The organism is Morganella morganii H1r (assembly GCF_000633515.1).
In the GTDB taxonomy this organism is placed as follows: Bacteria; Pseudomonadota; Gammaproteobacteria; order Enterobacterales; family Enterobacteriaceae; genus Morganella; species Morganella morganii_B.
Window position 1 is genome coordinate 1 of the sequence record NZ_AYMP01000024.1, and the last position, 115,343, is coordinate 115,343.

Annotated in this window: 97 protein-coding genes, 1 tRNA gene and 3 pseudogenes; 48 read left to right on the plus strand and 53 right to left on the minus strand. The window is 48.4% G+C overall.

Annotated elements, in window-relative coordinates; genetic code table 11:
- Window positions 1–69: 69 nt before the first annotated feature.
- Window positions 70–285 (plus strand): annotated as a pseudogene (locus tag U868_RS25990) (integrase); the annotation flags it as partial.
- 146 nt (window positions 286–431) lie between these two features.
- Here U868_RS25990 and U868_RS25335 read toward each other — a convergent pair.
- From U868_RS25335 to U868_RS0114415, 10 genes and pseudogenes are all read right to left on the minus strand, one after another.
- Window positions 432–606 (minus strand): annotated as a pseudogene (locus U868_RS25335) (IS3 family transposase); the annotation flags it as partial.
- Between the two features lie 34 nt (window positions 607–640).
- Window positions 641–1,117, minus strand: coding sequence for an SMI1/KNR4 family protein (locus U868_RS0114370; protein WP_025153895.1), 477 nt, complete (start codon window positions 1,115–1,117; stop codon window positions 641–643).
- Window positions 1,107–5,447, minus strand: a complete 4,341-nt coding sequence (locus U868_RS23675; protein ID WP_240182724.1) for an RHS repeat-associated core domain-containing protein — start codon at window positions 5,445–5,447, stop codon at window positions 1,107–1,109. The genes U868_RS0114370 and U868_RS23675 overlap by 11 nt, the downstream gene beginning before the upstream one ends.
- Before the next feature lie 319 nt (window positions 5,448–5,766).
- A complete protein-coding gene (locus U868_RS0114380; RefSeq protein ID WP_025153897.1) occupies window positions 5,767–6,123 on the minus strand; it encodes a DUF4150 domain-containing protein in 357 nt (118 codons plus the stop codon).
- On the minus strand, window positions 6,116–7,327 hold the full coding sequence (locus U868_RS0114385) for a DUF2169 family type VI secretion system accessory protein (protein ID WP_025153898.1): 1,212 nt from the start codon (window positions 7,325–7,327) through the stop codon (window positions 6,116–6,118). The genes U868_RS0114380 and U868_RS0114385 overlap by 8 nt, the downstream gene beginning before the upstream one ends.
- Window positions 7,328–7,339: 12 nt before the next feature.
- Window positions 7,340–9,451: a type VI secretion system Vgr family protein gene (locus tag U868_RS0114390; RefSeq protein ID WP_025153899.1), complete on the minus strand. Its 2,112-nt coding sequence runs from the start codon at window positions 9,449–9,451 to the stop codon at window positions 7,340–7,342.
- Window positions 9,452–9,528: 77 nt separating this feature from the next.
- Window positions 9,529–10,047: an Hcp family type VI secretion system effector gene (locus tag U868_RS0114395; protein ID WP_025153900.1), complete on the minus strand. Its 519-nt coding sequence runs from the start codon at window positions 10,045–10,047 to the stop codon at window positions 9,529–9,531.
- A gap of 863 nt (window positions 10,048–10,910) precedes the next feature.
- The gene (locus tag U868_RS0114405; RefSeq protein ID WP_025153902.1) at window positions 10,911–12,731 is read right to left on the minus strand and encodes a hypothetical protein; all 1,821 of its coding nucleotides are present in this window, start codon (window positions 12,729–12,731) and stop codon (window positions 10,911–10,913) included.
- Window positions 12,732–12,793: 62 nt separating this feature from the next.
- Window positions 12,794–13,021, minus strand: coding sequence for a helix-turn-helix transcriptional regulator (locus U868_RS0114410; protein WP_025153903.1), 228 nt, complete (start codon window positions 13,019–13,021; stop codon window positions 12,794–12,796).
- Between the two features lie 99 nt (window positions 13,022–13,120).
- A complete protein-coding gene (locus U868_RS0114415) occupies window positions 13,121–14,140 on the minus strand; it encodes a YagK/YfjJ domain-containing protein (protein WP_025153904.1) in 1,020 nt (339 codons plus the stop codon).
- 726 nt (window positions 14,141–14,866) lie between these two features.
- Between U868_RS0114415 and U868_RS0114425 the strand changes: the two genes are divergently transcribed.
- The 8 genes from U868_RS0114425 (at window position 14,867) to U868_RS0114460 (ending at window position 20,752) form a co-directional block, all read left to right on the plus strand.
- The gene (locus U868_RS0114425; protein ID WP_025153905.1) at window positions 14,867–15,874 is read left to right on the plus strand and encodes a hypothetical protein; all 1,008 of its coding nucleotides are present in this window, start codon (window positions 14,867–14,869) and stop codon (window positions 15,872–15,874) included.
- Between the two features lie 203 nt (window positions 15,875–16,077).
- Window positions 16,078–16,806: a DUF3944 domain-containing protein gene (locus tag U868_RS0114430; RefSeq protein WP_025153906.1), complete on the plus strand. Its 729-nt coding sequence runs from the start codon at window positions 16,078–16,080 to the stop codon at window positions 16,804–16,806.
- A 54-nt stretch (window positions 16,807–16,860) separates the two neighbouring features.
- Window positions 16,861–17,535: a helix-turn-helix transcriptional regulator gene (locus U868_RS0114435; protein ID WP_025153907.1), complete on the plus strand. Its 675-nt coding sequence runs from the start codon at window positions 16,861–16,863 to the stop codon at window positions 17,533–17,535.
- 12 nt (window positions 17,536–17,547) lie between these two features.
- Window positions 17,548–18,639 (plus strand): hypothetical protein, encoded by a 1,092-nt coding sequence (locus U868_RS0114440; protein ID WP_025153908.1) that lies wholly within the window; start codon window positions 17,548–17,550, stop codon window positions 18,637–18,639.
- A gap of 63 nt (window positions 18,640–18,702) precedes the next feature.
- The gene (locus tag U868_RS0114445) at window positions 18,703–18,915 is read left to right on the plus strand and encodes a hypothetical protein (protein WP_025153909.1); all 213 of its coding nucleotides are present in this window, start codon (window positions 18,703–18,705) and stop codon (window positions 18,913–18,915) included.
- A 127-nt stretch (window positions 18,916–19,042) separates the two neighbouring features.
- On the plus strand, window positions 19,043–19,483 hold the full coding sequence (locus U868_RS0114450; protein ID WP_025153910.1) for an antirestriction protein: 441 nt from the start codon (window positions 19,043–19,045) through the stop codon (window positions 19,481–19,483).
- A 14-nt stretch (window positions 19,484–19,497) separates the two neighbouring features.
- The gene (locus U868_RS0114455; protein ID WP_025153911.1) at window positions 19,498–19,812 is read left to right on the plus strand and encodes a TA system toxin CbtA family protein; all 315 of its coding nucleotides are present in this window, start codon (window positions 19,498–19,500) and stop codon (window positions 19,810–19,812) included.
- A 103-nt stretch (window positions 19,813–19,915) separates the two neighbouring features.
- The gene (locus tag U868_RS0114460) at window positions 19,916–20,752 is read left to right on the plus strand and encodes a DUF932 domain-containing protein (protein ID WP_025153912.1); all 837 of its coding nucleotides are present in this window, start codon (window positions 19,916–19,918) and stop codon (window positions 20,750–20,752) included.
- Window positions 20,753–21,247: 495 nt separating this feature from the next.
- Here the strand turns inward: U868_RS0114460 and U868_RS25530 are convergent, their stop codons facing one another.
- From U868_RS25530 to U868_RS0114490, 5 genes are all read right to left on the minus strand, one after another.
- Window positions 21,248–21,400: a hypothetical protein gene (locus tag U868_RS25530; RefSeq protein WP_162817239.1), complete on the minus strand. Its 153-nt coding sequence runs from the start codon at window positions 21,398–21,400 to the stop codon at window positions 21,248–21,250.
- Between the two features lie 70 nt (window positions 21,401–21,470).
- Window positions 21,471–21,989 (minus strand): Hcp family type VI secretion system effector, encoded by a 519-nt coding sequence (locus U868_RS0114475; protein ID WP_025153915.1) that lies wholly within the window; start codon window positions 21,987–21,989, stop codon window positions 21,471–21,473.
- A gap of 465 nt (window positions 21,990–22,454) precedes the next feature.
- Window positions 22,455–23,090, minus strand: a complete 636-nt coding sequence (locus U868_RS0114480; RefSeq protein WP_025153916.1) for a hypothetical protein — start codon at window positions 23,088–23,090, stop codon at window positions 22,455–22,457.
- 154 nt (window positions 23,091–23,244) lie between these two features.
- Window positions 23,245–23,760, minus strand: coding sequence for a hypothetical protein (locus U868_RS0114485; protein WP_025153917.1), 516 nt, complete (start codon window positions 23,758–23,760; stop codon window positions 23,245–23,247).
- 137 nt (window positions 23,761–23,897) lie between these two features.
- Window positions 23,898–24,956: a methyl-accepting chemotaxis protein gene (locus U868_RS0114490; protein WP_025153918.1), complete on the minus strand. Its 1,059-nt coding sequence runs from the start codon at window positions 24,954–24,956 to the stop codon at window positions 23,898–23,900.
- Window positions 24,957–25,681: 725 nt separating this feature from the next.
- On the opposite strand from U868_RS0114490, the gene U868_RS0114500 reads away from it, so the two are divergent.
- Together U868_RS0114500 and U868_RS0114505 are read left to right on the plus strand one after the other, a co-directional pair.
- On the plus strand, window positions 25,682–27,313 hold the full coding sequence (locus tag U868_RS0114500; protein ID WP_025153920.1) for a methyl-accepting chemotaxis protein: 1,632 nt from the start codon (window positions 25,682–25,684) through the stop codon (window positions 27,311–27,313).
- 597 nt (window positions 27,314–27,910) lie between these two features.
- Complete coding sequence (locus U868_RS0114505) at window positions 27,911–28,564, plus strand: response regulator transcription factor (RefSeq protein WP_025153921.1); 654 nt, start codon at window positions 27,911–27,913, stop codon at window positions 28,562–28,564.
- Here U868_RS0114505 and U868_RS0114510 read toward each other — a convergent pair.
- The 6 genes from U868_RS0114510 to U868_RS0114535 form a co-directional block, all read right to left on the minus strand.
- Window positions 28,542–31,751, minus strand: a complete 3,210-nt coding sequence (locus tag U868_RS0114510) for an ATP-binding protein (protein ID WP_025153922.1) — start codon at window positions 31,749–31,751, stop codon at window positions 28,542–28,544. The two genes, U868_RS0114505 and U868_RS0114510, sit on opposite strands and share 23 nt — an antisense overlap.
- A gap of 186 nt (window positions 31,752–31,937) precedes the next feature.
- Window positions 31,938–32,927, minus strand: a complete 990-nt coding sequence (locus tag U868_RS0114515) for a fimbrial protein (RefSeq protein WP_025153923.1) — start codon at window positions 32,925–32,927, stop codon at window positions 31,938–31,940.
- 6 nt (window positions 32,928–32,933) lie between these two features.
- Window positions 32,934–33,653 carry a fimbrial biogenesis chaperone gene (locus tag U868_RS0114520; RefSeq protein WP_025153924.1) on the minus strand — a complete coding sequence of 240 codons (720 nt, stop codon included), beginning with the start codon at window positions 33,651–33,653 and terminating at the stop codon, window positions 32,934–32,936.
- A gap of 9 nt (window positions 33,654–33,662) precedes the next feature.
- Complete coding sequence (locus U868_RS23680; RefSeq protein WP_240182725.1) at window positions 33,663–36,023, minus strand: fimbria/pilus outer membrane usher protein; 2,361 nt, start codon at window positions 36,021–36,023, stop codon at window positions 33,663–33,665.
- A 259-nt stretch (window positions 36,024–36,282) separates the two neighbouring features.
- A complete protein-coding gene (locus U868_RS0114530; RefSeq protein WP_025153925.1) occupies window positions 36,283–36,816 on the minus strand; it encodes a fimbrial protein in 534 nt (177 codons plus the stop codon).
- 220 nt (window positions 36,817–37,036) lie between these two features.
- On the minus strand, window positions 37,037–37,327 hold the full coding sequence (locus U868_RS0114535; RefSeq protein ID WP_025153926.1) for a helix-turn-helix domain-containing protein: 291 nt from the start codon (window positions 37,325–37,327) through the stop codon (window positions 37,037–37,039).
- Window positions 37,328–38,527: 1,200 nt separating this feature from the next.
- Here U868_RS0114535 and U868_RS0114545 point away from each other — a divergent pair.
- Window positions 38,528–41,299, plus strand: a complete 2,772-nt coding sequence (locus tag U868_RS0114545) for an autotransporter outer membrane beta-barrel domain-containing protein (protein ID WP_025153927.1) — start codon at window positions 38,528–38,530, stop codon at window positions 41,297–41,299.
- Between the two features lie 62 nt (window positions 41,300–41,361).
- On the opposite strand, the gene U868_RS0114550 is transcribed toward U868_RS0114545, so the two are convergent.
- Both U868_RS0114550 and U868_RS0114555 read right to left on the minus strand, forming a co-directional pair.
- Window positions 41,362–42,615: a nucleoside permease gene (locus U868_RS0114550; protein WP_004235905.1), complete on the minus strand. Its 1,254-nt coding sequence runs from the start codon at window positions 42,613–42,615 to the stop codon at window positions 41,362–41,364.
- Between the two features lie 129 nt (window positions 42,616–42,744).
- Window positions 42,745–43,563 (minus strand): purine-nucleoside phosphorylase, encoded by an 819-nt coding sequence (locus U868_RS0114555; protein WP_004238831.1) that lies wholly within the window; start codon window positions 43,561–43,563, stop codon window positions 42,745–42,747.
- A 169-nt stretch (window positions 43,564–43,732) separates the two neighbouring features.
- Here U868_RS0114555 and U868_RS0114560 point away from each other — a divergent pair, with 169 nt between their 5' ends.
- The 11 genes from U868_RS0114560 (at window position 43,733) to U868_RS0114610 (ending at window position 55,720) form a co-directional block, all read left to right on the plus strand.
- Window positions 43,733–44,941 (plus strand): ROK family protein, encoded by a 1,209-nt coding sequence (locus tag U868_RS0114560; RefSeq protein ID WP_025153928.1) that lies wholly within the window; start codon window positions 43,733–43,735, stop codon window positions 44,939–44,941.
- Window positions 44,942–45,134: 193 nt separating this feature from the next.
- Window positions 45,135–45,539 (plus strand): DUF4878 domain-containing protein, encoded by a 405-nt coding sequence (locus U868_RS0114565; RefSeq protein WP_025153929.1) that lies wholly within the window; start codon window positions 45,135–45,137, stop codon window positions 45,537–45,539.
- Window positions 45,539–46,102, plus strand: coding sequence for a YiiX/YebB-like N1pC/P60 family cysteine hydrolase (locus U868_RS0114570; RefSeq protein ID WP_025153930.1), 564 nt, complete (start codon window positions 45,539–45,541; stop codon window positions 46,100–46,102). Before U868_RS0114565 ends, U868_RS0114570 begins: the two co-directional genes overlap by 1 nt.
- 42 nt (window positions 46,103–46,144) lie before the next feature.
- Window positions 46,145–47,062 carry a ribonuclease Z gene (gene rnz / locus U868_RS0114575; RefSeq protein WP_025153931.1) on the plus strand — a complete coding sequence of 306 codons (918 nt, stop codon included), beginning with the start codon at window positions 46,145–46,147 and terminating at the stop codon, window positions 47,060–47,062.
- Between the two features lie 91 nt (window positions 47,063–47,153).
- Window positions 47,154–48,077 carry a LysR family transcriptional regulator gene (locus U868_RS0114580; protein ID WP_025153932.1) on the plus strand — a complete coding sequence of 308 codons (924 nt, stop codon included), beginning with the start codon at window positions 47,154–47,156 and terminating at the stop codon, window positions 48,075–48,077.
- Window positions 48,078–48,401: 324 nt separating this feature from the next.
- Entirely contained in the window at window positions 48,402–49,982 is a 1,581-nt protein-coding gene (locus U868_RS0114585) for an L-lactate permease (RefSeq protein ID WP_025153933.1), read from the plus strand.
- Between the two features lie 46 nt (window positions 49,983–50,028).
- The gene (gene lldD, locus U868_RS0114590; RefSeq protein WP_025153934.1) at window positions 50,029–51,171 is read left to right on the plus strand and encodes an FMN-dependent L-lactate dehydrogenase LldD; all 1,143 of its coding nucleotides are present in this window, start codon (window positions 50,029–50,031) and stop codon (window positions 51,169–51,171) included.
- A gap of 356 nt (window positions 51,172–51,527) precedes the next feature.
- Window positions 51,528–53,102 carry a PTS sugar transporter gene (locus U868_RS0114595; RefSeq protein ID WP_025153935.1) on the plus strand — a complete coding sequence of 525 codons (1,575 nt, stop codon included), beginning with the start codon at window positions 51,528–51,530 and terminating at the stop codon, window positions 53,100–53,102.
- A 123-nt stretch (window positions 53,103–53,225) separates the two neighbouring features.
- Window positions 53,226–54,068, plus strand: a complete 843-nt coding sequence (locus U868_RS0114600) for a hypothetical protein (RefSeq protein WP_004235917.1) — start codon at window positions 53,226–53,228, stop codon at window positions 54,066–54,068.
- Window positions 54,069–54,111: 43 nt separating this feature from the next.
- Entirely contained in the window at window positions 54,112–54,921 is an 810-nt protein-coding gene (locus U868_RS0114605) for a Cof-type HAD-IIB family hydrolase (protein ID WP_025153936.1), read from the plus strand.
- Window positions 54,922–54,964: 43 nt separating this feature from the next.
- Window positions 54,965–55,720, plus strand: a complete 756-nt coding sequence (locus U868_RS0114610; RefSeq protein WP_025153937.1) for a DeoR/GlpR family DNA-binding transcription regulator — start codon at window positions 54,965–54,967, stop codon at window positions 55,718–55,720.
- A gap of 2 nt (window positions 55,721–55,722) precedes the next feature.
- On the opposite strand, the gene U868_RS0114615 is transcribed toward U868_RS0114610, so the two are convergent.
- Complete coding sequence (locus U868_RS0114615) at window positions 55,723–56,400, minus strand: DUF421 domain-containing protein (protein WP_025153938.1); 678 nt, start codon at window positions 56,398–56,400, stop codon at window positions 55,723–55,725.
- A 312-nt stretch (window positions 56,401–56,712) separates the two neighbouring features.
- Here U868_RS0114615 and U868_RS0114620 point away from each other — a divergent pair, with 312 nt between their 5' ends.
- Both U868_RS0114620 and U868_RS0114625 read left to right on the plus strand, forming a co-directional pair.
- Window positions 56,713–57,222, plus strand: coding sequence for a hypothetical protein (locus tag U868_RS0114620; protein ID WP_025153939.1), 510 nt, complete (start codon window positions 56,713–56,715; stop codon window positions 57,220–57,222).
- A gap of 428 nt (window positions 57,223–57,650) precedes the next feature.
- A complete protein-coding gene (locus U868_RS0114625; RefSeq protein WP_025153940.1) occupies window positions 57,651–59,651 on the plus strand; it encodes a BCCT family transporter in 2,001 nt (666 codons plus the stop codon).
- Between the two features lie 42 nt (window positions 59,652–59,693).
- On the opposite strand, the gene hpaR is transcribed toward U868_RS0114625, so the two are convergent.
- Window positions 59,694–60,125: a homoprotocatechuate degradation operon regulator HpaR gene (hpaR, locus tag U868_RS0114630; RefSeq protein ID WP_025153941.1), complete on the minus strand. Its 432-nt coding sequence runs from the start codon at window positions 60,123–60,125 to the stop codon at window positions 59,694–59,696.
- A 238-nt stretch (window positions 60,126–60,363) separates the two neighbouring features.
- Here hpaR and U868_RS0114635 point away from each other — a divergent pair, with 238 nt between their 5' ends.
- The 4 genes from U868_RS0114635 (at window position 60,364) to ggt (ending at window position 66,398) form a co-directional block, all read left to right on the plus strand.
- Complete coding sequence (locus U868_RS0114635; RefSeq protein WP_025153942.1) at window positions 60,364–61,836, plus strand: NAD-dependent succinate-semialdehyde dehydrogenase; 1,473 nt, start codon at window positions 60,364–60,366, stop codon at window positions 61,834–61,836.
- Between the two features lie 147 nt (window positions 61,837–61,983).
- On the plus strand, window positions 61,984–62,508 hold the full coding sequence (gene hpaC, locus U868_RS0114640) for a 4-hydroxyphenylacetate 3-monooxygenase, reductase component (protein ID WP_025153943.1): 525 nt from the start codon (window positions 61,984–61,986) through the stop codon (window positions 62,506–62,508).
- Window positions 62,509–62,917: 409 nt separating this feature from the next.
- Window positions 62,918–64,387 (plus strand): dipeptide/tripeptide permease DtpB, encoded by a 1,470-nt coding sequence (gene dtpB / locus U868_RS0114645; protein ID WP_025153944.1) that lies wholly within the window; start codon window positions 62,918–62,920, stop codon window positions 64,385–64,387.
- 247 nt (window positions 64,388–64,634) lie between these two features.
- Window positions 64,635–66,398 carry a gamma-glutamyltransferase gene (gene ggt, locus U868_RS0114650; RefSeq protein WP_029991206.1) on the plus strand — a complete coding sequence of 588 codons (1,764 nt, stop codon included), beginning with the start codon at window positions 64,635–64,637 and terminating at the stop codon, window positions 66,396–66,398.
- Window positions 66,399–66,481: 83 nt separating this feature from the next.
- Here the strand turns inward: ggt and U868_RS0114655 are convergent, their stop codons facing one another.
- Genes U868_RS0114655 through U868_RS0114680 form a run of 6 tightly spaced genes read right to left on the minus strand, consistent with a single transcriptional unit; the run spans window position 66,482 to window position 71,020 of the window.
- A complete protein-coding gene (locus U868_RS0114655; protein ID WP_004235930.1) occupies window positions 66,482–67,057 on the minus strand; it encodes a TerD family protein in 576 nt (191 codons plus the stop codon).
- Window positions 67,058–67,116: 59 nt separating this feature from the next.
- A complete protein-coding gene (locus tag U868_RS0114660) occupies window positions 67,117–67,695 on the minus strand; it encodes a TerD family protein (RefSeq protein ID WP_004238854.1) in 579 nt (192 codons plus the stop codon).
- A gap of 42 nt (window positions 67,696–67,737) precedes the next feature.
- Window positions 67,738–68,772 carry a TerC/Alx family metal homeostasis membrane protein gene (locus U868_RS0114665; protein WP_025153946.1) on the minus strand — a complete coding sequence of 345 codons (1,035 nt, stop codon included), beginning with the start codon at window positions 68,770–68,772 and terminating at the stop codon, window positions 67,738–67,740.
- A gap of 22 nt (window positions 68,773–68,794) precedes the next feature.
- Complete coding sequence (locus U868_RS0114670; RefSeq protein WP_025153947.1) at window positions 68,795–69,250, minus strand: tellurite resistance TerB family protein; 456 nt, start codon at window positions 69,248–69,250, stop codon at window positions 68,795–68,797.
- A 19-nt stretch (window positions 69,251–69,269) separates the two neighbouring features.
- Entirely contained in the window at window positions 69,270–70,433 is a 1,164-nt protein-coding gene (locus U868_RS0114675; protein ID WP_025153948.1) for a TerD family protein, read from the minus strand.
- Window positions 70,433–71,020, minus strand: a complete 588-nt coding sequence (locus U868_RS0114680) for a TerD family protein (protein WP_025153949.1) — start codon at window positions 71,018–71,020, stop codon at window positions 70,433–70,435. Before U868_RS0114680 ends, U868_RS0114675 begins: the two co-directional genes overlap by 1 nt.
- Before the next feature lie 294 nt (window positions 71,021–71,314).
- Here U868_RS0114680 and U868_RS0114690 point away from each other — a divergent pair, with 294 nt between their 5' ends.
- The 6 genes from U868_RS0114690 (at window position 71,315) to U868_RS0114715 (ending at window position 76,960) form a co-directional block, all read left to right on the plus strand.
- The gene (locus U868_RS0114690) at window positions 71,315–72,373 is read left to right on the plus strand and encodes an ATP-grasp domain-containing protein (RefSeq protein ID WP_025153951.1); all 1,059 of its coding nucleotides are present in this window, start codon (window positions 71,315–71,317) and stop codon (window positions 72,371–72,373) included.
- Window positions 72,374–72,380: 7 nt separating this feature from the next.
- Complete coding sequence (locus U868_RS0114695) at window positions 72,381–73,523, plus strand: phosphoribosyltransferase domain-containing protein (protein WP_025153952.1); 1,143 nt, start codon at window positions 72,381–72,383, stop codon at window positions 73,521–73,523.
- Window positions 73,513–74,298 carry a hypothetical protein gene (locus U868_RS0114700; protein ID WP_025153953.1) on the plus strand — a complete coding sequence of 262 codons (786 nt, stop codon included), beginning with the start codon at window positions 73,513–73,515 and terminating at the stop codon, window positions 74,296–74,298. Before U868_RS0114695 ends, U868_RS0114700 begins: the two co-directional genes overlap by 11 nt.
- Entirely contained in the window at window positions 74,291–75,370 is a 1,080-nt protein-coding gene (locus U868_RS0114705; RefSeq protein ID WP_025153954.1) for a cysteine protease StiP family protein, read from the plus strand. The genes U868_RS0114700 and U868_RS0114705 overlap by 8 nt, the downstream gene beginning before the upstream one ends.
- Entirely contained in the window at window positions 75,367–76,314 is a 948-nt protein-coding gene (locus U868_RS0114710) for an HpcH/HpaI aldolase/citrate lyase family protein (protein WP_025153955.1), read from the plus strand. Before U868_RS0114705 ends, U868_RS0114710 begins: the two co-directional genes overlap by 4 nt.
- Window positions 76,315–76,477: 163 nt before the next feature.
- Window positions 76,478–76,960 carry a hypothetical protein gene (locus tag U868_RS0114715; protein WP_025153956.1) on the plus strand — a complete coding sequence of 161 codons (483 nt, stop codon included), beginning with the start codon at window positions 76,478–76,480 and terminating at the stop codon, window positions 76,958–76,960.
- Between the two features lie 54 nt (window positions 76,961–77,014).
- Here U868_RS0114715 and fbaA read toward each other — a convergent pair whose 3' ends face one another.
- The 5 genes from fbaA to U868_RS0114740 all read right to left on the minus strand — a co-directional run bounded on the left by fbaA (window position 77,015) and on the right by U868_RS0114740 (window position 84,372).
- Entirely contained in the window at window positions 77,015–78,091 is a 1,077-nt protein-coding gene (fbaA, locus tag U868_RS0114720) for a class II fructose-bisphosphate aldolase (protein ID WP_025153957.1), read from the minus strand.
- Window positions 78,092–78,170: 79 nt separating this feature from the next.
- Window positions 78,171–79,334 carry a phosphoglycerate kinase gene (pgk, locus tag U868_RS0114725; protein ID WP_025153958.1) on the minus strand — a complete coding sequence of 388 codons (1,164 nt, stop codon included), beginning with the start codon at window positions 79,332–79,334 and terminating at the stop codon, window positions 78,171–78,173.
- 69 nt (window positions 79,335–79,403) lie between these two features.
- Entirely contained in the window at window positions 79,404–80,426 is a 1,023-nt protein-coding gene (gene epd, locus U868_RS0114730) for an erythrose-4-phosphate dehydrogenase (protein WP_025153959.1), read from the minus strand.
- Between the two features lie 265 nt (window positions 80,427–80,691).
- Entirely contained in the window at window positions 80,692–82,686 is a 1,995-nt protein-coding gene (tkt, locus tag U868_RS0114735) for a transketolase (RefSeq protein ID WP_025153960.1), read from the minus strand.
- Window positions 82,687–83,034: 348 nt separating this feature from the next.
- Window positions 83,035–84,372, minus strand: a complete 1,338-nt coding sequence (locus tag U868_RS0114740) for a uracil-xanthine permease family protein (protein WP_025153961.1) — start codon at window positions 84,370–84,372, stop codon at window positions 83,035–83,037.
- Between the two features lie 443 nt (window positions 84,373–84,815).
- Here U868_RS0114740 and U868_RS0114750 point away from each other — a divergent pair, with 443 nt between their 5' ends.
- On the plus strand, window positions 84,816–86,027 hold the full coding sequence (locus U868_RS0114750; protein WP_025153962.1) for a tyrosine-type recombinase/integrase: 1,212 nt from the start codon (window positions 84,816–84,818) through the stop codon (window positions 86,025–86,027).
- Between the two features lie 123 nt (window positions 86,028–86,150).
- Window positions 86,151–86,831, plus strand: coding sequence for a hypothetical protein (locus tag U868_RS0114755; RefSeq protein ID WP_025153963.1), 681 nt, complete (start codon window positions 86,151–86,153; stop codon window positions 86,829–86,831).
- A gap of 41 nt (window positions 86,832–86,872) precedes the next feature.
- Here U868_RS0114755 and U868_RS0114760 read toward each other — a convergent pair whose 3' ends face one another.
- Window positions 86,873–87,082: a helix-turn-helix transcriptional regulator gene (locus U868_RS0114760; protein ID WP_025153964.1), complete on the minus strand. Its 210-nt coding sequence runs from the start codon at window positions 87,080–87,082 to the stop codon at window positions 86,873–86,875.
- 207 nt (window positions 87,083–87,289) lie between these two features.
- Between U868_RS0114760 and U868_RS0114765 the strand changes: the two genes are divergently transcribed.
- Window positions 87,290–87,979 carry a hypothetical protein gene (locus tag U868_RS0114765; protein ID WP_162817241.1) on the plus strand — a complete coding sequence of 230 codons (690 nt, stop codon included), beginning with the start codon at window positions 87,290–87,292 and terminating at the stop codon, window positions 87,977–87,979.
- Between the two features lie 456 nt (window positions 87,980–88,435).
- On the opposite strand, the gene U868_RS0114770 is transcribed toward U868_RS0114765, so the two are convergent.
- From U868_RS0114770 to U868_RS0114825, 11 genes and pseudogenes are all read right to left on the minus strand, one after another.
- Window positions 88,436–88,705 carry a PAAR domain-containing protein gene (locus U868_RS0114770; protein ID WP_025153966.1) on the minus strand — a complete coding sequence of 90 codons (270 nt, stop codon included), beginning with the start codon at window positions 88,703–88,705 and terminating at the stop codon, window positions 88,436–88,438.
- Window positions 88,698–89,624, minus strand: coding sequence for a hypothetical protein (locus U868_RS0114775; protein ID WP_025153967.1), 927 nt, complete (start codon window positions 89,622–89,624; stop codon window positions 88,698–88,700). Before U868_RS0114775 ends, U868_RS0114770 begins: the two co-directional genes overlap by 8 nt.
- Window positions 89,621–92,857 (minus strand): toxin VasX, encoded by a 3,237-nt coding sequence (locus tag U868_RS0114780; RefSeq protein WP_025153968.1) that lies wholly within the window; start codon window positions 92,855–92,857, stop codon window positions 89,621–89,623. Before U868_RS0114780 ends, U868_RS0114775 begins: the two co-directional genes overlap by 4 nt.
- The gene (locus U868_RS0114785; RefSeq protein ID WP_025153969.1) at window positions 92,854–94,080 is read right to left on the minus strand and encodes a DUF4123 domain-containing protein; all 1,227 of its coding nucleotides are present in this window, start codon (window positions 94,078–94,080) and stop codon (window positions 92,854–92,856) included. The genes U868_RS0114780 and U868_RS0114785 overlap by 4 nt, the downstream gene beginning before the upstream one ends.
- Window positions 94,077–96,113 (minus strand): type VI secretion system Vgr family protein, encoded by a 2,037-nt coding sequence (locus U868_RS0114790; RefSeq protein ID WP_025153970.1) that lies wholly within the window; start codon window positions 96,111–96,113, stop codon window positions 94,077–94,079. Before U868_RS0114790 ends, U868_RS0114785 begins: the two co-directional genes overlap by 4 nt.
- 95 nt (window positions 96,114–96,208) lie before the next feature.
- Window positions 96,209–96,727 (minus strand): Hcp family type VI secretion system effector, encoded by a 519-nt coding sequence (locus U868_RS0114795; protein ID WP_025153971.1) that lies wholly within the window; start codon window positions 96,725–96,727, stop codon window positions 96,209–96,211.
- Window positions 96,728–98,407: 1,680 nt separating this feature from the next.
- The gene (locus U868_RS0114805) at window positions 98,408–98,965 is read right to left on the minus strand and encodes a YagU family protein (protein WP_025153973.1); all 558 of its coding nucleotides are present in this window, start codon (window positions 98,963–98,965) and stop codon (window positions 98,408–98,410) included.
- 219 nt (window positions 98,966–99,184) lie between these two features.
- Window positions 99,185–100,264, minus strand: a pseudogene (locus U868_RS23685) (DEAD/DEAH box helicase); the annotation flags it as partial.
- 14 nt (window positions 100,265–100,278) lie between these two features.
- Window positions 100,279–100,560: a hypothetical protein gene (locus U868_RS0114815; protein WP_025153974.1), complete on the minus strand. Its 282-nt coding sequence runs from the start codon at window positions 100,558–100,560 to the stop codon at window positions 100,279–100,281.
- A 486-nt stretch (window positions 100,561–101,046) separates the two neighbouring features.
- Window positions 101,047–101,622 carry an inovirus Gp2 family protein gene (locus U868_RS0114820; protein WP_029991214.1) on the minus strand — a complete coding sequence of 192 codons (576 nt, stop codon included), beginning with the start codon at window positions 101,620–101,622 and terminating at the stop codon, window positions 101,047–101,049.
- A 653-nt stretch (window positions 101,623–102,275) separates the two neighbouring features.
- Window positions 102,276–103,697 (minus strand): YfjI family protein, encoded by a 1,422-nt coding sequence (locus tag U868_RS0114825; protein ID WP_025153976.1) that lies wholly within the window; start codon window positions 103,695–103,697, stop codon window positions 102,276–102,278.
- A 381-nt stretch (window positions 103,698–104,078) separates the two neighbouring features.
- Between U868_RS0114825 and U868_RS0114830 the strand changes: the two genes are divergently transcribed.
- From U868_RS0114830 to U868_RS0114860, 7 genes are all read left to right on the plus strand, one after another.
- Window positions 104,079–104,807: a DUF3944 domain-containing protein gene (locus U868_RS0114830; RefSeq protein ID WP_025153977.1), complete on the plus strand. Its 729-nt coding sequence runs from the start codon at window positions 104,079–104,081 to the stop codon at window positions 104,805–104,807.
- Between the two features lie 54 nt (window positions 104,808–104,861).
- Entirely contained in the window at window positions 104,862–105,536 is a 675-nt protein-coding gene (locus tag U868_RS0114835; RefSeq protein ID WP_025153978.1) for a helix-turn-helix transcriptional regulator, read from the plus strand.
- Window positions 105,537–105,548: 12 nt separating this feature from the next.
- Window positions 105,549–106,625: a hypothetical protein gene (locus U868_RS0114840; RefSeq protein WP_025153979.1), complete on the plus strand. Its 1,077-nt coding sequence runs from the start codon at window positions 105,549–105,551 to the stop codon at window positions 106,623–106,625.
- A 73-nt stretch (window positions 106,626–106,698) separates the two neighbouring features.
- Window positions 106,699–106,911 (plus strand): hypothetical protein, encoded by a 213-nt coding sequence (locus U868_RS0114845; protein ID WP_025153980.1) that lies wholly within the window; start codon window positions 106,699–106,701, stop codon window positions 106,909–106,911.
- 127 nt (window positions 106,912–107,038) lie between these two features.
- Window positions 107,039–107,479 (plus strand): antirestriction protein, encoded by a 441-nt coding sequence (locus tag U868_RS0114850; protein ID WP_025153981.1) that lies wholly within the window; start codon window positions 107,039–107,041, stop codon window positions 107,477–107,479.
- Window positions 107,480–107,493: 14 nt separating this feature from the next.
- Complete coding sequence (locus U868_RS0114855) at window positions 107,494–107,805, plus strand: TA system toxin CbtA family protein (RefSeq protein WP_029991216.1); 312 nt, start codon at window positions 107,494–107,496, stop codon at window positions 107,803–107,805.
- A gap of 103 nt (window positions 107,806–107,908) precedes the next feature.
- Window positions 107,909–108,745: a DUF932 domain-containing protein gene (locus tag U868_RS0114860; RefSeq protein ID WP_025153983.1), complete on the plus strand. Its 837-nt coding sequence runs from the start codon at window positions 107,909–107,911 to the stop codon at window positions 108,743–108,745.
- Between the two features lie 165 nt (window positions 108,746–108,910).
- Here the strand turns inward: U868_RS0114860 and U868_RS0114865 are convergent.
- The 3 genes from U868_RS0114865 to dnaQ all read right to left on the minus strand — a co-directional run bounded on the left by U868_RS0114865 (window position 108,911) and on the right by dnaQ (window position 110,142).
- A tRNA-Asp gene (locus U868_RS0114865) sits at window positions 108,911–108,987 on the minus strand.
- A gap of 166 nt (window positions 108,988–109,153) precedes the next feature.
- Window positions 109,154–109,408 (minus strand): YkgJ family cysteine cluster protein, encoded by a 255-nt coding sequence (locus U868_RS0114870; RefSeq protein WP_029991218.1) that lies wholly within the window; start codon window positions 109,406–109,408, stop codon window positions 109,154–109,156.
- Window positions 109,408–110,142 carry a DNA polymerase III subunit epsilon gene (dnaQ, locus tag U868_RS0114875; protein ID WP_025153985.1) on the minus strand — a complete coding sequence of 245 codons (735 nt, stop codon included), beginning with the start codon at window positions 110,140–110,142 and terminating at the stop codon, window positions 109,408–109,410. Before dnaQ ends, U868_RS0114870 begins: the two co-directional genes overlap by 1 nt.
- Before the next feature lie 61 nt (window positions 110,143–110,203).
- Here dnaQ and rnhA point away from each other — a divergent pair, with 61 nt between their 5' ends.
- Window positions 110,204–110,674 (plus strand): ribonuclease HI, encoded by a 471-nt coding sequence (rnhA, locus tag U868_RS0114880; protein ID WP_004235951.1) that lies wholly within the window; start codon window positions 110,204–110,206, stop codon window positions 110,672–110,674.
- 3 nt (window positions 110,675–110,677) lie between these two features.
- On the opposite strand, the gene U868_RS0114885 is transcribed toward rnhA, so the two are convergent.
- Complete coding sequence (locus tag U868_RS0114885) at window positions 110,678–111,409, minus strand: methyltransferase domain-containing protein (RefSeq protein WP_025153986.1); 732 nt, start codon at window positions 111,407–111,409, stop codon at window positions 110,678–110,680.
- Window positions 111,410–111,449: 40 nt separating this feature from the next.
- On the opposite strand from U868_RS0114885, the gene gloB reads away from it, so the two are divergent.
- Both gloB and mltD read left to right on the plus strand, forming a co-directional pair.
- Window positions 111,450–112,205 (plus strand): hydroxyacylglutathione hydrolase, encoded by a 756-nt coding sequence (gene gloB, locus U868_RS0114890; RefSeq protein WP_025153987.1) that lies wholly within the window; start codon window positions 111,450–111,452, stop codon window positions 112,203–112,205.
- 83 nt (window positions 112,206–112,288) lie between these two features.
- Window positions 112,289–113,686: a murein transglycosylase D gene (gene mltD / locus U868_RS0114895; RefSeq protein WP_025153988.1), complete on the plus strand. Its 1,398-nt coding sequence runs from the start codon at window positions 112,289–112,291 to the stop codon at window positions 113,684–113,686.
- Window positions 113,687–113,911: 225 nt separating this feature from the next.
- Here the strand turns inward: mltD and U868_RS0114900 are convergent, their stop codons facing one another.
- Window positions 113,912–115,297: an SLC13 family permease gene (locus U868_RS0114900; RefSeq protein ID WP_025153989.1), complete on the minus strand. Its 1,386-nt coding sequence runs from the start codon at window positions 115,295–115,297 to the stop codon at window positions 113,912–113,914.
- Window positions 115,298–115,343 lie beyond the last annotated feature (46 nt).

Sequence of the window (115,343 nt, forward strand, 5' to 3'; positions counted from 1 at the left end):
TAAAAATGGGGGGATTACCACCCAATGGATATCAATAAACAGAATTGATTCGTAGTGCTTACAAGGGTTTTTCACCACGCGACGAGCACTGTTTTGTATGGAAAGGGCTATAACTCTGCTGGGATTGAGACACAGCTTGCCAACGTTGATAAAAACTCTATTCGGGGAACGTATGACCATGCTCAGTATTTCGATGGACGCAAAGAAATGATGCAGTGCTATACAGACTACATGGACGAGTTGGAGGGGCGTTTGGATAATGTTGTTAATGTGAATTTTAAGTAATATTTAGTAGCCATCTTTACGTGTAAACGTAAAGATGGCTATTGCTGTGTATTTTATTTTTTGTATTATAAAATATGTAAGGTATCTAACGAGTATGGATGAAGATCTCTGAAAGTGAATTGGGTGCTTTATTGGGATACTTACACCGTCACAGCCGGACGCAGCTGTCTGTGCCCGGCTGTGACATATCGCTGAGACCGCTTTGTCCGCAGGTTCAGCCCTTCCTGGCAATAAATACTGTGGGTTTTCTTATGGGTTAATCAGTCAGCCTTCCCAGCGCAGCAGGATATGTATGAGCTGTACGCCGTAGCGGATGCGAGTTAATCATTTAATTATGGATAACTCATCAATAATATTAAACTTCAATTAAAAACAAGCTAGATAAAAAATCATTAATGCTATCTGCCAAATAGTAAATATTCTCTAAAGTAGGCTCTTCATCCTCATCGACCTCTAATTCATGATCCCAAAAAAATACTTTTGCATCATCACTACTTCCTAACTTAATTAAAATAAGATTACCACCAACATCATATGCTATAGGCAAATACCCTGACGGCATTCTATCTTGATATACATTAAAAAAATAAAATATATCGCTATCTCGGTTTTTTTCTTTCTTCACACCAAGAAAGCGATTTATAGTAGATGCGTCATCAATTTCCTGTATATTAAATGAGTCTGGTTCAGGTACGCCACCGTTATATTTTTTAATAAAATCAATGTATTCAGTTGGTATTAAATAATTAACCATAGCTCTTATTTGACTAATGTCGAGCTCATTTAATGGTAGATCAGAATCAATAATTACTGTATTCACTTTATTTTCCATTTGCGATCCCACCAGTGTGCCTTACTGCGCCGTGTATATCTGTTGGAACTAACTGCATATATCCCGTATCTTTGTCATGATGCCAAGTATAGTTAGCTGGCCTTGGGTTTTGTTTGCTGTATCCCGCAATTTTATCTGCTCTCGCAAAGTCAACAGCTCTAGAATTACCAAGAGTAATTCTGACATTTTTTATCGCATAACGTGAGAAATCAGGAAACCCAGTTAAGGTGAAAGGCACGCTATGCGGATATTTTCCTCTAATTTCAAGTGGTAATAGCTCTACTGGATATACTTGACCAGCATATTTACTATTTATTGGATTCCTTCCGTTGACTTTTTGAACTAAATCAACAGATGAACTCCCCGCCAACCCAAACGGATCTACCCAGCCCACAGGGCAATGCACATACCCATACGGGTTAAAGCCGCCTTCGAGCCCTATCGGATCGGGGCTGATGTACTGTCCCGTGTCCTTATCATAATAGCGGAACCGGTTATAGTACAAGCCCGTTTCTGCATCTTCATATTGTCCCGCGAAGCGGAAGTGGCATTCGGTGTAATTCGGGTCATTGGCACTGGTTTTCAGGCTCCAGAACGCCATTTGTCCCCACGTATCCGGTCTTGCTGCCCAGCTGACCGTCCCGCTTTCCGTGAAGATTTCACGCGGTGTGCCCTGATGGTCGGTGACCAGGTAATGCAGTTTCCCTTTTTCATACCGCGCTGCCGGAGTCAGCGCACCCGGTTCATACAGCCACTGGATCCCGGCGTCATGCGCCACCGTGCCGTCCGCATACACCGGCGCTTCCTCAATCATCTGATTGCCGGACCACAGATACTGCCGGCCACGGACCACCGGGGGCTGGTTCAGGTACTGAAAATGTACCGGTTCCTGTGCATTTACCACCTGATATTTGCTCAGACGGCGGCCGAAGGCATCATACGTGTAACGCCAGCAGTCACCCTGCGGAGTGAAGCAGGATGTGAGCTGATTTAAGGTGTCCCACTGGTAACACCATTCACGCGGGCGGAAGCCGTTCCGGTGCTCGGTTTTCCGTTCCAGCCGTCCGCTGATATCGTAGTGATAATCAAAATGACCGGTTGCCGTGGTACGCCGGACCACCCGCGCCGCCTGCTGTTGCTGCGATAACTGATGCAGGGCCCCCTGCGCCTCCCCCGGTATCAGCGTCTGCTGACGGATATTCAGGTTGATGTCGTAGCTGAACTGCGCTGTCTGAGGGTATAAACCGCCGAAGGACGTGTTCTCAATCTGGTCATTCTGATTATAGCGGTACTGCATACGGCGCCAGCGGTGGTCATCAATCGCCGTGATGTTATAGGCTTTGTCATACTGCCAGCTCCTGTTGACATCACTGGCGGCAGGCGGCTGTACCGGATTGTCCCGCAACGCCTGAAGATAACAGTCCGAGCCGCGCCCGGCGGTCTGATGCGCCAGCATGCCTGTTGCCGTGTAATGGCGTGATGAGGCAAAACCGGACTGACTGTGACGCAGGTATTCCTGCCCGAGCGCATTGCGGCTCAGTTGCAGCGGCTGGTGTTTTCCGGCCTGAAACTGCGTCAGTTCGCCCTGTAATCCGTACTGATACTGTAACGACTGCGACCCGAACCGGGTCTGTGTGAGCCGGTCTGTCTGTGCGTCCCACTCATGCTCAATCTCACGGCCATTGATTTTTTCACAGATTAGCCGCCCGGCGGCGTCATACTCAAACTCCGTGACTGCATCCGTATTTTCGGCGCGGATAAGCTGCATCCGGGCGTTATATTCATAGTGCGTGACGGATTTCAGTTCACTGCGTGTGCCGTCATCAAACCAGATATCCTGCCGGGTAATCAGCCCTTCCGGAGAGTACGACCAGCGGATTTCATGCTGATCCGGGTAACGGGTGGCCGTGCGGCGGCCGAGCCGGTCATAACGGTACTGAATCTCCCGGCCGGTAAAATCGGTCTCGCGGATAATCTGCCCGGCTTTATCCCGCTCATAGCGGTATTCATCCCCGGCCGCATTAATCACTTTTTTCAGCCGCGTCAGGCTGTCATATTCAAAGCGGATTTCTGTACCGTCAGGACGGACCATCGCCAGCAGCAGGTCAAACGGTCCGTAACGGTAACGGGTTATTTTGCCCTCGCCGTCAGTGACCGCCACCACCCGGCGTTCACTGTCATAATCAATATGCTGATGTACGCCGTCAGGCAGGAAAATATCACTGGTACTGCAGTTAACCCCCGCATGAGACGGATCATAGTGATAACGGGTGGTATTATTCAGTGCATCCGTGAGGTGGGTGAGGCGTCCCAGTTCATCAAACTGATACTCCGTGCTGTTCAGATACGGATTGATACTTCTGCTCAGCTGATGCGCAGACGTATATTCATACCGCCACTGCGCCCCGTCAGGTGAAACGGCTTTCAGTAATTCACCATGCACACTGTATTCGTACATCTGAACACGGCCCTGCGGATCAGTCTCAGAGATCAGGTTACCGGCAGTATCATAATTCAGCCGCCACTCATCTCCTGTTGGTGCGATATAGCGAGTGAGCTGTCCGTTATCATTGTATTCGCAGCCAATCCTGCGGTTATCCGGCAGATAAATTTGTGCCGGTAATCCGTCGGCATGATAAACATACCGCGTGATTTCACCAATATCATTGGTTTCACTGATTTTCTGAAAATCACGCCATTCTGTACGGGTTTCCCGGCCTGACGGATCAAGTGTGCGTACCACCAGGTTATCTTCATTGTAATAGTAACGGAAGTGCCCGCCTTCACCGTCGATATAGGTATTGAGCCGTAATGTATCGTCATAAACAAAACGGTCACACCAGTATCCGCTGTCAGAGTGCGTTTGTATCACACGCCCCCGGTCATCATAAGTAACCGCCAGCGAGGTCTGGTCAGAATCCTGCCATCCGGTCATCCATCCTTCTGATGTATAACTGTGCCAAAGGTGGTTTTGCTGAAAAGCATCACACTCACTCAGATAGCCGGAATTATCGTACCGGCATGAAACAAGCCGCTGTGTCCGGTTATCACAGGTATAATCAATATGCGTCAGCTGATGTTGCTGATAATGCAGCCGGATTATGAATCCGTCATCGCGGGAGAGGTGGCTGAGCTGCCGGCCTTCATTGTAATGAAAATGTAAGGCAACACCCTGTAAATTGGTAATTTTGATCAGACGGCCGTGCAATACCGGTGCCGGTTCAAAGTGATATACCCGCTGACGGCGGTTATCCTGTATCTGTAACCCCGTTTTCCGGTTGCCTGACAGCAGGTAGTACGGAGCACGTAAGTTTCGTGACCGGACTTCATCACCGGATATTTCAAAGGTATACCGGTTTCCGCCGGGATCCTGAAAATCAGCAGTGTCATCATGTATCTCAAGATACATTGACCAGTCATCTGCCCATTTTTCACCGAAAAGTCCCCGGGCTGACTGGACGGAGTAATATGTCCGGGTAAGTTCAACCGGCAGCAGACCGGGAATACAGATAACCGGCCATGACTGAATAAAATCCCCGCTGACCAAATCCACCGGGTCACCACCGACATGACGGTTATTATTATCCGTTCCTTTACCGTCACTGCCAGACTGTGTTTTTTTCGTATCTTCACTGACTTTTGCTGCGGGAGTATCCGGTGTTTTATCCGGCGGAATTTCACGGGGTTTCACTACCCCTCCGGCGGACGGTTTTTTGCTGATAATTTCAGCTGCTTCCTCTGCAATTTCTTTTTCCAGCTTCCGGCCTGTTGCTTTTACCAACCCCAGCGGATTTATCATCGCCAGAAATGCCCCGCCTTTTTCGGCTTCAGACAGATTTTCAAATCTGGCAAAATTAAATGCCGAATAACCCAGCTGACTTTTTACACTATCTGCATGCTCTTCCGCTTTTTTTGCCCATTTATCACTGAACAGTCCTGCAATTTTTGCCCCCAGGGTACTGGCAGTGATTTCAATAATCTGAGCCCCTGCATACGCTAAATCGAGCACATCAGGCACAATATTCCAGGTGTCTTTTATAGCTCCGCTGATTCCCTCAAAAGGCGAATCCAGTGCAGCCGAAATTTCATTACCGGTTTGAGTTGCCCAGGCCGTTAATTCCGCTTTTCTCTCTTCCGCCCACTGACGTACTCTTTCCGCATCTTCTGCGGACAATAAAGTTATTGTGGGGTCGATAAGTCTGTATTGCTCAGCGGCCGTCTCAGCGATCACCGCAGGGTTAGCCTGCTGTGGGGAAACGGCAGCAGCTCTGGCCTGTGCAGTGATGACACCGATGGTATTTCCGTTTGCCGGGTTATTGGCATAAAGCATATCCTTTGAACGGGGAAGTGAACTGCTTATCCTGTCCAGAGCTGCATCATATTCTTCCGCTGTAACTATCTGCTCTTTATCTTCTCCGGTATCAATATCATATTTATAAATTTTTATATCGTCGTCATTCTGCCTGGCAAAAATTAAAACTTCAGATCTTCCATTATTTTCATATTCAAGAACCTGTACATAATCACCATATTTTTCCCGGTCATTAACATTAGGTAACTCCAGGTTTCCGTATTCCTCCTGAATTTGAACTGAAGAAGATGTACAGTTATCTGAAAAACATGCAAACACTTTCATTTCCTGCACTTTTCTACCTCCCGTTCATCCAGAATTTATCGCCGTGACGCAGAATCCGTTTTTTCCCTGCACAAACACTGCCTGAATGTTCTTTCGGATAACACTTTCCGCCGACAGTCCCGCTTTTAATGCCATTTGCCACACCGGGGGCATCGCCTAAGGTGGCCGGAATAAAGCTCTGATTAAAGACCACTGCGGGATGACCATTAGCTCTGACTGACGACACCACCGAAGCCGACGTTTCCAGCTTCGCAATCACAGGATAGGGGATCGGCGGTGTGGATGATCCCACCGGGGTTTTACACACATCCGGTATCAGACTAATCACCAGCCATTCACCCTGCCGGCGGGCCAGGTAGTTATCAGCCATGGGTCAATTCCTTCTGAGGTTCGGCAAAACGGACCAGCGGCGCAGCAGGATCCGTTTCAAAACGGGCTTCACATACCCGTACGGGCAGATCCGCTTCAAAAACTAAGCGGTAAGTCAGGGAAAGTTGCAGTTTTTCAGTATCAATCACAATCGTATCCGGATTGAGTTTAAGAGGGATAAGCTGTCCCTCCGCCATTCTCAGTAAAACAAACGGCCGGTGTCCCGGTAAGGTTGTACGGACAATGCCACCGGGCGTTAAATTAGTCAGAGTCAGGGAGAAATCACCCGCCGGATAGGCGATTTGCTGATCTTCCGGCGCGCAGTTCCAGTAACCAAAATCAAAATCATGCGGCAGATAAGGATGACGCTGATTCAGCCATGTTTCATCATAAGTTCCTGCCAGCAACCGGCGGGGCAGCCATGCCCTGCCTATAGCACCAAAACCGGCGATACCGTGCGGCAGTTGCTCATCATTGAGTTGTGACACGACCCACCCAACAGTGACGGGATATTCCGGAGATTCAGACTGAGGTGCGGCAAACGCGGTAACATTCAGGGATTGCTGATACCATGATGTTATAAATCCCTGCCCCAGCGGGTTATGCTCTTCCGTACTGTGAGCTACCGGTGCCGACTCTTTTTCCGGATGGGCAGCACGCCGGATATCAGAAAGTAATGCCTCTTCGGCGACAGGACGACTGAGTGCATCATGTCCGTAAATTTTGCATTCCCCGCCGAACGCATAGCGGTAATCAACCGGTAACTGACGTACCGCAGCCGGAGCCGTTAACTGCCATTCACCTGAGTTTTCATCGAGCACAAACTGACGCTCCCCGAAACAGCGCAGGGATTTTTCGATTAATACTCTGTGATGCCGGTCTGTCATAAGCAATGAGACAACTATTGACTCCGCCGGAACATCATCCGGCGCATAGGCAATTCCGTTAACAAGAACATCACAGCGGGGCTTGAACGGAGCCAGATCACTTTCGATCAAAACAGATGATGTATTGAGATTCCCCGTAAACAGATCCTCAGACACCAGTGCCAAATCCGTCAGCAGGCGAGGGGTATAGTCCCCGTTATTACCGCCGGACACTAATTCATACCCCACTTTCATCGCAATGACATGATGCTCAATATCATCCGTATCCAGCATTTTGTAATTCATCACTGAAAATGGTGTCAGGTTACGAAATTCCATCTGATCCCCTCCTCAGTTCAAATCAATGTCTTTGCCGGTGATCTGCACCGGACCACTGGCTTCGAAGCTGAATTCAGTGCCGTTGATCGTTACCCGCCCGGCGCTGTCCATCCGTAATACGCTGGCACCGCAGCGCAGTTCGATCACATCACCGGCGGTCACTGACAGGGTATTTCCCACTGTCACCGATTTATGTTTTCCGACTGTTTCACTGTTATTTTCACCGATCTCTTCTTTGCGGTGGCCGTTGACCGTCATACTCTGATTTTTTTCAATCAGCTCACTGTGATTCGCTTTCACCAGCGTGCTGCGGTCATTCAGTACCACCGTGTCCATATCCCGCTGGGCATGAATAAAGACCTGCTGCTTCCCGTTTTCATCCTCAAAGCGCAGTTCGTTGAATCCCTCGCCTTTGTGGGTTTTTGTCCGGAAAGCCGTTTGTGTTTTACTGCCCGGGAATGCCGACGGCGGTGAATTACGGCCGTTATAGGTACAGCCGGTAATAATCGGGCGGTCAATATCGCCGTTGAGATAAGAGACGATCACTTCCTGGCCGATACGCGGCACGGCAGAGAAACCATAGCCGCCGCCGTTCCAGCCCATCGCCACCCGTACCCAGCAGGAAGCACTGTGATCCGGCTTACCGTAGCGGTCCCAGTGGAAATACACCTTTACCGCGCCCTGCTCGTTGGTGTAAATCTCTTCCCCTTCCGGGCCGACCACGGTTGCCAGCTCGTCACCGTCCGCCTGCGGGCGGAAACGGAACGGCGGGCGCCATTCGCGGGTGCCGGGGATAAACTGAACGGTGTTACTGAATTTGGTTCCCTCCCCGCCGCCGTTATCCGCCAGCGGCTGGATACCGTGATGGTTGACCGTAATCACCTGCCAGGATTTATTCATGCTGTCAGACGGATGGTTTTTCAGGGTGAAGATTTTTCCCGGCATCAGCGCAAAGCAGTTGGTACCTGCAGTACCGTTCTGGCGCTGGTTCTGTGACTGCTCATAGCGCAGCTGCGTGAACGGTTTACCTGTCTCGTCGTCGCGATAGCGGCCATAGCTTTCATACACCGGGTGCTGTTTATGCACGTCGCCGGTGACTTCATGTTTAAACAGATACGACGGGCGTTCCGGGTTATAATCTTTCTGGATAATAACATCACTGCACAACTGTTCGGCGTAGCGCCAGGAAAAAGCAGTGCTGTCACTGATATCCGTGTCTGCCTGCGGGTTGTAGGTCAGATTGATACCGGCGGTCATGCCGAGATGGTTGTCGCTGTAAAAGAGTTTCGGGCCTTCCTCGAACCAGAAGTTAATACCCTCTTCTGCGGCCAGACGGCACCAGAACTCATAAGCGGATTCACGCTTCTGGGTGATGTAATCCCGCTTCTGATGCAGTTCGTCCTGATAGAATTTCAGGTCATTTTTGACGTGAGCTTCTTTAAGCAATGTGGCCAGCACCTCCGGCACGGATTGCTTCTGGAAAATACGGCTGTCCTGATTAAGTGTCATGATCCACATTTCCGGGCGGATCAGAAAGTGATACCAGGTTTTATTGCCGTCAGTATTGCCCTGTTCGGCAGAGGCCAGCAATCCCTGAACGGTACGGACTTTGACGCCGTCCCGGGTGACCGTCAGTGAGGCAGCAGAGCCGAGATGATCCTCAAATGTGATCGACGGCAGGAGACTGACCGCGCTGATGGTCAGCGAGAACAGCGAGGAAAGGGATTCACTGAGGGAAAACTCCGTGACCTGAAAAGTCTGCTCCGGTAAGCGGCCGATTTTACAGGTGAATACTAATCCCGACGGCGAACGACCGGAGAACAGAGCACCAGCGATATCACCGGCAGTGCCGGAAAGCCCGGATATATTGCCGGAGGTGGTGCTGTTCAGGCCGCCGGTAAATCCGCCACCTGGGATCAGGCTGGCGGTATTCACAGCAGATACAGCAGATGGTATCTGCGACGCTGCCGCCTGTGCCTGACGTGTCGCTGCCACTATTTTCTGAGCAGGTGCGGAGAGTGATTCAGCCGCTTTATCCATCGCGATATCACCGGCCTGTTGAACAAGAGAGTCTTTCAGCGCGGCGTTTTCGGCCTGCTTCTTTTTGGGATCTTCAGCAAACATACCTGCTCCGGAACGGATCAGAAAAAAGACAGGAACACCCCGCATTCCGCTGGGAATGCAGGGTGTGATTCAGCTTATTACGCTTCGATTGGCGCACGCCAGTCGTCAGCACCGGAGGTGCCTGCAACGGTGTGTTCCCAGTCGATTTTGCGGTAAGAGAGTGACACTTCGATCAGTTGGGTGTAATCCGTTTTTTCCGGGTCCTGGCAATGAGGCATTTTACAGTCGATATTCACGATGGTCGCATCTTCCAGAGAGGTGGTGAAGAAATGCTCCTGCTTGCCCTCAACGGAGGTGCGGTACCATTTCAGCTGTACTTTCGGCAGCATTTCACCAGCGGCCAGGGCGTTGTACAGCAGCGGAACCGCTTTGTTCAGCGCCACGGTAAATTTGAACGGACGGTGCGCACGCTGGCCGGATGGCTGACCGGACTGCGGATCCGTCGGGACGGTGACGATATGGTCAAACTGCTGCACCAGCATCTCATCTTCATGCCCCTGCACATAGATGTTGCCGACGGATTCAGCGGTAAACGCACCGGCAGTGATATTACCCTGAGTTTTACCTTGGATGGAGATATAGCACGGAGTTGGCATGGTAAATTCCTTATAATATAAATGATAACCGTGAGTTATCTGACAGTATGTTGTCATCAGCCGGTGCGCATGGTGTGAACGGGTTAAAGCATAAATTTCACTTACGGGCCTGTAAAGGCGGGAGGCGGTGCTGTATCTCACAGGATGTATAACTTAAGTTAAAATCGTTGCAAAAACAGGATATCCGGCTGAGATGAGTCAGAATAACAGGCTGGTACAGTGAAATATGTCAGATCAAAAAAAGCGATAATCATCATAAAATTTAACATATCCGTATAACATACTGTAAACTATGTGAAAAAACACCACTCGCCGTATGATCACAGAAATAAAATATGTAACAAAATGTAACCACACCATAACATCATAAAATACAATAACAAAAACTGAAAATCAGGCCATGAGATAAAAATGACCGGATTTTCAGCACTGAATATGGCGGAAAAGACGGACGAAATCAGGATATTCCACTGACTGATATTCTCTGACAATAGTTCAGAAAAACAACATTGAGATAAACAGTAAATTATCATCAAGGCGATGGCAAAAAAATAGTAAAGCCATCGTGCCAAGAACAGATGGCGCAGAATGTTGTCAGGAGCCGGAATATCAGCATACGTTTTGCATGCCGGTTATTGATAGTCAGCAATAACAGCATTTTCTTCATTCAACTAAATTTCTTAAGAAAAGTGTCCTGATTTAGTTGCACAGAACACTCATTTATTTGGTGACCAAAGAGATTCAAAAATCCATTTATTGCAGGACGCAGCTTTATCAATGCAGCCAGTACTATTACCTGATTAACCGCATTAATTTGGTAAAATATCATATGAATAAGAACCGAGTTATTAATATTGCCAAGTTTATTTCTCAACTGTATGCCTTCGTTTTTTCAGTTGATAAACTGCAAATTTTACCACCTTTTCATCTTTATCTTTGAGTAAATCAGTTAAAATTGTCTCGGGCGTATTTTGGTGCTTTGCCACCCGACGCCTTACCTTAACTGAACTATCTTGCGACATAGTCGTAAGCAGGCTGGCAGCAGCATAAGGTTGCCTGACCAGCATCTCTCTAAACTCTAAAGAAGGATGATGCGCAAATTTATTTAAAAGCTCGGTTCGTTCAAAATGATAAAAATGTAACAATGAATACTGCACGTCAAATTCATCAACCTCAAATAAACCTTCCCTGATAGAATCAGGCGTATTCGAGTTATTGACTAATGCCGATAATACATCTGTGCTATGGTCTTGTGCTAAAGCGGCCAGTACATCTGTGGGCGTTTTATCGTTACCCGCCACAGCAGCCCTTACTCTTTCATCTTTATCATGGCTTAACTTTTCAAGTAAAGAAGGTTGGCAATGCTCACTTTCCGCCATCGCACATCTTTCTTCGGGCACGGCATTAATGATGAGTCCCGAAAACACTTCAGGATGTTGTTGTACATAAACCGTTTGGTGTTCCAGTATTTGTGCGACGACTTCAGGAGATGGATCATTGAGTAATAATTTAATCAACTGGTCTGGTAGTGCTGGGTTTAGTGCAACCTCCATTCTTAACTTCTCAAATGGACATAAGCAGAAGAGGTGCAAGATAGGCTCAGGGGTTAATGGGCTCATTGCAATCGAACAGTTAAACTGAAATAAGCTGTTGGCGTAATCACAGTAGCGAGTTGTGATCCCCATTTTCAGGTCATCAGGAATGTAATTTCTGAATGGTGGCATTGCAATGCGCAAGTCGGGATACGCATCAGCAAAGTGTTCGCACCATTGACTATATGCCTGCCAATTTATCGAGCCATCAGAAGTGAGTGAACTCATCACAGTGAAGCTATCCATTGTAAAAACATAGGGGTGCTGCACTAATTCTTTCCAAACAATAGATAGCGAACGATCCGAAATAAAGTTTCGGTTGTGCGCAAGGCTTCGCAAAATGTTTAGATTCATTGAATGACAGAGATAGTCCAGAATGAAAGCAGAGGATGAATATTCCGCAAGTTCACTGATAATCCAGAGATTTTTATCATGCATTAATAGCTTCATCAAAGGCTCATTATTATGATAACAAGCAATAATGCCATTTCTGACTAAATGTGATGGGTCTTTTGTAAGAGATAACAGCAATGAATGAGGCGGATCTACCAGTCGGTAAACCATACTTTCCCGAACAGCAATATCGGGATGATGAACAGCTATATTAGGCCAACATGAAGGCCAGTTAGGATTCTCTTCCAGCTTGTCAATGATTGGTCCAACGGGATCCATAAAGTAGTCGGTGTATACCCTTTCATCTGCTCTATGTTGGTCAGCAACGGAAGCCATTGGCTTGCTAGAAAGACCGATTATCCATTTTGAATATTTAGAAACTAATTCCTGCCAGGCCAAAACCTCGCTGCTATATTGCCAGGGTTGCCAGCGCATGACCAGTTCAGGCCAAATCATACATGGAACAATAAACGGGTGTTTGCTTTGCTGAGCCACTTTTATTTTCATATCAAGTGATAATGAAGGCAGCATATCGAGCAGAACTTCGGTGGAGGTATCATTCGCGTTGGCGACAGCTTTTAAAAAACGCGCTGGAAACGAAGACCAACCATGCTCAATCAACAAGCTGGAAAATTCAGGGTTGTTAAGTAGTTTATTGACAGTATTACTTCTAGCGTTACTTAAATCAGTAATTTCCATATATAGTTCATCCTAAACAATCATTCTTGTACCCCCTATTCAATCAATAGATGCGTTACATTTCAACTCTCTTCACGGGACTCCACAATACGGGCTTTCAGCCAGGTATCTACTTCACTTTTCAGCCAGCGGGAACTGCGTCCCAGTTTAATAGGTTTCGGAAACTTGCCCTCCTGTATCTGCTTGTAAAACCACTTATCCGTTGATCCGGTAAATTGGGTGATGAATTTCATGTCCACGAGTGGTTCGTCAAGTGGAGAAGGGGCTGTGGTGGTATTGATGGTATTCATGGGGGATCTCCTGTCTTTGTAGGTTTAAAAGGCAGAAGTGCTATCGATGATGCAGCGGATATCACTTCTATATGATTCCCCTTGTCTGTAAAAAAAGATTTACCGGCGTGTTTTACGCCGTTTGTTTCTGATGGTTCCCCGCCAGAATGTCCGGTCGATCCCCGGTACCTGCAGTTTCACCCACTGGTCTGTTTTGCAGATATAATTCACAGCGGTCATCAGGCCTTCCCGCCGGAGGCTCTCACTGCGGTGCAGCATGCCAATACCGCAGATACGGTAATCTGATTTATAGCGGTTGCAGTTAAAGTAGATCCCCTGTCCCTCGGTGATGGTTTCCTGCCAAAACTCACCGATGAGCTGGGCTATTGTGACATCCTGTCTGACGTGCTGACCATTGAAGAAAAACAGGCAGTGGTAGTGAAAGCCTTTCTCACGACCGTATTCCAGTTTCAGGATATAACCGACGCAGTGTTTAAACAGGGGTAACCGCTGTATTGCTTTATACAGGGCAATCCGGTGACGGGTTAAATCCCGGGCTGTAACTTTATGACTGACCCGTTTCCCGTAAGACAGGTCTGTCCGTACCACCAGCAGTTTCGCATGGTGTTCAAACAGGTTTTCAATATAGCGGCAACATAACCGGTAATTCTTGCGGGCACTGTTCTTAAAGGAACTGACAGCAGTTTTATACTCTTTACTGTCCATGGACTGAATAAATTCACAATAGGCTTCATTTAACTGTTTAATATCCTCCTCTGAGTCAGGATGGTATTCCGACAGCACCGGAACAGGACGGATATGATATTTATCAGCAAGAGAAACAATCAGCGGAATAACCGGATGTAATTTACGACGGTTACCGGTGACACGGGAAAGAGAAAGAATGTTTTGTATTAATTCATAAAATAACTGACCGGTTTTAGTGGCCTTGATATGTAATTTATTAGCAAAGCAGCACTCTTTAAAAGGAGCAGGCTGACTCTTTCTTTTAATTAATGCAGTGGTATACAACGCTATCAGTCGGAGTGATTCACGGTCTGTAGTATCATCAGTAATCTCTGTGCCATTATTGTAGGTTTGTGACAGCGCCAGTATTTCACAGGTTATATCGTCTTTCATTATTAATTCCCTCTGATTAATGATGGTGTTTCTGTTCATATGACAGAGAGAAGCTTTTATTTTTTTACTGCCCCCTATATCTACAACAGGCGGGTTTTAAATGTGATTAACCGCATTTATTCTGAGTGATACCTCAGATGTGGACAGTAAGTGAACTCACCACTGAGATTAATTAACAAAAGTTATTGTTTATGAAGATGAATCAGTAATTCATGATAATGTCACTATCATCTGTATCAGTAACAGGAGTGTCATTCAATATGTTTGGTTATTTATTCGATAAAAGGATGGGGTTATCAATAATGAAAGGGTTATCGTAAGAACAGAGGTGAATATTAACCTGATACAGAGAGTACCGGGTAAGATTAATATAATAATAAATAATCCTTTTTTGATTGTTACCTGAGTTTATTAAAACAGTATGCACAGACAGCATTTGCAGCAGGCTTCACGATGAACAAGATATCTGAAAGTTAGTCTCCTCACAGAAATAGTCACGGGAAAAAAGATAAGTAACCGTTAGCATCATTTTTTCCTATAAAAAATACTGCCTGACCCAGCATTTTCAGGATAAATATATAAATTACATGATAAAACACTTCATTTTTAACTCATAAAAAAGACTATAAAACTATTTATACTATACATTACCACGACAATATCACTTTTTTAGAGACCAAAACAAACTACAATAACGACACATTGACTACGCGGTATGAACAGATTATGAACGATAAAAACTATGAGATTGATGAGTTGCTGAAAGTGAAAGACCTGAGAAAAGCGGGTGTTTTTGTATTTTTCATGTCAACAGAGCCCAGATTTGAATGGGTTGAAAATAAATATTTCTCAGGTGACAGAAATGACAAATCACGTTTAAGAGATTTAATAAATGAAGTTATTGGCATGGCGAACAGTAATTACGATCACCTTACCAATGAAGTTTTAAATCATGTGAACAATAATCTTATCAGTATTGAAAAGTTTGAATGGATTAAAGAAGACAGCATTGCTTCTGCATATTGCTGGGCAATGTTAAATAATATAAAGCCATTAACCTCCATAAATGATAAATATACTCAGGCAATTCAACAGGCAACAGCATTAAAACCTGCTGCTAATAGTTGGTTGAGTGATAATGAATTCAGAAATCCATCTGTGTCACAGCAAATAAAATACATCAAAAGAAAATTTGGTATAAAAGATAATCATGTCAGTACTGAAGAGATGTATCGCGATTTCCAGACTATATTTGATCATATCAGCCTGGAATTTGGTGAAAAAGAAAATGTTATAAATATTCTTAAGGATGAATGGATAAAATCCTTCACAGCAGTAAAAAATATAAAATGGCTGAGTAAGGATGATGATGATGCCTGTAACTGGATATGGGATTATATCTGTAACTACTCTGTCGATAATATAAAGATACCTGTCTGGCCTCTCCGGTTCTTTAACCCCGAAAGTTCCGGAGATAAATATATTTGTTTTTATGCCGCCCTGCGGGCATGGAATGATAATCCCGGAGGGAAGAAGTATTTTTTATACTCTCTTAAAAAGGCATGGCAGCAGCGCTCTTTCCGGAAAAAACAAAAAAATAAAAAAATACTGAGCTGCAGTCTGGATGATGAAGTAAAAAAACATCTGGAAGAATTAGCTGAAACCTATGAAATGACGATCACCGATTTGGTGACCCAGTTAATTGAGAACGAGTACAGAACACCGAAAAAATAATTTACCGGAATCAGTAATTTTTCAAATACACATTAACTTACTGACATAACAGGAAAAACACCGGTCAGGATAACTGACCGGCGACACACCCTGTCGTTTCCCCGTTTTTTACCCCCCGAAAACAGCGATTTTCCGCGCCATATCCTGTCAGACCCCTTTGTTATGCTGTTGCTGTCTTAAATCACCTGTAAGGAATTTCTGTTATGGCAATTTACCGTATCGACCCCGACCTCGCATTTATCGGTCAGTGCAGCAATGAGGACCTCGATCTGCTGGTCTCTGTGTTGACTCACGACAGTAAAGACTGCAAAAAACGGCTGGCGGAGTCTCTTACCGCCTCACCGGAATATCAGCTCTTTTACCCTGACCATCAGAAGTACTGGCCCGCCATCTGTGCCGAACTGCAGGCCTTCGGGGCCAACAGCCTGGTCACACTGCTGCGCGGTAACAAAGGCGTGCTTTACCGTGAAATCCTGCACGATGTCTGCGACAAGCTGAAAGTGAACCACAACAAAGAAAGTCCGGTGGAAACCACCGAGCTTAACCTGCTGATGAAAGTACTGGAGAAAAGCCTGCAGGAGATGTCACAGGACGAACTGATCCGTTTTGCGGCCGGGCTGAAACTGAATCTGTCCGCACCGACCCCGCAGCTTATTCTGCTCGCGGTGCAGGCGGCCGTCGCCAGCTCCGGAGTTGCAGCCCTGCAGTTTGCCACTGTTGCTGCTGTCGGGGTGATTGAGGCAATGGGCGGTATTGCCACCTGGGGTACACTCTTTGCCGCCAACCGGGCACTGGGGGTACTGGCCGGTCCGATAGGAATTGCGCTGAGCTCCGCATGGCTGATAGCCGATATCGCCGGTCCCGCTTACCGGGTCACCATTCCGGCCTGCATCATTGTGGCGTACCTGCGCCAGAAGGCCCTGGCGGCCTGATTTCCGTATTCCGTTATTCCTGTTTTCTCTGACTGACTCACGGAGGCTGCGCTCATGCATACGTCAGATTCACGCCATGACCGGCTTGCATTCCGGCTGGCCATGATTATCAGCCGCCTGTTCAGCGGTGAAACGCTGTATCCGGCACAGCTCGCCCGTGAGTTTAATGTCTCGGCCCGCACACTGCAGCGGGATTTCAGTGAGCGCCTGGTCTTTCTGGACACGGAGCCGTATCAGGGCGGATACCGGCTGGCTGCCGGTCAGCGCCCTTACCGGACAGACAGCGATATCCTGTACTTTGCCGATATCACCCATATCACCCCGCTGTTCCCCTCGCTTGACCGCAGGCTGCTGTCCGTGCTGCTCAGTCCGGAAAACGGTGCCCCCTGCCTGGTCTACCATGAACCACCGCAATCCGCCCCGACGCTGTTCGGCGGCTTTTATGTCGTGACGCAGGCGATTGTCCGCAGGCGGCTGCTCAGCTTCCGCTGTGACGGTCAGGACTATGAGGGGATGGCCCCCTACAAGCTGATTTACTTTCAGCGGGACTGGTATCTGTGCGGGGAATGGCAGTCTGCCCTGCGGGTGTTCCGGTTCAGTCAGCTGCAGAACATTGCCGTGTCCGGACGCCGTTTCCGTCAGGATGCGGTTATCGCACGGACAGTCACCCGGCCCGAATTCATCACCGCATTACCCCATTATCAGTTTATCCGTTCATTAATCACATAAAAGGAACATCATATGATGAAACCCCGGTTTACCGCCGTCCTGCTGTCTGCCCTGTTGCTGACAGCCTGTGACAACAGTGACAGCACGCCCGCCCCTGACCCGCGTCAGCAGCAGGAGATTCTGTCAGTAAAGCAGCTGATTTATACGTATGACCGTACCGTCACGCTCAGCGGTATTCTCGATAACCGCTCTGAATGTACCGAAACAGAGTGGGATACCCTGACTGACGATAAAGGGCGGGAACTGGTCAGGTACCGCTGTCACTACAACACATCCGCTGTCAGAAACCACATTAATACCTGGTTGGAAAAGCGTTATAACACGCGGATAAATGAGTACACTCAGCGTTTTAATACACTGGATTCACCGGAATATATCAAATCACTGACTGATTATGAGGAGAGGGATGTTGCCACTGCAGAAGAATCGCTGGCAAAAATTGAAGCGCTCTCGCAGCATGACTGGTCGGCACTGCGCGATGATGTCAGTATTACCGGTCCCGCCGCTGAATATGACAACACAACCGGTAATCTGAAGGACGCCGGGCGTAAAATCACACTCAGTAACGGGGTCATGTCCGGCCGTATTACGGAAAGTTTATCAGAAGAGCAACGCAATCTGATAACTCAGTGGAACAGGATTACTGAGAGCAACAATATGGGCAGTCTTCCTGATTACTGGTTCAGGGACCCATCCGGAATCACAAAAGAATTCAGTCAGGAACTGGCATCGCGAAAAGCAGAGCTGAACCAAAAACGTCAGAAACTTCAGGACGAAAGTAATAAGAATAAAGCCGTTTTGTCACAGGTACTGTCAGCACTGAAAGACGCACAACAGGAATCAAAAGACTGGCAGATTACCCAGGAACTGTACTGGAGTGTGACCGGTCCGGACCCTGTCTTTATGGGGGGTATGTTTCTGGTGGATGACCGTAACGGGCAGTACGAGCTGAAACGCTATTTATCCGGACTCGGCACCATCAGTAATGACAACGATATCCTTACTCATATCTACCGGGATATAACCGGTTCAGCGCCTTACATAAGTACTGTGGCTGACGGTCTTTTCCGTCATCAGACCAGCCACATTTCGCTGCCGAAATAATACTGCCGGTCATGCTGTTGCATCCGCTGTACTGCTGAATCCCTGTAAAAAAAGGAAACACAGATGTCTGTTTTTAAATTAATGGCTACCATACTCGGTGTGGCAACGGTGGCGTTAGCCACGTACTGTGCCTGGCAGGCTGCTGCTGAGGCGGCAGACAAAGAGGATGCCACCGCAGCGGAAAAACTGGCGGCCGGGCTCAGTGCGGCGCTGGCCTGCTCAGCCGTGCCGGGCGGTACCCTTGACCGTCTGCTGGGTCGGCTCTTTCCCCGCTGACCTGTACGGCATACTGGTTTATCACATCACCCCTGACGGCAGACGTTCACAGTCTGCCGTTTTTTTATGCGCCATTCACAAATCAGTAACCCACTATTTTTACCCCTAAATACAAAGGAGTTTCACGATGACGTTATCAGCACTTCTGCCGCAGGAGCCCGCAACCATCAAAAGCAATCTGGTTCATCACCGGGGCAGAGACACATTCTGGCGGTTTTATTTCAGCAGCGTACCGGGCTGGCAGCACCTGGAAGGCGATATTTTTAAGATGATGGATAATCTGTGTGACATTTATCACGGTGCCTTCTGGGAATTCAGCATGCTCACCAACGGCGGCGCATTTATCTGGCCTGACATGATTGAAATGTCACTCCCGATGGTTAACCCGCATAACGGCAATGACGCGGAACTGAGCCCCGAAGCGGCCGGTATCGCGGTATGCCTCATCACTTACAGTCTCTGGTCATTTAAAACTGAAAGTCCGGAGATGGTGGAGTATTTTTATCAGTTGCGGGACTACGCCCTGCAGCATGAGGAGTGTGCCGCTATTTTCCGTCTTATCGATTAACCGGGAGCTACGCCATGAACAATACAGCAGTACCCGCGTCACCGGCGGCAGTCTGGCAGACACTGTTGACTTACCTGCTGCAACAGCACTACGGCCTCACTCTGAACGACACGGAATTCAGTGATGAGCGCGTGATTGAGGCCTGCCTCAGCCGGGGGATGTCGTTGTGTGAGGCACTGAATGCCTTTGCGGAGAAATACGCCCTGGTCCGCACTGACCGGCGCAACAACGGTATCACTGAGTTGTCACACAGTATCACTGCGACCGATATTCTGCGGGCACGGAAAGCAACCGGTCTGATAACACTCCGCAGACACTGCACCGTATAAAAAGCCCGTTCCCGTACCCCATCTTAGCTCTTTTTTTATCCCGTTCAGTCCCGGCTTTTATCTGACGCCCCTTTTACCCGTTTAATTTTACCGGAGAATGACTATGACCCGTTTAGCCTCGCGCTTCGGCAGGGCGAATATTATTCGTCGTGACCGCCCGTTAACCACCGAAGAATTATACTGCACTGTACCCAGTGTCTTTTCAGCGGAAAAACATAAATCCCGCAGTGACCGTTACACCTATATTCCCACCATTACCCTGCTTGAGAGCCTGCAACAAGAAGGCTTTTACCCGTTCTTTGCCTGTCAGACCCGAGTCCGTGATGACAGCCGCCGGGAGCACACCAAACATATGCTGCGCCTTCGCCGTCATAACCAGATCACCGGCGTCCAGGTACCGGAAATTATTCTGTTAAACAGCCACGACGGCACCAGCAGTTATCAGATGCTGCCGGGATTATTTCGTGCGGTTTGTGAGAACGGGCTGGTCTGCGGTGATACCTTTGGTGAGGTCAGAGTGCCCCATAAAGGTAATGTCGTCGATAAAGTGATTGAAGGCGCGTATGAAGTACTGGAAACGTTTGATGCGATGGCTGAAAAACGCGAACAGATGCAGTCTCTGTTGTTACCACCACCGGCACAGCAGGCGCTGGCGCATGCCGCTATCACGTACCGGTTCGGGGATGACCACCAGCCGGTCACAGAAGAACAGGTGCTGCAACCCCGCCGGTGGGAAGATAAGAAGGATGACCTGTGGACAGTGTACCAGCGTTTGCAGGAAAACCTGATTAAAGGCGGACTGTCCGGACGTACAGCCAAAGGGAAACGATCACACACCCGGGCAGTGACCGGTATCGATGGTGATATCCGTCTGAACAAAGCGTTGTGGGTGATGACAGAGAAAATGTATGAACACTTCATTGATCGTCGGCAAATCTGAGTAAATGCTCAGATATGAAAAAATAAGCAACAATACATAATCATTTAAAGGAGGTAAAATCACCCTGTGATACCCTTTTAATACCTCAGGCTGACTGATAGGATTTATACTATTAACCCTGCTGTTATGCTGTTTTTGGTCCTTCATCACTGTATGATCCCGGACCGAGGGTACAAATGAGGGTATAAATATAATCACATCAAAAATTAAATTTAAAAACCAAAAAGATATGCAATGAAATCGATTTCGAGTCCGGCACCACTATTCATAAGGCCTCGCTGAAAAGCGGGGCTTTTTCCTTTTCTGGTTACGGTAGATTTCTGGTCGTTGCTGTTAAAGGCATCTGTACCCTCTCATAAGCCTGTCTCTTATTTACTTTGTATGTAAGCACACCCGCTTCAGTTCCACACACTTTTTGAGATTTCGTTATTTTTGATCTCATCCCTTTCTTCAGTACCGATTGTTTCCGGAAGATACGGCTGTCCTGATTGAGCGTCATGATGCACATTTCCGGCGGATCAGAAAGTGATACCAGGTTTTGTTGCCATCGGTATTGCACTGTGCAGCGGAGGCCAGCCCCCGCTGCACAGTGCGGACGTTGACGCCTTCACGGGTCAATGACCTTTTTTGGGGATCTTCAGCAAACATACCGGCTCCGGAACTGCTCAGGCAGGAACACCACACATCCCCGGAGAAATATGCGGTGTCAGTGAGCACATTACGCTTCGATTGGTGCGCGCCAGTCATCAGCACCGGAGGTGCCTGCGACGGTGTGTTCCCAGCTGATTTTGCGGCAGGACAGCGAGACTTCAATCAGCTGCGTGTAATCCGTTTTTTGCGGATCCTGACAGTGCGGCATTTTGCAGTCGATGTTGACGATAGTGGCATCTTCCAGTGCGGTGGTGAAGAAGTGCTCCTGCTTACCCTCAACAGACGTGCGGTACCATTTCAGTTGTACCTTAGGCAGCATCTCACCGGCTGCCAGGGCGTTGTACAGCAGCGGAACCGCTTTGTTCAGCGCGACCGTGAATTTAAACGGACAGTGTGCACGCTGACCGGATGGCTGACCGGACTGCGGATCAGTCGGAACCGTCACAACATGGTCAAACTGCTGCACCAGCATTTCATCTTCATGGCCCTGCACGTAGATATTGCCGACAGATTCAGCGGTAAAGGCACCGGCAGTGATGTTGCCCTGGCTTTTACCTTCGATGGAGATATAACATGGAGTTGGCATGATCAAATTCCTTATTTATTAACGGGTAACAGGTGATTACCTGACGAGTAACTTCGTCCTCAGCCAGTGCGCATGGTGATAATGCTGAATCATAAATTTTACTTACCACTCTGTAAAGACCGGAGAAAGGTCTGCATCTCTCAGGAGCAGTTACTTAAATTAAAATCGTTGCAAAAACAGGATATTTAACTTTTATAAATGATAAATTAAGATTTACTCAGCGTAATAAACCGGATAAAAAACAAACAAATACCCATATTTATTAAAAAAATCACATAATATGCTGTAAATAATAAGAAAATTGTCATTTTTTCAGGTCATGTAAAAGAACCCTGTATTTTCCATGCTGAAACTCAGACTATAAATAGATAAAATCATCGTCCGTAAAGTGAAAATTCCATTCCGGCAGCGTGCCTGGCCAGTTCAGCGACCACAACCGCCATAATTGATGACGGCCATCTGCTATTACGTTAATTTCCTTCTCATCTTTTTATTATCTGATGCAGTCGTATTAAATCTGCTGAGACCTCCGGTATTATATACAATATTGATACTGCTTTTATTATTATTCAGGTCTAAACGATATTGTATATAGTTTTCCACCAGTGCCAACTTGTCCGGATTTTTTCGCTTAGCGTATCGTTTTCTTTTTAAAAATAATAAAAAACAAATAATGGCAGGAAGAGAAATACTCATAAAAAATGAAAGGATAACCCCGGTAAAACCCGTTTCCAAATATAATAAAATTATCAGGCAAGGCATAAATATAATAAAAAACATAAGTATTACTGATGCTAATATCGATTTCGTCGCTATTTCACTGTAATCAATATGTCTGTTCGACCTGAACAGATAGGCAGATTTATCAGTATGATTATAAAGACCTATTATCTGATTATTGTCAACATTACTGATCACTTCAACTTTATCATTCACCGCAACAAAAAAAGGATGCTCTATTTTCGTTAATACTTCTCCGAACCGATAACTATGATGAGTTTTACAATAAAAGTCACTGTAACCATCACTAATCAAAAAATAATTGTTTGGTATCTTAACTGTTCTTCTGACGTTATTAACCCTCAAACTGGTAACATTCATATTACTCTGTATTTGTATTTCATCAACATCTAACCACCTGACGCTAAGCCCGATGCTTTCAGCTCTCTTATTAATAAGTTCATAGTTATCGACTGAAAACAGTTTTTTTGGTCTTTCGAATGAAAACAGACTGATAAATAAAAATATTTTTTCCTCATATTTTTTTATCAGAAAAAGGTTTACCCATAATATTTCTCTCCCTCTGATAAATCTCAACTGATTCATTTAAAGGAGATATTGCAAGCATAACTAATTCTTTTGCAAAAAAGATATTAATCCAAAGTGAAAACAGAAACAACAGCCCGATAAAGATTGAATCCGCACCACAAATAACCATCAAAAGGCTCACAGCCATAGATAATGAACCGTAAGCCAGGTATTTAAGTAAATTCTGACTTTCATCATATTTTTTTTCGGGCACTAACTCATTATTTTCGTCTTTTATAGCCCAATGCAGCCAATAGCCGCCATTATTTAACAGGTGTCCGGCTGCGATAATGTCATCTCCGGGCACTAACTGATTAAGAAAATCATCGGTATTATCAAATTGTGAATAACAAAAAAAGAAAATTTTTTCTGATGTGATAATACGGACAATCATATCTTTGTAAACAGGCTGCAGATCATAACGAATAAAATAAGCACTTATTCTTTCGGGTTTCATCAGCATTAAATTTGTTCTCTTAAATCATGTTGATACGATAACCTAACACATTTAGCTTAAATTAAACAAAGCTATAACATTATCTTACTGATTAAATCAAAATAATAAAATCCAAATAAAATAACGACAAACATTATAAGGGATTAATGTGGCTGCATCTGTAATAATAACTCATCAAGCCGTTTAATCACTAATGTACTGGCTTGTTCCATATTGTTTAAACTGATATTCATCCGTTCGTCATCGCCTGATCTGAATGCCAGTAACGCCTCCCGGCCGGAACGGTGTACTTTTTCATGAGGTACCTCAAGCTCAGAAAAACAACTGAGGTGTGAGAATTTATGCCCTTCCTCACCATAAAACCATTTCCCTAAACGACAATCGGTATGACTGTTAACTTCAGAGGTTTCATCGCGGTTAAAAATTAATTCATACACTTTAATCTTCCAGATCACATGATCTAATTTGACTGTATTAAGAAATTGCTGGGTAGCAATGAAACGAATAATTTCCTGCATATGAGCAGAAAGTTCAATGGTCTGCTGTAACATTATACAGGCCTGTTCTGTCGCATAGCGAATATCATTAATAGACTGATAATTTTTCTCCGCACTGGTACTGATGCTTTTTGCATGCTGATTAATATCCAGTGTTAATGCCGTAATATTCTTTGCCTGAAATTGAATGCCTGACGACAATTGTTTAATTTCTTTTGCAATCACCGAAAATCCGGCACCTCTTCCGCCGACATGAGCAGATTCAATAGCTGAATTTATTGCCAGCAAATTTGTTTGTCTTGAAAGGCTATTTATTTCATCAATATTGCTATTTATGCCACCAAGTACAGAAATAAGCTCATCAACATAGATAATATTTTCACTGGTGTGTTGCTCAATACGATGCACTAATTCAGAGAGCTGATTCATCTCCTGTCTGACACTTTCATTCTTCTGATTAAGTTCATCAACAGTAACCAATTCCTTCATCAAGCGCTGGCTGGAATTAAGTAATGAATCACGAATAATTTCTACCGCACTGATACCGGAAATTAAATGCTGACACAACAGCTTATCATTGGATTTCTCAGCTATATCAGTGGCTGATATTTCCGTGCTGATAGTATTTGATACTACGTCTGTTATTTCTTGCTGAGACGGTTGTTTGCGCTTATTTTTAAACCACTGCTTTAGTTTTTTACGCATTATATAAGTCCTTTTCTCTGTTGTTCATCATTAATGCTGCCAGCCAGCCTGAACATTATCATATCATCTGACGTGAGTAATGATGTATATGAATCCAGTGTTAATTATGATGGTACGCAGATTTTATTGCTGCCACGGCGTTATTTTTTACACCATATTGCTTTATCTGTTTCTGTTTCAGATTTACATCAACATGCATTTATTCTTATTATGCGTATTTTGATAAAAATTCTCATTCACTTTCAGGGATCCCTTGGTTACATTTTGCATACAGTGTCATATCCGGAATACAATCCTTCCCTGATGACACTCGGGCCTTTTATATTGTAACGTTATATTCTTACCCAAATTAAGAGTACAAGCTGATTTATCCGGATAACAAAAATAACTATTTGAATTTAAAGTCCAACTCGCTTTATCACATCAATAATAACGATCAAATATATACATATTAATAGTCAAAACCTATCGCAAATCCTGATTTCGATCGTTTTAAACGATTGGATTGAGTAGCGAAAAACATTTTTAATTGATTAATATAATCAACCTGATATGTGTATTTTTCTTATTTATGTAATAAAAAGAGGAACCGTAAAAAAGGACGGTATCACTATGCCGCCCCGGCAGAATACGTCTATTCTTTTTCCGGCATAAAAGAGTTAAAGCCTCCCTTTGTGGCTGGTATTGGATTTCATAAAAAATACACTCAATAAAGAGAGAAATAAATGCTTAGCCGTTTAAAAATAACAACTATGCTGACTGCAACCCTGCTTATATTCTGTGTATTGCAACTATTAACAAGTGGTTTGTATTTTAATACTGTAGAAAGAGGAGCAACTTCTTTCCATCAGGTGCTCAGTCTGAATGAACGCAATGTTCTGCTATCCAATGTCTGGTCGAATTTTTCACAAGCCAGGTTAAACCTCAGCCGGGCACTTATTTCCGGTCGGAGCGAAAATGAAATAGATTCACTCTTAAACAGCGCCATTAAAAACCTGAAAGACGTTGAAGGTGACTGGGAAAAATTTAATTCCACACCCAATTTACATGGTCAGATAAGAACAAATCTGGAAGACAGCTATAACACCTACTATACAACCATTATCGAACTTATACAGTTAATACGAAATCGTGATTTAAATACGGCAATATTACAGGACACTCAAACCAGTCAGGATGCTTATCTGAAGCATTACGATACATACAGCCATAAAAATAACGATATTATTGCACAAACAATCAAAGAAGATGATAAAGCCGACCGTCAGTCAATATGGATACTGATTACCGTACTCTGTATAACCCTGCTTATTGTGATTGGTATATGGTCAGGCCTTAAGCGCATACTGATTACACCGCTGAATAACGTGCTTGACAACATCCGGCATATTGCCGGGGGAGACCTGACCAGAACCATTGATATGACCGGTTGTGATGAAGTCAATAAACTGGCGGATACTCTGCGCTATATGCAGGGTGAACTCGCCGGGACAGTCAGTAATGTCCGTGACGGGGTCAATGCAATTTACAACGGCGCCAGTGAAATTGCAGCCGGGAATAACGATCTGTCTTCGCGGACGGAACAACAGGCTGCCTCTCTCGAAGAAACGGCTGCCAGCATGGAAGAACTGACAGCGACCGTGCGCCAGAATGCCGATAACGCCCGTCAGGCAAGCCACCTGGCATTAACCGCTTCTGAAACCGCAGAGCGCGGCGGGAAAGTGGTGGATGATGTCGTGGATACCATGCGCGGTATCGGCGACAGCTCGAAGAAAATTGCCGATATCATCAGTGTGATCGACGGTATCGCGTTCCAGACCAATATTCTGGCACTGAATGCGGCCGTGGAAGCCGCCCGTGCCGGTGAGCAGGGGCGCGGATTTGCCGTCGTCGCCGGCGAGGTGCGTAATCTGGCCCAGCGCAGTGCGCAGGCCGCCCGGGAAATCAAAACCCTGATCGAGGATTCGGTCGGCAGAGTCGATACCGGTGCGGTACTGGTTGAGCGTGCCGGTGAGACGATGAATGAAATTGTCAGCGCTGTCACCCGCGTTACCGATATTATGAGTGAGATTGCTTCTGCTTCGGATGAGCAAAGCCGCGGAATAGACCAGATTGGTGTGGCAGTGACAGAAATGGACAAAGTCACCCAGCAGAATGCGGCGTTAGTCGAGCAATCGGCAGCCGCTGCCGCATCACTTGAAGATCAGGCGGGTAAACTGACTCAGGCAGTGTCTGTATTTCATATACAGGCCGGAAAAGTGACGGCAGGCACGAAAACCAGCACTATCGTGCCGCTGCAATCCCCTGCCCTTAAAAAACCAACAAATAATTCCGATGATGACTGGGAAACCTTTTAATGTCTGCAAACTAAAATAAAAAAACGGAATTCTTGCTTCATTACACCCGGCGCCGTTGAATTAGGTTTACCTCTTTTGCCCATGCTTCATGGGCTTTTTTTTAAATCTGCCCCGTCCTGAATAGCGTTGACACGTTCCTGACTTAAATACGGAGAACGTGATGATGACTGAATTCAAACGCACGCAACGTGATTATATCGTCGGGTATTACAGCGAACTCAGACCGCACGAATATAACGGCGGATTACCACCAAACGAATCGGAAAGGTGATACCTCCCCCACCAAATTACCTTTGCTGCTGTTTTTACCGTCCACCGTCTGTGTGTTCTGCGCAGAGGTCAGTGCGATGTTATTCTCTGCATTCAGAGGGAGTTTACACTCACGCCACGACTCAAAAATGATTATGTAAAGCGGCACAACAGACCTCCACTCACAGCAATTTGCACAAAAGTTTATAATTATCTGTTTTTATTTATAAAAGTTAAACAGATAGCTCTCAATTTTAAAATATTTATCTGAAATGATATTCCCGATTTGACTTTCTATAAACGGTGTTATATTCAATTACAATCACCCCATGATAATGAGTAACGCAGATGAAAAAACTATCATTAGTTTTAGTTGATGACCATCCGATTGTTCTCTCCGGATTAAAGGAGACATTATCGCAATCATCAAATTTATCTGTTATGGGCGCTTTTACCCAAGACGCTGAGCTATTTACATTTTTAAAAAATAATAATGTTGATGTTATTGTGACTGACTATATGATGCCAAATAATACACTATTAAGTGACGGCCAAAATTATATTCAGTTTTTACGTCGCAAGTATCCCGGTACTGCTTTAGTTGTATTAACGATGATTTCTAATTCCATGATTATACAGAAGTTGTATGACAACGGTGTAAGCGCTGTTGTTTCAAAAGAAGCGCCTTTGCAGGATTTGATGAAAGCAATAAAGCTGGCAGGGCAAGGCCGGGAATATCACCAACCTGCTGCTGATTTAACTACAACATTAAAAAGCCGCAATGCCACAACCCTTGATGAACGGGTAAAAACACTATCACCCCGTGAATCAGAGGTGCTGCGACTATTTGTACAGGGGAAGCCTATTGTTGAAATTGCGAAGCTGTTAAACCGAAGCGACAAAACGATTAGTTTACAAAAAAATGCAGCAATGCGTAAATTGGGGGTTGATAATAATCAGGCTTTAATCAGTTATTGCGTTACTCACCATCTGTTTGATTAAGCTTATTGATCCAGGTTATCAGGTCATTGCAAATACTCTGACCAAATTTGATTAAGTCTGAATTTGCAGTTTTCGGATTTAATGATTTTTCAAATTGCAGAAGCTTATCGGCAAGGTCTTGTTGTTCTGTGCTGACTAATGCTCCGCGCAGCCGATGCGAAAGTTGTTTTACTATTTCGATATCCCGGTTGTTTATAGCCTGGTTAAGCTCTTGTATATCAATACCAAATTGCGAAATAATTTTTTCCCGATCTTTACTACTGAGTGGATTAACGCGGGTGATTAATTCATCTTCAGAAAAAGAGGGCTGGCCGACGGGGAAAAAGCGACTTAAAACATGTACTAAAGTTTCTAATTCTATTGGCTTGACAAGCCAGGCGTTCATTCCTGCCTGTAAACAGCGCTCTTCTTCTTCTTTCAGGCCATTTGCAGTTATGCCGATGATTGGGCAGGTTTCCCCTTCAAGGCGAAGTTGTTTTGTAAGTTCATAACCATTGCGATATGGCATGTTGACATCAGTAAGAATAATATCAACAATTTCATTATCCCAAATAACTAAAGCCTCCTCACCATCACTGGCTGTAAAAACCTGACAACCAAGCAGTTCAAGCTGTTCCTGAAGAACAACCTGGTTAATCAGATTATCCTCAGCTATTAATACTTTTAATGAAAACAGATCAGTATGTGTTTGAATCCCGGAAATTGGGGTGATTAATGAGGTTGCCAGATTCCCGTTATTTTTTAATAAAAACAGCTGTTGGTTTAGTTCTGATAGTTTACAATAGCTTTCAGAGGCTAACCATGTTTTCCCCTTCCAGTATTCAGGCAGTGAAATATGTTCTATTAATATACCAACTGCGATAACTGATGATGTATCCTCTGGTAAGCTATCTTGTGTTAAATAAACAGAAGCTCCCCATTTTTTCAACCATTGTGTAATATTTTTGGTGAGTAACGGATTGATGGTTTGGAGCCAAATGTGGGTACCTGTCAGATCTTCCCATATATCATCTTGTTGTCCGGACTTAAGAGGTAGTGTGATAAGAAAAGAGCTCCCCTTGCCGGGCTGGCTTTGCAAGCTTATCTGCCCACCCATTAGCTTAACCAGATTTGAGCAAATAAATAATCCTAAACCAGTGCCGCCATATGTGAGAGATTCCGGATGTGCCTGGTAAAAAGGCTCAAACAATTTTTTCTGTTGCTCTGCATCAATGCCGACCCCGGAGTCAATAACCCGTAACAATATATTGTCATTGGTGCCTGTTTTCAGTTCGACAATAATAGTACCTTTTTGTGTAAATTTAATGGCATTACTCAGCAGGTTTCCAATAATCTGCTGTAATCTTGCCTCATCTCCGACTCTGTTTGAGTGGATATCCGGATCTATAACCGGGAAAAGCACTAAATTCTTTTGTTGTGCCAAGCCTTGATATAGTTGAACAGTTTGTTGTATTAATTCTAAAAGAGAAAGTGGTTGATCCTGAATTTTAACCTGATTAGCTTCAATTTTACTGATATCGAGAATATCTCCAATCAGTAGCATTAATAATTGAGATGTTGTCGACATACGGTTAATTAAATTAACTTGCTGAGGAGATAACAATGTATTAGATAGTAATTCTAATGTACCAATAAGCCCATAAAGCGGTGTTCTTATTTCATGACTCATGGTTGCTAAAAATGAAGATTTAGCCCGGTTTGCTTCTTCAGCTAGCCGTTTGGCATTAGCTAACTGTTTCTCAGTTTCTGCCTGCATCGTTATATCGGTAAATGCACACAAAATTACAGAACGTTGCTGGTAATTCGTCTCTGTACTCGTGATATACAGAACATTATCTCCTGATTTTTGTATTGTTTTGACGTGTTTTTCCCGGGTAATAACATGGCTAAGAAGTTCCCGGTATTCACCGGAGTCCTGAGGCCGGGAAGGCTCTGTGATGTTAAGCCAGTGTTGTGCAAGTTCATTCGCGAAACGCAACTGCCGGGTTTCTCTGTCAATAACACACAGGCCAATCGGCGTTATAGCAATAAGTGTCCGGTTAAAAGATTCATTATCTAAGATAATTTGCTGGGACTGAATAGCTGGCTGAAGAATTTTTCTTTGGTACCAACGGTGGTAACCCCAGCCACAAAAAAAGCTGAAGAACAGGGCTGTGATTAAACTAATGGGTAACCAAAGATTATCTTCAAAAAAAGCAGCGTAACTGATTCTGTAATATCCGCTCCATTTTTTATTTTGAGAATCCAGTTTCAGAACAAGCCCGTCTTTGGTATAAAAAAGTCCTTCACTGACTTCAAATGGTATATCTGTGTCACCTGACAACTGACCAAATTCATTATGAGTTAACCAAAACTGATGCGTTAATGCCGGGTTTAGCATTCTTTCAAAAACACGCATTCTTACTTGGCTCAGTAATGAAGCAGCATAAATATTTTGTGGCGATAATTGTGCATTTTCCCACAAATGTACGTCAAAACCCGCAGGAATAACACCGATAAGATTATTCGTTGAGTTGGATTGTCTTATCCAAATAACGGTATTTTTCTCATGCTTTTTTTGTGCTTCATCAAGCTGTTTTTTTACTGAAGGGAGGTTGATGCGAATACTGTCTGTCACCGCATGGAATAACTCAGGTGATATCGATTCATTGCCCATGACTGAACCAACAGAGGGAACGCCGATGCTGATATGGTCATGCTCATTAATAAAGAATACTGCTGCTGCAGGATAATATGATCCTCCCCAAAAGGTAGAGTAAAAATCAGCTAAATATGCACCAAGTGAAAATAAGATACTTGGCACCCTGGTGCACTCCAGACTCTCATTGCAACCTAATGTGAATGGCATAGCAACAAGCGATTCTTTACCCTCCAGTAATTGGAGCGGCCACTTTTGGGGAAAAGATTGGTAATTTATTGAGTATGTCCGGCTTTCCACTAACTCTGATAAGTCTTGGTTTTGCTGATTTAATGCAATTAAAAACTTTTCTTGTTCAAAGATATAGCCGGTAAGTGTTCTGAAATCTACCTCTAATCGCTTCGTTTCTTGTTGAATAATTCGTTCAGCACTCCAAACCAGAGTTGCAATCAGAATAAACAGGAGAGGAAGCGCAACAGTTAATATGCTATTCGTACGCCCTGAATTACGTGTTATCCGTGAAAATGCAGTTGGGGAGGAATTGGCCATGACGCTATTCTCATCGATTACATTCAGACCCTATGTTCTCCATCATAATATAAAAAATAAATTAAACAATAACTCTTTTTAAGATGTCGCAAAAGAGTGATAACCGATGAGTGCTCCCGGAAACAGCACCGGAATAAAGCAGCGTTTATCACTACCACAGAAGTCGTGACGACCGGGAGGACACATTCAATAAGAGACTACAACCCGGATCGTTTTTGAAAATGGTCCGGAGCTTATAGTGCTGCCCGGCACTTTATTTAAGATCGCAGTATAAGGGACACTTACCGGCGATTGAGGTAAAATTTCGCCAATCGCATAGTTCTGGCTGTAATTTATTTCTGTTGATCCACTTTGTAACATTGTTTGTAATCCATTTCCCATATCAAGGTATTTACCACCCAAAATAGTATTATTATTTGGTTCAAAACGGACAGATACATTTAATCCTGTTTCGCAATCCTGAGGAACAGCCATACCAAGATTAAATGTGCGACTCACGACTTCCCCTCCGTTCATTTGTTTCGGTGAAATCGTTCCAAAGTTAACACTTCCGCCATTTGATGCAGTCACACTGACTGCCGGCGCAGGGCAAAGCAACGTTAAATTACCCACGATACGTATATAAACAGGAGCACCAAGATATTTAGCTTGATAATCTTCATGATATCCCAATAGAAAAACGCCTGTATCAAAGGGTTTCAAGGTATTACTCCCTTTTAGGACGGCAAATCTATACATGGTAACAATAGATACCGAAGTTCCTGATGAGGGCTGCAGCCAGGCACCTAAATCCAGATTAGGAACACTTGAGTTTGTAATGGTGGCAATTGTACCACCACTAATTGCATTTTGTTGAGTAACCGTAACCCCACTATTAATTAAGAGTGATTTAGTTTGCGCAGAGACAACATTTTTAAAATAAACATGATTGGGCGTCTGCACACTGCCTGTAAAATCACATTTTAAGCTTACATATGAAGATAATGCCGACGCTAATGTAGTTCCGGATGTAATAGAGGTACTGCTACTTGTAATATTAAAGGTAATATCCTGCTGTATGTATGCTGCACCGGAAACAGGTTGACAATTCGTTACTGAACCAAAGGCATTAAAGCTCAAAAATGAAAAGTAACATAAAATAACAGGTACGACTTTCTTAAAATAGGTGATCATCATTTCTTCCTATTTATCATTAACTAATGTACAAGTTGTATCTTGGCAAGTGTAATCTAATAGCTTTGGCGAACCATAATCATCAACATATGTTATAACAATTTTAGATGAATTTTTTTGTTTATCTGATAATACATAATTCATGTTACCATTAGGTTTAATGATCATTTCTTCAAAATTAGCAACCTTACTTTTACTATCATTTATATTTATTACGACAATATGATAATCAGTAGGATTTACCAGTTTTAATGTACTACCCATCTTTTCAACCTTTAGTTCTTTTTGCCAGTTATTGCCTGCATATTTAACAATTCCTTTTGGACGATAAAACAACTTAAAACGAGACTGAATCACAATTTCAACTGCATTTTCCGATTGACTTTTAGGTGGAATGCCAAGCACATTAAAATAAAACAATGACTCTTCATTACCGGCAATAACCTGGTTAATTTTTGATGTGCTAATCCTGATTTGTTTCTTTTGGTTAGGCTCAATACGTTGCAATAAAGGTAATGCAACTAACGGATCGGTAATTTTCTTACCTTTTTCGTCTTCCACCCAGGACTGAACCAGAAATGGGTCCTTATTATCCGTATTTTCAACAACCACACTAACACCCTTGCTACCTTCGTCATAAATAACGCGCGTACGGTCGACAGAAATTGATGCATATGTGTAAGTGCTTACCAAAAGTAATGCACTCATTACTAATTTTAAATTTTTCATAATCTTCTGCTATTTATAACAAATTATTTTCTGAACGTTAGTATTATCTAACGCAATCCGGCAGGATTGATTTCCTGTCCATTTAACAATTAATTTCTGATTTGGTTGAATACCTGCCAAATAAACTTCACCTTGTTCGGCAATCATACCCAATACTTTTTCATCATCAGAATCGTATACCAGTGCACCAAATGGTGGTTTTTTTCCATCAGGAAAACTGATTGTTAATAATGCTTTTTTACCCATAATAGTATTTAGTTTAGAATATCCAACCGCACCGTCTGTTAGTGTTGATTCCACAACGCTGTCATCAATACTGACATTTTCCGGTATATTATTCAGATCCACATACTGAGTTGATTTATAATAGGTTGGTACATTACTGATTGCAGCTAAACCAAACCTGTTGGTTATTGACTCATTTTTATTGATGGACACATCTTTTGCTTTATCTGTATCAATAACCATTCTTGCCTGGTTTTCGTAAACTCTGCGATGTAATACAGGACCATGGCTTGTTAATGTTAAAGACCCATCCAGTGACCCGCTCGCTGTATGATAATCATTACTATAAGCACCAGTGAACTGAGCCGTACCATATTGAGTGTCACGATATAAAGATGTATTAATCGTCGCATTCTCAAAAAAATCTTTACTCGACAACCCAATATTGACGTTGTTTTCATTAATTTTAGTATAGTAATTTATATTATTACTATATTTTTTATCCCGATCATTATAAGAAGAAAAATATTGTAATCTGGAGTCTCGTTCTTTACCTAAAGGAAGACTTAAAGAAAGATAAGCCTGTTTAGATTGCTTTCCTTTTGCATAACTACTTTCACCAATTGAAAAAGATAGAACCGCATTATCAAGATAATCATTTCTGATTGTTTTGTTAAATGATAAATTCAAGGTGTCATTGCTTTTAGATTCATTCCAGTAATTTTCTCTTGAATAGCTTAAGCTTATATCAGCATTCCAGTCAGGAATTTGCTGGGTAAAAGATGTTGTAAATACATTCTTTTGGCGATAATGGTTTCCTGATGGGTTTTCTTTAGTATCAATGAAATTATTAACTGACATAAACCCTTCATTAGAAAATTGATACCCTGTTAAATCAAGACGACTTGAATTTGAAAAACGCTTAGCATAATTAATACGATAGCTTTCTCCTGTATGCGAGGAAATATCTTTCAATTTGTTTCTTGATTGAGTAATATCAAATGACATCGCACCAAAACGGTCCATATTTAACCCGATACCTACGTTATAAGCATGGTATTCATTATCCGATGTTGAAAATACCCCGCCAAATGCAGATAAGTTATTTAAAACTCCCCACGAAAATTCAGTTGAAATGAAATCATTTTTAACATTCTTATATCCCATCGGATCCAACTGGCCCGCATTAAATTTATATTGCACCATACCCGGCCGCGTTAAGAATGGAATACTTGTTGAAGATACCTGGTACTCCCTGACAGAGCCATCTTCTTCTGTTATTTTAACATCTAATGTCCCCGATAAAGAGGAACTTAAATTATCAATCAAAAATGGTCCCGGTGCGACTTTAACCTGATTTAATATCCGTCCATTTTGAGATACGGTGACCGTTGCATTACTTGTTGCTATTCCTGAAACATTCGGAGCATACCCTCTTAAAGATGCAGGTAACATTTTTTCATCTGTAAAAATACTAATCCCGTTAAAGCGGACAGAGTCAAATAACTGGTTAGCTGTATAATATTTTCCCGCAAAAAGTTTAGCTGATAAACCTGGTAAATCAGTAAAGATATACGTTTGTACCCACTTGAAATTATCATTCCTTGTGTTGTTAAAATCTTTCAGGAACTGATAATTACTACGCAACCTCCATCGCCCAATATTAGCACCTAAATCGCCGAATGAACTCAGATTATTTGTATTTTCAGTATTTTTATATTTAAAGTAATTTTCGATAATATTATAATCAAAAACTAATGCATTAATACCGATCTCACGCTGCATAGGAGGAACCCAATTATCATCAGAATATAAAAAATAAGCTTGTGGTATTGATAATACCAGTTCTTGTTTTTCATCATCGAATCCTGATGTGATGTTTTTATCCTGTGATGATAAATCATAACACCGGCCATTCTCCCACGTAGGAATTTCATTTATAAATTCTTCTTTCAAGCCAATGACTTCCACTAATTTTTGTGGAATGCAAGGCTGAACTTTTCCGTTGTAATTCAGAAAATCAATTTTATCAAGAAAATTAACTCCTTTACCATTTACAGAAACATTTGAAAAATAAGAACCCTCTGCAACTGTGTTGTTTTCAAAAGCACTTAAGTCAATATCTGAATCACCAGAAATAGACAAAGCATCCTGATTAAATTGAATTGAGTCTGCATTAACATAGTTTGAATAAAGAAATAATCCAGCTATAAAACTAGCTACTATGTTTTTTTAAAATTGTTCATTTTCATTAGCTGGAATATTCTGCAATTGATACATTTATTACACTACCATTTATAAACAGCCGAAAATGCTGCAAAATATTAATTTTGCATAGCATTATCGGCATGTTAACAATCAGATAGAAAATTTATTTATTTTTATTAAAGTGATTAGTATATATTTATTGGTAATCCAGGACGTAGGCTACTGTAGACTTCACTGAGCCTCCTGTCGCCACACCTAATGCTTGCATACGAGCAGATAAATTAATCGTATTAGAGCCCGCATTTAAGTTCTGAGTAATAACATCACCTGTTTTTAAATTAGTGCCATTACCATCCTGGAATAAAATACCGACATTCTGTGCTGTACCACTGTTTGCCCATAAAACACCTGCGGCATCCATCTGGCCTGTAAATTTAACTGTCACTTTAGAGTAATCTGTACCGCTTGCAGCTGGATCTAATACACAGTCAGCGAGTTCAAGGGTAAAATCAACATTAGGACCCTGCGCTCCCGCCGTTTTTAAAGAAACAGCAGGAATGGACCCTAACTGAACTTCTTTATTAATTGATGATGGCACAATACTGCAGGCACCTGAGTTAACTGTACCATTAAATTCAATAGTACCGCTTCCAACATCGGCAGCAAATGAAGTTGATGCAGCTGTAAGTGTTAATGCGATAATTGAAGATGCTAAAAGCGTCTTTTTCATTTTTAAATCCTTGAAAATTTAATAAATAGTTGGTTAATATGATTAACCCGGATACGTCACTGAATTTTATTTCAGATGACATAATTTTAATTTCATACCAGCTCAACGAATAAAAAATACATTTAGGCTGGTATAAATGAGATTTTATACAAAGAAAGTAAACCCGACTATAAGGTGATCCTTAAAAGAGGCAATCCATCATGAACAACCTGGTATGTATTTAATCATCTTTAAGTTCATAAATTATATTTTTATTTTCAGTAAAAAAAATATCTGACGAACAGACCTCTGATAACTCATCAAAAAAATAGTTTATGTCGACCTTAAAGAGTGATGATATATAGATCAGTTTATCAATATCAATCCTGCTTGTTCCTTTCTCATAACGAGAACCTTGTTGTTGGCTGATTTTTAATATTATTGCCAAATCGGATCCTGTTAACCCCCTTTCTTTCCTTAGTTTTTTTATTTTCTCCCCTATGGCTTTAGCTATAGGGTATTTTGCAGTCATAATTAATTTCCTTTTATCACATTATTTTAATATATGGTGTCAATCAAAATTAATGTCATAATTTAATAGAAATATTAATCCGCGTAATACTTACGGATATATAATTTAAAAATTAATAGAAATCAACTTGATTATAGTGATACTAAATCTATACATAACAAACACAAATAACTATAAGGGGATCCTTAAAAAGATTGGATTATAATCTTAATTAGTGTGTTTTTTCGATTATAAACTTATATTTAGGGTAAATACAAAAATACACTCACACAAGATATGGATATATTTGCAAGGAAAAAACATTAGACTATTTTAACTTAAATATAATTAAAAGGTTATTAATTTAGATTTTTTGTGAAAAAAGTTAAAATATTTTAAACAATTCTATAATCAAAAAAAATTTTCAGATAAAAAAAACGTAAAACAATTGAAGTTTTGTACCAAAAAAAAATAAATTTCAAACTAAAGTAGTATAAAAATAAAATGCTCAAAATTTTATGTCACCCAGAGCCCCGGCAGACTACCGGGTTCGGTTTTCCTGTTCAACACCGACTAAAAACCGGATAGCTAATCCGCAAATTCCTGCGGGGAACGGTCACAATGATCGGTAATTGCTGCCTTCCTGTTTTTGAGTAATGTAATCCCGCGGCTGATACGGCTCATCCTGACAGAATTTCAGCCGCTTTGCCCGGCTCGCCCCTGTCATTCCGGATATCAGATTCAGGAATCCGGCAGCAGGGATAATTCAGCCTCGAATGTCACAATGACAACGCCATAAAAAATAAAAATAACACATTGATTTATTATAAGAATAATAAAAATAGAGTACTGTAAATTGCCGGTACATCCCGAACGTTCAATAACAAACCACAGTTGTTAAACTATGCACAGCAGATAAAACCATCCCGTATTTTTTATCTGCCGCTGTTCTTTCCTTGCTATTCTCAAATTGTTACATATTATCGCCTTATTACAACCAATGCGTGTAGAGACTTACCCGTCTGAGTGGTACTTTTCCTGTGAGCGGGTTGTATACCCAAATTATCACCGGCAGACAGCATTTACCGGCTGTTTCATTATTTTATTACCCATTAAAAAATAATATTCCGCTTTATTTCCGGACGGTTTTCTTACAACTCACCACACCACTTTTAATCTGATAAATAATTTTAATTCGCTTTTTATAGCAAGGATTCGGATATGACATTTAATAATTCGGTGCTGATTGCACTGTTTTCCGCTTCTTTCAGCGCTTATGCCACGGAACCACCACCCCCTTATCAGTCAGAGGCCGAAATCCCTGATGTTAATACCATTCTCAGCAGTGCCACGGACGGCTGGCCGATCGCAAAAGATAAGTGGGATAATAAATACCAGTCAATTATCACCGGTAACCAATATATTAATGGCCAGACATTAACCAGAACCTGGTTCCCGGAACAAATGCTTTATATCGAAAATAATTCTTACAGCCTGAATAACATTATTGATTCCTTCCAGGCCACATTCCGCAGCGGCAGTGCCGCTGTCGGCAATATAGTCAAAGGCGGAATCAGTAATCCGTCCGATCCTGCTAAAATCTATCGCGGGTTTATGTCGATGACAGAAGACTCCGTGGCATATAACACCATTGTTGAAGATAACGGCAGCCTCAGTCTGAACAATGACGCCAAAGCGTATAACACCACCGTGAATACCGGCGGAAAAATGGTAGTCGGCACGCGGGGCTATGCGCAGGCGATTCTGATCAACGGTGGTTATCTGGAGCAATCCGTTACCAGCACCTCAAATACCAAAGATGTCATTGTCGTGAATGGCGGACAGCATATTATCTATGGCGGGACGGCAACCAACAGCCATATCGGCGGCGGCAGCTATCAGATGAGCAGCGGCAACACGATAGATACCGTGCTGTATGATGGTGCAGTTCAGCAGATTTATGCCGGAAAAGAGGGTGTGACCGACCGCAATACCCTTGTTAACCACGGCGCATTACAGTTTGTGACCCACGGTAATACAGAAGATACCCGTGTTTACGGTACCCAGATTATTACCGGTGTTGACGGGGAATGGGAAAACGGCGGGTGGACATCCGACGATTCTTTCCGGATTGATGATCAGACAGCCAAAAATGCCACCATTTATGCAGGCGGTGTGCAGCGTATTCAGACCGGCGAGGCCATTGATACTCAGGTTTACGGACAGCAGATTGTCAGCGGCAAAAAAGGCGGCTGGACCAGCGGACAGTGGGTTGAACGGGACGGATGGATTGGCAAAGATCAGGTTGCGACCGGCTCTGTGATCCACCAGGGCGGTGAGCAGATTGTTGAATACTATGCCGATGCGGTTGGTACGCTGGTTAACGGCGGCATACAGCTGGTCAACGAGTTTGGTCATATTCAGGATACTACTGTTGAGAACGGCGGTTCATCCTTTATTGCCTATGGTGCATATTCCACCGGTGACCTGAATGTGAATAATGGTTCAGTAACCATGGAGGGCGGCAGCCTTCACAGCTGGACCGGAGCTCTGGACGGCAAAGGTGCTTATGTTACCCGCCTTAATCTGGCCGGTGACAATGCGGTTCTGTATCTGAAGCATAATGATACCACCAGCGAATCCGAAGCGACCATTGAAACACTGGCTAACAACGGCACCGTGGTATTCGGCAGCCGCGACGGCAGTGATGCCGGTAAATACAGCCGTTTGCAGATTTCAGATCTGACCGGTTCCGGCACCTTTGTGATGAATACCAATATTAACGGCGGTACCGGTGATTTCCTGAATATCAGCAACAGTATCAGCGGTGAGTTTAATGTCAGAGTAATGGATTCCGGTCAGGAGCTGAAAAGCCGCGGCGGTGTGAACCCTCATCATCTGATCTTTGCCAACGGCAGTGACAGCAACAGCTTTGCGCTGGTGAACGGCAGTGTTGATCTGGGCGCTTATAAATATTACCTGGTACAGGGTGATGAGCAGGACAGCGATAACTGGTATTTATCGCCGAAAGCAACCGATCCGGCACCAAACCCGGATCCGGGGCCTGCTCCTGATCCGAAGCCTGAAATCTCTGAAAGTGGTAAAAACGCTATCGCGATGGCCAACGTGACACCAACTATCTGGAACAGCGAATTATCCACACTGAGAACCCGGCTGGGTGATCTGCGTGATAACCAGACGGCACAGGATGGTGTGTGGGGCAAATATATCGGCAGCCGTAACCGCATCTCAACCAGTAATGTCGGCTACACACAGGATATGAACGGGCTGATGCTGGGCGGCGACCACGCGATTGCGCTGGAAAACGGCCGCCTGCTGGTCGGGGGGATGTTCTCCTATACCCATTCAGAACTGGATGCCCGCACCAGTGACGGTAAGGTGGACAGCCTGGGTCTTGGTGTCTACACCACCTGGATGCACAACAGCGGCTACTATGTGGATGGCGTGCTGAAAGCCAACCATTTCAGAACCAAAAACAGCGCACAGTTTAATGACGGAAAAACCACCGCCAAAGATAACACCAACGGCATCGGTTTCTCTGTGGAAGGCGGTAAACACATCACCGCAGGCAGTTACTTTATCGAGCCTTATGTGCTGGGATCTTACTTCCGCGGCGAAAAAACGGCCTACCGTTTCAGCAGCGATATGAAAGTGAAAGCGGACGCTGCAGAATCTGTGAAAGGTGAAATCGGTACCACCTTCGGTAAGACATTTGTCACTGAAAGCGGCGGCCTGATTAAACCTTATGCACGCCTGGCGGTCAGCCACGAGTTCAAAAAGAACAATGATGTGGTGATTAATGACACTGAATCATTCAGCAATGATATGTCCGGAACCGTCGGTAAGTACGGCGTGGGTCTGACAGCGCAGATGAATAATCAGTGGTCCGCCTATGCAGAGTTCAACTATGCCAAAGGCAGCCATGTGGAAACCCCTTACAGCGGCAACCTGGGTATCCGTTACAGTTTCTGATAACTCATACAGTACAGAATGACAAAACCGGCCCTTAAGGCCGGTTTTTTTATGCTGTTTCTTTATACCACCGCTTTTTCTGCGGCTTTTTCAGTCCGGTGGTCATAACGGAAAGTGAACTGGAAAATAATCGCCAGCACTACAGTATAAGAGGCGAATATCAGCCAGATTGACTGCCAGTCTTTTACGCCGTCCACCGTGAACATATCCACAACCTTACCGCTGACAATCGCACCGGCATAGGCTCCCACACCGTTAACCATCATCATAAACAGTCCCTGTGCACTGGCACGGATTTTGGAACTGACGGTTTTTTCAATGAAAATCGAGCCGGAGACATTGAAGAAATCAAATGCACAGCCATAAACAATCATCGACAGCACGAGGAAGAAGAAACCGATTGATACCGGCTCACCAAAGGCAAACAGACCAAAACGCAGTGTCCAGGCAATCATACTGATCAGCATGACAGTTTTGATGCCGTAGCGTTTGAGGAAATACGGGATTGCGAGGATAAACACCACTTCAGCCATCTGTGAGACGGAAAGCAGTACAGACGGATACTGCACCACCAGCGTGTCTTTATATTCCGCGATACGGCCGAAATCATGCAGGAACGGGTTACCGAATGTATTGGTGATTTGCAGCACTGCGCCGAGCAGCATGGCAAACAGGAAAAATACCGCCATGACCGGCTGTTTAAACAGCACAAAGGCATCCAGGCCGTAACGCTGTGCCCAGGTGGTTGTGCCGGTCTGTTTTACCACCGGAATCGCCGGCAGTGTCAGTGAATACAGTGCGAGCAGCAATGATGCGCCGGCGGCAATATAAAGCTGCATATTGCTCAGCTCGAATTTCATCAGACTGACCGCCCACATCGCCGCGATAAAACCGACAGTGCCGAACACCCGGACAGACGGGAAATGCGTGACAGGATCGAGATTATATTTTTGCAGGCTTGCGTAACTGACGGAGTTTGACAGGGCAATGGTCGGCATAAAGGCCATCGCATTCAGCAGCATCACCCAGAACAGTACATTCACATCGGTGACAGTTGCGGCATAAAAGAGTGCTCCGGCGCAGATCAGGTGACACAGGCCGTAAAGCCGGTTCGCCGGAATAAATTTATCGGCAATAATTCCGACCAGGCCCGGCATAATCACCGCCGCCAGCCCTTTGGTGCTGTAGATCCAGCCCACATCGGCACCGGTGAATTTGAGGGTTGCCATCATATACGAGCCGAGGGTGATTAACCACGCGCCCCAGATGAAATACTGGAGGAACAGCATCGCTTTCAGTCTGACTTTTATATCCATGGGTATCTCCGCTGAGATAAAGAAAAAAAGGCCGCCGACGTCCCATGATGTCAGGGCGGCCTCTGAACGACGGTTTTCTTAATGTTATACTGAGAAAAAGAAAATCACGCTTAGCTGATGATTATCTGATTAAAAACGGGAAATAATACCGGTAACCAGCTTCAGGAAAGTGCTTTTCACCCGCTCAGCGGTTTCAATCACTTCGTCGTGGCTAAGCGGCTGGTCGAGAATACCGCACGCCATATTCGTCAGACAGGAAATCCCCAGGGTTTCAATCCCGGCGTGACGCGCCACCAGTGCTTCCGGAACAGTAGACATACCCACCGCATCCGCGCCCAGTGTGCGGATCATGCGGATTTCCGCCGGTGTTTCATAAACTGGGCCGGTCCACCAGGCGTAGACACCTTCGCGCATGGTCACGCCCTGCTCTGCGGCTACCGCTTTGGCGATACCGCGCAGATTTTTGCTGTACACTTCGCTGACATCCAGGAAACGCACACCCAGATCCGGATTATTCGGCCCGATCAGCGGATTATTTGCCGTCAGATTGAGGTGGTCTGTGATCAGCATCAGGTCGCCCGGGGCAAAACCGGTATTTACTGCCCCACAGGCATTGGTGATGATCAGCTTTTCGACACCCAGCGCTTTCATCAGACGCACCGGGAAGGTAACCTGATCCAGCGACACGCCTTCGTAATAGTGGAAACGGCCTTTCATCGCCACCACGGTTTTGCCGCCCAGCGTGCCGATAACCAGCTCATTGGCATGGCCGACAGCGGAAGAGCTGGCGAAATGCGGAATATCGTTGTACGGAATGCGGACAGCATTCTCCAGGGTATCAGCAAACGGTCCCAGACCGGAGCCTAAAATGATACCGATGGTTGGTTTAACAGTGATCTGCGCTTCGACGAACGCTTTGCTTTCTGCGATATCAGCGGTGAGATGCATTATTTATCTCCTGAATTTATCCGGGATGTAACAATTGATGAAATGTATGCCGCGATTGTAGATCAGATGTAAACACGGAAACAGGATCTTCTTCTCAATATGAGAAAAAGGATCCGGATACAATGATGAATAACAGACAGTGCCCCGTGATAAAAGGAGATTCGGGCTTATGACGTTATCCGGCATACTCAGTGAATTCCGGTTATCCAAAAACTCCAAAACCCGGAAACTGAAAACCCTCTGGCAGCTGATTCTGAATGACGGGCCGATCCGCGCGGAAACACTGTCAGAAAAAGCCAACATGAATGGCGCCACCTGTGCGCGGCTGCTGGATGAGCTGAGCAGACTGGGTCTTATCAGCGCGGCAGAACTGGGGCAATCGACCGGCGGGCGCAAACCGATTCTCTACAGTGTCAATCCGGACAGGGGGCGGCTCGCCGGGATTGAAATCAGCAATATCTATTCCACGATTGTGCTGCAAAACCTGAAACTGGATGTGCTGGCGACCTGCAAAATCAAAGCCGCCGGACAGGAAACGCCGCAGGTGCTGCTGGAGCGGCTGCTCACCCGGCTGTTATCGCTGCTGGAGGAGCATCACCTCAGTACGGATGATCTGCTCGGTATCGGCATTGCGGCGGATTACACCCTGCCTCCCAGCAGTGACCGACGCGCCATGAACGATTATCTGATCCCGTTACTGCGGGAGATGGCGGAAAGCCGCACCGGGTGTCAGGTGACTATCGGCAGCGGGGTGAATTTTGCTGCGCTGGCAGAATACCGGCTGCGCCACAAAGAGAGCCGCCGCCTGTTTTTCACAACCTGTGACGCGGAGATCCGCAGCAGTACCATTCTCAGCGAGCCTGTCCGCTTTATGCCGCCGGGCTCGGAAAATGCGTTCGGGCATATGACGCTCGATCTCCACGGCCGCGCCTGTGAATGCGGCTCGTTTGGTTGTCTTAATCAGTACAGTTCACTGGAAGCTATCCGCAAAACCGTGATTCAGCATCTGCGGCGCGGCAAAGCGTCCGTTATCACCTCGCTGGTCAGTGATGAGCAGGAGATTGATTACCACGTGATTTTTAAAGCCCTTGAGCTGGCCGATCCAATCTGTACCGATGCACTCGAAGAGGCTGCCTATTATTACGGTCTGGCAATCGCCAATACCATCCTCTCCTTCCAGCCGGATGTGGTGATCTGCGGCGGGACGCTGACCCCGAAACACACTTTCTTTGCCACTGTGCAGAAAACCGTGGCGCAAAAACTGGCCGGATTCCCGCAGATTAACACCCGGATAGTGCCCGCGTTTGATTCCTATGAGGTGGTTTCTCAGGGAGCCGGTGCAATGGTACTGGAGAGCCTGCTCAGCGATACGCCCTGATAATCCTCTGCCCGAGTTTTCCTGAACAGGTATCCGCATAATAACCTGCGCAGTGTCGCCCTCACTGCGCTATCTTTCCCTGAATCCGCCGTCAGCGTTATATACAGGATTGCCAAGCCGCCGGATGTCCGTATACTGCCGGTATTTTCATCAGAAAATAATAAAAACACCTGTTGTCTTTTAAAGGAAAACTATGTTTAAAAAAATCGCCCTTACCCTGATGCTGCTGGCCGGCAGTATGATGCTGACTGCCTGCGGCAGTGATTCCCCGCAGGATGTCGTTAAACAGTTCTACAGTGCTGTTGAGAAAAAAGATGCGGATAAAGCTTATGATCTGCTCGCCATCCCGGAAAAAGATAAACAGAAAAATGAGATGGAAATCAAAGGGAAAGTACAGATGATTGTCGGCGATATGGCGCGCCGCATTGAAGGTAACGGCGGCGTGGAAAGTACGGAAGTGAAATCCGTCGATATTGATGAAAACAACAAACGCGCAACCGTGATTCTGACCGTGAATTTTAAGGACGGCAAACAGAAAGATGAGCGTTTCCTGCTGACACAGGAAGACGGCGGCGACTGGAAAATCATCCTGCGCTGATGAGACACACACTCTGCGCCGGGCTTCTGCTCCCGGCGCTACTGACAGCGGCACTGCCGCTGCGGGCGGCAGTACCGCCGCCCGGCATTCAGAGTGGTGACCTGGTTTTCCGGGACGGCGGCGAAGCCATCAGTGAGATTGTCAGAAGTATTGACAGCAGCGGTTTCAGCCATGTCGGTGTTGTTGATATCACACCGGAAGGTACTTATGTCATTCACGCCACCCCGCAGGAACACCCGGGCGGTATCAGCGGTGTGAATCGTGACCCGCTTGATTTCTTTATTCAGCATGCCAAAGACGGACAGGTGACCTGGTATGCCGTACAGGCAGACAGTGAAAACCACCGGCGCGCCCGTGATAATGCCCTTGCGCGGCTCGGTACGCCTTTCAGCATCAACCCGCAGGACGGACTGTACTGCACGCAACTGGCGGCAGACGCCTGGCAGTCCGCCGGGGTCACGATTATCACCGGCAAAACCCGTCTGAGTTTACCGCTGGCGGAAGAACCGTTAATCTTACCGGAAAATATGACCCGCTCGCCGCAACTTCGCCGTATTCCGTAATACCGGCCTCTGTCCGGCAGCAACTGCAATACAGGGAACAACATGGAGTTAATTTTTCTGGGCACCGGTGCCGGTGTTCCGTCGAATGATCGCAACGTCAGCAGCCTGGTACTGGATCTCAAATCATTACAGCGCGGTCTGTGGATGTTTGACTGCGGCGAAGGCACTCAGCATCAGATTCTGAAAAGTCCGGTCAAAATCCCGAAACTGGAAAAAATCTTTATCACCCATCTGCACGGCGACCATATTTTCGGCCTGCCCGGCCTGTTATGCAGCCGCTCCATGGGCGGATGTGAGGAACCACTTACTCTCTTTGGCCCGCAGGGGCTGGCGCAGTTTGTTGAAACGGCACTGACACTCAGCGGCTCGTATCTGACCTTTCCGCTGGCGATCATTGAGATAGATAAAGAAGGCGTGATTTACGATGACGGGCAACTGAAAGTCAGCGCTTACTCACTTGAGCACCCGGTGATCAGCTACGGTTACCGGATTGAAGAACATGATAAGCCCGGCGCGCTGGATGCACAGCGCCTGAAAGCCGAAGGCGTGCCGGGCGGCCCGTGGATGCAGATCCTGAAACAGGGTGGCGAAGTAACACTGGACGATGGCCGGGTGATCTGCGGGGCGGATTACCTCGGCGAACCGCAGCGCGGACGCCATCTGGTGATTTTCGGGGATACCGCACCGTGCGAAAATGCGCTGAAACTGGCACAGAATGCCGATGTGATTGTGCTGGAAGCTACGCTTGACGGCACCATGACAGACAAAGCCAACAGCCGCGGACACTCTTCCACTGTGCAAACAGCTGCCCTGGCGCGGAATGCCGGGGTCGGTACGCTGATCGCCACCCATTTCAGCGGACGCTATAATGAAGAAGATTGTGAGCGCTTACTTCGAGAGTGTCAGGCGATTTTCCCGGCCACCGTGTTTGCCTTTGATCACATGATATACCCGCTGTAACCAGTCTGTCTCCGGCGTGATTATCACTGTTACACAGATTTTGATATAGTGAATGCTGTTCATTATTTCATTCACTGCCGGAGGTTTTATCATGCTGCCCGCCCACGAGTACGCCAATGATCTGATTTTATTTGCGCTGATTGTGGATTGCGGCTCCTTCAGTAAAGCGGCGGAAATGGCCGGTATCACCGGCTCCGTACTCAGTAAGCGGGTAGGACGGCTGGAAAAAGCGCTCGGCGCCCGTCTTCTGTACCGCACCACCCGCAGCCTCTCTGTCACGGAAAACGGCCGCGTGCTGTATCAGCATGCCAAATCCCTTACCGGCCAGGTTCACAGCGCCCTGCAGGCGGTCAGTGCCAATAGTGATGAGCTGACCGGGCTTATCCGTATGTCAGTGCCCACTATCTCCGGAGAGCTGGTTCTCAGTGATAGTGTGGCGGAATTTTGTGAAAAATACCCGAATGTGAAAGTGGAAATGCATCTGGAGAACCGGTTTGTTGACCTGGTGAATGAACGAATTGACCTGGCTATCCGCACCGGTATGATGAGTGACTCCAGCCTGATAGCCCGCCCGCTGATTGACTCTCACTGGGTGATCCTTGCCTCCCCCCGCTATCTGGAAAAACACCCCGCGCCGCAGAATCCGGAAGATTTACTGACACACAACTGCCTCACATACACCTATCAGCAGAGCGGGACCTCAAACTGGCTGATGCGCCGCCCGGACACCGGTGAAATCTATGAATTGCAGGTAAGCGGTAATATCGCGTTCAATAATGCCCGCGCCATCCGCAAAGCGCTGCTCAGCGGTCACGGTATCGCCATGGTGCCGCGCTGTATGGTGCATGAGGATCTGGAGGCCGGATTGCTGACCGAAGTCCTGCCGGGTTACAGCGGTAAAAAACTCGGCGTGTATGCCGTATATCCTTACACCCGTCATCTGCCGGTGAAAATCCGCCTGCTGATCGATCATATTCAGCAGTCATATCAGGCAATCCGTCCTTATTTCGGCTGACAGATTCAGGATTGTTATCTGTTCATGCCTGCGGATTAGTCGATTTTTGGAATTTCTCTATTGACCGTTATGGCCTAATTAATGTGACCCCGTCCTTTCATCATACAAATTAACCCATTAACCTACTGATAAATAACATTTTTTCATTTCCTTTCTTCACCTGATTTTCTGCCTTTTTCGTCATTTCCTGCCCGCACTGAATTGTTAAGAAAATGCAGCATAGATAATTCTTTTTGGTTGTGATTAAAATAATTCTGTAATAAAAATTTAACGAATCCTGCATGCAATATTAATTTTAAAACAATAATAATGTCAGAGGGCTTTATGGCTATTTTTTTCAGTCTTGCACCGATCGTGATGTTAATCTGGATGATGACAAAACGCCGCAGTATCCCTTCTTACGCCGCATTACCTTTCACCGCCGCCGTGGTGTTCTGTATCCAGCTGTTCTGGTTTAAAACGGATCTCACACTGCTGAGTGCGAATATTGTCACCGCCTTTATTTCTGTGCTGACACCGATCACCATCATTGCCGGGGCAATTATGCTCAATAAGCTGATGCAGGTGAGCGGCGCGGAAAATGTGGTACGCAGCTGGCTGGAAAATATCAGCCCGAATCCGGTGGCGCAGCTGATGATTATCGGCTGGGCATTCGCCTTTACCATTGAGGGCGCAAGCGGGTTCGGTACCCCCGCCGCTATCGCCGCACCAATCCTGGTCGGTCTCGGCTTCCCGGCCATGCGGGTTGCCCTGCTGACGCTGGTGATGAACTCCGTGCCGGTCTCGTTCGGCGCCGTCGGTACCCCGACCTGGTTTGGTTTTGCCAACCTCGGGCTGAGTGAGGAGAGTGTTTATCAGATAAGCCACTACTCCGCGCTGATCCACTTTGTCGCTGCATTTGTGATCCCGCTGCTGGCGCTGCGTTTTATTGTCAGCTGGCAGGAAATCCGCCGCAATATCGTGTTTATTCTGATCAGCGTGCTCGCCTGTACCGTGCCGTATCTGCTGCTGGCACAGGTCAACTATGAGTTCCCGGCGCTGCTCGGCGGAGCTATCGGCCTCGGGATCTCGGTGGTGACTGCCCGTGCCGGTATCGGCCTGACCCGCACAGAACAAAAAACAGAGAAAAAAGTGATCCCGTTCGGGCAGGTTATCAAAGCGATGACCCCGACCCTGCTGCTGATCGGTATTCTGATTGTTACCCGCATCCACCAGCTCGGCCTGAAAGGGCTGCTCAACAGCACTAACGTGATTTGGGAAGGAACAATCGGTTTCCTGGGCCATATCACGCTGAGTGATGCACTGATTGTCCACCTGAGCAATGTATTCGGTACCCCGGCGGCGGCAGACTATAAAACCCTGTACGTCCCGGCGCTGATCCCGTTCTTCCTCGTGGTATTTATCGGTATTTTCCTGTTCCGCCTGAAACGGACGCAGGTAAAAACCATGTTTGTGCAGACCGCACAGCAGACCAACAAACCGTTTATTGCCCTGTTTGGCGCGCTGATTATGGTAAACCTGATGATGCAGGGTGGCGAAAATGCGCCGGTTTACATTATCGGCCGCTCACTGGCGGGAGCCACCGGCGAGAGCTGGATCTACTTTGCCTCTTATCTCGGCGCACTCGGGTCATTCTTCTCCGGCTCCAATACCGTGTCCAACCTGACCTTCGGCGGTATCCAGCAGTCGATCGCGCAAACCACCGGACTGAATGTCAATTTAACCCTCGCGCTCCAGTCTGTCGGCGGTGCGATGGGGAACATGGTGTGTCTGAATAATATTATCGCTGTCTGCACCATCCTCGGTATTACCAACGCCGAAGGGTCAATTATCAAAAAGACTGTGGTTCCGATGTTTATCTACGGCGTGATTGCCGCCGTGATGGCACTGATACTGACCCTGTAACCGGGCACAGTGCTGAATTTGTTACATACATATACAGGTATTTAAGATGATTATTTCCGCTTCAACAGACTACCGGGCGGCCGCCGAATCCAGACTGCCACCCTTCCTGTTTCACTATATTGACGGCGGGGCGTATGCCGAGCATACCCTGAAGCGCAATACGGCGGATCTGGCGGATATCGCCCTGCGTCAGCGGGTGCTGCGCGATATGTCGTCTCTCAGTCTGGAAACTGAACTGTTCGGGGAAAAACTGGCGATGCCGGTTGCCCTGGCGCCGGTCGGGCTGACCGGCATGTACGCGCGGCGCGGTGAAGTGCAGGCGGCGAAGGCAGCGGCCAATAAAGGCGTGCCGTTTACCCTGTCCACCGTCTCCGTATGCCCGATTGAGGAAGTTGCCCCGGCGATTGAGCGCCCGATGTGGTTCCAGCTCTATGTGCTGCGCGATCGCGGTTTTATGAAAAATGCCCTTGAGCGCGCCAAAGCCGCCGGGGTCAAAACGCTGGTCTTTACCGTTGATATGCCGGTACCGGGAGCGCGTTACCGTGATGCTCATTCCGGGATGAGCGGCCCGAATGCCGCCATTCGCCGCGTGTTACAGGCGATGGTTCACCCGCGCTGGGCGCTGGATGTCGGCGTACTCGGTAAACCGCATGATCTGGGTAATATCTCGGTCTATCGCGGCGCACCGACCAAACTGGAAGATTATATCGGCTGGCTGGGGGCAAACTTCGATCCGTCCATTTCCTGGAAAGATCTGGAATGGATCCGCGAGTTCTGGGAAGGCCCGATGATTATCAAAGGAATTCTGGACCCGGAAGATGCGAAAGATGCAGTGCGTTTCGGCGCTGACGGTATTGTAGTGTCAAACCACGGCGGCCGTCAGCTCGACGGTGTGCTCTCCACCGCCCGCGCCCTGCCTGCTATTGCCGATGCGGTGAAATCGGATATCACTATTCTGAGTGATTCCGGGATCCGCAACGGCCTTGATGTGGTGCGGATGCTGGCGCTGGGGGCGGATTCTGTCCTGCTGGGTCGTGCTTTTGTCTACGCCCTCGCGGCACAGGGACAGGCGGGTGTCGAAAATCTGCTGGATCTGATTGATAAAGAGATGCGCGTGGCAATGACACTGACCGGTGCAAAAACCATCCGTGATATCACCCGCGACTCGCTGGTTAATCTGCCCGGCTGATCCGTTTTTTTACTTTTCAGCAAAAGCCACTCCCGTGAGTGGCTTTTTTGTTTTATGTGGTTTTCTTGTGTTAACTGCCCGATTAATTATGATCAAACTCACACAAAACAACATAAAGCAAAATAATTAGCTAATAATTAAACGGAATTAAATATAACAGAATTACCAAAAAACCAGCTGATAACACTAATAAATGGACACATCATCGCTATTTTCCCCGGATTGAATCAATTCAGTGATTATTTCATAAACAACGCATCCTATTTTGATGTGTTGATTTACGTTGTTATCCCAAGCAATATCAACAAAAAACAACAATAAGTCGTTACTTACCCTGAACCCCCTGAGGTCCGATTATGAAAAAAATTGTCATACTGGGCAGTAGTGGCGGGAACCTGTACAACCTCGGTGGTGCAGATCCTGAAAAACTTCTGAGCGAAATCTACACGCAATGTCAGTCCGCCGGTGTGTCTGTTGCCGCAGTGCAGTTTATTGCAGCACAGGCGTCGATGGATGTTGCCAAACCCTCTACCGCCGCCGCGGTGTATACCCTGACCGATTCTGATGCTGTACCTGCAATCACGTTCTCCGGCACCCTCGCGGAAGTGAATGATGCAGTGCGCGGCAGTGATGAACAGATTGCCCGGCTGATAGAACAGGGCGATATCGACGGCATCATTATTATGAGCGGCGATCCGCACAACGCCAACCGCCTGGCACTTCAGGCTGCGGCGGAAAAGAAAGTGCCGATCGCCGGTACCGGCGGTACCTCAATGGCCCATATCGCCGCCGCCGGTGCCAATGTGATTGCCACCTCCGGCACCACCGGTACCACCAGCAGAACCCGGGCGATTTCATTTATCTCCTCCCTGTGCAAACACTGGGGGATTAAATTCCGTCCGGTACTGGGCAGTGCAGGCAGCACCGGCGGGCCGTCTGATAAGAGCCTGCTTAAACGGATGAATATCCGCGGCATTATGATCCCCGCCCTGCCCGGCTTTATTGCCATGGCGATTGTGCTGGCGCTGAGCCACATCCCCGGGCTGGAAAGCCTGGATGCGATTTTCCAGCTGCTGCTTAAAGGATTGCCGGTGATTGTGGCGGTGATTGCCGCCAAACAGGTTTCCGAACTGGATGAGGTTTCGATTGTTTCCGGGGTTGTCGCCGGGGTGCTCTCGGTAGAGGGGGGGCTGATCGGCGGGATCGCAGGCGGGATTATGGCGGGTATTTTTGTCCGTTACCTGTTTGCCCTGTGCATCAGCTGGAAATTCCCGATGACCACTGTCAACATCGTGGCGGGCGGGATTTCCGGTCTGGCCGCCGGTCTTATCATGTTCTACTTCCTCAGCCCGCTGGCACTGCTGGCCGGTAACTACATCAAACTGGCACTGGAAAGCACCCTCGCGTTCAGTCCGGTACTGGCAGGTCTGCTGGCGGGTCTGGTTATCTGGCCTGCGATCCTCGGCGGTGTTTATCACGCGGTGATCCTGCCGCTGGTGCTGCTTGAGATGGAAAAAACCGGTGTCAGCTTCCTCGGCGCGGTGGATATGGTCGGGCTGGTGATGGTTGCCGCCGGTATTAACCTGGCAAACGTTATTGCCCCGCGTGAACGCAGTGAGGCCGCTGTCGCCGCCCCGGGACTGCTTATCAATCTGGGATTCGGCACCTTTGTGGAATCGGCGTATCCCTTCATGTTTGCCAACAAAATCGTGTTCGGCGGTGCCATTCTCTCCGCCGGGATCGGCGGCATGATGCTCGGCATGTTTAATGTCAAAGGGGTGGCGTATGTACCGGCGTTTGCCTCTCCGTTCTTATCCAGTAACGCACTTTACATGGCGCTGACCATGACCGTGATTCTGGTTTTAACCTGCGCCATTACTGTCATCGCCAACCGTTTCAGTGCCGTGACAACCGTGAAAGCCGCAGGCTGATGCAAAGACACCACAGCAAATAATAAGTGTGAAAAATATCACACGCCAACACCAGGGCTTTATGAAAACGGCATCTTCGGGTGCCGTCATACAAAAACACAAAAAAAGTAATAAGAGGTTGATATGTTTATAGGTGATATGAATAAAAAACGTGAACAGGCCATGGCGAAAGTCAGAAATGCTATTGCGCTGCACAACGGGCAGACTCTGCTCAGCACGGGTATCACCGGTGATGACGCGCGACTGGCGAAAGCAGTGTGTGATGCCGGGGTCAAAATGCTGGAGCCGAACCATCCGGCGCTGGCGCTGGCACGCGGACACCGTGGCGTGAATAACATGCACGCCGCCGAGCAGATCCGCCATGAAATTTCCACCGCGCAGATGGCGGAAGCTGTCAACGGTATCCGCAACGTGATCCCGGATGATGTCTTTATTACAGTCGGGATTGCCGGCGGATTCACCGAAACCATCCCGGTGCCGGTAACAGAAGAAGATATTTTGCAGATCGCCCGCGCCGGAGCGGACGGCCTGCACACCCATAAATCCACCTTTGAAGATCTGGCAGATATTGTCAGTCTCGCACACCGCTTCGGCCTGACCGTGGATGCTTACATCGGGCACCCGGACGATCTGCACACCTTCGGTATCCCGGCGGAAACCCCGGAAGAGGTCGCGGAAGTGGCGAAGAAAATGGAAGCCATCGGCGTGGATATGATCGGCCTGATGACCGGTATGAGCTACGAGGGCGTGGCTGCCGGTGAAATTCCGGAGCAGATTAAAGCCCGGCTGAAAGCGTTAGTCGGCGCGGTCAGCGTCCCGACACTGGCAGAAGGCGGTATTAACGTTGCCAATGCCAAAGCGTTTAAAGAAACCGGGGTGAATATTTTAGTGGTCGGCACCGCGATTGATAACGTGGTGTGTCAGGCGGCCGCACAGGTCACTCAATCCTTTATTCATCACAACTGACTGGATTTCCAATGCGGGGGCACGGCTCCCGCTGAGGCTTTTTATGACCACACTGGCTATCGATCTCGACGGCACACTTTTACATCCGGATAACCGTATTTCAGAGGGCAACCGCCGTGCACTGCTGGCGCTGCCGCCGGAAACGGATATTGTGATCTGCTCTGCCCGCCCGCTGCGGGCAATTTTGTCTCTGACAGACAGCGCCGGGCTGCTTCCGGTACTCCGGGCTATCGGTGCCTGTAACGGCGCGGTTATATATGACTGCCGCACACAAGCCGTTCTCAGCCGGACTGCCCTCTCTCCGGACGTGTTATCCGCACTGCAGCACCTGCTCACCACCGGCTGGCATGCTTTCGGGGAGGATGCGCTGCTCTGTCCGCCGGGGGAAATATCAGAATACACCATTCATGAAGCTGAATTATTCGGCCTGCCAATACAAACGCTCACGGCAGACGATATTTTCAGCCGGACAGATATCATTAAAATCACCCTGTGCGGGGAAACGGTATCCCTGCGGCAACGGGCTGACATTCTTCGCCCGCAGTTACCGGCGGAGATAAGCGCATTCTTTACCGATCAACACTATTTTGAACTGGTACCGGCATCCGTGAGCAAAGGACATACCCTGCGTATACTGGCGGAGTGCGGTATTCTCCGGCCGGGAACCATCATGGCCATCGGGGATCAGGAAAATGATCTTTCTTTATTTGCCGCAGCGGATCTGCGCGTGGCAATGGGCAATGCCGTACCGGCACTGAAGCAGGCCGCCGGATACATTACCGCTGACTGCCGGGAAGATGGCGTTGCTGCCGCACTTCGGCATTACAGGGCGGCATTTCGCAACGGCGCATAATGCGCTAATATTGTTCATGTTTACGAGTGTGATGAGAACGGTCATGAATCCGATAAAAAGAAAGGAATACATTCTCGATTTGCTGAATCAGCAAGGGGAAGTCAGTGTGCAGGATCTTGCTGATACGCTGAATGTCACCTCTGAGACGATCCGCCGTGACCTCTCCATTCTGGAGAAAGAAGGCGAGATCATCAAAATCCACGGCGGGGCGATGAAGAAAAAGAGTATCAGCGAAGGCAGCTTCGAACAGCGGCTGGAACTGAACCGTGAGGAAAAAATGATCCTCGCGCGCTATGCTGCCGGGCTGATTTCTGAGCATGACACACTGTATATCGATTCCTGTTCGACAACCCTGCTGTTTTCCGCGCAGTTACCGGCGATTGCGTTTACCGTTTTCACCAATTCCGCCCTTATCGCGGATAAAATTGCCTCGCAGAACCCGCTGGCGAAAGTGTATGTGCTGGGCGGTGAATACAGCCATGAATTCCGGGCCAATCTCGGCGTGAAAACCCTGCATGAAATTGACCATATTTATGCGGACTTTGCCTTTGTCGGCGCAGGCGGCGTGCGTGATGAAGGTATTCTGGTCAAAAGTGTCGAAGAAGGCATGATCGCACGGAAAATGCTGGAAAAAAGTAAACAGAAAGTCATCCTGGCCGACTCCAGTAAATTCGGCCAGCAGGGGATTTTAAAGATCGCAGAAATTGCCGTTATCGATAAAATTATCTGTGACGATAAATGGCAGAAAGCGCACGAATTCCGTGAAAAATATCCGGAAAAAGTGGTTATCGTGCCGTGATCTTACGGCTGTGCCGGTTCACGGTGATGGCCGGTCATCCGCCCGTCTTTCATCACCACATTGAGGCTGCCGTTATAAAACTCCGCCAGGAATACAGTCTCAGGATCATCAATGCCCTGCTGTTTCAGGCAGCCAGCCAGCCACTCCTCATCATGACCAATCTGTTCCAGCTCATGTTTGCGCGGCACGCCGTCCTTCATCACAATGACAGACGGCATCTGTGACTGGTCACAAATCACCGTCAGCTGACCGTCCGGCTCTATCTGCGCATAATATACATCACGGAATGAGTAGATCCCCTGTGCATGCATGCGGGAGGTGATATTCAGAATATCGATTTTATTGCGCTTCTCATGAATGCTGTCCATGATAAACGCCCCGTTTTTAATAATCGGGATCGGGTTACCGATAGTCACCGCCCGCAGTACACTGATATGTTTGCTGACCCAATTGATTATGCTGATAAAACTCACGCCCATCAGCAGAATAATAATATATTGCGTCAGCGGAATGGTATCACTGTAAATAACACCGCCGATAATGCCGCCCAGTACAAAGTTGCCGATAAAATCAACCGGTGTCATTTGTGATAATTGGGTTTTCCCGGAGATATTCATGTGGGTTAACACAATAACAAAACCGATGAGAAATTTAACGATAACCAGCAGATAATATGTCATGGTATTTCCTTACACTGACAAATGTCGATAACCAACTGAAATAAAACACATTAATGTGTTACGCGTATAAAACCACGTTCTGTATTGATATTACCGGATATTGTTATACTGCGGGATATTATTTTAGGGCGTTACTGATAAATTTCCCCCCGGTGCTATACAACCGGCGCTTCATTATTCTATGCTGAAAAGGATAACCCTGACAGAAAATTATATCTGTCAGCAGGCTGCCTGATTTTATTATATAATCAATAATCACGGACACGATGTTATCCGGTTATTTTACTCAGTATTGCTGAAGAGGAGTTAATCATGAAGAAAGCATTATTAAGTTCACTCATCCTTGCAGGGGTATTCGCACTGGCCACCGGCTGTGACGACAGCAGCAAAACCGACCCTGCGGCGCAAAAAGCACAGGAAGGCGCTGCGCAGATAAAAGAAGCCGCTGAACAGAAAACGGATGAACTGAAGCAGGATGCCAAAGACGCAGCGGATAAAACTGAGCAGAAAGCCGCTGAACTGCAACAGGATGCCACTGACGCCGCCGGTGATGCCAAAGAAAAAGCCGGTGCGGTGATGGCTGACGCAAAAGAGAAAGCTGCCGAAATCCGTGACAGTGCCGATGCCAAAGCGGATGAACTGAAAAAAGAAGCTGATGCCCTGCTGGCTGATGCCAAAGATAAAGGCGAAGACGCCAAAAAAGCCGCAGAAGAAAAAGCCGCAGAACTGAAACAAAAAGCGGATGACGCCAAAGCCGCTGCTGATAAAAAAATTGATGAGCTGAAACAGGATGTCAGCGGAAAATCTGCGGATGCTCAGTAAACCGGAACAGGTAATATCCCGTACCAATCCGTAAAACAGCCGCCAGCCGGAAACAATGATTGTTTCCGGCTTTTTTATTGTGTTATTTCAGGTAGTTTTCCGGTTTCCGCAAATAAAATTCACCGCAAAAAAGATCTCTTTATCCCGCCCAAATCCCCCGCGACTTGCCGCAGAGGGACATTTTTGGCACTATAATCCTCTTTTTTTCACCAACCGGGGTAATAAAATCTGATATCACCGCATTTTTCCCGCAGGTTTAGCCTGTATTCATCTCCGTTTTTTCTGATCTCCCGCTGACACTATTTTGCCGGGGTTTCTATTTGCCGCTGCGCAGCCGCGTACCGTTTCAGAAGGAAAATCTGACGCTTTGATGCAGTTCTCCCCTTTTTACTGCCGGCGTTATCTACAACTGATAAAAGGAATAATTCATGAGTCATCAGGACACTGAACAATCCGCAAAAAAAATGAAGATTAATCCGCCGGTTTTTTATATTTCGGCCCTGGTTATTCTCCTGATTGTCGGCTTTGCCGCCCTGTTTCCCCAGACAGCGGACATACACCTTAAAGCCCTTCAGACCAGCCTGTTTAAAAACGCCAGCTGGTTCTATATTCTCGCCGTCGCCCTGATTTTACTGAGCGTCACCTTTATGGGGCTGTCCCGTTTCGGTGATATTAAACTCGGCCCTGACCACGCCCGTCCGGCGTACAGTTATATTTCCTGGTTTGCCATGCTGTTCTCCGCCGGTATGGGGATCGGGCTGATGTTCTTTGGTGTCGCCGAACCGGTGATGCACTATCTTTCCCCGCCTGTCGGCACACCGGAAACGGTTGAAGCGGCAAAAGAGGCCATGCGCCTGACCTTCTTCCACTGGGGGTTACACGCCTGGGCTATTTACGCGGTTGTGGCGCTGATCCTTGCGTTTTTCAGCTACCGCCACGGCCTGCCGCTGACACTGCGTTCCGCACTCTACCCGATTATCGGTGACCGTATTTACGGCGCAGCCGGTCATGCGGTGGATATTTTCGCCGTGGTCGGTACGGTATTCGGGGTCGCGACCTCCCTCGGCTTCGGCGTGTTACAGGTGAATGCCGGGCTGAATCATCTGTTCGGCCTGCCGCAGACAGAAACCGTTCAGGTGGTGCTGATTGTGGTGATCACCTCACTGGCCACGCTGTCAGTGGTGTCCGGTCTGGATAAAGGCATCCGTTTTCTGTCAGAGCTGAACCTCGGCCTGGCGGTTCTGCTGCTGATTATGGTTGGTGTGTTAGGCCCGACCGTGCTTCTGCTGAAATCCTTTGTTGAGAACACCGGCGGGTATCTTTCCGAAATCGTCAGTAATACCTTTAATCTCTTTGCTTATGAGCCGAAGTCAGATGACTGGCTGGGCGGCTGGACCCTGCTTTACTGGGGCTGGTGGCTGTCGTGGTCACCGTTTGTCGGGATGTTTATCGCGCGGATTTCACGCGGACGCACCATCCGTGAGTTTGTTTTCGGCGTGTTGTTTGTCCCGGCGGGCTTTACCCTGCTGTGGATGACCTTCTTCGGCAATACCGCCATAGATCTGATCAAAAATCAGGGCGCAACCGTTCTCGCCACGGTGGTGAAGGAGGATGTGTCACTGGCACTGTTCCAGTTCCTCGAGTATTTCCCGTTCTCCACAGCGCTTTCTTTCTTTGCCATGCTGATGGTGATTGTCTTCTTCGTCACCTCCGCTGACTCCGGCGCGATGGTCGTGGACACTCTGGCCTCCGGCGGGGATGCACACACACCGGTCTGGCAGCGGATTTTCTGGGCAGGACTGATGGGCGTGGTGGCGATCACCCTGCTGCTGGCCGGCGGATTATCCGCCCTGCAAACCGTGACTATCGCCAGTGCCCTGCCGTTTGCGGTTGTGCTGCTGTTCTCGATTTACGGACTGATAAAAGCCCTGCGGATTGATGTGCATAAACGCGACAGCCAGCAGCTGGCGACCATTGCACCGACGGCAAGCCGCAATCCGATCCCGTGGCAGCGCCGTCTGCGTAATATCGGCTATTTTCCGAAACGTTCGCTGGTCAAACGCTTTATTGATGAAGTGGTATCAGAGGCGATGGAAATGGTGTCGCAGGAGCTGGAAAAACAGAGCACCCCGAGCCATATCGACCGCAGCCGCGACGACCGGATCACCTTTGAGGTCGATCTGGGGGATGATATGAACTTTATCTATGAAACCCGGCTGCGCTATTACAATCAGCCGTCCTTTGCCCTTTCCGGGATGACTGACGAGGAGAAAGATGAGGAGCACCGCTATTACCGCGCGGAAATCCATCTGAAAGAGGGCGGACAGGATTATGACATTATGGGCTGGAACAAGGAGCAGATTATTCATGACATCCTTGACCAGTATGAAAAACATATTCACTTCCTGCATCTGCTCGGCAAGAAATAAGTCTGTCACTGTAAAAACGCCGCTCACCTGAGCGGCATTTTTTTATTCTTCTTCGTTGCCGCGCTGCGGCAGTGCCACCAGGTCATCCAGCAACGCATAGAGCTGGCGCACCTTCTCCGGTGTAAACTGTAATTCCAGCGCCTGATAGCCGGTCTCCACTTCCGCCTGCACACGGTGATACAGTGCCGTGCCTTCGTCAGTCAGGGAGAGATAGAGTTTGCGCTGATCACTGAGCGGCTTGAGACGATGAATAATGCCCGCTTTTTCCATCCGTGTCAGAATGCCGGTCAGGCTGGGGCGCAGAATACAGCTTTTCTGTGCCAGGAGATGAAAATCGAGTGACGGGGTCTTAGCCAGTATGCGGATAATCCGCCACTGCTGCTCTGTCAGCTGGTGTGCTTTCAGGGTCGGGCGAAAGTAGCCGAGGACCACTTCACGGGCCTGCAAAAGGGCGATAAGTAATGATTCATGCATAATGGGTAATTTCTCCGCGATGTACTCACATCATAAACATCGACGTTATCAAAAAAAGGCGCCATTTTATCGGGAAAATGCGCAATCAGATATCCTCTGTTAGAATAAAAAGCATATCAGTCATAAAGACCCAAAGGACTCTCCTTTTATTAACGCTATATTAACAATAAATCAATGGTCTTCTGCTGATATCTCAGTGCCCTCATCACTTTTTTGAGAAAACGCAACGGAGCTCTCTATGTTCACCTCATCGTTAACCGATCCTTCCTTTTCCCTGCTGCGCACCGGCGGCTATATCAATGGCCAGTGGACCGATGCACAGGATAAGGCCACGTTTGATGTGACCAACCCGGCCACCGGCGGGCTGATCACCCGCGTCAGCGACCTCGGCGCACACGAAACCCGGCTTGCCATTGCCGCCGCCGAAAATGCCCTGCCGGGCTGGCGCGCCCTGACCGCCAAAGCCCGTGCGCAGATCCTGCGCCGCTGGTTTGATCTTGTTATGGAGAATCAGGAGGAACTGGCACAACTCCTGAGCCTGGAGCAGGGCAAACCGCTGGCAGAATCACGCGGGGAAATCGCCTACGGCGCAAGCTTTATCGAATGGTTTGCCGAAGAAGGCAAGCGCGTGTACGGCGAAACCATTCCGGCGACACAGAGCGGACAACGGATCGCCACTATCCGCCAGCCGATCGGGGTGGTCGGTGCTATCACGCCGTGGAACTTCCCGAATGCCATGATCACCCGCAAAGCCGCTCCGGCACTGGCGGCAGGCTGTACCATGGTGCTGAAACCGGCAGCAGAAACCCCGCTTTCCGCCCTGGCGCTGGCTGCACTCGGTGAACAGGCCGGTATTCCGGCCGGGGTGTTTAATGTTGTCACCGGGCTTGATGCGGCGGCTATCGGTGGTGAACTGACCACCAGCCCGGTTGTGCGCAAAATATCCTTTACCGGCTCCACCCGTGTCGGCAAGCTGCTGATGGCGCAGAGTGCGGAGACCGTTAAAAAGCTCTCTCTTGAACTGGGCGGCAACGCACCGTTTATTGTATTTGATGATACCGATCTCGATGCGGCGGTTGCCGGTGCCATGGCCGCCAAATTCCGCAACAGCGGGCAAACCTGTGTCTGTGCCAACCGCCTTTATGTGCAGGACGGTGTGTATGATGCCTTTGCCGCGAAACTGGCAGAGGCTGTCAGTGCCCTGCATGTCGCGCCGTACACCGACGAAAAAGCACAACAGGGGCCGCTGATTAATGAGGCCGCTATCCGCAAAGTCAGTGAGCATATCGCCGATGCGGTCAGTAAGGGGGCAACCGTTCTCAGCGGCGGGAAACCGGCGGTACAGGGCGGATTATTTTTTGAACCGACAGTCCTGACCGGTGTGACTTCAGACATGCTGGTGACCCGCGAGGAGACTTTCGGCCCGCTGGCACCGCTGGTACGGTTCCGGGAAGAAGAAGAGGCCATCCGCGCGGCAAACAACAGTGAGTTCGGTCTCGCCGCTTATTTCTACTCCCGCGATATCGGCCGGGTCTACCGCGTGGCGGAAGCCCTGGAAGCCGGGATGGTCGGTATTAATGAAGGGATTATTTCCGCAGAAGTGGCACCGTTCGGCGGTATCAAGCAATCCGGGCTCGGCCGCGAAGGCTCCCGCCACGGTATTGATGACTATCTGGAAATCAAATACCTCTGCTTCGGCGGGATCCGTTAATCCCCGCTGACCTTCTCCTGCGGCTGTCCTTCCGGCAGCCGCATTTTCTGACTCTCCCTTGTATTTTTCCCCGGCTATGATTAGACTGCGTATCATTCGCAAATAAGCAACAATTGCGTCACATTTTTTACCCCACCGGGAGTTGGTATGTCTTTGGATAATTCACAGCGTCTGTTGTTCCGCGACGCAATGGCGACACTCTCCGCTGCCGTCAATATTGTCACCACCGACGGCGATGCCGGGCGCGGCGGGCTGACCGCCACCGCGGTCTGCTCTGTCACGGATACGCCGCCGACCCTGCTGGTGTGCATCAACCGCAGCAGTGCGCTCAGTGAGGTGTTCAGAACCAACGGACGTTTGTGTGTCAACGTGCTCACCCATGAACATCAGGCACTGGCGTGTGATTTTGCCGGGATGACCGGCCTGAGTATGGACGCGCGTTTTGCCGGTGATCACTGGCAGCCCGGCGCGCTGGGACAACCTTGTCTGTATGGCTCGCTGGCCTGTCTGGAAGGTGTGGTGACTCAGGTGCAGGAAATCGGCACACACAATATCTTTATGGCGGAGATCCGCAATATTGATGTCCGCGACGAAGGACATGGTCTGATTTACTTCCGCCGTGATTTCCGCACTGTCGAAACCGGTGATATCCCCGCTGCTGCTGTTGCCTGATCCGTTTTCATTCTTATCATAATAATTCGTTAACATATCATGTGTTAACGAATTATTATTCATCAGAAAAATAACTGTTACATATTTTCACATTTAACTCTGCATCCCTCCGGACAACAGAATAAATAACCGCCAATCCGCTCAAATCACCATCAACAAAACCATTGAAGACTAATTATTGATGTCAATCTAATGAATTTTATTTCAATTATGATATTAATTATTACAGTAAGTGTGATCTGCCTTTGAGATGCTCAGCAGGCAATATATTAGTCTGAGCCCTTTGGCAAATACCCTGACAAATACGCAAACACTCAACCTTACGCAAGAGTTTATCTTTTAGCTTTGCCTCCGCGATGCCGGGAAGGCTTTTGCGTGATGAATAATTATTAATAAGAGGCATTAAACCATGAGTAAACCCGCGCAGGTTGGATTATTTAACCAACCTAAGCCATTCTTCATGATTTTTATCGTGGAGCTGTGGGAACGCTTCGGCTATTACGGTGTACAAGGCATCCTGGCCGTCTACTTCGTTCAGAAACTGGGATTCAGTCAGGAACAGGCATTTATCACCTTCGGGGCATTCGCCGCGCTGGTATACGGTCTGATCTCTATCGGTGGTTACGTCGGTGACCACGTCCTCGGGACCAAACGGACCATCATCTTAGGGGCCATCGTGATGGCTGTCGGTTATTTTATGACCGGCCTGTCTATCATGCACCCGGATCTGATCTTCTACGCACTGGGTACCATTGCTGTCGGTAACGGCTTATTCAAAGCTAACCCGGCCAGCCTGCTGGCAAAATGCTATCCGCCGAAAGACCCGCGTCTGGACGGGGCATTTACCCTGTTCTATATGTCGATCAACATCGGCTCCCTGATTTCCCTGGCGCTGGCACCGGTTATCGCGGACAAATACAGCTATACCGTCACTTATAATATCTGCGGTATCGGCCTGCTGATCGCCCTGGCGGTCTTCCTGTTCTGTCAGAAAATGGTGCGTAATATCGGTTCCGAGCCGGATCACAAACCAATGAAATTCGGCAGCCTGCTGGTGGTGTTAGCCGGTAGTGTGGCAACCGTCTTCCTGTGTGCATGGTTACTGCACAACGTGGTTGTTGCCAACTATGTGTTACTCGGCGTCACCGCTGTGGTTATCTTCTTCTTCTTCCGCGAAGCCTTCAAACTGAAAGGCGTTGAGCGGAACAAGATGTATGTGGCGTTTGTTCTGATGCTGGAAGCGGTTATCTTCTATGTGCTGTATGCCCAGATGCCGACTTCACTGAACTTCTTCGCTATCTATAACGTACATCACACCATTATGGGTATTGATGTGCATCCGGTCAGCTTCCAGGCACTGAACCCGTTCTGGATTATCGTACTGAGCCCGGTTCTGGCTTACTTCTACAGTAAAATGGGTGCACGCGGCAAAGACTTCTCGATGCCGGGTAAATTCACCATCGGTATGTTCTGCTGCTCTGCCGGTTTCCTGACCGCTGCCGCTTCCGGTATGTGGTTTGCCGATGCCTCCGGTCTGACCTCACCGTGGTTTATCGTTCTGGTTTACTTCTTCCAGGCAGTCGGTGAACTGATGATCAGTGCGCTGGGTCTGGCGATGGTGGCTGCGTTCGTTCCGCAGTACCTGATGGGCTTTATTCTCGGGATGTGGTTCCTGACCCAGGCAATGGCAACACTGCTGGGCGGTTACGTGGCGACCTTTACCGCTCCGCCGGAAGGCGTGACCGACCCGCTTCAGACTCTCGGTATCTACACCGATGTGTTTGGCAAAATCGGTATCGCAACGGCGGTTGCCGGCCTTATTATGTGGGCTATCGTACCGAAACTGAACAAAATCATGAAAGAAGAAAAAACAGCCTGATTGTGTTAACCGGTGCTGCTGCGGCACCGGTTTACCGTCTCGTTTGCGTAATGACACGCTGTTCTGCATAGCCCGGGTTATCCGGGTTTTTTATTATCTCCCTGCTCTGCTTTTCTGCCCGGTTTCACATTTTCCCGCACGCCATTTCTCAAATATTAGTATCCCTGCTATACGTTAATTAACTATTAATTAACAAATAGTCAATCACTTCATCATACAAAACCCTGCACGATCAACGGAGATAATAATGCGAACACCATGGCAAACACCTGTTCTTCTGCTCTCTCTGCTGCTTTCCCCGCAATTGTACGCTGCTTCCGAACCCGCCGCTGAAGCCCGCAACGGGATGGTGGTCTCTTCCCAGCATCTGGCATCACAGGCCGGTGCCGATATTCTGAAATCCGGTGGTAACGCGGTGGATGCGGCGGTGGCTGTCGGCTACGCTCAGGCAGTGGTGAATCCCTGCTGCGGTAATATCGGCGGCGGTGGTTTTATGACCCTGCATCTGGCAGACGGAAAAAATATTTTCATCAATTTCCGTGAGACGGCCCCGGCATCCGCCTCTGCGGATATGTATCTCGATAAAGACGGTAATCTGATCAAAGATGCCAGCCTGTACGGCTACCTCGCCGCCGGGGTGCCGGGAACGGTAAAAGGGCTCGATTATGCCCTGGAAAAATACGGCACCATGACGCGGGAGCAGGTGATGGCTCCGGCGATCAAACTGGCCCGTGACGGTTTTATCCTGACCCGCGCGGATACCGATGTGCTGGATACCACCACCGCCCGTTTTAAGCAGGATCCGGAAGCTGCGCGGATTTTCCTTAAACCTGACGGCTCCGCATTTCAGCCGGGCGACCGTCTGATTCAGACCGATCTGGCCAATACCCTGGAGCGCATTGCCAAAGAAGGCCCTTCCGCCTTTTATGAAGGTGATATCCCGCAAATCGTGGAAAAAGCCTCTCAGGCAGGCGGCGGTAAGCTGACAGCCAAAGATTTCGCAGATTACACCATTTCTGAGGTCGCGCCGGTCACCTGTACCTATCGCGGTTATGAGTTTATATCCGCCCCGCCGCCGAGCTCCGGCGGTGTGACTATCTGCCAGACCCTGAATATTCTGGAAGGTTATGATCTGAAAGCAATGGGCTTTAACTCGGCGGATTATATCCACACTCTGACAGAGGCGATGCGCCATTCTTATATGGATCGCAATACTTCCCTCGGTGACCCGGCGTTTGTGAAAAACCCGACCGAAAAACTGACCAGCAAAGCCTATGCGGAAGAGCTGCGCAAAGAAATCATTCCGGGCAAAGCCACCCCTTCTGCTCAGGTGCAGCCGGGTACCGGTCCGCATGAAAAACCGGAAACCACACACTATTCCGTGGTGGATAACAAAGGTAATGCGGTTTCCACCACCTATACCATCAATGGTCGTTTCGGTGCGGTGGTGATCCCGCCGGGCACCGGCTTCTTCCTCAATGATGAAATGGATGATTTCACCACCAAAATCGGTGAGAAGAATATGTACGGCCTGGTTCAGGGTGAGCGCAACGCAATTGCCCCGGGCAAACGTCCGCTTTCTTCCATGAGCCCGACCATTGTCACCAAAGACGGTAAGATTTTCCTGGTGCTTGGTTCGCCGGGCGGCTCACGGATCATCTCTATCACCCTGCAGACCGCGCTGAATATTATCGACCACGGCATGGCACCGCAGGAAGCCGTGAATGCGCCGCGTATCCACCATCAGTGGCTGCCGGATGAGGTGTATTACGAGCAGCGCGGTGTGTCAAAAGACTCACTGAATCTGCTGGATAAAATGGGTTATAAGATGGTTGAGCAGACACCGTGGGGCGCCGCCGAGCTGATTATGGTGGGATTACCGGGTGCCGCCGGGGTCAGCGCGGATTCTTCCGGCAATGATGCCGCCGTGTCCGGTAAGGTGCGGGAAGGTTATCTGTACGGCGCCAATGATGTGCGCCGCCCGGCCGGGGAAGCAGCAGGAGTCGAGTAATCTCCCGGCCGGATTTGTAAACGCAGCATGCCCTGTCCGTGACGGACAGGGCATTTTTTACGGCAACCCACTGATATCAATAATTAAATATTAACACCGTGCTGAGACGCTAATGCAGACAGACCACCGGCAAAGCCCTGGCCGACTGCTTTGAATTTCCACTCAGTACCATGACGGTACAGCTCACCGAAGACCATTGCGGTTTCTGTTGATGCATCTTCAGACAGGTCGAAACGGGCAATTTCACTGCCGTTATCATTATTACAGATACGGATGAAGCTGTTGCTGACCATACCGAAGTTCTGTTTACGGGCTTCCGCATCATAAATCGTGACGGAGAAGACCAGTTTTTTCACATCCGCCGGAAGGGTATTCAGGCTGATTTTTACCTGCTCATCATCACCATCGCCTTCTCCGGTGCGGTTGTCGCCCTGGTGTTCCACCGCGCCGCACGGGCTGGTTTTGTTATTAAAGAAGATGAAATGGCTGTCGGATAATACTTTTCCGTCGTCACCCACCATAAATACCGATGCGTCGAGGTCAAAATCCTGACCATCAGTCACACGCGCATCCCAGCCCAGACCAACCATTGCCACGCTCATTGACGGGGCTTCTTTGGTCAGGGAGACGTTACCGCCTTTTGTAAGAGAAACTGCCATTTCCGGACTCCTGCTGCGGGTTATAAAGAGGGCTGGTTATCAGCCCGCTGAAAAAATAATCAGGATGCGTTGATACCGTACTGCGCACAGACTGATGACAGACCACCGGCATAGCCCTGGCCGACAGCACGGAATTTCCACTCGGCACCGTGACGGTAGAGTTCACCGAACAGCATCGCGGTTTCAGTGGAGGCATCTTCGGTCAGGTCATAACGGGCGATTTCGGTATTGGTGTCATCATTGACCAGGCGGATAAAGGCGCCGGATACCTGGCCGAAGCTCTGACGGCGGGTCTGCGCGTCATGGATAGTGACCACGAAGACAATTTTGTCGATCTCCGCCGGAATCATATCCAGTTTGATGATCAGGGATTCATCATCACCATCGCCCTGGCCGGTGCGGTTGTCGCCGGTATGGGTGACTGAACCGTCAGATGAACGCAGGTTGTTATAGAAAATAAAGTCTGCATCACCACGCACTTTACCGGCGGCGGTCAGCAAAAATGCAGAGGCATCAAGGTCAAAATCCTGACCATCTGTGGAACGAACATCCCAGCCTAAGCCAATCAGGACGTTTTTCATTGAAGGGGCTGTTTTGCTCAGCGACACGTTACCACCTTTAGAAAGAGAAACGCTCATTTCACTTACTCCTTAGTTAAATCAGTGACGGGCGGCGGATAATTACTTATCCGCACTTTCCGTTTTTTCCGGGAAAACAAAGCTGGCGATAATACCCAGTGCCAGAACCCCGAGCACCACGAACAGGCTGCTGGCGGCCGAAATATGTAATCCGTGACCCCAGAGGCTGTCTGTCGCATTCAGACCCAGTTTCACCGCGATAAAGAACAGCAGCGCAATAACTGCTTTTTCCAGGTGAACCAGATACTGCTTCAGTGCTTCCAGGACAAAATACAGGGTACGCAGGCCGAGGATCGCGAACATCATGGCGCTGTATACAATCAGCGGCTCACGGCTCACGGCGATAATCGCCGGTACGGAATCAAACGCAAACATCACATCGGACAGTTCCACCACCGCCACACACAGCATCAGCGGCGTGGCATACAGAGCGGCTTTTTTACCGCGCCCGATAGTGACGTCTTTGTTCTCCGGTTTTGCCAGCTCGGCATCCACTTCTTTCTGAGTCAGCAGGAAGGCGTGTCCGCTCAGTTTCGGCCAGATCGGGAACAGTTTTTTCACCATCCGGTAAGCAATGTGCTGTGAGTAATCTTCAATCTCTTCCTTCTCTTCGCGGTTACGCAGCATCATGACGGCGGTCCAGGCGACGATCAGGGCGAAAATCACTTCCACATACGGCCCCAGGCTCAGCAGACCGGTCCCTATCGCCACGAAAATCCCGCGGAAAACAATAGCCCCGATAATGCCCCAGTACAGCACACGGTGGCGGAAACGATCCGGAACCGAGAACCAGGAGAAAATCGCCATCATCACAAACAGGTTGTCGACCGACAGCACTTTCTCAAGCGCATAACCGGTGACGAACAGGCTCGCAACCTCTGAACCGTGGTGGATATAGAGAAACCCGGCAAAACCCATTGCCACAGCAACCCAGAAAACAGACCAGATTGCCGCATTTTTCAGTGAAACCGGCTTATCGCCCCGGTGCATAAACAAATCAATAAAAATCGCACCGATTGCGAGGACGACGAAAACAGTGACTGTTTCCACCGGAAAACCGATATGTGTTGATTCCATAATTAACCCTTAGGTATAAAAATCAGAGACCGAATTCTGCCGGGTCAAACCCCAGGGCAGCGGCGATCTCTTTTACTGCTTTCTGCTCATCCTGATCGAAGTTACCGTCACTCTTCGCGACTGCAATCCCGACACGCACCGCTAACTGCGCTGCTTCCGGCTGATCCTTCAGCGCCAGGATATATTTCATGGTTTCACCTTTGCCGATTTCCATGTCAAAATCGAAACTGGTGACCAGTTTGTTGAAAAATGTAATAACTTCTTCAGTTTCAAATACTTTCAGTTCTTCGGACGATTTCAGAAAACCGATCATTTTCTGTTTTTCTTCCGCGCTGACCCCGTCACTGGAAACCGCGATACGCGCACAGACAGCGATTGTGCCTTCCATAAACTTACGGTTTCTGAAACGGCTGACCTGTTTTGTCAGCTCTTCACGGCCTGAATTAAACGCATTTTTGACCCGGTTAAGTATACTCATTGCTGTATCCTCACTTAAATTATTTCGACCCGGCTTTCCAGCGGAAACCCCACCCGAATGCTTCATCCATATCGCTTTGATTTTTAAAGAAACGGTTAAGGCGTTCGACTGTTATCGCCCCGTTCTCATTGACCAGCCGGGCAATCGCGCACATGGTGCGGCGGTCGTCCCCTTCTGTCAGCCGGGTTTCCACCGGCGGCTGCTCCGGTACAAAGACCGTCACCATGCCATCGGTTTTGTCCCAGCTCGGTACGCCCTGATAAATAAAGGCGTAGATGAGGATCTGACGGATATGTTTCCACTCGCCGCCGTTGATATGCAACCACTCACCTTCTGAAACCGCGCCGGTGCGATCATCACCCTGCAACTGAATAAACGGTTCGCGCCGGTAATCACCAAATGCATTACCCAGTGCCTGAATTACCGATTTCTGACCATTCTGTAACTCAACGAATGCGCCCAGATCCAGGTCAATCCCTTTGTTACCGCCACCGAACACATTACTGAGAAAGCCCCCGGAACGGCTGTTCTGAGCATCCCGGTGCCAGTTCAGATTAATGCGGATTTCACCGAAGTTATCCCGCTTGCTCAGACTGATTGACGGCTTTTCTTTGCTCAGCGATATCTTACTTAAACTGATTTTGCTTTCTGCCGGTTTTGGTGCAGGCGATGGTGCCGGTGCGGATTCTGCCGCCACATCCACCCCGAAGTGTTCCGCCAGCGGTTTCAGTCCGCCGTTGAAGCCTTGGGCAACAAAACGGAATTTCCACTCATTGTTACGGCGGTACAGTTCACCAAGGATCAGTGCCGCTTCCTGACGACCGGCGGTATCCACAATGCCGCTGAGCCGTTTTTCGCGATCCGCCTCAACCTGAACTTCCAGGCTGCGCAGACCGGCAACAGTCTGTCCGCCGTCACAGGTAACCACAAACGCGACTTTCTGCACATCCTGACGCAGACGGCTGACATCCACCGTAAAGACGGTATTGTTGCCGTTCTGCTGCCAGCTGATGGTGTTGTCATCATTCTGCGGCTGGCCGTAGAAAACCATATCCGGATCGCCCTGCACTTTGCCGTCAGCATACAGACGGAATGCAGAGGCATCCGCCGCCGCACCGGACAGCACCGTCACCCGCAGTGTTTTCAGCGGAACGGGCGCATTCGCCCCGGGCGTCATGTTCATCAGCGCACCACCGTACTGACGATGTCAGAAGACATGTCGTCAATCGTGCGGCCGCGGCATGCGGTACCGTGTGCGGTAAAGTTCCACTTACCACCGCTGCGGCACAGGGAGGCGATCACGATACCGGTGTGTGAGCCCTGCTCATTCAGCTGATAACGCACCAGCTCTTTACCACTCTGATCCAGCACACGGCAGAAAGCATTTTCCACATCATTAAATGTCTGACCACGGAAGCTGTTCACCGTAAAAGCCAGATATTCGGTATTCTGCGGCAGACGGTTAAGATCCACGCGGATCACTTCATCATCACCGTCACCCTCGCCGGTCAGGTTATCCCCTTCGTGGATCACGGATTTACAATCTGATTTCAGTTTGCGGAACCAGATGGTGTCGAGAATACGACCGTTTTTATCCAGCAGGATGCAGCTGGCATCCAGATCAATGGAATCGTTACCGCCGCCGAACAGCGAACCGAGAAAACCTTTCTTTTTCTGAACAGGATCCCAGCCGAGACCGAAATGCAGCTGATTTAATGCGGCAGATGCCTTGCTGAGAGATACCGTCTGATTTTTCGTCAATGAAACCATATTTTCATTCCTTAAACGGGAGATAAAACCCGGCAACAGATGCTGGTGATAATGAATTTTAAAAAATCATATCATGACGGAGTTCTTTGGCAAGATATATTTCGATATAAATTAATAATACAATTTAAACATATAGTTACCTTAAAAATAATGATATTGAAAATTATAGACAATGTCGGATTTTGTCAGCGGATTGTCAATCAAAACATAATCATAATATGATTGACATGTTAATTAACCCTAAATAAACTCGCTCCTAATCTATCGGATAAAACAGAACAGGAATAAACAATAATGGCGCATGCGATCTGGCTGACGGAAGGGCTCTCCTCCCAGCGTGATCTGATCCGGAATATCAGGCTGTTCGCGCAGACATTACAGGCTGATCTCACGATCTTTGCCTCTCACCGGCATCCCCGTCACGAGATCCTGTCAGAGGCGGATTATTCCCTGACTGAACCGGCTGACGATAACGATCGGCTGGCGCTTATCCTGTCTGTTACGGAAAAATACAGTATTCAGGCAATCCATGCCGGGCGGAATACCGCGTGGTTTGAAACGCACAGAAACACTATCACAGCTGCCGGCACCCGGCTGATAACCGGTGTCGCCTCTCTGTCTGATTACGCCGTGGCGGATGATAAAATCCGCTTTGCTGCTGAGATGGCATCACACGACCTGCCGGTTGTGCCTTCTGTACCGGTTACCTCTGCGGCGCAGTTGCGTGATGCACTCACCCGTTCCCCGTTTCCGGGTCTGCCGCTGTGCATTAAACCGGTTCAGGGCATTTACGGTGCCGGTTTCTGGCAGTTTGATGACAATGCACAGCCGATGGCCATGTTCACAAACCCTGAACGGCGGCTCACCACACCGCAGCAGTATCTGTCCGCCCTTGAAAGCGCGAAAAAATGCGCCCCGCAGGTACTGATGCCTTATTTGCCCGGCCCGGAGTATTCCGCAGATATTCTGGCTGATAACGGTGAAGTGCTGGCTGCTGTTGCGCGGCGCAAAGAGGGTTCCCTGCAATACCTTGAACATGACGGCGCCGCATTTGAACTGGCCTGCGCCTGTGCGCGGGTAATGAAGGCCGATGGGCTGGTGAATGTGCAGACCCGCCATGACCATCACGGGCAGCCGCTGCTGCTGGAAATCAATATGCGACCGTCCGGCGGTATCGGTTATACCGCGCTGAGCGGGGTGAATCTGCCGGGCCTGTTTGCCCTGCACAGTATCGGGCTGCTCAGTGCGGATGAGGTCAGAGAATATGACCGCACTGCATTTCGTCCGGCAATTGTCCGCCCGCTGACCGAAGCCGTCAGCTACCCGTCTGCCCTGAACAATGCAATACACTGAGGTCACTATGCCCGGTTTTACCCGTCCCGGTTGCCACCGGTTCACACTGACAACCGGCACGCTGGAAGTCCGCAGCGATGCCACCCCGGAAACGCTGGATGCGCTGTTCGCAATAGCGGAGCGGCGTAACCCGAAACGGGCATTTCTGTTTGTCAGCAAAGTGCTGGGCCGCCATATCCCGGTGGAGCCGGAAATTATGCGTGGTGTTTACCGCCGCCTCAGTGAGCAGTTCCCGCAGGATCTGCCGCAGCCGCTGCTGGTTATCGGTATGGCGGAAACCGCTGTCGGTCTGGGAGCAGGGGTATACAGCGAAATCCGCCGTCAGTATCCGGAATCCCTGTATCTCTCCTCCACCCGCCATCCGGCGGACGGCGAACTGCTGTGTGAATTTAAAGAGAATCACAGCCACGCCACCGATCATCTGCTCTATTTCCCGGCCGATCCGCAACTGAGAACCCGGCTGCAACAGGCAAAAACCCTGGTGCTGGCTGATGACGAAGCCACCACCGGCAATACGTTTACCAATCTGCTGACCGCACTGTATGAAAGCGGGCAGCTGCCTGATTTACAACAGGTTGTGACTGTCACACTGACTGACTGGCGGGAAAGTCCTGCCGCCGTTCAGCACGGTCTGCCGTTGCGGCATGTCTCTCTTGTCAGCGGCAGCTGGCACTGGGAAGCGGATCCGGATGCGCCCCTGCCGGAGATGCCGGATGTGAATGTCAGCGCGGCGGGAGCCGTGCCAATCCGCCGTCCGCAGACACGGGTACGGCTCGGTCTGCATGATCCGCACACCGATTTTGGCTGCACGATGACGGCAGCACCCGGTGAGCGGATCCTGGTGCTCGGTTCCGGGGAATTTGTCCGGGAACCGTTCCTGCTGGCGGAACGGCTGGCAGAGGCCGGGGCTGATGTAAAATTCAGTGCCCTGACCCGCTCCCCGATAGCCCCCGGCGGTGCTATTGAATCTGTTATTTCCTTCACGGATAACTACGGACTGGGGATCCCCAATTATCTCTACAACGTGGCACATCAGTCATTTGACCGCATTCTGCTGTGCACCGAAACGGATCCGGCGGCGTTTGATCCGCAGTTATTACAGGCACTGGCCCGCTGCGCGCCGCTGACGGAGGTAATTTATGACGACTAAACCGGTGATCCTGAGCGATCTGGATGACACCCTGTTCCAGACAAAGCGCAAAATGACGCAGGAGCAGGCACTTACACCGTTCCGCGCCGGTGCCGTTGACCGCACATTGCAGCCGCGCAGTTTTATGACCGAAGAACAGTCTATGCTGACAGACTGGCTGCTGGCACATGCCGATCTCATTCCGGTTACAGCACGCGGGACGGAAGAACTCCGCCGTGTCACTATCCCGTTCCGTTCGTATGCGATCACCACACACGGCGCGGTGATCCTGCAACCGGACGGCTCGCCGGAGCCGGTCTGGCAGTCTCAGATGCTGGCCGCCCTCGCCCCTTACCGTGAACGCCTGCTGTCACTTCAGCAGTTTTGTACTGACATGATGGCCGGGCGCGGTATTGATGCCCGGGCGCGTATTAATGATGAATACGATGATGTACCGGTCTATCTGGTGATGAAGCACACTGACAGCACCCGCACAGCGGAACTGTATGCCGTTGCCGCAGAGATTGAACAACAGTTTCCGGCGGACGGGTTTTACATCCACCGCAACGGCAACAATATCGCCTGGCTGCCGGACCCGGTGGAAAAAGGCCATGCTGTTACGCACCTGCTGGCGTTATTACGGGCAGAGCGCGGCACTTTTCCGGTTATCGGCCTCGGCGACAGTCTGAGTGATTACCGCTTTATGAAACACTGCACCTGGTTCGGGATGCCGTCCCGCTGTCAGTTTGCGGAGGCGGTCGCCGCCCGGATTTTCAGTGAGGTATCCGATGTATAATTTCCCTCCGTTCTCAGGCAGTTATCTGCCGGATGATGTGCAGTTTCTGCTCCGGCCGGTTACCATTGATATGACCCCGGTGGATGTGAAAGAGCAGCTTATCCAGTCCGGACAGAAGCACTATTCTGATATGCTCAGCCAGGAGCCCGCCCCCACGGACTGGCATCTTGATCTGTTTAACCGCGCACTGAAAAAAGGCGCCCCCCGGCTGGCACGGGATGTGAGTTCCCTTGCCCGCACACTGGGTGATTATTTTGCGGATCAGCCGGTTGTGCTGGTCAGCCTGGTCCGCGCCGGTGTACCGTTAGGCGTGATGCTGCATCAGGCGCTGCGTGATGCGGGAAAAACCTCACACCATTACGGCATCAGTATCATCCGCGATCGCGGTATTGATACGGCGGCACTGGAATGGATCGAACACCATCACGGCACCACCGGTATTGTCTTTGTTGATGGCTGGACAGGCAAAGGCGCTATCACCGGTGAACTGATCCGCTCTCTGAAAGACAGACCCGGCTACCCGGCCGATCCGCGTCTGGTGGTTTTGGCCGATCCTGCCGGATGCGCCTGGCTCTCCGCTGCGGATGATGACTGGCTGATCCCCTCCGGGATTATGGGAGCCCCGGTTTCCGGGCTTATCTCCCGCTCAGTCTGGTCAGATACCGGCCCGCACGGCTGTGTGCATTGTGAGCACTTACAACCTTATGAGTGCAGCCGGACACTCACCGATACCGTTGCGGCCTTACGCCCTCAGTATACGGCTGTCCCTGCCGCCGCCTTTCCCGATCCGGACACCAAAACCGCACTGCGCGAAAAAAGCCGCGCGGTGATCACTGCACTGGCTGAACGCTGCGGTGTCACCGATCTGAACAGAATCAAACCCGGCATTGCCGAAGCCACCCGCGCCGTTCTGCGCCGGGTGCCGGATCATGTCTTTGTGCGTGACTGTACAGAGCCGGATGTGGAATTACTGCTTTATCTCACCCGTCAGAAAGGGATCGCTATCACGGAAGCCGGCGACGCCCTCGGGCAGTACCGCGCCGTCACTATTATCAGGAAGGTATCACCATGACCCGACGTCTCTCCCCGTGGAATTTAGGGGCCTCACTCTATATGCCCGCCACCCGCACCGATATCACGGATGTGATTATCAGTAATAAAATCAGCGGGCTGCGTTCACTGATTATCTGTCTGGAAGATGCGGTCAGTGAAGCGGATATCCCGCAGGCACTGAATAATTTACAGAGCATTATGGCCGCGCTGACAGCGGAGAAACAGCGTGCCGGAAACCAGAACTGGCCGCTGGTCTTTATCCGCCCGCGCAACCCGGAAATGGGATTGTGGCTGCGCGGGCACTGCGACCTCAGTGCCGCTGACGGGCTGGTACTGCCGAAATTCACACAGAAAACGCTGCCGGTCTGGTGGCAGGTGGTACAGGATACCCCGCTGTGTATGATGCCGACCCTGGAAACAGAAGAAGTCTGTGATGTGGTACAGATGCGCGAGCTGGCACAGGTACTCAAATCCCATCCCTGTCATGACAAAATCATCGCACTGCGTATCGGCGGAAATGACCTGATGAATGTGATCTCCCTGCGCCGCCCGCGCCATCTCACCCTGTATGACGGCCCGATGGGTTATGTGATAAAAATGCTGGTCTCTGTATTTGCCCCGCACGATTTTGCCATGACCGCTCCGGTCTGCGAGCATATTGATGATCACGATGTCATGACGCGGGAGCTGGCGCTGGATATCGCTCACGGACTTACGGGCAAAACGGCGATCCATCCGAATCAGGTGGCGGTGATTGAGCAGGCACTGCGGGTCTCCGCCGATGAGCACGCGGATGCACTGCGGATCCTCAACTCCACACAGGCGGTATTCAAATCACAGGGAGCCATGTGTGAGCCGGCGACACACCGGCGCTGGGCATCGGCCATTCTGGCCCGTGCCCGGGTGTACGGGATCGCACAGCGAAAAACGGACGAACAGCCGTTTAAAACACAAAACGGCTGAAACTGAGGACAGAAATATCATCAGACTGAATATCCTGCACTATTATATCTGAATACCTTGATATATCCTGACCAGCTGATTAAATAGAACTGTTATGCGGAACCGCTGTTTCCGGCATAACAGCTTCTCTGTCTCTTTGTTTTTATACAGGTGTCCCCAGACTATGCAATTAAGCACACGACAGGTTCGTTTATTCACCCTGGCAACCCTGCTCGGTGCCGGAAAACCGGTTCCGTCAGATGAAATCCTGGCGACACTCCGCTGCTCAGAGGCAACTCTGACCCGTACTTTCAAAGAGTTACGTGATACCTGGTCGGCAGAAATCCGCTACCGCAAAGCCTCACACACCTATGAAATGACTGATCCGGGCACACTGGATCGCAAAACACTGAAAAAGATGAGTGAAGAGCTGGAGAGCCATAACGGGCAGAAATCGGTGTATTACTGCGGGAAGGTGTCACTGGATAAAGAGAAGAAGAAAGCGGTATCGCTGTCACTGACCGGCACAACAATCCGGAAAATAGCGCATTTATCCATGCTGTCCGGTAAAACCCGCAGTGACGCGGTAGAGATGCTGGTCAACCTTCATATCGATGAGTTAATTGAATCGATAATCCGGCGAAATGAAAGTCAGCAGAAAAAATAATCCGTAAAAAAAGCCCGGTAAAATACCGGGCGATTTTATTATTCACGCAACAAATTACAGAACGTTAACGCAGTTCAGCTCTTTGAATGCTTTTTCCAGACGTTCGATCATTGTCTGCTGACCGGCACGTAACCATGCACGCGGGTCATAGTATTTTTTGTTCGGCTTGTCTTCGCCTTCCGGGTTGCCCAGCTGGCCCTGCAGATAACCTTCGTTTTTCTGATAGTAGTGCAGGATACCTTCCCAGGTTGCCCACTGAGTATCGGTGTCGATATTCATTTTCACCACACCGTAACCCACAGCTTCTTTGATTTCTTCTGCAGTGGAGCCGGAACCGCCGTGGAAAACGAAATTCAGGCTGTTGTGCGGCAGGTTATATTTCTCAGAGACGTAGTCCTGAGAGTTACGCAGAATTTTTGGTGTTAACTGCACGTTACCCGGCTTGTAAACGCCGTGTACGTTACCGAATGATGCAGCGATAGTGAAACGCGGGCTGATGGCATTCAGTTTTTCATAAGCGTACGCCACGTCTTCCGGCTGGGTGTACAGAGCGGAGTTATCGAGGTGGGAGTTATCCACGCCGTCTTCCTCACCACCGGTGCAGCCCAGTTCGATTTCCAGGGTCATACCGATTTTCGCCATACGGGTCAGGTATTTGCTGCAAATCTCAATGTTTTCTTCCAGTGACTCTTCTGACAGGTCGATCATGTGAGAAGAGAACAGCGGTTTACCGGTTGCGGCAAAGTGTTTTTCACCGGCATCCAGCAGGCCGTCTAACCACGGCAGTAATTTCTTCGCACAGTGGTCAGTGTGCAGAATGACCGGCACGCCGTAATATTCCGCCATCTGATGCACATGATGCGCACCGGAGATAGCACCCAGAACCGCAGACTGCTGACCTTCGCCTTTAAAACCTTTACCGGCGATAAATGCGGCACCACCGTTTGAGAACTGAACAATAACAGGCGCACGGACTTTGGCCGCCGCTTCCAATACGGCGTTGATCGAGTCTGTCCCGACGCAGTTTACCGCTGGCAGTGCAAAATTATTCTCTTTGGCTACCGCAAAGATTTTCTGAACATCATCGCCAGTGACGACACCGGGTTTTACAAAATCAAAAACTTTAGACATATCAAATTTCCTGTATTGGTCTTTCGGAAGTTGTCACGGGCAGCTCACACTGCCCGTTGTTGTCATCTGATTATGACTGTTACTGTTTTGCACGTTCTTCGAGCATGACAACGGCAGGCAGTTTTTTGCCTTCGACGAATTCCAGGAATGCGCCGCCGCCGGTAGAGATGTAAGAGATTTTGTCCGCAATGCCGAATAAGTCGATAGCCGCCAGGGTATCACCGCCGCCTGCGATAGAGAATGCGTCACTGTCAGCAATGGCGTTAGCCACGATTTCAGTCCCTTTACGGAAGTTCGGGAACTCAAACACGCCTACCGGGCCATTCCACAGAATGGTTTTGGCATTTTTCAGGATATCAGCCAGGTGCTGTGCGGATTCATCACCGATATCCAGTACCTGTTCGTCATCTTTGATGTCATTGGCTGATTTCAGCACCGCTTCTGCGGTTTCTGAGAACTCAGTCGCCACACGGACATCAACCGGTACCGGGATATCACAGCTGCTGAGTAATTTTTTCGCTTCCGGAATCAGGTCATCCTCATACAGTGAACGGCCGACATTGTGCCCTTCCGCTGCAATAAAGGTGTTGGCAATACCACCGCCGACGATGATCTGATCCGCGATTTTGGACAGAGAGTCCAGTACGGTCAGTTTGGTGGACACTTTAGAACCGCCGACAATCGCCACCATCGGACGCGCCGGATTATCCAGTGCTTTGCCGAGTGCATCCAGTTCCGCCCATAACAGCGGACCGGCACAGGCAACAGGTGCAAATTTTGCCACGCCGTGAGTCGATGCCTGGGCGCGGTGAGCCGTCCCGAATGCATCCATCACGAAAATATCACACAGTGATGCATACTGTTTTGACAGGGTTTCGTCGTCTTTTTTCTCGCCTTTGTTAAAGCGGACGTTTTCCAGTACCACCAGCTCACCGGCATTGAGTTCAAGGCCGTTGAGGTAATCTTTTTCCAGGCGCACCGGGCAGCTCAGTTTATCTGCCAGATAATCAACAACCGGTTTCAGTGAAAACTCTTCGTTGTATTCCCCTTCAACCGGACGGCCGAGGTGAGAGGTCACCATGACTTTGGCACCCTGTTTCAGTGCGGCTTCGATTGTCGGGAGCGAGGCACGGATACGTGCATCAGAGGTAACTTTGCCATCTTTGACAGGAACGTTCAGGTCAGCACGGATAAAAATACGTTTACCCGCCAGATCCAGATCGGTCATCTTAATTACGGACATGGTGAATCCTCTTGTTGATTCTCTTATCAGTTAAATTGTGTTCAATTTTCTGCCGGGGCACGCCGTCCCTCAGTGAAAACCAGCCTCAGCCATTGCCAGAGTGGTATCCAGCATACGGTTCGCAAAGCCCCATTCGTTATCGCACCAGACCAGCATTTTTATCAGATGCTGTCCGCTGACGCGGGTCTGGGTACCGTCAACGATAGCACTGTGCGGATCATGGTTAAAATCCGCCGAGACTAACGGTAACTCTGTGTAGTCCACTATACCACGAAATGCCCCTGTCGCTGCGTTTTGCAGAAGGCGGTTTACATCCTGCGTGGTGACATTACTTTTTACGGTGACGCTCAAATCAATCGCCGTCACATTAATTGTAGGCACCCGGACTGAAATCGCCTCAAAATGATCTTCAAATTTCGGGAAAATCCGCCGGATCCCCGCAGCCAGTTTGGTATCCACCGGTATGATGGAGTGCCCGGCCGCCCGCGTGCGCCGCAAATCACTGTGATACGCATCAATCACCGGCTGGTCATTCATCGCCGCGTGAATGGTGGTCACTGTACCGGACTCGATACCGAATCCCTCATCCAGTAATTTTATCACCGGAATGATGCAGTTGGTGGTACAGGAGGCATTCGATACAATGTTATCCTGCGCCGTCAGTGTGTCATGGTTAACACCGTAGACAATGGTGGCATCCAGGTCGTTACCGCCGGGATGGGAAAACAGCACTTTTTTCGCACCGTCAGCGATATGTGCCAGCCCGTCATCACGGGAGCCGTACACGCCGCTGCAGTCCAGCACCACATCCACACCCAGTTCCGCCCAGGGTAACTGATGAATATCCGCTTCATGCAGGATACGGATAGTGTCATCACCGACTTTCAGTGTATTTTTATCTGTCAGCTGTACCGGTTTAAAAAAGCGCCCGTGGCTTGTGTCATATTGAAGTAAGTGTGCAATACCTTCGGAATCCGCCAGCTCATTAATAGCAACAACGGTAATCTGCGTGTTACGCCCGGTTTCATACAACGCCCGCAGCACACTCCGCCCGATTCGCCCAAACCCGTTGATTGCAATTTTTATTGTCATAGTATCCTCAGAAATAGCCAAATTATCAGCGGACTAAGAATAACGAACTCACGGGTTTTTGTACGGGGTATTTATCATAGAAACCGTAATCTTTTTTATCCTTTACGGCACAATCATAATACCCTTACTACTGAAACGGTTCAGCTTAATGAAGACAGGTTATGCTAAATGAAAAAAGATCGCAAGACAGTCAGAGGAGCAAAAACAAAAAAAGCGCATTCGGTCAAAAAAACCGGAATGCGCTTTCAGAATCTGTATCAGCAGATTATTTCAGCAGGGCTTTCGCCTGAGAAACCACATTTTCAACAGTGAAACCAAATTCACTGAACAGCTGACCGGCTGGTGCAGATTCACCGAATGAATGCATGCCGACAATGGCACCCTGCATACCGGTGTATTTGAACCAGTAATCGGCAATACCCGCTTCGACAGCAACACGTGCAGTCACGGCTGACGGCAGAACAGATTCACGGTAAGCGGCATCCTGTTTGTCGAATGCATCGGTGGACGGCATGGAAACCACCCGCGCTTTACGGCCTTCGGCTGTCAGCTGCTCGTATGCTTTCACGGCCAGTTCCACTTCAGAACCGGTTGCAATCAGGATCACGTCCGGCTGACCTGCGCAATCTTTCAGGATATACGCCCCTTTTTCGATATCTGCCAGCTGCTGCGCAGTACGCGGCTGCTGTGCCAGATTCTGGCGGGAGAAGATCAGGGATGTCGGGCCGTTTTTACGCTCAATCGCGTATTTCCAGGCTACCGCAGATTCCACCTGGTCACACGGACGCCATGTGCTCATGTTTGGTGTCACGCGCAGGCTGGCGATTTGCTCAACCGGCTGGTGAGTCGGGCCGTCTTCACCCAGACCGATAGAGTCATGAGTGTAAACGAAGATGCTGCGGATCTTCATCAGAGCCGCCATACGCACCGCATTACGGGCATATTCAACGAACATCAGGAAGGTCGCGCCGTAAGGAATGAAACCGCCGTGCAGGGCGATACCGTTCATGATGGCAGACATGCCGAACTCGCGCACGCCGTAGTGAATGTAGTTACCCGCTTTGTCTTCATTGATTGGCGCAGAGCCGGACCACATGGTCAGGTTACTCGGTGCCAGGTCAGCGGAACCGCCCATAAATTCAGGCAGCACTTTACCGAACGCTTCCAGTGCATTTTGTGATGCTTTACGGCTGGCAATGCTGGCCGGGTTGTCCTGGAGGTTCTGAATGAAGGCGTTTGCGTCAGCTTCCCACTGTGCAGGCAGTTCACCGTTTACACGGCGGCGGTATTCGCGGGCCAGTTCAGGGAAGGCTTTTTCGTAGTGAGCGAATTTCACATCCCACTCAGATTCAGCGGCAGCACCGGCTTTCTTCGCATCCCACTCCGTGTAGATTTCCTGCGGGATTTCGAACGGCGCATACGGCCAGTTCAGTGCTTCGCGGGTAGCGGCGATTTCCGCATCACCTAACGGAGAGCCGTGTGCATCCGCAGTACCGGCTTTCTTCGGTGAACCGAAACCGATAACCGTTTTGCACATCAGCAGGGATGGTTTGTCAGTAACCGCTTTGGCTTCTTCAACGGCTGCTTTGATCTGGTCAGGGTTGTGACCGTCAATGCCGCGTACAACGTGCCAGCCGTAAGCTTCAAAGCGTTTGGCGGTATCGTCAGTGAACCAGCCCTGAACATTACCGTCGATGGAAATGCCGTTGTCATCATAGAAGGCAACCAGTTTACCCAGCTTCAGGGTACCGGCCAGAGAGCAGGCCTCGTGGGAGATCCCTTCCATCATACAGCCGTCGCCCATAAAGACGTAGGTGTGATGATCAACAATATCGTGACCCGGACGGTTGAACTGCGCCGCCAGTGTCTGTTCCGCAACAGCAAAACCGACTGCGTTTGCGATACCCTGGCCTAACGGGCCGGTGGTGGTTTCCACGCCCGGTGTGTAACCGTATTCAGGGTGACCCGGCGTTTTGGAATGCAGCTGACGGAAGGCTTTTAAGTCATCCACCGATACATCATACCCGGTGAGGTGCAGCAGGCTGTAAATCAGCATTGAGCCGTGGCCGTTTGACAGCACAAAGCGGTCACGATCACTCCAGTGCGGGTTTGACGGGTTGTGCTTCAGATAGTCGCGCCACAGTACTTCCGCGATATCAGCCATGCCCATTGGTGCGCCGGGGTGTCCGGAATTTGCCTTTTGCACCGCGTCCATGCTCAGGAAACGAATCGCATTAGCAAGAGTTTTACGAGAGGTCATTGTCTACTCCAGGTTCGGATAAAAAGCAGATACAGGCTATTTTCGCAGTGCCGCGCACGGATGGCAATCCTTATCACCGGTCAGAGGCAAAGGGTCGGGGCTGAAAAGGCAACAATAAGACGTCAGGCGAGGCGTGTCTGAGGACAGAAAAATACTTCGCACAGGCGGCATTTTCGCTGACTAAATCGTTTTAGCACCAGGTATTGCGCAACAGCGGAAGTGACCTATTAAACCCGATTACCACAATGAATAGCAAGCGGAAATACCGCATTCTGTGCGCTTATCCGGCGGATGGCGGGAGTTTCCTGCCGGCAGCGGAAAAATTCCGCTTACCGGCAGACGAAGATATTACGGTTTCTCTTTTTTACCGATGACACTGTCAAAGTTGAATAAAAGATTCAGCACGATAGCCAGAACAAAGGTCACTATCACGCCCTGGGAAAGAATAATCCGCAGCATTTCCGGCAGCTGAGAAAGCGCTTCCCGCTGACCGTTAAACATCAGCCCGACACTGACTGAAATCCCGACCACCATCATATTGCCCATTTTGGTCATATCGACGGATTTTGTCAGTGTGTCTATCCCCGCCACAGTAATAAAGGCAAAAATCACCAGGGTTGCACCGCCGAAAACCGAAGCGGGGATCATGGTCGCAATTGCGGAGAATTTGGGAATAATGCTGAGGATAATCAGGATCACGCCGCTGCACGCGGTCACATAACGGCTGCGCACACCGGAAATAATAATCACCCCCGCGTTGTTAATAAAGGAGGTCAGCGGCGTACAGTTAAACAGCCCGGAAATGGTCACCGCCACCCCTTCCCCGCGCATCGGGGAATTCAGGGCATTACCTTCCATAGAGCGGTTGCACAGACGGCCGACAGTGGAGAAAGTACCGACAGAATCCAGAGTGGCCATAAAGGTACCGAGGAACATCAGAATAATGGCGGTCAGATCAAACTGAATGCCGTAATGGGCGGGACGGACAAACGAAAACCACCCGGCGCTGCTCACCGGACCAAAATTGACCATATCCATCACCACCGCCACCAGAGTGGCCACGATCAGACCGATAAGAATCGACATTTCCCGCAGCGCGCCTTTACCGAAGCGGTTTAACAGCACAATCACCGTGATAGTCAGCACGCCGAGAAAAATACCGGCCGGGTCGCCGTAGGAGGCATCCCCCGGATAACCGACAATGCCGGAAAACGAAACCGGCAACAGGGAAACACCGAGCATAATAAGATAACAACCGATCACTATTGGTTTGAATAAGAAAGCGATTTTTCCGTACAGCGGCGCGAGAAAGAACAACAGCACACCGGAAACCAGTGTCCCGCCGAAAACATAAGGCAGTGATTCAAGTCCCCCGCCGAACCGCGAGGCGATAATAAAAACCGGCGGCATCGCCACAAACGAGGTGCCGAGGATCAGCGGCAGACTGACACCGACATATTTGGTGATACTCAGTGACTGGATAAGTGTCCCCACGCCGGAAACAAAAATCGCGGCGGCAATCAGCAGGGTGGTATCTTCCTGCGACAGTTTCAGAACCTGGGAAATTACTATCGGCACGGCAATGGTGCCGGTAAACATGGCAAAAATATGCTGAACAGCATACGGAAACAGTTTCCGCATCGGCATCATTTCATTGACTTCATCACTCCCGGTGTTTGTTTTCATAAATACAACCTCTGTGATTGGTTTTATTGTTTTTACCGGCACAGCGGCGACGGCCGCGCAACCGGTTACGGAAAACAAACAGCAAGATATGTGCCAGCACCTGAACATTATTTATTCACATAAAGTATGAGTGTGGTCACAACGTATTATCAAAATGATAAGAAAGGTAATAGCGCGGGATGATAATGATACAGGGTGATTATGCAGCGTAAAAACAGAAAAGCCCTGACATTGTTGTCAGGGCTTCTGTAATCTGGCGGAACGGACGTCCGCTTACCACACGTTTAATTACGTCTGATTCAATACAACATATCCATTATTATCAATGTATTATGTATATCTTCATTCCAATTTACTATAATTGAATCCTTTCTGTTCCAACTGCTGATGGCATACCCGATGGCATACCAAAAGGCACACCCGATTTTCAGGAATTCATCATTATGGCCTTATTAACAAACGCTAAAGCGAAACATATACAACCCGGTGACAAGCCATTATCTCACGGAGGAGTTACCGGACTTTCACTTCACCCATCCTCTGCAAAAGGCCGGGGAAAATGGGTTTTACGTTATGTCAGCCCCGTCACCGGAAAACGACGGAATGCCGGACTGGGTACGTACCCGGATATTTCAGTTGCAGAGGCTTCCCGTCTGGCATCTGTTATGCGCCAGCAGATCACTGACGGACTTGACCCGCTTGAGCTGAAAAAATCAGCTGAACTGACACCGACAGTACCTACATTTGAAGAAGCAGCCAGGTTACTGCATGCTGAATTATTGCCCGGCTGGAAAAACAAAAAACACGCGACTCAGTGGATAACCACGCTGGAACAATATATCTTCCCTGTCATCGGCAAATCAGCGATAGATACAGTTACGCCTGCCGATATCGCCTCAGCACTGTCCCCGGTCTGGCTGACCAGGGCTGAAACAGCCTCCAGAATCAAACAGCGTATTCACGCTGTTATGCAGTGGGGATGGGCTCACGGATACTGCACTGCTAATCCTGCCGACGTCGTCACGCATCTGTTACCCCGGCAGGTCAGTGCGCATATCCGTACAGAGCATCAGCCAGCCATGCCCTGGAAAAAACTACCATATTATCTTGCAGAGTACGTCAGAACAGACGAAAGGTACAACGTCACCCGTGCCCTGCTGTTATTTGTTATTCTGACCGCATGCCGTTCCGGGGAGGCCAGAGCCATGCAATGGTGTGAAATTGATTTCCGTCAGCATATCTGGACAATTCCTGCAGAAAGAATGAAGGCGAGCCTGCAGCACAGGGTTCCCTTATCTCAGCAGGCTGTGGATTTGCTGCATAGTCTCAGAGGACTGCATGACACCCTTGTTTTTCCGTCACCGAGAAAACAGGCCATCCTCACTGATATGGTTCTCACTTCGTTTTTGCGCCGGACACATGCTCCCAGTGACAGCCGGGGGCGCACGGCGACAGCTCATGGCTTTCGTTCAACATTCAGGGATTGGTGTTCTGAGCATGGCGTGCCCCGCGACCTGGCTGAGAGAGCGCTTGCGCATACAGTGAAGAATAAAGTGGAAGCGGCTTATCATCGTACAGACCTGCTTGAACAGCGGCGACCGGTGATGCAACAGTGGGCTGATTTTATCCTGCCGCAGGAATATCTGAAACAATAAAATAACACTGATTACATCCCCCGCATTGTTATCTGAAGCAGATCACAGTTATATCAGCCAGAAGCATGATAATTTTTTACAATACTGGGATTGACACTCTCGTATTTTAAGGAATTTGATATAATGAATGAATATGAACCAATATTCCGTAGTACATGTGAGTTTTATCTGAGATCATTACATTCAATTTCAGCTAGCTACTTAGCTGAAAATAAAAGTGATGAAGAAATAAAAATACTTACTGATAATTATATAAACAAATATATTGAATTATCACTGGATCAGGAGGAATTCGATAACTATTATTCTGATGTCAATTTCCATAATGTAATTGAACTAAATAATAAATTATCACTCGATTTATCAGTTATGTCATATATACGGGCAACGCAGTTTTACGCAAAAAATGATTTTAATAATGCAAGTATGCACATTAATGAGGCTTTATTCCAAATCGGATTATTGCATGGTTATTACCTTCAGGCATTATATGAAGAGCGATCATCAGAGCGCATGTCAAAAGCTGCCTCCGAAACCGAGAAAGCAAAAAACAGCAGACGAATTAAAAAGGAAATTTTAGATTATCTGAGTGAGAATGCCAGGAGATATCCCTGGACATCAATTGATGATTGCATACCTGAACTTATCAGTATGCTGACGGAAAAAGCAAAAAACACCCGGGAGTTTACAATAAATCCGGATACAATACGCGCTAATATTAAAAAATGGGCACGTAGCTCATCAAAAAGTGAATCTGACCGGGAATTTCAGGAACAGTTAGCTGAATTATTTTATCCTGCATAAGTGCTCACCCGGTATTTCGGACGAATACCGGGTGAGTTATCTTAACATCGGTCTTTTTTTCTTTGTATCAGCCAGTCATTAACTTCAGACTCATCCCAGCCAATAGATTTTCCGGATAATCTGAAAGGTCTGGGAAATCCGGTATTATACCTTGGAGAATCCCGGTTCAGCCAGTCATATAACGTTGACCTGGCTATCTTCAGTTTCTTTACCATATCCCCAACACGGAGAATAACCGTAGAATCACTCATAAAAACCTCCTGTTTACTGGTACGCAGAAAGGTTACATATCATTTTGTTTCCACACAACATTTTATACTTTTGTAAAAATTTACACATGCATAACCGAACAAAAAACAACCAGTCATTTTGGTGTAACGAAGCTCTGGTGTTATCCGGTAAATGCGGTATCATAAAAAACTGATTGATTTATTTGGTCATTCTGAAGAGGCAATCACATGACAGCACAAACACTACAGATAAGTGAAACACAATTTAAAGTATACCGGCGCTTATTCAGGGATTTATTGTTTTCTCACGGCCATACAATATGGCCCGGCTATGATATCGAAATTGTACTCAATAACCACATTGAAAAAAATGAAGCGGAAATTTTTGCTGAAGATGATAAATGGCTCAATGAAAAGTGTACCGATTTCAAATCAGGTTTGAGTACTAAAGAGCCGGTTAAAACAGCAACAACCTACGCCTTATTTTTATACTGTAAATCCAAAAAAGAATTTCTTAATAATTATCATGAGAAAGCAATAAGCAGCATAAGTGAAGCACTTTACTATCTGGGATATAGTTGTGGATTACTTTCCTCCACACCAGAAATATGTTTAAACGCAGCGTTTCGTTCTGATTACACACTGTCCTCTGATGACCCAACCGTAATAAATGAACGGAAGATAAAAAATGAAATCATTATTTTCCTCAGAGAAAATATACATTCGTATCACTGGCAGACATACAAAGATGCATACAACGATATTCTGAAAATGCTTATAAACAATGCCCCAAAATCCGGTTTTACATTCACACCACAAACACCGGTAAATGTGACTGACTGGGGAAATCCGAAAAGACCGGACAGAGATTCAAAATTTTTGGCGCAATTATCTGAAATATTCAGTTCGTCAAAATGAAGCCCATGAATCCCTGAGTCTGTACTCTTAGCAGAGATATCATCAAGACGGCCAAAACACGTGTTTTTCCGGAATTTCGTCCATGAACACCACTGATGGGACCGGAAAATAAGCACGGGTATATCTCGCAATGGGCTATCCTTCAATTGACCCGCTCCCCGTTGATTAAGACATCGCAATATTAGTACTGCCGGTTGCTTGCATGTTCTGACAACAGCAGACTGATCCGACCAGGAGCCCCGGGGGGACAACAAATGTACGGAATGCTTCTCAATCTAAAATTAAAAAGGGGTTCTGCGTCATAATCCCGGACTTTCCGTCCGTCAAAATTATCCTCTGCTCCAGACTTTCATACTTTTATACCCGAATAAATGGATAATATTAATCTGGCACCCTTTACGGATACCCGTAAAGGGTGCCGCTACACTGTTATTTTTTTGTTTGATACTTCTGCATTTAATCCGCTGCAACCAGCAGGCATCCTCCGGAACATCCGCATGTCACTTTATGGCCTTCCAGGGCAACCGGTATGCCGTTTATTTTCATCAAACTGTCACCTTCCGCAATTGTCCCCGTCTGTTCACACGACGGGCAATACACCGGGTCCCCCACACAGGCAATCCCCTGCGTTTGTTTCGCAACAGAAGAGCCCCGGAGAACAGTACCTCCGGTATTGGTGGTGTCATTTTTTAAAATGATCTTACGACCATTCACAACACTACGCATGACGTTGCTTCCTGTTATCAAACTTTGCCAGAATCTGCGCAACCTGTTGCTCAAAATCGTCGGGAAGCGGATTTTTACCAAATGACAGGAATGGTTTACGCGCCTGATAATCCGAGGCTGAAACAGCATCACGTCCCTGCTGCATATAGGCATTGAGGAATGTAATAAAACGGTGGTTTTCGCGGTCCGTACTGGTCAGAAAAGCCGAATAATGCGAGACATTCGGCCGGAAGAGAATTGTTTTCAGTTCACCGGATTTCTGGTCAAGACCATAAAGTTTGATAGCGGGCATTTTACCGGCTAACCCGATTTGCGCCTCTTCATAACGGGTTACATATACTTTTCCCATGCCGTAGCTGTACAGAATACCCCGTTGCCTGTCAGCAATAAGGTGTGCCGGAGGAACAAAGAAAGCCAGATACCCAAATAGCCATAACGCCCCCGGGAAGAGGATAAGCCAGCCTATAACAAGGTATTTACCATTCTGACTCCCGGTAAAAAATTCACCTGAATTATAAGCTTTAATATATTCCCACCAACTTATATCTTCTTTACCAAAATATGGTTCGTATGATTCAATCATCATAATTGTATCAGGATGCAAATTGGTTTTATTTGTATATTTTTTTTCTACATACTGAACCATTTGTACTATAGATTTTTTTTTGCCCTGATGATTATCAATAAAACCAAATAGTGTATAACACGCCATAATCAGGATAGCGATAAAAAAAGGAATTATGTTGGTTAACTGACTGTTACGTTGCGGTGAGTTAATCACACAACGCTGCTCATTTACAGCATCCAAAAACACCAGTTTACGGGGGGCTAAAGGGTCATCATAGGTGTGACTTTCCCCGGTTAATAATGTTGTCTCCAGCTGCTCAGGATGCCTGGTTGCGGTATATAAACTGGTCATGCGGTGCCCTCTTCATCAATACAACCATAGATTTTCTCTTCCGGGTTATTATCCCGGTAACGTAACGGGGCGATATCCCCGTTAAGCCGGTCAACCAAATAATACCAGTAAACGGAAGGTATCTTTTCCCTTACCGGACTCCCCATAAATACAGAGGTATAAACTTCAAATTTCAGCTCAAGGTCACTATTACCGGATTTCGCTTTTTTGGCTGTCTCTCTGTTTCTCAATGTGGTTTCCAGTGCATTTTGCAGTGCGGATTCAAATGCAGCATTGAATTTTTTGTTCTGCGATGCCAGATACTGAATACCGCGACGTGTGACAACCTTATCACCGGGTTTTGCGGGTCTGTCTGACGGATTAACAGGCAGGGATTTTTTCTCAGCCAGCTGATACTCAATATCAGAGAGACCGTACTGGAAATTCGATAACTTAAAATGGTACTGAATCATATAATGTACCACGCCGTAATTTATTTCATTACGGGGAACATTCGGATTCGGAACGGCTTCAACCTTAAGTTGTGAGGTGAAAAATAAATTTTTAAACTCCTGAATCTCTATCTGATAATAATTTTCATAATCATCGAAAAAATTAATATATTTCTCCATTTGTTTTATTTTTGATGATGGCCTTGTAACGTCTGTATTGTTACTTTTCTTATATCCCCCGGCAAAATATTTATCACCATTTCCCCAAAAACATTTCTTCAGTAAATTTTCAAAGTCATCAGTTTTAAACCAGTGATAAACAGCCGATCCAATTCCTATCAGGACTGCACCAATGACTACCAGCTCCCAGGCAAAAGCGAAAAGAAACAGTGTGGTGACACTGGTTATTTGTGTTAATCCTAACCCAGCCATACCCAAAGAAAAAACCAATGAGCCAACAGCTTCTGTAATTTTAGCCGAACCGGTAATATTGTTGCCGTCCATAAATTCAGCTGCCGCTTCCGCAACAGGTAGTGCAAACCCCATAAATGTAACGGTATATCCGAAAAGTTTCATGCCGGCTTTACCCAGCTCCGTTTTTATTTCAGGAAGTGTTATTTTTGTCAGCAACCGCTGAAGGGGCGGATAGGTAATAGTCGAGGAGTATCCCGGCGCAGCTTTACGGATATTAATTATTGCATCCGCCGTGCTTAACAGATTGGCAACCATCTGTACCCGGAAAAGATTAGCTGCGGCAACATGCAACGGGGAATTGAGCTCAAACTCTTTTGTTCTGGCCACAACACTGAGTTCAATAATGCCGCTGATAAGCGCAAAAACTTTCTCACCGAATTGAATGTGCTCCATCAGTGACTTTTTACCTTCAGGCAATACCGTTTTATGAAAATCCGTTATCAGCCCAAATTTTGCCGTCGTTATCACCGGTGCTGAGCCCGAGGCCTGCAGCCGCTTATCCCAGTCAAACATCTTTTTCATTTCGTTCGCAACCGGTTTTAATGACTCAGATTTGGCGTTCAGTGAGTTCATCCACACTCTGAATGTATCCGCCCCCAGCGTATTCAGTTTATCAACACTCAGTGTGACACCGTAATAGGCTAAAAATGCAGGCAGCACTTTACGGGCAAGAAAATCGATGCCTGCTTTGCTGATACGGCGGACCTGGTTCCGGGCCTCACCGAGCATCGGATGGATTTCGGCATAAGCATAGCCGAGCACATCCCAGCAAATCATAACGGCGGACTGCAATACAGGCAGCACCCGCTTCTTAAATACGGTCAATGCCTCACTTTTTATTTCATCTTCATTCAGTACGCTGAGAAAGCTGGTCATAAACGATACCCAGATACTGCTTTCTTCCGTATCAGCGGAGAACAGGATATCAAGCTTTGCACGCCCGTAAGCGGTGCTGTTCAGCGGTGTCAGAAGCAGTTCATGTAACTGACTCCAGGCGTTAAGCTCATCCAGAAATCCGGAATGCGGGAAATCCCCTGACTCATATTGTTCCTGAATTAAAAATGCATGGTCAAGATAGTGTTTTATTCCTCCCTGCCGGGAAGAGACTGCCGGATTTGTCAGAAAATCATAGTAAATCTGAATGACATTATTTTGTAAGGCTTCAAATTCCTGATAACCTTTATCAATTTGCGGCCAGTAGGTTTTCCAGCCGGGCACATCAATATGCTTGTTAAACTTTTCCGCTAACTTCTGTCCTGCCCCGGTTTTTGCCATTTCGTCACTGCTGAACTGTGTTTCTAATACCGAAAGGTACTGACCGATTTTGTTGGGATACTCCCAGTGATGCTGAAACATGGCATAGGATGTGGTGACAAAGGAATACAGAGATAAGATATCTTTCTGATACCCGACCGGGTCATACAGTGCAACAAGGCAGCTCTTTTCTTCGTGATCAAGAAATTGCTCTATCTGATTTAACAGCCGGTCTGTTGTTGCTGTTGCACTGCTGAGGGCGGCGATATGTGAGAAATACTCTTTAGGCAGCGGATTGCCAATCGCCCTTGTGTGTTCGGTAAATACCGAAAACTGCTGCTCCTCTGCTTTGTACTCCTCAACAAGATGTTCAACATGCTCCTCACTGAGCTCAAGCGCATGCGGATTATGGCTGAAATCAACCACATTGATTTTCTGCATAAATGCACGGCGGTAAGATTCATCCGTTTCTATTTTATTTAAAACATAATCAGACAGAGGAATGTCGCTGAAGATGAACGAAGCATTGATGACATCTTTTTTTACCGGCAGATAAGGATACTGACAGGATTGTTCCTGCAGTGTATTGTCCGATGCACAGCGCAGACAAGGAATAAACCCTTCTTCAGCATCACCGGCCTCTCTCGCTTGTTGTGCTTCCGGCGTTATATCATCATCAGTATAAACATATCCGTCATCATAATACCGGACGATATGTTTAAAAATCAGCAGTTGCCCCCGGGAGTCTGTCCGGGTCGGGAATTGCCCTTCCTCAAAAACATAAACCCAGCCGGGTCTCAGTAATCTGACAGAAAATCCCTTTGTTTCCGCCATTGAGGATGCCGTCATCAGCGTTGAAACCTCCGGCGGCATCGCTGCCGCGGCATTTTTATCCCCCGATAAATTCGAATAGGCATAGCGCACCGGATAGACAGGACGGTGTTCATTCTCACACGGGCAAATCACCGCATCTGCCGGTAAATTACGCGGCGCGGCCTGATTAACCGCCTCCACCATTTTACGGAGGTGTTTCTCTTCCGGGGTTAAAACATCAGAACTGACATGTTCAGTCATACGGGGACTCCCTGCGCCTGTATACAAAAGGCATAACAATGATAGTTAAATAACACCTGGTTGTGCTGATAAGGCCGTGCATGCTCACAGGCACGTTCCCAGAGCGCGGTATCGTGACGGCACAGATAACGGGCGGATAACCGGTACATTAACGCCTGCATCCGGGTGACCCCCGCCAGAAAGCTCAGGTTGGCTTCACGGATAAGATAACTGCCGGAGACGGTTTCACCGCCGTCCTGTTCCGGCGCGGACCCGGCACCGTGCTGCTCAATCAGCTGCCGGGTTTTTGCCAGGGTACTCATCAGGGTCAGCCGGGCATAATGACCGTAAAGCCGCTCATTGATAAACAGCGCTTCGCGCCGCCCCGTACCGGTAACACCGGCAGAAAAGGTAATGGTCACCCCCTCCGGATATGCCGGGCTGTACCCCGCAAAAGCCGTCACGCCCCCGGCGACACTGAGCAGCTGCCCGTGTGTCAGTGATTCTGCAAAGGGAATAAAATGGCGGACATCATAAAACCGGAAAAAACTCCAGCTGCCGGTGACCTGATTTCGCAGATACGTCATCCTGCGTAGCTGCCGGTGCATTTCCGGAAAGGGTTTGCTGCTGCTGATAAAAAATCCGGCGGCGGCTTTATCCGGCAGGTTCAGACAATGAGCCAGAAACTGTTTCCCCGCACGATCGGCACTGATTTGCACCAGATACGGCGCACGGTCGGCAAGACTTTCCTGCGTTTCCCCCTGATACAGCGACTGCCACGGCAGGTGAGTGCCGAGCAGCACCGGAACAAGGTGCTGTCCGGTCTGACGGTGATATTCACCGCTGTCGATCACCGCAAAAAGCGGGATACCCGGGATAAACCCCGGCGGGCCCGGCTGATAATGAATATCACCGTTTTCCGACGGCAGCGGGCAGGTCAGATTATGTTCACCGGTTAATACGGCGGGCAGTCCCTCATCATGCTGGCGGATAACCTGCCGCAGTAACGGTAACTCCGCCTGCTGACTCTCTCCGGCATACGCTGTCAGCGGCTCCAGGGTATCGTACTGAGCGGCACTGTAGTGTTCCGGCTGCGCTGAAAAATACCGGCGCATATTGCGGATGGCCTGATCTCTGTCCGCCCCCGCCACGGTCATTACCCCACTGAACTGCATGTCATCCCGGGTATAGCGGCACTGCGCCACCCAATACGCCCGGAAAACAGCCTGAGAGACCGGCATCATGACGCCCCTTTCTTCATGGCTTTTGCCCGGCAGTCTTCTGCCAGCGGCAGTCCTTCATTCACCGCCGCTTCCGGTAAAACAACCGTTCCCGGTGCGCCTGCGGCGATTGACACCGGACCTTTCAGGGTAATATTTCCGGTGATCGTCACGCCCTGCCCGTCCAGCTGAATAGAACCGGCTTTTCCTCTGATAAGAACAGTGTCGCCTGCCTGCAGCGTATGCACCCGGGTGTGCGTGTGAATGCCGCCTCCGGCGGTTAATGTATAATCGCCCTGCACAACACTCTGTTTGTTTTCACCCACTTCCTGAAAATGTCCGGCCCGGATCACTTCTTTCCAGCTGTTATCAATCCGGGTGATACGGTCTTTACCTATCTGCTCAAACTGATTCACGCCGATGTTCAGTGTCTGCTCATTCGTGACATGAATAAATTCGTCATGACATACCTCGTGCTTACGGTCATTCACCACGGTATGCACTTCATCATGTCCGATATGCTGGGTTTTGTTGTGGTTAATATGGATGTTATTATCCCGCTGGGCATGGAGGTAAATCTCTTCACTCCCGTCTTTATCCTCAAACCGCAGCTCGTTAAACCCCTCCCCCTTATGGGTTTTGGTACGGAACGTGGTGCGGGTTTTCTCGACCGGCAGCGTCAGCGGCGGACTGTTGCGCCCGTTATACGTGCAGCCGGTGATGATCGGGCAATCGATATCCCCGTTAAGGTAAGAAATAATCACTTCCTGCCCGATACGCGGGATCGACATAAACCCGAAACCGTCCCCGTTCCAGCCGTGGGCCACCCGCACCCAGCAGGAGGCGCTGTGATCCGGCCTGCCGCGCCGGTCCCAGTGAAAACGGACCGTGACAGCGCCATCGGCGTTGGTATAGATTTCCTCCCCCGGCGGCCCGACGACCGTTGCCAGCTCGTTACCGTCAGCGGTCGGTTTATAGCGGAACGGCGGACGCCATTCCTGAGCGCCCGGGATAAACTGCACGGTATTACTGAAGGTGGTCCCCTCACCGCCGCTGTTGTCCGCCAGGGGCTGCACACCCCGGTGACTGACACTGATCACCTGCCACGACTGATTCATGGCTGCTGACGGATGGTTTTTCAGGGTAAAGAGTTTACCCGGCCTCAGCGCAAAGCAGTTGGTGCCCGCACTGCCGGTCTGACGTTCATTCTGGGATTGCTCATAGCGCAGCATCGTAAAGTAACCGCCCTGCTCATCCTGCTGAAAACGGCCGTAGCTTTCAAAGGTGGTGTGTTGCCGGTGAACATCCCCGGTCAGCTGATGTTCAAGGGGATAGGAGGGATTCTGCGGGTTGTAATCTTTGTGGATCTGAATATCACCGCATAACTGCTCAGCATAGCGCCAGGAGAATGCCGTGCTGTCACGGGTGTCTGTATCCGCCTGCGGGTTGTAGGTCAGGTGAATACCCGCTGTCATGCCGAGATGACTGTCACTGTAAAACAGTTTCGGGCCTTCCTCGGACCAGAAATTAATCCCTTCCTCAAAAGCCAGACGACACCAGAAATCATAAGCGGATTCCCGCTTCTGGGTAATGTAATCCCGCTTCCCGTGCAGTGCGCCGTCATAAAATTTCAGGTCATTTTTGACATGCGCCTCATTCAGCAGGGTGGCGAGGACTTCCGGTACGGACTGCTGGCGGAAAATGCGGCTGTCCTGATTGAGCGTCATGATCCACATTTCCGGGCGGATCATAAACTGATACCAGGTTTTGTTGCCGTCAGTATTACCCTGTTCGGCGGAGGCCAGCAGTCCCTGCACGGTACGGACCTTAACGCCGTTGCGGGTGACTGTCAGTGAGGCGGCAGAGCCGAGACAGGCCTGAAAATCGACGGACGGCAGCAGACTGACGGCAGAAACGGATAAGGAAAATAAGGCAGAAAGCGTTTCATCCAGGGTGAACGCGGTCACCCGGAAGGTGTTTTCCGGCAGCCGCCCGATTTTACAGGTAAAGACCAGTCCGGAATTGCCCGGCAGCAGGTCAGAAAGAGAAGGAACCACAACAACCCCGTACAGTAACAGTCACGGACAGCAGTTATCCCGGTGTCCGCAGGAAATAACAGAAATCCGTCCGGAAACCGGACGGACTGTATTGATTACGCTTCGACTGGCGCACGCCAGTCATCAGCACCGGAGGTGCCTGCAACGGTGTGGTCCCAGTTGATTTTGCGGTAGGCCAGTGAGACTTCAATCAGCTGTGTGTAATCCGATTTGGACGGATCCTGGCAGTGCGGCATTTTGCAGTCGATATTGACGATAGTGGCATCTTCCAGAGCGGTGGTGAAGAAGTGCTCCTGCTTACCTTCAACGGAGGTACGGTACCATTTCAGTTCAACAGTCGGCAGCATTTCACCGGATGCCAGAGCGTTGTACAGCAGCGGAACCGCTTTGTTCATTGCCACGGTGAATTTAAAGGGACGGTGCGCACGCTGGCCGGATGGCTGACCGGATTGCGGGTCAGTCGGAACAGTCACCACATGGTCAAACTGCTGCACCAGCATCTCATCTTCGTGACCCTGCACATAGATGTTACCGACAGATTCAGCCGTAAATGCACCGGCGGTGATGTTGCCCTGGGTTTTACCTTCGATGGAGATATAGCACGGAGTTGGCATAGTAAATTCCTTATAATATAAAATGATAACAATGAGTTATCTGACAATGTGTAGTCATCAGCCAGTGCGCATGGTGTTGAGTCGGGAGATAATAAATTTCACTTACCTGTCTGTAAACAGCAGAGGGTCGTTTGTATCTCACAGGATCCGTCACTTAAGTTAAAATCGTTGCAAAAACAGGATATTTGACTACCAAAACAGGTCAATTGAGAGTGGTGCGGAGGAATAATTCAGATCACAAAAAAAACAAATAGCTATATTTTTTAACATATCTATCTAACATACTGTAAATAATAAGAAAAAAGGCATTTTTTTTCAGATCACAAAATAAAATATGTAACAAAGTACAAAAGCAATATAAGGCAATGAATAATAACAATAAAAATTCACATCCAAACGAAAATCATAAAACCCCCTTAATTTCCGCCCTGAAAGGTGAATCACAAGAAGACGAAGTCAGGATATTCTACTGGATCATGTTATCAGAGCGTTACGCAGCTAAACGTTATACAGGAAACACAGGCTGTTCATACAGATATAAGCTGTAGTAGCTCAGATTTAACCTGATACAGCTACGACACAGATCTAAACCTAATCTGACAGGCTGCTTTGTGCCAAAAGCGGACCTTTGCGCTAAAACTTAACGCAAAGGATATACGCCTGAGTGGACCACTACAGGCAATAAAAAAGACCGCACAGGGCGACCTTTGGAATATTTATCTGTTGGGACTATGTGGCTACGATATTTTGAACTACCTGAAAATCCTCGATAGTTGAAATGTGAACTATCCGGAAATTCCGGAGAATTGGTATTTAAGTTTATATATGATAAAACAAAGAAAATTAACCTAAATGGAATTAGTTATGTATGATGATTTGGAACGCCTGTTAACCTGGATATCTACCCTGGGATTCATTCTGCCTTTCTTTGCTTTTTATCTTATGAAGGGAGTAAGAAAAGAGACTTTCGGTACCATCACTCTGAGGTTGTTATTGGCAATAATAATCATTGCGGGAGCGTGGCTATTCAGTTGGCTTACTGACGCAAATGCTATTCGATTCTTTTAATTATTCCCTCGAATTCGAGGGAATTAAAATCCTTCAAACTCATCAAACATGAATATCTCGTTATGACTTTTTCTTATCTTGATTCATGCACTCCGGGCATAAAACTACAGTTTCCCGGGCTATAACCATGGCATGCTGAATCGCCCCATGCTCCGCCCAGTAATACCCTACATATGCAGTATCTTTTGCTTGCTGGAGCCTGATGCATGATTTTTTATGTAAAACAGAACAAAAATCGCTGTCAGGTAACACTAAAAAATAGTCCACCGCCGTTATTCTCAGTTTATATAAAACATAATTAACACCATAACCGAGAATTAAAAAAATTTGAAGTTTTGATAGCACCCAGCAAATGAGAGATTCCCATTCTTGTCAGAGAGAATGTGCCAGATACAAAAGCGCCCCTGTGTAAGGTCGAGTTATAGAGGGGCATAGCAAACATACCGGGAGTTTCAGTCAATAAAAACCCCCGCGATTACGAGGTTTAGAATTTGTGTAGTGCGCTAACCGTAAGATGCCCACTATTTCGAGATGATAAGGCACTTTCGGACAAAATGCAACTCTATATATAAATCATAAACATCTGCTTTTAAAAACTTAAAGTATTAGTGGTTATTTTTTAATCCAGCACCCACGGATCGGTCGTGAGAAAGAAGCCAGGACTGCAATCAAGCAAATCTCGATAGATACCGACCAATAAATATGCCCTAAAAATTCACTCCAAAGCTCATAACCATTTAAATTCCATAACCAACCAACTACCCCTTGATTATAAGAGGGGTGACGAAAACCGAATAAAGGTATCATTATTCCATGAGCAAATATTGTTACAATAACCCCATATATGGCACCATACATAATTCTGATTTTAGGCGTGTAGGCCGATAACAAAACATAAACGAAAGAAAATGCAAAACTGAATAACCAGTGATACAAGGTTACAGCCCCGCTCACCAATGTTCCCTGATAAAAATAATCCAGCGAGTGAGAGTTCACACCCAGCCAACCTAACCAAGCATCAATATTTGCTGCCGGTGGTGATATTTCACCAGCCACCCTTGGCGGCATATTTACCTCAGAGCCCCACTTAACAAGTGCGCTTATAAATCCCCCAATAAGCGTACCCCAAACAAGTATTTTTAAATTTGTTTTATCTTTCCACACTGACATAGAATTCATCCTCTCAATTGTATCATAACCATATTAAACAACATTTTCTTCACAAGATACACATGTAATCATACTTATATCATAGGGATTTAAAGTACTATTTATAGCTATCTATCGCTTTTACAAATGATTCCTCTGCCTGGCTTTCTTCAATAAAATACTTACCCGTTAATTTTTCATAAAATGTTTTCCAGTTTCTGCGCCATGTTCTCTCGTTGACCCGAGGCGATGCACGGTACCGGAGTGATCCAGAATAATCGCACGGTCTTTACCTTTGGCTGGGCGCAGGGCTCTGCCGATCGCCTGTAACCAGCGGATTTCTGATTTAGTCGGTCTGGCGTAAATAATGCAGCGGACATTGCTGTCGAACCCGGCAACCAGTACGCCCACATTCACGATGATTTTTGTCGCGCCAGTCTCAAACCGGTGAATAATCAGACCCCGGTCTTCGTGTGGCGTGTTTGCCGTCATCACCTTGGCATTGATGCCTGCTTTGTTAAATTCCATCGTGACGAAATTGGCGTGGCTGACGTTGACGTTGACGCAGAAGCACACTGTGGGCTGATTCTCACCCAGCGTTAACCAGTTACTGACCAAATCACCCAGCGTTAACCAGTTACTGACTAAATCACCCACCAAGTCGGCACCGCACATGGTCTCGGCTATTTCTTCCTCTTTGTAATCGCTGCCGTACTCGTCGCTGCGGGTACTTTTCACGCCGGACAGATCGGGTTTTGTCGGGGCGTAAAACTCATATGGGCTCAGATCCCCGCGATCGATAAGCTCTTTTATCGTGGTCGGTTTTATCAGTTTTTCGTAATAATGCCCGAGGAACGGGGAGAGCGGTGTACCGGACAGGCCAACCACCTTACAGCGGGTTTGCGTGGTCAGCCGGGTGATTTGCTCCAGAATTTTTTTCGGCGCAGGTGTGCCTCATCGATAATCATCAGGTAGATATTGTCCGGGAAGTCACGGCGGATCAGCGTGTCAGCTGAGGCAATCTGAATAAGCTTTGCCGGATCGCGGTTCGGGTGATCCCGCCAGATATATGCAATTTCATCTTCCGGCAAGCCGTATTCGATAAAGCGTTGTGCAGTCTGACTAGTCAAAACGGTGAAAGGACAGATCATCATTACACGCATACCCCGCGATATAAAACCATCCGTCATAAATGCCGCAAGACCCGTTTTACCGGCACCGGTCGGGGCGTAAATCATGAACGAGGCATACTTGCTTCCACGACTGCCGCAACGTGGTCAGCGCCCGTTCCTGTGCGAATTTTGGTGTAATTGTCAGCATAAAATCACCTCACCTTATTCTGTTTCACCGCCGGTCATGCCATAATTTTCCTGTGGCATGCTCTCCCCAGCTGTGTCATATGCAAATGCCGGTGTGGTACCCTGGCCGGTTTCTCTGATCCGGCATTTGCTCCCTTTCTCTTTCAGGTATTCTTTCCACTCGCGAATAATCCGCTTACTGTCCTCACGGTGCCCGGCTACCGGCATCTCCTGATACATGCGGTCATAGTCAATATCGTGATAATGCGGATTGCGGATAAACCCGCACACAATTAAATATAAATGTCTGATCAGCACGACACTTTCCTTTTATACATAAACTACAGCTAAACCGCCTACTCCTTCCGGTACTGCATCTACAGGATGTTCAGCGTAAGCAGGATAACCTGTAACAGCTGGTATGGGTAGCGAAGTACCAGCAGGGCCGGGTATCGCTTTACATAACAATCAACCTTCAGCGTGACTGAAACGGGGCTATTTAAAAAGAAAATTACCGATGCGCTGGTGACGGCCGCGACGGAAATGGCTGATACCTGAGCGGGTTCCCCTGTACCTGTGGTGAATTCTGCGGCATCAACCCGCGGTGGTTATTTGTGCTGGTCACGATTATCTTACATAAAAAAAATATCAGTCCGAACCTGTGGTTCCCTGAACTACTGCTCAGATTTTACCAGAGGGATACGGTAATGATGGAGATCATCGTTACGCCAACAAGAACATCATGATGTCAGTAGCTGGAGCCGGATACGCTCTATAATATTAGAATTTTGTGTAAAAAATAATTTACCGGCTGGTCCCCACAGACCGGTAACCATCGTGATAGTCTTTCGTGTGGTCTTTGGCTAAATAATCCAGCCGCATAACCAGTAAAGCACGCTGAGCCGTGTAATACGGGCTGTGATAACACAGATACATAACCCCCTTTTCCGGGAAATGCACCAGGCAGGCATAGCACTCAGCACGCAGCCCCAGCGCACTGCACCAGGCCTGCTGTATCATCCCTGCCAGACTGTCTTCACCGTTAAAACGGCCTGCTGTGTGATAAATATCCTTATTGAGCAGTAACACCAGGTGATAATGCTTCCGGTGTCTCACCCCGCCAAACTCTCTCACCCAGATATACCGCAGACGGTGGCTGAGCCGTCTGCCCCAGCGCTGAGCTTTCCTGTCCGTATCTGTACACAACCGGGCTTTCAGCGATTCAATAAAACGGGTTATTTCACGGTTTGACCGGTCATAAACGTAATCAGGCGGGTACCGTAAATCAATCCTGAGAGCCAGCGTTCTGGGGAACGCTGTAACGGCACTGTCTATAACACCTTCAAATAACCGGCGATACTCTGCATTATAAGAATACATATTGAACCTCATATTAAAATAAATCACCCCGGATACCCCTGAACAATTCACAAGTAAAATGACACACCGCCATCTCATTAAAGACTTCGATATTATCATTAAGGTATTTAACTATTTCACCCACACCTTTTGAATATATTATGAATGCTATATGTATTATCCCGGTGAATATGATACTCACTTCTGATGTGTTATGACCCACATTAAATATCAGGGTATTTATTCATACCCCTGGCTACCTAAACAAACAACTTACAGAAAAAGATCACACCGATATTTATGTATTCCGACGCACAATGATATGTCACGATACTCTGCATGTATCAATGTATATTCCATATTGTAACCAGGAATGTATTCATTGAGGTTTATATCTTTATGATATAATTATTACACTTGTATTTACTATATAATCATTATATTTACACGTACTACATACCCTATTCATACTTACTATATATTAATATAATGTCCTACTATATATTAATATATTACTATACCGACAACCGTTTATTTATTACAGATACAAACAGTAAAGCCCGGCTATCTCTTTTCTGTTGTGTTAACAGGAATCCTGACTCTGTTTACTCTGATATTAGTTTGCCGAAGTAAAATATCCGCTATTTCTGCTACTGATAGCAGAAATAGCATCATTATACTGAATTATCACTCTCATTTGTGAATGGATTGTTATAAAAATGATATCCCTTTCCTATGAGCACTGCTGACCTGAATCCTCTGTCAATTCTGATACAGCGATATTTTTCCAGCCGGTCCAGGACACTATCCAGCAGCTTACCTTTTCGTAATACGGAAGGACCATACTGCCTGATTTCGTTTTTCCTTATCCATTCACTACCTGAATTATCATAATTCACGGAAAGCCAGTCGAGCAGCTGTTTTTCATACTCTCCGTTACGGTGAGAAAAAATATGAATCATCTGATCCATATACCAGACACAAACGGCTTCAGCTGCTTTTACATTCTCCTCAGAGATAATATCACTGCCATCCGCAAAAAAAGAAAATAACGCCGCAAGTCGGGCAATATTATTAGCCAGCTTGGAGGCACAATCAGAGACCGGATAATACGGCATTCCGGGTGCCATCTGCTCTTCAATATAATTATAAACAGCATTCCATTCTGTCTGCGCCTGAGCACTGAAACTGAGCATGACTTTGTTATCCCCCGGAGCCCGGTTTATTATTTCGATCATCCGCTCATGAAAAGGCGTCAGTGAATAACGATAAACCGGAGTGTCTGAAATAAACCGGGTTCCCCGGGTCGATAAACTGTCACTGATAAATACAGGCAAGCACCGGGCAAAAAAACCACTTCCCCGCGCTTTATCACCCTGCCGTTTCATATAACTGTCAAAGACAGCCTTCTGTACCATAACAGATAATGTGATCCGGCCGTCATCAATAATAAAACTGTCACCGGTTTTACGCTCAACCTGAAAAGGTACCCCGTCCCATACGGAATTAAGAAAGGTCAGATCATTCATTATTCTGCGATCTAAAATATTAGCCCCCTCATCAGCAATCAGCCCGACATGAGGACTTTTTGTATACATACCATACTGTAGCGCCTCCGGCGTTGTATTATTATAAATCCGCTTCCTTATTTTCGGTGCCGCCGGTTTTTGCCCGTAAAGTTGTTTAAGTTGTGCTGCCGGTTCATCTGCATTAAGCCCCTTTGCCGTTTTTCTGCGGATTTCAGCCAGCAGGGACTTCTTCTTTTCCTCCCAGATTTGTTCATCAACACGTCTGAGCTCAGTATCCGGATCGGCACTCCGCTGCTCTGCTTCATCCATTGCATACACCGGTGCCATTACCAGCCGGTCTGCCGTTGTTTTACGTTCACCGGAATCAGCAATCACCAGCATAAACAGCGATACCGGAGACACAATCCGTTCACTCACTCTCACATCAGCACAGCCCTGACAGGTCAGTGAAACCGCACTGATAACTGAGGATGCAATCAGCGGAACGGGGGCCCGGGTCTGTTCATGAACACTCAGTACTGCATTGCGGATTAATTCCGGAAAAGCATTCAGGGGATAATTATTCATTTTTACTCCGTAAGTGATGTCCTGGTCAGGGTGCATTTCAGCGCAATTCCGGAGTACAGGCAAGAGTGAAAAAACAATTAAATCATATTGATATAAATTAAATCATTTCAGACTACCGTAATGTGACCGAAGTTCTCTCCCGGACATACGGGCAGATTTCCCCCTCTGCGGAAAATAATTTTCCGGAATCAGTGATTTTTCAGATACACATTAACCAACTGATATAACACGGGAAAAAGTGGTCCGGATAACTGACCGGCGACACACCCTGTCGTTTCCCCGTTTTTTATCCCCCGAAAACAGCGATTTTCCGCGTCATACCCTGTCAGATCCCTTTGTTATGCTGTTGCTGTCTTAAATCACCTGTAAGGAATTTCTGTTATGGCAACCTACCGTATCGACCCTGATCTCGCGTTTATCGGTCAGTGCAGCAATGAGGATCTCGGTCTGCTGGTCTCTGTTCTGACACACGACAGCAAAGACGGCAAAAAACGGCTGGCGGAGTCTCTGACCACCTCACCGGAATATCAGCTCTTTTACCCTGACCATCAGAAGTACTGGCCCGCCATCTGTGCCGAACTGCAGGCCTTCGGGGCCAACAGCCTGGTCACGCTGCTTCGCGGTAACAAAGGCGTGCTTTACCGTGAAATCCTGCACGATGTCTGCGACAAGCTGAAAGTGAGCCACAACAAAGAAAGTCCGGTGGAAACCACCGAGCTTAACCTGCTGATGAAAGTACTGGAGAAAAGCCTGCGGGAGATGTCACAGGACGAACTGATCCGTTTTGCGGACGGGCTGAAACTGAATCTGTCCGCACCGACCCCGCAGCTTATTCTACTCGCGGTGCAGGCGGCTGTCGCCAGCTCCGGAGTTGCAGCCCTGCAGTTTGCCACTGTTGCTGCTGTCGGGGTGATTGAGGCAATGGGCGGTATTGCCAACTGGGGTACACTCTTTGCCGCCAACCGGGCGCTGGGGGTACTGGCCGGTCCGATAGGGATTGCACTGAGCTCCGCCTGGCTGATAGCTGATATCGCTGGTCCCGCTTACCGGGTCACCATTCCGGCCTGCATTATTGTGGCGTACCTGCGCCAGAAGGCCCTGGCGGCCTGATTTCTGTATTCCGTTATTCCTTTTTTATCTGACTGACTCACGGAGGCTGCGCTCATGCATACGTCAGATTCACGCCATGACCGGCTTGCATTCCGGCTGGCCATGATTATCAGCCGCCTGTTCCGGGGCGAAACACTGTATCCGGCACAGCTCGCCCGTGAGTTTAATGTCTCGGCCCGCACACTGCAGCGGGATTTCAGTGAGCGTCTGGTCTTTCTGGACACGGAGCCGTATCAGGGCGGATACCGGCTGGCCGCCGGTCAGCGCCCTTACCGGACAGACAGCGATATTCTGTACTTTGCCGATATCACCCATATTACCCCGCTGTTCCCCTCGCTTGACCGCAGGCTGCTGTCCGTGCTGCTCAGTCCGGAAAACGGCGCACCCTGCCTGGTCTACCATGAACCGCCGCAATCCGCCCCGACGCTGTTCGGCGGCTTTTACGTGGTGACACAGGCGATAGTCCGCAGGCGTCTGCTCAGCTTCCGCTGTGACGGTCAGGACTATGAGGGGATGGCTCCCTACAAGCTGATTTATTTTCAGCGGGACTGGTATCTGTGCGGGGAATGGCAGTCTGCCCTGCGGGTGTTCCGGTTCAGTCAGCTGCAGAACATTGCCGTGTCCGGACGCCGTTTCCGGCAGGATGCAGTTATCGCACGGACGGTCACCCGGCCCGAATTTATCACCGCATTACCCCATTATCAGTTTATCCGTTCATTAATCACATAAAAGGAACATCATATGATGAAAACCCGGTTTACCGCCGTTCTGCTGCCTGCCCTGTTGCTGACAGCCTGTGACAACAGTGACAGCACGCCCGCCCCTGACCCGCGTCAGCAGCAGGAGATTCTGTCAGTAAAGCAGCTGATTTACCCGTATGACCGTACCGTCACGCTCGGCGGTATTCTGGATAACCGCCCTGACTGTATCGATCCGGAATGGGATACCCTGACCGACGACAAAGGACGGGAGCTGGTCAGATACCGCTGTGACTACACGACTGCGGCTGCCGTAAATCAGATAAATCAGCAGGTTGAAGCCCGTTATCAGAGAGTACTGAGAGACTATACCAGGATCCTCACTAAAGTCACCAAATGGAAGCCTGCCGATATGCGTACCCGTACCGGCGCGAATATCGAACAGACAGAAAAAGAGCTGGGGATGATCAAAACACTTTCCGGTTACGACTGGTCTCCGCTGCGCAGTGAAATCAGTACAAACAATGACAGCAGTTTTAACCTCTCTCTTTCCGGCGGAAAACTGTGGTCCCGTCAGCCCGCTAAACTGACCGGAGAACAGAAAACGCTGGTTGAACAATGGAATGCCGTTACTGAACCACTGTTATATGGACAGGGCTCTGATATAGATCGCTGGTTTGAGGATTCTTCCGGTGTCATCAGCGCACTGGAGAAGAAACTGACTGACCTGAAAGCAGTACAGGCGGAGGAATACCTGAAAGGGGATAACCGCCGCCGGGAAGATGAGTCCGCCCTGACCCGGCTGTTGGCAGAGCTGGAGGCCGCCCATGCGGAAGCAAAAGACTGGCGGATTACCCAGGAATTATACTGGAGTGTAACCGGGCCTGACCCCGTATTTATGGGCGGAAAATTTCTGGTCAGTGACCACACCGGCCAGAATGAGCTGGTACCTTACAGTCCGGTGACCCGTGGTCCGATCCGTCGTGGTACGGAAATGCTCGCGGATATTTACGGGGATAAAACCGGAGCGGATTTTTACCGGAATATGCTGGCATTCGGGTTATATATGTATCAGGTAAAAGACATCAAAGTGCCGTCCGTAAATACCTTAAGCTACTGACTGTTGTTTTTCATTCCGGATTGCAGCGCCGCTGCCGGAACATTTTAGTTCATATCAAAATAAGGAAATACGGATGTCTGTTTTTAAATTAATGGCCACCACGCTCGGCGTGGCAACCGTGGCGTTAGCCACCTACTGTGCCTGGCAGGCTGCGGCTGAGGCGGCAGACAAAGAGGATGCCACCGCAGCGGAAAAACTGGCGGCCGGGCTCAGTGCGGCGCTAGCCTGCTCAGCCGTGCTGGGCGGTACCCTTGACCGTCTGCTGGGTCGGCTCTTTCCCCGCTGACCTGTACGGCATACTGGTTTATCACATCACCCCTGACGGCAGACGTTCACAGTCTGCCGTTTTTTTATGCGCCATTCACAAATCAGTAACCCACTATTTTTATCCCTAAATACAAAGGAGTTTCACGATGACATTATCAGCACTTCTGACACAGGAGCCCGCAACCATCAAAAGCAATCTGGTTCATCCCCGGGGCAGAGACACATTCTGGCGGTTTTATTTCGGCAGCGTGCCGGGCTGGCAGCACCTGGAAAACGATATTTTTAAGATGATGGATAATCTGTGTGACATTTATCACGGTGCATTCCGGGAATTCAGCATGCTCACCAACGGCGGTGCGTTTATCTGGCCGGATATGCCGGAGACCACGCTGTACCTGTTTAACCCGCATAACGGCAATAATGCGGAACTGAGCCCGGAAGCAGCCGGTATCGCTGTCTGCTTAATGACGTTCAGTATCTGGTCATTTAACACTGAGAGTCCTGTGCTGGTGGAGTATTTTTATCAGTTGCGGGACTACGCCCTGCAGCATGAGGAATGTGCCGCTATTTTCCGTCTTATTGATTAACAGTGAGTAACACCATGAAAAAGGTAACATTATCTGCGTCACCGGCGGCAGTCTGGCAGACACTGCTGACTTACCTGCTGCAACAGCATTACGGCCTCACACTGAATGACACGGAATTCAGTGATGAGCGCGTGATTGAGGCCTGCCTATGCCGGGGGATGTCACTGTGTGAGGCGCTGAATGCCTTTGCGGAGAAATACGCTCTGGTCCGCACCGACCGGTGCAACAGCTGTATCACTGCGACCGATATTCTGCGGGCACGGAAAGCGACCGGTCTGATAACACTTCACCGGAGCCATACCACCCGCAGACACTGCACTGTATAAAAAGCCCGTACCCGTACCTCATCCTATCTCTTCTTTTATCCCGTTCAGTCCCGGCTTTTATCTGACAGCCACATTATCTGTTTAATTTTACAGGAGAATGACTATGACACGTTTAGCTTCCCGCTTCGGCAGGGCGAATATTATTCGTCGTGACCGTCCGTTAACCACCGAAGAATTATACTGCACTGTACCCAGTGTCTTTTCAGCAGAAAAACATGAATCCCGCAGTGACCGTTACACCTATATTCCCACCATTACCCTGCTTGAGAGCCTGCAAAAAGAAGGCTTTTACCCGTTCTTTGCCTGTCAGACCCGGGTACGTGACGACAGCCGCCGGGAGCACACCAAACATATGCTGCGCCTTCGCCGTCATAACCAGATCACCGGCGTCCAGGTACCGGAAATTATTCTGTTAAACAGCCATGACGGCACCAGCAGTTATCAGATGCTGCCGGGATTATTCCGTGCAGTCTGTCAGAACGGGCTGGTCTGCGGTGATACCTTTGGTGAAGTACGTGTACCTCATAAAGGTAATGTCGTCGATAAAGTGATTGAAGGGGCATATGAAGTGCTGGAAACGTTTGATGCGGTGGCTGAAAAACGCGAACAGATGGAGTCCCTGCGGTTACCGCCTCCGGCACAGCAGGCGCTGGCACATGCCGCTATCACGTACCGGTTCGGGGATGACCACCAGCCGGTCACGGAAGAACAGGTGCTGCAACCCCGCCGGTGGGAAGATAAGAAGGATGATCTGTGGACAGTGTACCAGCGTTTACAGGAGAATCTGATTAAAGGCGGGCTGTCCGGACGGACGGCTAAGGGGAAACGATCACACACCCGGGCCGTGACCGGTATTGATGGTGATATCCGTCTGAATAAAGCACTGTGGGTGATGACGGAGAAAATGTATGAGCATTTTAACCGGAGTCATTATGCGTGACAGCCAAAGCTAAAAAATATCAGACAATAATGAGGTTTCCCGTTAATTCCGAATCAGTCTTATTTTTACCAATCGATGCCAAAATAAAATGGCATACCCGATGGTATACCCGCAAATCGATAAAAACAAAAACGCCATGCTAATCAATAGCATGGCGTTAAAATGTGGCGGAACGGACGGGACTCGAACCCGCGACCCCCTGCGTGACAGGCAGGTATTCTAACCAACTGAACTACCGCTCCGTGTGTTCCTTTTCGGGAACGGTGCGGATAATACGATGCCGGTTTCCGTTCGTCAATACCTGATTTGTGTAAATCCATGCAATTGCACAGTTTTTCGCCTGAGTATACTGTTTTATACGGGTCACCGCACACGACACACGGTCTCCCGCAACGCAGTCACCCGTGTTCAGGGAGATGTTTGTTTTTCCAGATCAAGCAGATAAATCATGGCCTCATCCCTGCTCTCCCCGCACATTTCCCGCGAGGGCTGTAGTCCGCTGCAAACCGCCGGACGCAGCGGTGAACCGAAAATCAGACACAAATTCTGCTCAGATAACTGAACGCAGCGGGTATTGGCGGGTTTACCGTCCGGCATCCCCGGAATCGGTGATGAAATGGACGGCGCGGTGCAGCAGGCGCCGCAGTCACTGCGGCAGGCAATCAGCTCCGCCAGATGCACGGGTTCGCCCCTTTTTTCTCCGCCAGATCCAGACGTGCCTCGTGCGCGGCAATTTCCTCATCCGTGGCATACACCACACGCAAACCGCTCTGCGGGCGGGTAACGCGCTGAATAGTCTGAACGTTCTCTTCGCCGCTGCTCTCATTATCTGCTGAAAAAGCCAGTGATGTCTGGCCGCCGGTCATTGCCAGATAAACATCTGACAGAATCTCGGCATCGAGTAACGCGCCGTGCAGCAGACGTTTTGAGTTGTCTATCTGATAGCGGTCACATAAGGCATCGAGGTTATTTCGCTTGCCCGGAAACAGCTGTCTGGCGAGCGTTAAGCTGTCAGTGATGGTACAGAATTCCGCCGTCGGCGGGATCCCCCGGTTCAGCTTGCGGAATTCATAATCCATAAAGCCGATATCGAAGGGCGCATTATGGATCACCAGCTCTGCGCCACGGATAAATTCAATAAATTCATCCGCGATGTCAGCAAAAACCGGTTTATCCATCAGGAATTCATCACTGATCCCGTGCACACCAAAGGCTTCCGGGTCCACCAGCCGGTCAGGCCGGATATAAATATGGAAGTTACGGCCGGTCAGGCGCCGGTTGATCACTTCAACCGCACCGATCTCAATAATATTGTGCCCCTCGTAGTGGGCACCCAGTTTGTTCATACCGGTGGTTTCGGTATCGAGAACAATTTGTCGTGTAATATCAGTGTGCATAATGGCGTTTTGTGTCAGACTCAGGTAATTGCCAATCAATCAGAGGAAGAGTCTACCAGAGATGAGTGACAAGGTAGAAATTTTCACCGACGGCTCCTGCCTCGGAAACCCGGGCCCCGGCGGCTACGGCGCGCTGCTGCGCTATAAAGGCCATGAGAAAGCACTCAGTGAGGGCTTTTTTCTTACCACCAATAACCGGATGGAGCTGCTGGCGGCCATTGTGGCGCTGGAAACCCTGAAACGTCCGTGTGATATCGTACTGACCACTGACAGCCAGTATGTCCGCCAGGGTATCACGCAATGGATCCATAACTGGAAGCGGCGCGGCTGGCGCAAAGCGGATAAATCCCCGGTGGTGAATGTCGATTTGTGGCAGCGCCTGGATGCCGCCATCACCCGCCATCAGATTGACTGGCAGTGGGTGAAAGGTCACGCAGGGCACCCGGAAAACGAACGCTGTGATGAACTCGCCCGGGCAGCGGCGGAATCCCCGTCACAGGACGATACCGGTTATCAGCCGGCAACGGAATAATCCTCAGCGCCGTTTCAGACAGCGCGGCGGCGTCTGCTGGCGTGTCGCGCCCACCACATTGTTCAGTTTCGGCCGCAGCAGTCGCAGCTTCTGCGGTGTGAACGTCAGCGGCACCGTGCGTTTGCGGGCCACAATCACCCCCAGACAGCCGAAAATCCGTGCATGCCGGTTACCGAAACTCGCCGGATCACACCAGGGGATCGGCGCAGTCAGCCGGTGATACATAATTTCGTAATTAAGCAGACTGAGCCAGTCGAGTATCCGGAACTGTGAAAACATCCGGCTGCACTGCGGCTCCCGGTTAAGACGCCACGGGATCAGTTTACGTGCCCCCAGCAGGCTTAACGGGTTGAACCCGCTGATAATCAGCCAGCCGTCCTCAATCAGGACACGGTCAGCCTCGCGCAGCAGCCGGTGCGGATCACTGCTGTAACCCAGATTATGTGCCAGTACACAGACGTCTGCGGATTTGTCCAGAAACGGCAATTGCGCCGCCTGCCCGAATACCTGTAAGGTGTTACCCTGCGGTGCCACATTCACCTGATGCGGGATCATGCAGCTGCTGCTGTCAATTTCACAGCTCAGTGTACCAATCTTAATCAGATGAAAACCAAACATTTTCGGCCACCAGGGCGCCAGCTGTGCTTCCAGCGATTGCCGGAAGCGGCGTCCGCAGGGAATATCGCACCACGAGTCCGGCATCGTCAGAGTTTTTGTCGCTCGTGCAGAAAACATGGCTTTATCCTTGGTTCACACTCAGAAAGGTGAGGTATCTATGGAGCTTATCAGAATTTCCGCGTTATCAGATAACTACATTTGGCTATTACGGGATAATGCGCACACCTGCGTTATCGTTGACCCCGGCGTCAGTGAACCGGTACTGAATACACTGCGGGAGCGGGGACTGACCCCTTCAGCCATCCTGCTGACACACCACCATGCGGATCACACCGGCGGCACGGCAGAGATTGTTTCACATTACCCCGGCCTGCCGGTTTACGGCCCCGCCGAAACCCTGCCGAAAGGCGCAAATCACTGTGTGCAGGATAATGATGTGATTACCTGCGGCGGGCTGACATTTCAGGTCATGGCGGTGCCGGGACACACACTCGGTCATGTGGCTTATTATTGCGAACCTTATCTGTTTTGCGGCGATACTCTCTTCTCCGGCGGCTGCGGCCGTATTTTTGAGGGCACACCGGCACAAATGTTCCGCTCGGTCAGCCGTCTTGCGGCACTGCCGGATGAAACACTGGTCTGCTGCGCGCATGAATACACACAGTCCAACCTCGCCTTTGCACGCGCTGTCTGGCCGGAAAACAGGGATATTCAGGCATATCAGCAATATATTGCAGAATTACGTCAGAATCATGAAGCTACACTCCCCGTCACACTGAAAACAGAAAGGAAAATTAATGTTTTTCTTAACTGTGATAATATTGATCTGCAACATAATTTATCATTAAGTAAACATACGCCGGCAGCTGAGGAAACTTTTACCGCTTTACGCGCAAAAAAAGATCAATTTTAGCCGTAATCGTTGTCAGGGCGGAATAACACCAGTATGATTGCAAAACCTACAGACTGAAGAATAATAATGCTGATTCCGCCAATATGAAAATCAACGCCACACTTCTTGCCGCCGCAATTTTGCTGGCGGGGTGTCAGACTGCGCCGCAAAAAACGACCCAGAAACCGCATTACCCTTCCGGTAACGGTTTTTTACTGACGACTCAGCAGATGGATGCCGCAAAGATGTCCTCCGTCAGTCCCGAAGATGATATCTGGGGTTATATCCGTGATGAAATGAAAATGAATATCCCGGACAATGACCGTATCCGCAGCGAAGAACGTTCTTATCTCGCCAAAAAGAGCTATCTCCACGATGTGACACTGCGCGCAGAACCTTACATGTACTGGATCATCGGCAAAATTGATGAACGTAACATGCCAATGGAATTGGTTCTGCTGCCCATAGTGGAGAGTGCTTTTAATCCGCATGCCACCTCACCGGCTCAGGCTGCCGGGTTATGGCAGATCATCCCGAGTACCGGCAAAGCAAACGGGCTGAATCAGAACCAGTGGGTTGATGACCGCCGTGATGTGGCCGCCTCCACCACTGCCGCACTGGATTTACTGGAACGTCTGAATACGATGTTCGGCGGAGACTGGGCACTGACCCTGGCGGCGTATAACAGCGGTGAAGGCCGTGTGCTGCGTGCGATGGAAGCCAATGCCGCTGCCGGAAAACCAACGGATTACTGGTCATTATCCCTGCCGAAAGAGACCATGGATTATGTACCGCGTATTTTTGCCCTGAGCAATGTTATCCGCAACAGTGATCACAATGGCGTGAATTTACCGGTGCCGGATGCAGAGCGCGCCCTGGCACGGGTGAATATCGGTCAGCAGATTTCCCTGGATGTCGCGGCACAATTGCTGGATATGCCGGTTTCCAGACTGAAAGATTACAACCCGAGCCTGAAACGCGGTGTAACCTCACCGGCCGGTCCTCACTATCTGATGCTGCCGAAAACCAAAGTCGATCAGCTGATGAGCGCGTTATCCGATGATGCCGTGCTTAATGATATCCGCACCGCGGTCGCGAAAAACAATCAGCGTACTGAACAGCTGAGTTCACCGGCAGGCCGTGCGCAGGCCGCAAAATATAAAGTGAAAAGTGGTGATTCGCTCTACGCCATTGCTAACCGCCATAAGATGACCGTTGCCGAACTGAAACAGCTGAACGGACTGAAAAGCGCTGCGGTTCTGAAACCGGGACAGACATTGCAGGTGAAAGGCAGCCCGGTGGTGAAACCATCAAAAGCCGCCGCCAAAAATGCAATACGTCTGGCGAAGTATAAAGTGCGTCAGGGGGATTCTTACTACAGCATCGCACAACGTCATGGTGTGACACTGAAAGAGCTGATGTCCTGGAACAGTAACGTCAAAATGAAGGACTTACATCCGGGCGTTGAATTAACCGTGTATGTTGCGAATAAACGCGGCTGATATCAGCTGAATCACATTACGTTATCCGAAGCCCTGCCTGATACGGGGCTTTTTTATACCTGATAACACCTGTCTCTCTCCGGCTGTTCTTCTTCTCTTCCGCACTTCTGCGATATCAGTGCATCCGCACCGATATTCTTTGTTGCCGGTATAAAAAAACCCGCTGATAAATCAGCAGGTTTTCTGTTATGTACTTTACTGTCGTGTTTATTATCAGCGGTACCGTTATACCCAGAACAACCAGGCGAAAGCTGAGATCACGATAATACAGGCGATATTCAGCACACCACCGACCCGTACCATCTCGGACTGTTTAATAAACCCGGTCCCGAACACTATCGCGTTCGGCGGTGTCGCCACCGGCAGCATAAAGGCACAGGATGCACCGATACCGATAATCATGGTCAGCGCCATCACCGGCATTCCCAGGCCTTCTGCCACACCGGCAAAGATAGGAACCAAAAGCGCGGCACTGGCGGTGTTACTGGTGAACTCAGTCAGTACAATGATAAAGGTGGTGACAGCGATAATAATTACCAGCCAGCTGCTGTTACCAAAGGAGGTTTTCATCCAGTTTGCCATCACTTCACTGGCACCGGAATCTTTCAGGATCATACTCAGTGTCAGACCACCGCCGAACAGGAACAGAACGCCCCATTCAGTGTTATTCTGAATCTGTGACCAGCTGGCCACCCCGGTAATACCAATCAGAGCAGCGGCACTCAGGGCGATAATAGTATCGAAATCTTTAATTTTACCCAGCAGCTCACTCAGCGGCGCACTGCCGATCCAGCAGATAACGGTCAGACCGAAAATACCGAGTGTCAGCAGACGTTTTGGTGTCCAGTGAACCTGTTCCACTTCAATCTCAAAGCGGGCACCCAGTTTCGGACGTAACATCAGGTACATAATACCGAACATAATCGGCATCAGGATCAGTACCATCGGAATGCCGTATTTCATCCAGGTGAAAAAGTCCATTCCCAGCTGGTTTGCGGCAATAATGTTCGGCGGGCTGCCGACCATGGTTCCCAGGCCGCCGATACTGGCGCTGTACGCCACGCCCAGCAGCATAAACACAAACGTGTTACGATCGTGACGGATATCGAGGTTGCCGAGGATGCCCAGCACCAGCGGTAACATCATCGCTGCGGTTGCGGTGTTACTGATCCACATGGACAGCGCACCGGTCACACTGAACAGCAGGATCACTGCCGCCCATAAACGACCACGGGCAATCAGCAGCAGACGGTTGGCAATCAGGCGATCCAGCCCCTGAATATGCAGCGCCGTCGCCAGGGCAAATCCGCCGAAAAACAGAAAGATGGTCGGGCTGGCAAACGACTGCAATGCCTTACCGGCCCCCAGTAATCCGAGAAACACAGCCAGAATCGGGATCAGTAACGCCGTCAGCGTGACATGAATCGCCTCAGTCAGCCATAACACAGCGACGAATACCATCAGTGCCAGCCCGGCATTCTCTTTGTCGTTGTAGGGCAGATATTTCAGCAGCAGTATCAGCAGCACAATGTCCAGCGCCAGTATGACGAGTCCCTTTGTATTAAAAGAACTCAGCCCGGTGGATTGGGTGAGCGTTTCTGAAGCGTCCATGATAATTCCCTCAGTAGAATGAAACAGTATTCACGAAACCGATTGC

Bases quoted from the DNA above. Each gene is read 5' to 3' on its own strand.
- U868_RS0114570 (WP_025153930.1), top strand. From the start codon at position 45,539: ATGAGACACACACTCTGCGCCGGGCTTCTGCTCCCGGCGCTACTGACA.
- U868_RS0114460 (WP_025153912.1), top strand. From the start codon at position 19,916: ATGACCCGTTTAGCCTCGCGCTTCGGCAGGGCGAATATTATTCGTCGT.
- U868_RS0114410 (WP_025153903.1), bottom strand. From the start codon at position 13,021: ATGAATACCATCAATACCACCACAGCCCCTTCTCCACTTGACGAACCA.
- U868_RS0114455 (WP_025153911.1), top strand. From the start codon at position 19,498: ATGAACAATACAGCAGTACCCGCGTCACCGGCGGCAGTCTGGCAGACA.
- U868_RS0114700 (WP_025153953.1), top strand. From the start codon at position 73,513: ATGACGACTAAACCGGTGATCCTGAGCGATCTGGATGACACCCTGTTC.
- rnz (WP_025153931.1), top strand. From the start codon at position 46,145: ATGGAGTTAATTTTTCTGGGCACCGGTGCCGGTGTTCCGTCGAATGAT.
- U868_RS0114505 (WP_025153921.1), top strand. From the start codon at position 27,911: ATGAAAAAACTATCATTAGTTTTAGTTGATGACCATCCGATTGTTCTC.
- fbaA (WP_025153957.1), bottom strand. From the start codon at position 78,091: ATGTCTAAAGTTTTTGATTTTGTAAAACCCGGTGTCGTCACTGGCGAT.
- ggt (WP_029991206.1), top strand. From the start codon at position 64,635: ATGCGAACACCATGGCAAACACCTGTTCTTCTGCTCTCTCTGCTGCTT.
- U868_RS0114825 (WP_025153976.1), bottom strand. From the start codon at position 103,697: ATGAATAATTATCCCCTGAATGCTTTTCCGGAATTAATCCGCAATGCA.
- U868_RS0114405 (WP_025153902.1), bottom strand. From the start codon at position 12,731: ATGGAAATTACTGATTTAAGTAACGCTAGAAGTAATACTGTCAATAAA.
- U868_RS0114625 (WP_025153940.1), top strand. From the start codon at position 57,651: ATGAGTCATCAGGACACTGAACAATCCGCAAAAAAAATGAAGATTAAT.
- hpaC (WP_025153943.1), top strand. From the start codon at position 61,984: ATGTCTTTGGATAATTCACAGCGTCTGTTGTTCCGCGACGCAATGGCG.
- U868_RS0114750 (WP_025153962.1), top strand. From the start codon at position 84,816: ATGGCCTTATTAACAAACGCTAAAGCGAAACATATACAACCCGGTGAC.
- dnaQ (WP_025153985.1), bottom strand. From the start codon at position 110,142: ATGCACACTGATATTACACGACAAATTGTTCTCGATACCGAAACCACC.
- U868_RS0114530 (WP_025153925.1), bottom strand. From the start codon at position 36,816: ATGAAAAAGACGCTTTTAGCATCTTCAATTATCGCATTAACACTTACA.
- U868_RS0114585 (WP_025153933.1), top strand. From the start codon at position 48,402: ATGGCTATTTTTTTCAGTCTTGCACCGATCGTGATGTTAATCTGGATG.
- U868_RS0114395 (WP_025153900.1), bottom strand. From the start codon at position 10,047: ATGCCAACTCCGTGCTATATCTCCATCCAAGGTAAAACTCAGGGTAAT.
- U868_RS0114670 (WP_025153947.1), bottom strand. From the start codon at position 69,250: ATGAGTATACTTAACCGGGTCAAAAATGCGTTTAATTCAGGCCGTGAA.
- U868_RS0114765 (WP_162817241.1), top strand. From the start codon at position 87,290: ATGACAGCACAAACACTACAGATAAGTGAAACACAATTTAAAGTATAC.
- U868_RS0114660 (WP_004238854.1), bottom strand. From the start codon at position 67,695: ATGAGCGTTTCTCTTTCTAAAGGTGGTAACGTGTCGCTGAGCAAAACA.
- U868_RS0114820 (WP_029991214.1), bottom strand. From the start codon at position 101,622: ATGTATTCTTATAATGCAGAGTATCGCCGGTTATTTGAAGGTGTTATA.
- U868_RS0114560 (WP_025153928.1), top strand. From the start codon at position 43,733: ATGACGTTATCCGGCATACTCAGTGAATTCCGGTTATCCAAAAACTCC.
- U868_RS0114695 (WP_025153952.1), top strand. From the start codon at position 72,381: ATGCCCGGTTTTACCCGTCCCGGTTGCCACCGGTTCACACTGACAACC.
- U868_RS0114555 (WP_004238831.1), bottom strand. From the start codon at position 43,563: ATGCATCTCACCGCTGATATCGCAGAAAGCAAAGCGTTCGTCGAAGCG.
- U868_RS0114835 (WP_025153978.1), top strand. From the start codon at position 104,862: ATGCATACGTCAGATTCACGCCATGACCGGCTTGCATTCCGGCTGGCC.
- U868_RS0114740 (WP_025153961.1), bottom strand. From the start codon at position 84,372: ATGAAAACAAACACCGGGAGTGATGAAGTCAATGAAATGATGCCGATG.
- hpaR (WP_025153941.1), bottom strand. From the start codon at position 60,125: ATGCATGAATCATTACTTATCGCCCTTTTGCAGGCCCGTGAAGTGGTC.
- U868_RS0114755 (WP_025153963.1), top strand. From the start codon at position 86,151: ATGAATGAATATGAACCAATATTCCGTAGTACATGTGAGTTTTATCTG.
- U868_RS0114760 (WP_025153964.1), bottom strand. From the start codon at position 87,082: ATGAGTGATTCTACGGTTATTCTCCGTGTTGGGGATATGGTAAAGAAA.
- U868_RS0114490 (WP_025153918.1), bottom strand. From the start codon at position 24,956: ATGCGTAAAAAACTAAAGCAGTGGTTTAAAAATAAGCGCAAACAACCG.
- U868_RS0114610 (WP_025153937.1), top strand. From the start codon at position 54,965: ATGAATCCGATAAAAAGAAAGGAATACATTCTCGATTTGCTGAATCAG.
- U868_RS0114545 (WP_025153927.1), top strand. From the start codon at position 38,528: ATGACATTTAATAATTCGGTGCTGATTGCACTGTTTTCCGCTTCTTTC.
- U868_RS0114415 (WP_025153904.1), bottom strand. From the start codon at position 14,140: ATGAAAGACGATATAACCTGTGAAATACTGGCGCTGTCACAAACCTAC.
- lldD (WP_025153934.1), top strand. From the start codon at position 50,029: ATGATTATTTCCGCTTCAACAGACTACCGGGCGGCCGCCGAATCCAGA.
- pgk (WP_025153958.1), bottom strand. From the start codon at position 79,334: ATGTCCGTAATTAAGATGACCGATCTGGATCTGGCGGGTAAACGTATT.
- tkt (WP_025153960.1), bottom strand. From the start codon at position 82,686: ATGACCTCTCGTAAAACTCTTGCTAATGCGATTCGTTTCCTGAGCATG.
- U868_RS0114710 (WP_025153955.1), top strand. From the start codon at position 75,367: ATGACCCGACGTCTCTCCCCGTGGAATTTAGGGGCCTCACTCTATATG.
- U868_RS0114595 (WP_025153935.1), top strand. From the start codon at position 51,528: ATGAAAAAAATTGTCATACTGGGCAGTAGTGGCGGGAACCTGTACAAC.
- U868_RS0114390 (WP_025153899.1), bottom strand. From the start codon at position 9,451: ATGTTTGCTGAAGATCCCAAAAAGAAGCAGGCCGAAAACGCCGCGCTG.
- U868_RS0114715 (WP_025153956.1), top strand. From the start codon at position 76,478: ATGCAATTAAGCACACGACAGGTTCGTTTATTCACCCTGGCAACCCTG.
- U868_RS0114385 (WP_025153898.1), bottom strand. From the start codon at position 7,327: ATGGAATTTCGTAACCTGACACCATTTTCAGTGATGAATTACAAAATG.
- U868_RS0114850 (WP_025153981.1), top strand. From the start codon at position 107,039: ATGACATTATCAGCACTTCTGACACAGGAGCCCGCAACCATCAAAAGC.
- U868_RS0114605 (WP_025153936.1), top strand. From the start codon at position 54,112: ATGACCACACTGGCTATCGATCTCGACGGCACACTTTTACATCCGGAT.
- U868_RS0114665 (WP_025153946.1), bottom strand. From the start codon at position 68,772: ATGGAATCAACACATATCGGTTTTCCGGTGGAAACAGTCACTGTTTTC.
- U868_RS0114600 (WP_004235917.1), top strand. From the start codon at position 53,226: ATGTTTATAGGTGATATGAATAAAAAACGTGAACAGGCCATGGCGAAA.
- U868_RS0114780 (WP_025153968.1), bottom strand. From the start codon at position 92,857: ATGACTGAACATGTCAGTTCTGATGTTTTAACCCCGGAAGAGAAACAC.
- U868_RS0114380 (WP_025153897.1), bottom strand. From the start codon at position 6,123: ATGGCTGATAACTACCTGGCCCGCCGGCAGGGTGAATGGCTGGTGATT.
- U868_RS0114515 (WP_025153923.1), bottom strand. From the start codon at position 32,927: ATGATGATCACCTATTTTAAGAAAGTCGTACCTGTTATTTTATGTTAC.
- U868_RS0114425 (WP_025153905.1), top strand. From the start codon at position 14,867: ATGAACGATAAAAACTATGAGATTGATGAGTTGCTGAAAGTGAAAGAC.
- gloB (WP_025153987.1), top strand. From the start codon at position 111,450: ATGGAGCTTATCAGAATTTCCGCGTTATCAGATAACTACATTTGGCTA.
- rnhA (WP_004235951.1), top strand. From the start codon at position 110,204: ATGAGTGACAAGGTAGAAATTTTCACCGACGGCTCCTGCCTCGGAAAC.
- mltD (WP_025153988.1), top strand. From the start codon at position 112,289: ATGAAAATCAACGCCACACTTCTTGCCGCCGCAATTTTGCTGGCGGGG.
- U868_RS0114445 (WP_025153909.1), top strand. From the start codon at position 18,703: ATGTCTGTTTTTAAATTAATGGCTACCATACTCGGTGTGGCAACGGTG.
- U868_RS0114475 (WP_025153915.1), bottom strand. From the start codon at position 21,989: ATGCCAACTCCATGTTATATCTCCATCGAAGGTAAAAGCCAGGGCAAC.
- U868_RS0114840 (WP_025153979.1), top strand. From the start codon at position 105,549: ATGATGAAAACCCGGTTTACCGCCGTTCTGCTGCCTGCCCTGTTGCTG.
- U868_RS0114900 (WP_025153989.1), bottom strand. From the start codon at position 115,297: ATGGACGCTTCAGAAACGCTCACCCAATCCACCGGGCTGAGTTCTTTT.
- U868_RS0114775 (WP_025153967.1), bottom strand. From the start codon at position 89,624: ATGACCAGTTTATATACCGCAACCAGGCATCCTGAGCAGCTGGAGACA.
- U868_RS0114535 (WP_025153926.1), bottom strand. From the start codon at position 37,327: ATGACTGCAAAATACCCTATAGCTAAAGCCATAGGGGAGAAAATAAAA.
- U868_RS0114510 (WP_025153922.1), bottom strand. From the start codon at position 31,751: ATGGCCAATTCCTCCCCAACTGCATTTTCACGGATAACACGTAATTCA.
- U868_RS0114785 (WP_025153969.1), bottom strand. From the start codon at position 94,080: ATGATGCCGGTCTCTCAGGCTGTTTTCCGGGCGTATTGGGTGGCGCAG.
- U868_RS0114680 (WP_025153949.1), bottom strand. From the start codon at position 71,020: ATGGTTTCATTGACGAAAAATCAGACGGTATCTCTCAGCAAGGCATCT.
- U868_RS0114855 (WP_029991216.1), top strand. From the start codon at position 107,494: ATGAAAAAGGTAACATTATCTGCGTCACCGGCGGCAGTCTGGCAGACA.
- U868_RS0114550 (WP_004235905.1), bottom strand. From the start codon at position 42,615: ATGGATATAAAAGTCAGACTGAAAGCGATGCTGTTCCTCCAGTATTTC.
- U868_RS0114615 (WP_025153938.1), bottom strand. From the start codon at position 56,400: ATGACATATTATCTGCTGGTTATCGTTAAATTTCTCATCGGTTTTGTT.
- U868_RS0114450 (WP_025153910.1), top strand. From the start codon at position 19,043: ATGACGTTATCAGCACTTCTGCCGCAGGAGCCCGCAACCATCAAAAGC.
- U868_RS0114675 (WP_025153948.1), bottom strand. From the start codon at position 70,433: ATGAACATGACGCCCGGGGCGAATGCGCCCGTTCCGCTGAAAACACTG.
- U868_RS0114580 (WP_025153932.1), top strand. From the start codon at position 47,154: ATGCTGCCCGCCCACGAGTACGCCAATGATCTGATTTTATTTGCGCTG.
- U868_RS0114430 (WP_025153906.1), top strand. From the start codon at position 16,078: ATGGCAATTTACCGTATCGACCCCGACCTCGCATTTATCGGTCAGTGC.
- U868_RS0114690 (WP_025153951.1), top strand. From the start codon at position 71,315: ATGGCGCATGCGATCTGGCTGACGGAAGGGCTCTCCTCCCAGCGTGAT.
- U868_RS0114795 (WP_025153971.1), bottom strand. From the start codon at position 96,727: ATGCCAACTCCGTGCTATATCTCCATCGAAGGTAAAACCCAGGGCAAC.
- U868_RS0114635 (WP_025153942.1), top strand. From the start codon at position 60,364: ATGTTCACCTCATCGTTAACCGATCCTTCCTTTTCCCTGCTGCGCACC.
- U868_RS0114435 (WP_025153907.1), top strand. From the start codon at position 16,861: ATGCATACGTCAGATTCACGCCATGACCGGCTTGCATTCCGGCTGGCC.
- U868_RS0114655 (WP_004235930.1), bottom strand. From the start codon at position 67,057: ATGGCAGTTTCTCTTACAAAAGGCGGTAACGTCTCCCTGACCAAAGAA.
- dtpB (WP_025153944.1), top strand. From the start codon at position 62,918: ATGAGTAAACCCGCGCAGGTTGGATTATTTAACCAACCTAAGCCATTC.
- U868_RS0114770 (WP_025153966.1), bottom strand. From the start codon at position 88,705: ATGCGTAGTGTTGTGAATGGTCGTAAGATCATTTTAAAAAATGACACC.
- U868_RS25530 (WP_162817239.1), bottom strand. From the start codon at position 21,400: ATGTTTGCTGAAGATCCCCAAAAAAGGTCATTGACCCGTGAAGGCGTC.
- epd (WP_025153959.1), bottom strand. From the start codon at position 80,426: ATGACAATAAAAATTGCAATCAACGGGTTTGGGCGAATCGGGCGGAGT.
- U868_RS0114500 (WP_025153920.1), top strand. From the start codon at position 25,682: ATGCTTAGCCGTTTAAAAATAACAACTATGCTGACTGCAACCCTGCTT.
- U868_RS0114705 (WP_025153954.1), top strand. From the start codon at position 74,291: ATGTATAATTTCCCTCCGTTCTCAGGCAGTTATCTGCCGGATGATGTG.
- U868_RS0114860 (WP_025153983.1), top strand. From the start codon at position 107,909: ATGACACGTTTAGCTTCCCGCTTCGGCAGGGCGAATATTATTCGTCGT.
- U868_RS0114620 (WP_025153939.1), top strand. From the start codon at position 56,713: ATGAAGAAAGCATTATTAAGTTCACTCATCCTTGCAGGGGTATTCGCA.
- U868_RS0114520 (WP_025153924.1), bottom strand. From the start codon at position 33,653: ATGAAAAATTTAAAATTAGTAATGAGTGCATTACTTTTGGTAAGCACT.
- U868_RS0114885 (WP_025153986.1), bottom strand. From the start codon at position 111,409: ATGTTTTCTGCACGAGCGACAAAAACTCTGACGATGCCGGACTCGTGG.
- U868_RS0114480 (WP_025153916.1), bottom strand. From the start codon at position 23,090: ATGAATGTTACCAGTTTGAGGGTTAATAACGTCAGAAGAACAGTTAAG.
- U868_RS0114485 (WP_025153917.1), bottom strand. From the start codon at position 23,760: ATGCTGATGAAACCCGAAAGAATAAGTGCTTATTTTATTCGTTATGAT.
- U868_RS23675 (WP_240182724.1), bottom strand. From the start codon at position 5,447: ATGCTTTATGCCAATAACCCGGCAAACGGAAATACCATCGGTGTCATC.
- U868_RS0114805 (WP_025153973.1), bottom strand. From the start codon at position 98,965: ATGTCAGTGTGGAAAGATAAAACAAATTTAAAAATACTTGTTTGGGGT.
- U868_RS0114565 (WP_025153929.1), top strand. From the start codon at position 45,135: ATGTTTAAAAAAATCGCCCTTACCCTGATGCTGCTGGCCGGCAGTATG.
- U868_RS0114845 (WP_025153980.1), top strand. From the start codon at position 106,699: ATGTCTGTTTTTAAATTAATGGCCACCACGCTCGGCGTGGCAACCGTG.
- U868_RS0114370 (WP_025153895.1), bottom strand. From the start codon at position 1,117: ATGGAAAATAAAGTGAATACAGTAATTATTGATTCTGATCTACCATTA.
- U868_RS0114830 (WP_025153977.1), top strand. From the start codon at position 104,079: ATGGCAACCTACCGTATCGACCCTGATCTCGCGTTTATCGGTCAGTGC.
- U868_RS0114440 (WP_025153908.1), top strand. From the start codon at position 17,548: ATGATGAAACCCCGGTTTACCGCCGTCCTGCTGTCTGCCCTGTTGCTG.